Here is a 115,343-nt window from a genome sequence, read left to right as displayed (position 1 = left end):
ACTTGTACCGTGGCCACGTTACACGAGTTAATAATCGCTTCTCTAAAGGTCTGAAGGCCGTGGCGTTCGCCTTCGGTGTCGCGGATTATTATGTCAAGTCCAGGTACGGGTTGAATACTTCCATCACAATAGAATGTCATTGTTTCCGTTATCGATCCACTTTGTAATGCAAGCGAGTAGATAAGAGGTTTAATGGTGGAACCGGGCTCAAATATCCCCATTAAACCAACGTCCCAGTCATAGGTACCGGCATAAGCAAGAATCTTTCCAGTCTTGCTCTCTACAAGAAGAGCCAATCCACCGTCGGCCATATTCTTTTCCACAGTCTCTAGCAGTTCGTCATAGACCATTTTCTGTATATCTATGTCAATTGAGAGATAGATGTCACTGCCATTTGTCGGTTCTTCTCTTCTCGAACTTGTCAGAGTTCTCCTAATCAATCCATCTCTTTTCCCAGAAAGCTCTTCGTCATAATACAACTCTATTCCATTTAGGGGGATTCCCCCTCCATCTAGCTTTCCGATAATTCTTTCCAAACCATATTCGCTGAAACTAAGTCTTTCTCTCTGCATTTCAAGCGATATATATCTCTTTGTGATCGGTGTGATCCTTCGTTGCATTTCATCATAAGTAGCCGCGGTACCAAGAAGAAGGAAATTTTTGTTGCTCTGAAGGCTTTCGACCAGTCTTTCGAAGGGTATTCCAAAGGAAAGTTCTACATTTTTTAGAACTCTATCTATTTGATCTGAAGAAGTAAGCAATCTCAGATATCCGAGGTCCAGCCATGCCTCATAAATCAGCGAATCGCTGGCCAGTAACCTACCGTTGGAATCGTATATCGATCCCCTTAGAGCCGGTATCTTGTTGACTCCAAGAACCAGAGGTAGGTCAGGTTCAGTAAAAAGGGAAACATACGCTGCCCTCACTGCGAAGACTCCTACACAAAGAATCAAAAGCACATATAACAGCGTTGCCCTGCTAGCAAGTTTGTTGATTTATGATCCACCTCGATAAAGTTCTACTTTTCTGCTCTCGCCCCAACAACCGTCTGCAAGTATGAAATCTCTCTAGATACATCTTCAAGTCGCGATTTCATTACTGAGATGCTCTGTTCTCTACTTGATGCTACTTCTGAAATTTTGTCGACCTCGTTGCCAAAATAGAACGGGAGAGCAATTGAGACTGCCAATGAAAGAAAAATCACTAACACCTGCAGAAAACCAAATAAACCCCAAACATCGCTGTTTGCCAAGGCTTTGCCGCCTTCGCGAACCAGCGGCTTCCGCTTCGCTGTTATGGCTTGCACGAGATGTTCCTCCCTTCAAATCCGCTCCGCTGCCCTCAATCTTGCACTTCTTGCTCTTAGATTGAGTTCTACTTCTTCTTTCGACGGCTGCACCGGTTTCTTCGTAAGTATTTTCAGCTCCGATTCCGACTTTTCCCTAAACACCCTCTTAGCTATGCCGTCTTCCAAAGAATGAAAAGAAATAATAACGATCCTACCGCCTTGGTTCAGAAAACCGGGAATTTTTCTCAAAGTACTTTCGATGTTCTCAAGCTCCTGATTGACTTCAATCCTTACTGCCTGAAAAGTCTTTGTTGCGAAATGTCTTCTTCGTTTGTATCTTTCGGCCGGTGGTATTGCCGCCTTGATCGCATCGTGCAAATCCTTCGTCGTAAACAGAGGTCTTCTCGATACGATGCTTCTAGCTATTTTCCTTGCAAAACGCTTTTCATCACCAAACTCAAAAATTATTCTGCTAAGTTCGTCTTCCCTGTAGCTGTTCACAACATCTGCTGCCGTTCTTTTCTGAGAGAGGTTCATACGCATATCGAGCGGTTCATCCAATTCATACGAGAAACCCCTACCCTTTGCTTTCAACTGGAAGGTGGAAACTCCAACATCCAGGAGAAAACCATCTACTTTCTCAACACCAGCCTGTCTCAATGCAATTTCGAAGTCGACATAAGATAAATTGAATAATTCAACGCTTTCCCGGTAATCTTTGAGATTCTGCTCCGCTATATTCAGAACCTCACTATCAACATCAAGTCCGATGATTTTTGCCTGACCTTCAGTGGCTTCAAGCATTGCTCTGATATGGCCACCTTCACCAGCAGTACAATCAATATAAGTTCCAGTTAAACGTCCACCAAGCAAATAATGGAGCGCTTCGTGAATCATTACGCTCCTGTGGCGTTCATCGTACTGCCTGGACACTAAATTCACTCCGCTCAAGAGAATAATAACATTTTTCTTCCATCAAAGTCAAACTAACGGCGTAAATCATTCCAAGGATTTCTCAATTGATGAGAAGAAGAGCAATTCTTTCTCAATGAATTCATCTATCTCGCCATTCATGACAGATTGAATATCACCCGTCTCAAAATCAGTTCTGTGATCCTTCACCAATGTATAAGGCTGAAAGACATAAGATCTAATCTGATTCCCCCATGAAATCTCTTTCTGGTCTCCCATCAATTTTAGTTTTTCGCTTCTTTTTTTCTCAATCTCAATCTCAAAAAGCTTTGCATATAACATCTTCATTGCATTCGCTTTGTTTTGATGCTGCGATCTTTCAGTCTGACATGCAACAACTATTCCGGTTGGTAGATGAGTAATCCTGACCGCAGAATCCGTTTTATTAACATGTTGACCACCCGCACCACCTGATCTGTACGTGTCTATCTTCAGATCTTCGGGCCTGATTTCGATCTCTGGAACTTCATCCATCTCGGGAAAGACACTTACGGACGCAAAGGAAGTGTGCCTTCTGTGATTGGCATCGAATGGCGAAATCCTTACTAACCTGTGTACTCCCGCCTCAAACTTCATCTTTCCATAAGCATGCGGCCCAGCTAGATTAATTGTCACACTCTTGATACCCGCTTCTTCTCCAGGTAGCTCATCGACGATCGTAATCTTAAATCTATTAGCCTCAGCCCATCTCATGTACATTCTCATTAACATGGAGGCCCAGTCCTGAGACTCCGTCCCTCCGGCGCCGGGGTGAATTGAAATGAAGCAATTGTTGATGTCATACTCTCCACTCAGAAGAATCGTAAGTTCGAATTCTCTTACCTTTTTTTCCGCTGACCTGACAAGTTCTTCAACATGCTTTACATAACTCTCATCTTCTCCTGAAAGCTCTACTGCAATCTCAATACTCTCAAATTCCTCTTCCACATCTCTCAGAAGTTCGATTGTAGATCGATAAGACTGCGCTTCTCTTCCCAGATTCGACGCCTCACGCTGATCGTTCCAAATAGAGGGGTCGCTCATCCTCTTCTCGATTTCCTTTAGTTTTTCATCTATCCGCTCGAGATCAAGCGTAGCCCTGATAGAATCAAATTTCTCCTTCAACTCTTGTATTCTCGAGTTAGTTTCATAACTTATCAAATTACACCTCCGGTTCAACGCTTAACTTTGAATCTCTTAGTACCCTTCTTTTTTCCGGCAACTTCTTTCTTCTTATCGCCTCCGCTGAAATCAGAATGAACAGCCTGCAGACTCTTAAATTCCTTATCGGCGTTCTGCTTAGCCTTATCGCTGTCGACTCTTACAATTCTTACGATGGCGCTTGCTATATCATCGTATAGAGAATCGGTCAACTGCTGGAATAGTATGAAAGATTCCTTTTTGAATTCTAACACAGGATCCTTCTGACCATAAGCCCTTAGACCCACGGAGTCTTTTAGGTGCTCTATAGCTTCTAGATGCCTTCGCCATCTTTCATCAATCATCCGTAGCATAATGTACTTGATGACCTGAGGAAACTCATCACCGAAAGCAGACTTCTTTTCCTCATAAATATCGTGAAGCACTGAAAGGGTTTTGCTCCTAAGATCTTCCACACTCTTAAGGTTTTTAAGACTCTCAATGTCGCCTGCCGGCAAGAAGCCAAAAGAAACCTTTATTTCATCAAAAGAAGGGAGACGATCGAGACCCGACAATCTTCTTTCTACAACATCTTCGATAATTTCTAATACATTAGAGTCGATTTCCTCACCTTTGAGTACCCAATTTCTATGAGCATATATTGCGCTTCTCTGCTGGTCAATAACAGAATCCAGCTCGTAAAGTCTCTTTCTTATTTCAAAATGCATTCCTTCGATCTTCTTCTGCGCAGATGAAATTATCCTGCTTAGGAGCGGGTGTTCGATTGGTTGTCCCTTTTCAATCTTTAGTGTATTCATAATCGACTGCATGCGTTCGCCACCGAAAAGGCGCAAGAGATCGTCTTCAGTTGAAAGGAAGAATTTTGATTCCCCTGGATCCCCCTGTCTGCCCGATCTTCCTACAAGTTGGTTGTCAATTCTCCTGCTCTCGTGCCTCTCGGTACCTAGAACATAAAGCCCGCCAAGATCTACTACTCCCTCACCAAGCTTAATATCCGTTCCTCTTCCCGCCATGTTTGTTGCAATTGTAACTGTCTTTCGCTCACCGGCCTTTGCAACAATCTCTGCTTCTCTTTCATGATACTTGGCATTCAAAACTTCGTGGGGTACGCCCTTTTTTTGCAGCAGCTTGCTCAAGAACTCGCTCTTCTCTATCGAAGTAGTACCAACGAGAACGGGCTGTCCTTTTTCATAACGTTCAGCGATCTCATTGATAATTGCCTCATTCTTTTCTTCTCTTGTTTTATAAATCGAATCCTCTTTGTCCTCTCGAATTACCTTCTTGTTTGTAGGAATGATCGCAACTGGTGTGTTGTACATGGAGATGAACTCAGATTCTTCAGTTGCGGCAGTACCGGTCATTCCAGACACCTTCGAATACAGCTTGAAGTAGTTCTGAAAGGTTATTGTGGCAAACGTCACCGATTCTTGTCTAATTTGCACATTTTCTTTGGCCTCTATTGCCTGATGCAAACCCTCGGAATACCTTCTTCCCGGCAACAACCTTCCAGTGAATTCATCAACAATTACGACTTCTCCCTCCTGAGTTACCAGGTAGTCGACTTCCCTTTTATATAGATTCATTGCTTTCAAAGCATTCAACAGATGGAAAATGTAGTCGTAATTGCTTGGATCATAAAGATTGTCGATCTGCAGCAGTTTCTCAGCCTTTGCTATTCCCTCTTCTGTGAGAGTTACTGTTCTGTCTTTTTCATCAACAACAAAGTCCTTTTCCGCAACAAAACGTTTGGCAAAAAATGCAAACTGCCTATAGAGATTGGATGAGTCTTGAGCGGGGCCGGAAATAATGAGGGGCGTTCTTGCTTCGTCTATCAGGATTGAATCGGCCTCGTCAACTATTACATAGTTGTGTCCCCTCTGAACCTTGTTCTCCAGGGAATACACAAGATTGTCTCTAAGATAGTCGAATCCGAATTCGTTAGCAGTACCATATGTTATGTCGCAACCGTACGCCTCTTTTCTTTGAGAAGGTTCCATCGCTGCCTGAATGAATCCAGCTTTCAACCCAAGATACTCATAAACCGGCCCCATCCAACCAGCATCTCTCTTTGCTAGATAGTCATTCACGGTTGCTAGATGGCAGCCCCTTCCAGACAAGGCATTAAGATAGAGAGGCATAGTTGCCACCAGTGTCTTTCCCTCTCCGGTCTTCATCTCAGCAATTTTACCTTCGTCAAGCGCGAGAGCTCCCATTAGTTGCACATCGAATGGCCGCATGCCGACCGTTCTCTTAGCAGCTTCTCTAGCCAGCGCAAAGGCTTCCGGAAGAAATGAATCTAATGTTTCGCCCTCGGAGACTCTAGCTTTGAACTCCTCTGTCTTTTTTTGAAAGTCAACCTTTTCATACCTACTCACGGTTTTTTCCAAGCTGTTTATGCTTTCAACCACCCTGGAGTACTTTTTGAGAAGCATATTATTCTTGTCAAATATTTTGGATAACAATCCCATTAAATCACCTCAATAGAAGCGGAGAGCGTGAATCATATTGCCGTTTTCATCAAATGTCTGCTGGTAGAACAGAGCACTGTCTACGGAAACTCCCATCAAAGACTTGAAGACTTTTTTCATGTCGATGAAAGCATGTGCTATGTCTTTTTCCAGGCCAAGATTTCGTACAAACTCGTAGCTAATGTTATCACTGAGACTTTCTGCATCGGAAAGCAATCTGTAGTATTCATCGGGCGAAAGGGAAGTCAACACGGTAGTTTCGTTGGAAAAAATAAAGTAAATTGTGTCAAAATCGTTCTCAAGCTCGTAGATCCTACTGTCCTTATGTGCTGACTGCAAAGCACCCCACTCTTTCAAAGAATTCTCGAATTTCTCAGTGTCTGAACTTTTGTTCGTAAATACGGCTGTCACTCTGGGTGTTTCTGAAACGAGATCTCCATATATTCTTGCGTTTCCTATACTCTCCTTAGAAAGAAGTACAACAAAATCAGCGAGCTCTCTATAGGGCTCTAAATCAAGTTCAAACCAGTGCGCAAGCTCCTTTCTCAGAGTTTCAACGGATGAAGACGGAAAGAATACGGTGTAATCCCCAAAAGTCTCTTTAGAGGCCTCCAGTTCTTTTGTGTCAGTAACAGAGAGCATCTTTTGAAGATCTTCACTGCTGAGAAAAACAGTATCCTGAACTATTGTTGCGGTTAATGTGTGTCCTTCTGGCCTAGCAAATAAGATAGTGCTTTCAATCGAGAAAGTCGATTCCAGCCCCAGATCTAGATGAAAACGGTCTCCATCAATGTAACCGGCCAAAGCGTAATCATAGCTCATTTCAGCAACTTCCCTTCCTTTGCCGTTAGATTCTAGAAGCCTTTTTCCTTCACCTTCATAGGTTTTCAGGGCAAGTGTAACTGCATCTTTGTTTCCACCGATTATCAGGTAATCGTCGCCGGCATTATAGAAAAGCGTTCCAGTGTTGCTTCTGAGTTCATTGACGCTTTCGCCGGGCTGAACAAATATCGCCATATCAAGAAGGGCCGCCACCGCCTTCAACAATTCGAAGGAACTGTCCGTTCTCCAAGCCATGAAAACTCTGTTCTCAGTAAGCTTTAATTTCTCAAGAAGGTAAAAAGGATCGAACATCAACAGGTCGTCAAGTGAAAGATCGATTCCTTCCCCGGCAAGTAGTATGTCATTGTTCAACGCAGACTTAAGGAAGCTGGTATCGACTTCAGCATTGTATCCTGCCGCATCGATTATTCCATAAAAAGCTCTTTCGGCTCCGTATCCATTATCTCCGAGATAGGCTCCAAAAAAATTTGTGTTATCCCTAAGAGCCTCCATTGTCGATCTCAATCCTCGAAGTATAAGAAAATAACCAACATCTTCAGGCACGAAATCAAAGATCTCCTGGGCCATTATTCCGGAAAAAGAAAGAATCAGTAACAAACCAACTAATAAGGATTTCAAACCTTTCCCGATCACCTAACCGTAAAATCGGGGTTCTCCCTCCCTTCAAATCTGATGACTTACATTCTTCTCAAAATACTTTCGACTCTTCGGCCACCGGTTAGAATCGCCACTGAGTTCGTTTCTAATTGCTGTATGAGGCAGATACTCAAATTTACTTTCTTCGTACCGATTAGCAAGGATCAAATGCTTTGGCTAATTTCGGAAATACAAAATAGCGACTCCCTCAACCAATTACTTTTCTCTCAGTCCGGAAACAGCTTCAAATGGATCCTTTAGTAGACTAAAGGTTCACTTCTGTCGCCCAGAAAACTTCTTGCAGTTTCGCTGATCCAGCTGTTGAAATAAGTAAAAAACTGCAGCTGGTGAACCTTCTTCTCTTGAGCATCGACAAGCGCAAGTTTTCTGATTTTGTAGATCCAGATAAAATCTCCCTTCCTTCCAATGGCTGATCTTTTCTCCGCCCACAATAAAATAGACCAAGGTAGATGCGGCACTATCAAGCATTAGCTGATTGAAACCATTATGTGAGGAGCTACCCGATTTATCTTGCTCTCCAGTATAGGTACCAATTCTACCGATTGCTACCACTTTCTTTTTGGACTTAACCGACGAACTCGCCTTTCAAGTCTTCCCACAAAAATCCGGTACAAAGAAATTACCTTGCAGCCCGGCTTAAGAACAATCATACCATTAATAATGAATTTTCCGCTTCACAGTAAAATTGATGGTCCTGTTCTCCTTTCAGACAGCACTAGTTCAAACAATTGTTCATCAAATCTAGGTCTCGAATTCATCAAAGATAACTTTGTAAAATACGAGTCCCTGAGGTGGAGCCGTTCCCGGTAATGTTGATCTGTCATGAGAAGAAAGAAACTCAGATACCGATTCTTCTGAAACACTTCCTGTTCCGACTTTTACAAGCGTTCCAACAATGTTTCTCACCATTCTCTTTAGGAACGAAATGCCTTCAACCCTTATAAGTATGATGTAAGGTTTGTATCTTATTATTCTTATCGCCGTAATAGTTCTAACAGGATTTCTATCGTCCTTACCGGTCCTGAATGCAGCAAAATCATGTTCGCCCAAGAGATTGACTGCCGCTCTTCTCATTGATTTAATATCGAGAGAATAGGGAAACCACCAGACAAATCTTCTTCTAAAAATATCCGGTTCACTTGAAGTTTGTATGTAATAGTGGTATATCCTTTTCTTTGCGGCGAATCTTGGGTTGAAATTCTCATCGACTTCATGTACTTTCCTGACATACATGTCAGATGGAAGATTTGCGTTCAATGCGTCTCTCATGGTAGTTGCTTCCAGGCGATCCAGGTTAGAATCGAAGGCAATTACCTGTCCGAACCCGTGAACACCAGTATCAGTACGTCCTGCGCCTTGACTAGAGATGCAAAATTTATGGATTCTATGAAGCGCTTCTTCAAACTTGCCCTGAACCGTCCGTAATCCCGGCTGGTTCTGGAAACCGAAAAAATCTGTTCCATCATAAGACACTATAGCAGCGAATCTCTTCATAATCATTTTAGAGCTATCAAGTCAAGCATTTCAGTGTAAAGATAAACGATTGAGGAAAGGTCCTTCCCCATTTTTGGTAGATCTCCATTATAAACTGCCCAAAGAATTCTACCTACAATGGTTTCTACATACTTTATTAGTGATTTCTCAAGCTCTTTTTTTTCGTTTACACTCAACTGTAGTTCTCCAGTTTTCATGGCAAGCCATGATGAGAACCTTTGGTCATTGAAGCTAAGCGATCCTTCTTCGTAGTCCTTTAGCATCTTGTAAACTTCTTCGGTAGTTTCCCTAATCGACAAATTCTTTGAAATGACCTCAAACGTTGTCTGATCGAAATAACCTTCAAGAGCTTCTGGAACTTCTAGTTCATACTTAAAGTACAGTAGATTCGAGTCGCTGTGCTTTCTTTCGAAAGTGATCTTCCGCCTCATCGCGCTCTCAAGGCCATAAGCACTAAGGCAATTCCAATATTTATGTTTAAGCAACTCAGCTGAATGATCAGTAGACCAGGTGGTCATGAAACCAGTTTTTGTTCTGTGATCAAAAGTAGCTCTTTTTGGTGTAAGGAAGTCATCTCCCCTATAAAGAATGTGCGCGTACCTGAAGTTCATAAGCATGCAATCCTTTCAACCAGTTCTTTCATTTCTTCTATCTTCTTCTCTGCTTCTTCTCTATTTTCTCCCCTGGCCATAAGGTAGAACTTGATTTTCGGCTCTGTTCCTGAGGGTCGCACTATTATTTTGCAGTCGTTCTCCATTTCCATTGATATTACATCTGAAGGAGGAAGGTTACCATAACCATTCAGATAATCTTTCATTCCTCTGATGGCCATGTCTTTTAGCTTCGATGGCTCAATATGCCTGAGTCCTGTCATTATTAACTCAATCTTTTCCTTCCCTTGAATTCCTTCATACTCTTTGTTCACAAGTGCCTCTTGGAAGTAGCCAAACTCGCTATAGATTTCTTCAAGATAGTCGATCAATGTCATCTCTTTGCGTTTAAGGTGTCCGCCGATCGCGCAGGCTAGTGCGGCCGCGCTGACCGCATCTTTGTCTCTTGCATGTTTTCCAAACAGCGAGCCGTAGCTCTCTTCAAATCCAAAAAGATAGTTCCCTTTTCCATCCATTTCAGCTTTTTCGATTATTTCTCCAATAAACTTGAACCCAGTAAGAGTCTCTTTCACTTCAACACCATATTTGGATGCGATCCTCTTCACAAGATCAGTCGAGACGATCGTTTTTACAATAAACGGATCTGACGGCAGTGAATCTTCCATTCGCTCCAGTATGAAGGAAGTCATTATTGCGCCGGTCTGATTTCCATTTAGTGGAGCATAATCACCATTGTGTGCCACCATTATCCCCAATCTATCGCAGTCGGGGTCCGTTGCTATTACAAGATCTGCGCCTATCTCTCTCGCAACATCCAGAGCCATGGAAAAGGCTCTTGGATCTTCGGGATTTGGGCTCTGCACCGTCGGGAAATCTCCATCCGGTATAGCCTGCTCCTCAACTCGTCTCACTCTGTGTCCGAGCACTGTAAGAGCTTTGTAAACGGGAAAGTTTCCACTCCCATGTAGGGGTGTGTAAACAACATTCAGTTCTTCATAGTCAGAAGTAAGTCCTAGTATGTTTTCTTTCACGGTGTCGATGTATTTCTCAAGAAGGGAATTCGGGATGCTATTTATCAGTTCACTTCTTGGACTGATATCCTCAAAATAGTCCGATGCTTCGACTCTTTTTATTATCTCTTCTGCATAGCTGGGTACGGCCTGGGTCCCATCGGAAGTGTAGACCTTATAACCGTTGTATTGCGGTGGATTGTGACTGGCCGTTATTACGACACCACCGCTAGCTTTCAACTCTCTCACTGCATAACTAAGTATTGGAACCGGCATGGGTTCGATGAATACGTGCACTCTAATTCCCATGGACGAAAGAACCTCGGCTGTCGTTTGGGCAAACTGCGCAGATTTATGTCTGGTATCAAACGCTATTACAACAGATGGATCACTGTAATTCTCTGAAATCCAGCGCCCAAACCCTAAAGAGGCGCGCTTGATGGTGTAAGAATTTATCCTATTTGTACCTGCACCCATTACACCACGCATTCCACCTGTTCCAAATTCGAGATCCAGTGAAAATCTCTCTCTAACTTCTTCAGGAGTGAGATCCTTCAGTTCATCTCTGATCTCATCAGATGCATTATCTAGCCATCTCTTGTACTCCTGGTTAACTGCTCGTTCACCTCTAAGCACTCTACCACCTTCCAACAGATCTAAAATGATTAACTGCTCCGCTTTCTAGAATTTCAATGACATCCAGTCTAGCTTCCTCAAACTTAGGCTCTTCAGTCAGAATATATCTCTGGGCAGCCAATTCCAATCTCCTAATTTTCCTTTCATCTACACGATATCTCGGGAGTACTAACGAGCTTCCCCCCTTTACTTCAACAAACACCAGAATCTTGCCTTCTAGAGCAACGATATCTATTTCCCCGAATCTATACGCAACATTCCTTGCTATTATCCTGTATCCGTTTTCTTTCAAGTATTCGCATGCGAGATCCTCGTATCTCTTACCAGACTCATTGCTCATTGCTCATTTCTCTTCTTTATAAATCCTTGGTACCTTCAAATAGCTCCCCTCTGTTTCGGGAAAGAGATCTCGAATGAGTCTCGATTCCTTGAACTCGACCAACTCGTCTTCCCTAGGCTCGAGGCTCTTCTCAACAGGAGTGACCATTTCTTCAGCGTCAGGATCTACTCCATCTAGAAGCGTCATATACTGCAGTATCTCCTCAATATCCTTCTTCAGTTCAATACGCTCGTCTTCAAGTAGTTCAAGCTTTGCAAGGCCTTCAAGATGTTTAAGGAGTTCATCGCTTACTTTCGTTTCCATTTTCATTCCTCCTCAGTGCTGACTTCACGAAGATACATGGCTGCATGCTCTGGAGGCATAGGGTTTATGTAGAAACCCGATCCCCATTCAAATCCGGCAACCCTTGTAAGCCTTGGTACTATTTCCAGATGCCAGTGGTAGTGATTCGATTCGTCAATTCCTCTTATTCCTGTGTGCAGCATGAAATTATATGGTGGATTATCTAGAGCTTTGTAGATTCTTAGCAACGTATTCTTGAGAATTATCGAAAAACTTTCGATTTGAGTAGCAGATATCTCTCCAAAATTGTGACTATGAACCTTTGGAACAATCCACGTCTCAAAGGGGAACCTCGCAGCGAATGGTTCAAACGCTACGAAATCGCTGTTTTCTTCAACTACTCGTGTCCCTTCAAGAGTCTCTTGATTCACCATATCACAATATACACATCTCTCTCTGAAGCGGTAGTACTCAGCTGCACCAGCTATCTCTTCTGCGACTCTTTTTGGAACTATTGGTGTAGCAATGAGCTGACTATGCGAATGGACAAGCGAAGCGCCAGCTTCTCTTCCATGATTCTTGAATATCAAGATGTACTTTATCCTGCTGTCCTTTTCGAGTGTCTGGAGACGTTCTTTGTATGCCCAAACTACTTCTCTAACCTGTCCATACGATAGGGTCGCCATTGAAGCGTTGTGATCCGGTGTCTCAATGATGACTTCGTGGGTCCCGAACCCCTTTATGACATCGTACATGCCGTGACCGAATCGCTCGGGCTCAATATTTGAATCCAATGCAGGAAACTTGTTTTGCACAACTCTCACCCACCAGCCCGGACTGTCCTTAGCAGTATCTGCGGGCCTAAACGCCATGATTTCTGGAGGTGTGGTGTGTTCATTGCCATAGTCAAACGGACAAAAGGCTGATTCAACATTTTCTTTAGCATTTATGAAATCATGAGGTCGTCGAGCTCTTTCGGTCGCAATAATCACCCACCTCTTGATTATCGGATCCTTTCTAAGTTCAGGCATCGTTATTAACCTCCAGAATCTTCTTATACAGGGAGAGGTAATTTATTGCCGAGACTCTCCATGAGAAGTCCTGTCTCATCGCATTTCTAACTACTTTCTTCCAAAGTTCTGGTTGAAAGTAAACTTTGAGGGCTTTCTTCAAAGCTCCAAGCAGCTTTTTCGCATCGTAGTCTACGAATCCAAAGCCATTACCATTGTTTTCAGGATCAAATTCATGAACAGTGTCGGCGAGTCCTCCAGTGTATCTGACAATTGGAACAGTCCCGTATCTCATCGCAAACATTTGTCCAAGTCCACATGGTTCATATCTAGAGGGCATCAAGAACATATCTGCTCCACCGTAGATTTTTTGGGCAAGATCGAGATCAAAAGTCAATCTCGCAGCCACTTTTTCCGGATAATTCTTTTGAAGTATCCTGAACATGTCTTCATACTTGCTCTCTCCCGTCCCCAAAACTACAATTTGAATGGGAAGCTTCATCAACTCGTCCTTGACATCTTCAATCAAATCAAGTCCCTTTTGATCTACAAGACGTGAAATCAGTCCAATCAAAGCATCATCTTTTTTCGGAAGACCCACAAGTTGCTGTAAATTAGATTTATTGATTTTCTTGCTCTCAATATTGTCCTGCGAAAAGTTTGCCCAAAGTCGTTCATCTCTTTCGGGATCATATTCGTAGTAATCGATCCCGTTCAAGATTCCAACCAGGTCACTCCGCCTTCTAGAAAGGATGTCTTCAAGGCCGGCACCATATTCTTTCGTCTGGATTTCTTTTGCGTAGGTTGGAGATACAGTGCTAAGCTTATCTGAAAAAACAAGTCCTGCCTTTAGAAAGTTTATTTTTCCTGCCTCAAAGATTTCGTTCCGATTGCTTTTTTCGATTCCTGACAGATCTAGATATTCCTTACCGTATACACCTTGATAGGCGAGATTGTGAATAGAAAGAAGAGTCTTGCACTTTGCTTCACGCTGTTTAAGATATACTGCGATCAAAGCGGTTTGCCAATCGTTGAGGTGGACGATATCGTAGCCTTTGTCAACTGCAAATCCAGCGGCGGCATCGGAAAAGCTCATTGCCTGAAAACCAAGATCCGATGCACCATAGATCTCCTTTGAGTCCATAAGTCTTTCGTTATAAAGCAAAAAAACGTTCACGTCGCTCTTCGGCAACTTCGCTCTGTAAACCTCAAAAGAAACCTCTCTTTTGACGAACCTGGTACTGATGTTCTCATCCGTTTTGATAGCCATATTTTTGTCTATCGACTTATGAAATGGCATTAACAAATCAATTTCGACTCCAAGCTCTTTAAGATACTTCGGAAGGGATCCTGCAACATCGGCAAGACCACCTACCTTCGCTATAGGATAAACCTCGTAAGATACAAAAAGCACCTTCATTCAATCACCTCTTGAACAGCGGGAGGTCATGAGAGAAAATAACAGCATCTGCTCTCTCAAAGTGTTTCAAGACGAAAGCAGCGGCTGGATCTGATCTCATTCCTTTTCGCATTTCGTGATAATGTATCTGTCTTGCGCAGACGTCTCCACAAATGAAAACCCTTCCATGATTTTCCGTTTGGAGAAAGAAGGACACATGATCTCTTGAATGATATGGCGAACTGAGAACATCTATTGCTCCCAAAATCCTTTCGCCACCCGAGAAGGTCTCGATAGATTTCCAGGAGTCAATGATCTTACTATACACAGATCCAATTATTGGACCAAATGAACTGTAATCTCTGGTGGCGAAGCTTTCATGTAAATGTATCGTCGCCTTAGAGAAAAAAACACTGCTGAAAGCATGATCAAGATGAAAATGAGTGAGCAATATATCGGTTATATCGTCTGGGGAGAGACCCAGAGAAGTTAATCCGTCTTCTAATACTTTCATCGAAGCGAACCCACCCGGATCGATGAGAATTTTCTTGTAATCCTCCACAAGCAAAACACAGCTACTTGTGGGTGCATCCATCATTCCCGGCACGTACACTAAAGAGCCGGGAAAGAGGAGATTCAAATCCAAATCACATCACTCCTCGAAAAATCAGACCTACAATCCCTATAATTATACAGTAAAAGCCAAAGAATCTCAGACGTCGCTTCAGAACAAGTTTCTTGAGGAGCCAAAGCCCAACAATACCAGTTGAAAAGGCAAGAAGACATGACAAAAGGACGGTTGATATAGGAAGACTTACTTTGGAGAGTTCCAAAATACCGGCACCAAAGGTAACTGGAAGACTCAAAAGAAAGGAGAATCTAACTGCATCACTTCTGATCATTCCTATAACTAATGCCCCGAATATCGTCAAGCCACTTCTTGATAGTCCAGGAGCTATTGCTGCCGCCTGGAAAATGCCTATTGAAAGCGCACCTGCAACTGAAAGATCAAGGATTTTACGTTCACCCTTCAATCTATCCGAAATGAATAAAGCAGCCGCTGTAGCAAAAAGCATTATCGAAGCAAATGCCACATCAGAGAAGAGAGATTTGATTTCATCCTCTAGCAGGAAACCAACTAGAACTGCAGGAATAGTTGCAACAAGAAGCAGCACAATGAATCTGAATGAGATTTTCCTCTTTTCAGGTTTAGATAGACCTGTGAGTATTTCCCATACATCTTTAAATGTGAACAACAAAACGGCAAAGAAAGTTGCCAGATGAAGCACCGCAAAAAATGCTGCTTTTGATTCAGAATCGAGAGGAACTTTGAGAAAACTGGAGAAGATTGTTAGATGACCAGACGACGAAACGGGAAGAAATTCCGTAGCTCCTTGTACTGCGCCTAGAATTAGATAGCTTAGTGTTTCAGACACTGAAACCCTCCTCTTCGCTTATACTTTCAAAAGAGATCCCCTTTTCCCCAAGAATGTCAGCGATCAAGCTTATGTCTGACTCATCTGTTCTTATTACAACTCGCTTGAATTCCTTACTTTCTGCGGTCGAAGTGATAATAGAGAGAATGTTAACCTCTTTTTCTGCAAGAAAATCTACTACCTCTCTCAGAGCACCCGGCTTGTCCTCGAGAATTATCGAGATTCTGGCACCGGGTCTGTCCATAGCAGTAAATTCCATTAAACCTTCCAAAATTTCGAAAACACCAATTGCCCCTACGACGACAAAATCGTCATTGACTACTGGAAGAACATAGTCATGACTCTCAATAAGCATTAGCGCGGCATCTTCTATGAAATCGGAGTCACGGCAGTAAAAAACTGGCTCAACAACAATTTCAGAGAGTTTTTTCGAAAGATCAAAGTCATCGATCTCATCCAATCTTGCAGTCCCAGACAGTCTTCCTTCTTTATCAACGGAGATTATATTTGTGAGTCCTGCTAATGCTTTGACACTGAAGACATCCTCAAGAGTTGAACTTTCCTCGAAAACTGGGTAGGTTCTGTTAATCCACTTCTCAATATTCATAAAACCGCCTCTTTCCATCATTAAGCCTTTTATTTGATAGGCCTAACAATTATAATTGTAACAACATAGATTCATGAACGTACTCAGGAGGTGTTTCCGTGTTTCAAGGATATGTGAAACTTCTGGAACTGGCAACGAATCTCTTCACAATGTACAGGTGGAACAACACACCGACTCTTCTAAGAACCAACGAGGCCGAAAACGCCTTCATTTCTGCCCAGTACTGCCTGCTAATGTCTGAAATGGCAATTTTGAAAGGTTTCGAAATCGACCAAAAGGAGCTCTTCCAGAGACTCGTCTTAAAAGAACTGCCTAAATGCTTGCTTTCAGACATCTCGGTCGATACTAAAGTTCTTATAAAATCCCTTTCACCTGACAAGTGGAACGATGTCTTTGAAAAGACAGTGGAAGAGATTATCGAATACTTGCCTGATGAGAGACACGATGCCTTCTATCTTTCAATGGTGCACTCCAAGGATAATTCGGTCGAAGGAAAGATTATCCAGACTGGAGATCTTCTATCGGCCAAACTGGAAGCCGGTCTTCATGCCAGAAGCTTTCCGGAGTTCTTTGAAAGACCTCTGAAGGACCTTGAGGCCAGGATCAAAGATTTCGAGGAATTCGATCCATATCGTCTGATAACGGGCAACAACTGGCTTAGCCGATACACAAACGCCTTAATGGTTCTTTTGAGAGCCATTCGCTGGAACAGGCTCAACAGGAATGTCCCAACCACTGTCGCCGCTCATTCTTTCTACGTAACAATAATCGCATATATACTCTCATGTATTGAGGAAGAACAAGGAAACAGCGTAAACCCTGTTGAATCTGTCAAACGCGCTCTGCTTCATGACATTCCCGAAAGCATGACTGGTGATATAATCACGCCGACGAAAAAGAAGGTTCCAGGCTTCGAGGAAGTGATTGCTCAGGTTGAAGAACAGATGGTTACCGAGAACCTCCTAGACGGAATGCCAGATGAACTTATCAAAGAGCTAAAATTCAGAATGCTGGATCCCTTTGAATCAGTGGAAGGCAAAATTGTTTGGGCTGCCGATCAATTTGCCGCAACAGTTGAGTGTCTCATGGAAATACGCTCCGGTAATACACAGTATGCCTTCAGAGATGCAATGAATAGAATGCTGGATGATCTCTCAAGATCCGATCTTCAAAGCGTTCAGTTCTTGACTAAATCCTTCAGATGGAGCCTTGACTGGACAGGTCGCTAATTAAAGTTTTCTGAGATAGTTTTCCAGTCTGTTAAGTCCTTCGTCGAGTTCCTCCAAAGAACTGGAGAAGGACATTCTTATGAACCCTTCATAGCTGAATGCGCTTCCAGGAACCATTCCCACTTTTTCTTCTTCAAGGAGGGCGATCGCAAAATCGTTTGAATTCTTGAACCTCCCGCCGAGAAATGGTCTTATATCAATGAAATAGTAGAAAGCGCCCGCCGGTTTGTGAAATCTCAGACCGATTTTTTTCAGCCTTGAAAACACGAAGTCCCTCCTGGCTCGAAACTCTTTAACCATTGAAGAAGTATCAACTTCAAATGCCTTCAGTGCTGCGTACTGAGTGATAGTATTGACATTGGATGTCAGATGACTTTGAATCTTGGAGATAGCCTTGGCCAATCTGAGTGAAGTTGCCGAATAACCTATCCTCCAACCCGTCATGGCATAGCTTTTGGAGAAGGCATTTATTACCGCCGTCCTTTCCTTCATCCCATCAATCGAAGCAATGGAAAAATGTGCAGCATCATATACCAGCTTTTCATAAACCTCATCCGAGATAACAAGAATGTCGCGCTCCTTGCTTAAGACCGCAAGATCTCGAAGGAAATGTTCAGGATATATGGCTCCTGTTGGGTTGTTTGGAGAATTGATTATTATGGCTCGTGTCCTCGCGCTTATAACCTCTGCAATCTTCGAAATCTCTGGGACAAAGCCTTTATCAAGCTCAGATGGAACAACCACCGGATGGCCACCGCAGAGCAGAATCTGCGCCTCGTAGCTCACCCAGGCAGGCGAGATAATTATCACTTCGTCATCCACGTTCAGCAAGGCCTTAAGTACATTATAGATTGCTTGCTTTCCACCGTTTGACACAACAATTTCATCAGGAGTGTAGCTTAAGCCGTTCTCCTTCAGCATCTTTGTAGCGATTGCTTTTCTTAATTCATCTATGCCCGAAGCATTGGTGTATTTAGTTTTTCCCTCGTTGAGAGCAGTAATGGCCGCCTCAACTATGGGGCGTGGAGTAGGAAAATCTGGCTCACCGGCAGTGAATTTGACAACGTTCTCTCCCGCCTTAGAAAGCTCAAGGGCCTTCTTATTGAACTCTAGAGTGGCCGATGGTGTTACGGAAGAGACAAAGCGCGACAGATCCATTGGAGCACCTCCGAAATAGATAATTCTTTTTTTGTGAGAATCTATATCTTGTTTATTATTTCTAAGACAACCAAAGCAAAGTCATTCAGGCTGTCTTTCTTGCATAGTCTCGCGCCAGCCTCTCTTTTTCTCTTTCCATTTACCAACGAAGATCCGACTGCCATAACAATTTCTGTCATACCGTACTCGAGCTTTTCGATGAACTCGATACGGAAACTTGGTATAACCTCTCTGATGGCAGCCACAGTCGACTCAACGATCGCCATATATTTCTCGTCATCTCCAACATCGACAATCGAAGAGCCTTCAAGTTCTTTGCCATCGTAATCTAGAACCACAGTAATATCAAGACGCCTTGTCGTGGCCCTAGTTTCAAGGCTTGTTAGCTGAAAGTTGTACCCTTGAACTTCTTCCTTCTGGTAAGGTCTTACTACAGCTTCATCCTCGTCGTTAGAATCAAGAGATATCTGTGCTATAGATACTATCTTTCTATCGATCTTGATTCCGGTTGAGGCATAAATAGCTGTCTCAATATCTCTGACCAGTTGCTTTGCAGGCTTGGTAATATCTGCCAGTACATGAATCTCGACCATTTCTCCGCTTTCATCATAGACAATTCTTGCACTATGAACCCCAGGCAATTTAGATACAACGTTGTCAACTGCTAGCTTGCTAGGCATTTTTTCAACCCCCTCGACCTTATAAGATCAAAGCAAATAACAAGGACAAACCAAGAAACCCTCCCGCTGCCAGAAGGGAATACCAGCCTTTCCTATCGTAAGGTTTATAATCTTCAGGCTTCACTTCGCTCTTTGGCTTTCGTACCTTCTTTGTCCCAATCTCAAAAAAGATCAATGACAGAAAAAGTGCGCCCATTGCTAGAATGAAAAAAGCATTAGAAACGAACTCCATTGAATTACCCCCGTACGAAACCGTTGTTCCGCCACAAAGGAACCAGATCGTACAAGTTGATTTTAGCACAAAAGGATACATCTTCACTAAAGCCAAGAGACAGAAGTTTTTTTGCGTGTACTCCGTTTTCAGAAATAAAGTCTTTCAAATCGATCCTAACCGATTCATAAAGAAAAGAGGCTATCCAACAGCTATCGTTTATACCGACATCTCCCAAGCGTTTGACAAGCGCCCCCGCAAGCAGTGTGTCCTCCAGCGAAGGCTCTCCGTCACTACCTGCGCATTGGATTTCAACTCTTCCTTTCTCTCTTTCAATGTGTTTGGCAATGCTTTCCAAATTCAGGAATGAAGCAACTGTGATCCTCTTTGCTTTTCTTGATTTTAGAGCAGCTACAGTTCCATTAGTAGTTGTCATAACAACTTCCTTTCCCTTCACAAAACTTTCAGAAAGCTCAACTGGCGAATTCCCTAGATCAAAACCCGGTATTTTCATTGCTTCCCTCTCCCCCACTAGAACTACCTCGGGATTCCTATTTCTTTCTTCCAGCGCCTGTCTGACATTAGAAACCGGAATGACTTTCTCTGCACCCAGTTGAAGAGCAGTCGTTATAGTACTACTGGCTCTCAGAACATCAATTACTACAGCGAGATCCGTGCTCTCATCAATTGTCCGTGGAAGAAGATTCACCCTAAGTAACATATGTTAGTTCTCCTCCATATGGCGCCACAGATTGACCTCTAGCAGTCTCATTTCTGCTCCTTCAATCTTAATTGTGGAAATCGAGCAGTTGTGTAAGGAAAGTCTGTAGTGATTTTCCAGAGGGAGGCCTGCTGCGTAGCAAATTGCGGTTCTGATTAACAAGGCATGCGAAACCACAATCACATGTTTCCCCTGGAAATTTCCAGAGAGATATCTGATGAAACCCGCCGCTCTTCTCTGCACTTCCCCCAGAGGTTCAGTTCCCGGAATGTTTGCCCATGGATCCTTCCTCCATTTCTCTATCAGATTACCATAACACTTTAATGCTTCACTTATCTCAAGGCCATTCCAGAGTCCTACATCCGCTTCGCGGAGTACCGGGTTAGCAACTGGTGTCTCAGCATATGAAACAGCAATTATCTCGGCGGTTTCCTTTGCCCTTTTCAAGTCGCTGGAATAGATTGCCGCTACACTGGGAACGTGCTTTTTAAGAAATGTGCCAGTTATTTCAGCTTGCTTTCTTCCCTTTTCAGATAAGGGAATATCGGACCTTCCCTGCCAGCGGTTACTATTGTTCCATTCTGTTTCTCCATGCCTTACAAAATAAATATACATTGCTTCCTCCCCAATTATCTCCAGATTATCTTATCGGCATCTACACCCATTGGCCTTGCCCCAGGTATGATTTTTTCGGTACCCCTAACTTTGACAACTACGTTTTCTCTCTTGGAGCCGACTGCTAAGAATGACCGATCGATCTGGCCATGAAAAATCCTGTTCACTTCTAAAATTCTCTCCTTCATTTCAATAGGATTTCCATTATTGAACAAGACGAAACCTTGAAGAGGAACGTGGCTTTCTATCTGAATAAAGGTCCTTCCGTCAGTAACGAAACTCTTTCCAAGATAATCGATTCTCTTGTAGGGTGATATCCCTGTTCTCAGAGAGGCAACGGCGCTTGTTATTTCAAAGTCAGTCACTTCCGATGAAATATCCGGTCGCTGAATCTCCGTGACATTGAATCCAAGAGTCTCAATCTCCATCATGGCTCTCTCAACAGGGGTGTCTTCCTCTCTTGCCTCTTGAAGCTCTTCTTTATAACCGAACACAGATCGTATTGACTTCAGTTCGGGGTTCACACCCGTGAGGGCATCATTCATTTTCTTCAGAAGATCGTTTCTGCTGCCATAGCAATCCAGGTAGCCACTCTTTATGAGTTTCTCAAGGTCTCTTGCCTGATACTTTGATCTGTTGTTCCTTACGAACGTGAAGAAGGAATCCTCAAAGGGTTTTGGCTTCAGTTCACCTTTATTCAGCAGCTGTGGAATAGAAAGCGATACAATTTTACGGTCCTCAACTCCATTTTCTATGCTTAATTTGAGTCCCCTATCCCTTATTTCGGCGACTAGTCTTCCAAAAGAAGTCCTTGGTAATTCTCGCAGCATGAGGGGATAGAAAATCTCCGGATGGTTTGACTTGAAATATGCTAGCCAGAAGGAAATCACAGCGTAGCTCAGACTATGAGACTTGTTGAAGGCATAACCGGCAAAATCAAGAAGGAACGAAAACAACTTCGCTCTTCTTTCATCTGGAAGTCTGCTGTACCCCGGCGAGCTCTTAAACAACCTGTCAACGGCATCCCTATCTTTCTTCGAAAGAGCTCTTCTGAGAAGCTCCCCATCGTCTGCTTCAAGAGATAGTAAGCTCGAAGCGATCTTTAGGACTTGTTCCTGATAAACGAGAAACCCTGCCGTCTCAGCAAGAACGGGAACTCTTTTCCTCATCTTCTCGATTTCAGAGGGAACTCTCGAAAGCTTCAAGAAACGCTCTGTAACTCCAGATTTAATCGGCCCTGGCCTGTTTAATGCAATGCATATAGAGAGATCTCTCAGTGACGAGGGCTTGACGGATCTAATAATTTTCGTAGCGTAAGGTGCTTCCAGCTGAAAGATACCGGTAGTATAACCGCTTCCCAGTGTCTCATAGGTATTTGAATCGCATGCGGGATTGTCCCAGGGTTCCTTACCTTGTGTCATTTCCCTCAAAAGAGAGAGATTTTTCAAACCCAAGATATCAATTTTCTGCAGACCAACTATTCGAAGAGAATCCATATCCCAAAGAGAAACAGGTAGATCTTCACTGAAATCGACGGGGATCAGTCCCTTCAAAGAAATGCCGGATAGTATGACACCGGCAGCATGAAGTGAATAACCCGAAAAGAGACCGGCGATGAGTTTTGACATATCAAACAACCGCTTCATGTCTAAATCTTCTTCAAAAGCATATGGAAAGCGCTTCCCATCTTTACTCCATTCAATGAGCTTAGAGATCTTATCTTTGCTGATCCCCAATTTTTTCCCGAGTTCGCGGGCTGCTCCTTTGAATCCGTAAGTTGAATGTGTCCTGATAAGACAGAAACGATCATTTCCAAAGTATTCATACATTTTCTTCAGCAGCACTGGTCTTGATTTGTCATCAACATCAAGGTCGATATCCGGTGGGTCAGCTCTCTTCAAGCTAAGAAATCGCTCAAAGAACAGGTCTTCCGCAACGGGATCGATTCGGGTAATTTCAAGCAGATAACTTACAAGTGAACCAACAGCCGAACCTCTACCCGGGCCTATCCAGCAACCAATGCTCTTCGCGATGTCGACGATCTTGGAAACGGTCATGAAGTAATCCTGAATATTCTTTGCAAGAATTACTGAGAGCTCCCTTTTAAGCCTCGACAAGTATTCGTCGCCCATTTTTTTCTCCTCAAGAGCTTTACCCAATAAGGAAGAGAAAGATTCTGCCGACACTCTCACTGGAAAAACATGCTCAATCCTCTTCAAAGAGAAATTGCGGGGAAGTTCTGAGAGTAAGTCAAGTAGATCGTGCTCAAGCTCGCGATAATTCTTGTCGTTTGGCAGTGAATAGTCAGCTATCTCAATTTCAGGCTGTAACGACGCATATACCCGGAATTTCTCGCTTTCATGATCAAGGTAGCGACATTCCCAAATGGGATTTCCTGAAGAATTGTCTAGATTTCGGGGTTTTCCGGAGATATGGATCAAGTTTTCCGAATCATTCGTTTCTTTTCTTAGAAGTTCTTCAAAACCCCTTTCATTTCTCGCAATCCAATAATCATTTCCAGTTCTAATCCCTGGTACTGCTACTATTCCTGATCTGGAAAGAGAAAGATGCCACTTCGCGTAGGAAGAAAGTGATGAATCAAGAATCACGCATCTTTCGTAACCCCTTTTTTTCAGTTCAGCTGTAGTCGATATCTCTTCAAGGACAGAAGCATGAAGTTCGTACTTGGTAATAACGAAGGCAGTCTTCATCTTTTCGCCTCAAGTTCTGAGAGATTAACTATAGCCTCTTTCATGTCCTCTGGGAGCCTGGCTATGAAGGTCATTCTTATTCCTGACCGAGGGTGAGAAACCGTTAGTTTCATGGCATGAAGCATCTGTCTCTTAATTCCAAAAATCTCGTCTTCTCTTGCCTTTCCATAAACCGCATCTCCGAGAAGAGGGAAGCCCTTCTCTTTCATATGCACCCTGATTTGATGTGTTCTACCTGTCCTAGGCCTTACAATTATCAACGAAGCAATACTTGAAAAATTCGAGAGAGTTTGAAAATATGTGAGGGATTCCTTGCCATTCTCATTTACCGACATCTTAAGTCTGTTGACTGGGTGCCGAGCAATTGAGTAATCAATCTTTCCGAACGGTGGTGTCTTTCCTCTGACGAGCGCAATATACTCTTTAGCAGTTAATCTGCTCTTGAACTGACTTGAAAGTGAAACATGCGCAAGGTCATTCTTGGCGACTATGATTATCCCGCTCGTATCCTTATCGAGCCTGTGAACAATGCCCGGTCTGGTTACACCGCCTATTCCTTGAAGATCTTTACAGTGATAGAGAAGAGCATTTACAAGCGTACCTGTTTGCTTTCTTGGAAGTGGATGAACAATGATACCAGGATCCTTGTTAACTACGATGATATCGCGGTCTTCAAAGACAATCTTTAGCGGGATGGCCTCAGGTTCTACAGACGCGACTTTTGGTTTTTCGGGAAGGTCAAAAGTGATTGACTCTCCGATCTTAACCTTATAGGATGGTTTTCTGGGTCTACTGTTAACAAATACCTTGGAATTTTTTATTTGCCGTTGCACAAAAGTGCGGGAAACCCAAGGCGGAGCTTTCTCAACGACTACCTTATCAAGTCTCCAGCCATCTTCACGGCTGGAGACTATTATCTCTTGAAGCACGCTTCTCCCTTCGATATACAGAGAGTGTTAACAAGGCTGCGCCAAAAACAATGCACAAATCCGCAAAATTGAAGATCGCAGGGAAGCCCTTTAGTTCAAGGAAATCAACCACATGTCCAAGCCTCAGTCTATCTATCAAATTGTTTCCAAGAGCACCGCCAACAATCAAACCAATGAGAAAGGATTCCCATCCGGATAGTTTAGAAGAGTGCGCATTAGAAACAATAACTATCATAACCACAATACCGATGGCTACAAATGAAAGCAACCATGGCTCCTGATTCTTGAAAAGCCCAAATGCAACACCGGTATTTCTAACGTACCTGAGACCAAAAAGCTCTCCAATCAGATCTATCCGTTGAAAGTAAGTCATTCCGTTTTCCACGAAGTACTTACTCACTTGATCCATTATTAAAGCTAACGTAATCCCCAAAAGAGACAGCAATTATTATCACTCCGCGTGACGCAAGAACAGCAAGCGGCCGATCAACCCATCTGTTCGGCTAGGGCTTCCATTTCTGTTTCATCTATATCCGAGTTGTCGTAAACTTCCTGAACATCGTCGTTATCTTCAAGAATATCAAGGAGCTTAAGTAGCTTTGCAGCATCTGAACCTTCAACCTTCAAAGAATTACTGGGAATGTAGCTCATCTCGTAAGACAGAGTGTAACCATTTTCTTCGAGTGCAGTCTTCACATCAGATACAGACTCTGGAGAAGTTACTATTATAATAGGATCTTCTTCATCCTTAATGTCTTCGGCACCTGCCTCGATGGCAAGAAGTTGAAACTCCTCGAGATCAGAAATCTGCTCCTTTGCTACGGTTATAACTCCCTTTCTTTCAAACATCCAGCTGACAGCTCCGCTTTCCGCCATGGATCCACCATACTTGGAAAGGGTGTGTCTTATCTCTTGGGCCGTTCTGTTCTTATTGTCGGTAAGACATCTAATAAGAAGCGCTACTCCTCCCGGAGCGTACCCTTCGTAAAGAGCCTCGGAGAACGATTGACCTTCGAGTTCACCCGCGCCTTTCTTGATTGCCTTTTCCATGGTGTCTTTTGGCATGTTTGCAGACCTGGCTTTTTCTATGGCACTTCGAAGAGAAGTGTTTGTATTGGGATCTGACCCACCCTCTCTTGCCGAGACCATAAGTTCTCTGATAATCTTCGTGAAGACCTTTGATCTCTTTGCGTCTTGCGCGCCCTTCCTGTGCTTGATATTCGCCCATTTGTTGTGCCCGGACATATCATATCCCTCCTATTTCATCCAGAATATCTGAAGTATATCTACCATTGAGCATTCCATCTTCCACAAAAACAATTACCCCTTCGTAAGAAGCGGTGCCTTCTTTAGATAATATCTTAAGAATTTCCTCCGCTGTAACCATCGACTCTATCGGCTGGGAATATTTTACCACATGGACTGTTCTAAGGGAGGTAACTGAAAGATCCATAAAAACATCTCCAGCATTGTATTTCTTATATCCGCTCTTTGTTTTCTTGGTGACTATTGCACTAGCATCAAATCGCTCTGGGTAATAACTCCCTTTAGGAAGAATTATTGCTGTTCTATAAGAATCTAATAAATCATCAATCTTTGCATAGTCGCGGGGCAAATACCAGGCCTTTAAAGCTCTGATAGTGAAGTTGGAAACAGAGTTCAGCAGATTCACCACGTCCTGACTGAGACCATCGGTTTCGAGAAGGACATAATTAGCGAGACTCATTACTCCCGTTGGCAAGGCCGGTGAAAAACTGATCTTAATTCTCGGGTGAAATCCCTGGGTATACGCTACAGGCAATCCCGATCTTTTAATTGTCCGTTCTATTGCTGTAGCACTTTCCTGGTGGGAAAGAAACCGCAGAAAACCTCCACAACAGAAGCGAACTACCAGTTTATTGTTATTCAATTAAACCTCCGACACGCTCAGATAGGAAACCTTTGTTCTTCAGGTCGCGTGCAGTTATAATTGTATTTGATCTGCCTTAACTTTTCAACAAAGTGAAACCATCAAGGGGTGAGAGCGTTGAAGTGGATGATTATGTCCGATTCCCACGATAATATGCCAAGAATTTCGGAGTCCGTAGAGATTGCTGCTGACCGAGGTGTCGAGGTTCTTATTCACTGCGGAGACCTTGTGTCCCCCTTTGCCGCAAAGGCACTGACAAGATTCAAAGGTGAACTACACGTGGTATTAGGAAACAACGACGGAGAGATCGTCGAGCTGAAGAACATTCTTGGTGGCTCTCTGATAAAGGGGCCCGCAGAGATCAAAATTCATCGTCGCTCGGTAGTTTTGATGCACGAACCTTTTGGATTGAGCGGAGCAGTAATCACGGATTTCCTTTTCTACGGACATACGCATCATCTTGATATCAGGTTGAATTCAAGGCCTGTTATCATAAATCCAGGGGAGTCTTGCGGCTATCTCACGGGTAAACCGACTGTTGTTGTAATTGATCCGGACAATCTGGAGTATGAGTTGATCCAACTCCGATGATGAATTTTTAATTATAACATCTCATTAACCGTGAAATTCATTTGGGTACGTATAATTAGACGGCAAAAATATCAGTTCAAGGTGAATGGAGGTAGTTTCTGGTGGAGAAAAGCTTCGTTAAAAAAGAAGAGAATGTCGAGACATTTCTCTTTGCTTTTGATTCGGAAGAAATACGGAAGGCAGAAAATGATGTTGCAAGATATGTAAATCAACAATACACTATACCTGGGTTCAGAAAAGGTAAGGTTCCGCTAAGTATTGTAAGAAACTTCTTGGCGGAGAGTTTTGAAGAAATGGTTCTCGAAGTTCTTTCCGATAAAATTGAAGAAGAATTGAAGGACGAAAAGATTTTGGTTCCCGCAGTAATCAGTGAGCAAAAGATGGAAGGTGAAGGTGCCGTAATTGAGGTGAAGCTTCACAGAGACCCAGAGGTAAAAATCCGGGACTATGAAAATCTTGACCTTAAAGTTCCAAAGCAGGATGAAGTAGTTCTGAACTACGTCAATAACCGCCTGGAAGAACTCAGAAACGAACACGCTATAGTTGAACCAAAAGACGGGCCTGTTGAAAACGGTGACTTAGTAAAGATTGAGTACACGATAATTAAGGATGGCAAGAAAATCGCAGAGAATAAGGTTCAGGAACTGAGCGTTGTTCCTGAAGATGATAGACCAATAGTTAAGAATATCATAGGGAAAACAAAGGATGACGTCGTAGAGTTCACAAGAACATTCGAAGACTCCGATAATGAATACTTTTATTCAGTAAAAGTCCTTGACGTTCTACGAAAGAGTCCTTTGGATCTAGACGATGAATTTGCAAAAACCGTGAATGCCGAAGCAAATACTCTTGAAGAATTAAAGGAAATTGTGCGCAGAGAGGGAATGGAATCATTCTTGAACTGGAAGAAAGATTTCTTAAGGCAGCAAGCGATGGACAAAATCAATGATCTTGTCGAGATTGGGATTTCCGATGCGACTCTGGATTATCTTGTTCAGAGAACGATAGAGAATTCCAAGAAGGAGAAAAGTTACGAAAAATACCTTAAACAGGCTGGAAGCGAAGAGAAACTCATCGAAGACCTCAGGTCTGGTGTGTTTGATGAAATAAAGAAAGCTAGGTTCATCGATGAAATAGCATCGAGAGAGGGCTTCAGAGCTGAAGAGGAAGAGATTCAAGCTTATGCCGAAGAAATGGCTCCATATTGGGGAATTTCCGCTGAAAGAGCAAAAGAAATGGTTAATACTCGTCAAGATGTTAAAGAAGACATCGTTTCAACTATCATCAGAAACAAGGTTCTGGACAATGTCATTGAAAAAGCTTCTATTAGTGATATGGAGCCTTCATCCGATGAACAACTGGAGATAAGTGAATCCGGGGGAGAAGAAGCTCCTCCTAAGGAATAGATGAGGTTTTCTCAGACTTCTGGAATACTCAAAGATCTGGTTTTGAATATCGGAAAGAGGGGGGTTTAAGTGAAGAAAATAGTAATTTCAATTGTGATAGCATCAGCCTCAGCAGTTGCACTGTTTTTCTTTTTGAGAGCAGTCTTCAGTGGTGAACTGATACTGAATCCGGTAATTGTTGAGAATCTAGGCCCCTTTTCGGTTAGATGGTATGGAGTTATGATTGCCACCGGAATCATCGCTGCTTATCTCTTGGGACGGCGTCAGGGTCTAAAGGAAGGCATCAAAGAAGATTACTTGATCGAGGGAGTCTTCATTGGAATTGTTTTTGGCGTGCTGGGCGCCAGAATCTATTATGTTGCGTTCAACTATGAGATCTATCGCGGAGATTTCTGGAGCATCTTCAGAACGTGGGATGGTGGCCTGGCCATACATGGAGCTTTTTTCGCCGCTCTCCTTGTTACATTTCTTTATGTTACATTCAGAAAGAAGGCAGACTTGAAATTTCTACAGGTAACTGATATTTTCACAGCTGTATTACCTTTAGCTCAGGCCATTGGTCGATGGGGAAATTTCACAAACTATGAGGCATACGGTTCACCCACTGATCTTCCATGGAAGATGTTCGTACCTTTAAGATACCGAATGCCAGGTTATTCCGAATTTGAATACTTCCATCCAACCTTTCTCTACGAAAGCCTGGCGAATGTAGTCATTTTCGCTGTACTATACTGGTATTTGGGGAAAAGAAAGAATTATGGTGAAGTAACCGCTCTATACATGGTTTTATATTCAATTGTTAGGTTTTTCGTTGAAGGCCTGAGGTTAGATAGCCTTTACATAGGTCAAAGCGAAGTAAGAACTGCTCAAGCAGTTTCTGTAATCCTACTCGTAGTGGGAATAGCTTTGTTTATTTTTTCCCGGTATAAAGGTGAACAAGTGAAAAGAGTTTCCTGAATGCCTTACCTCTATGTGAAAGTTCCTTTTTTACTGAATCCCCGAGAACACCAAAGGTTTGAGAATAACCTTGGGGAACAAATATTGGATCATAGCCGAAACCGTTTTCACCGGTTTGTTTCCTTGCAATAATTCCTTCGACCTGCTCCTCAACTCCAACCAAAACGCTGTTCGAAGGATCATAAAACAGCGCAGCACAGACAAATCGAGCTGCCCTGTTTTCTTCGTTCACCATTCTGTCAAGAATGATCTGCATCTTCTCAGAGTAATGACTGTTCTGCATGAATCTCGCAGAATTCACTCCCGGAAATCCTCCAAGAGATTCAATTACAAGCCCTGAATCATCCGCAAGAAGTGGTACTCCAACATCCCTGTAAGCTTCGATCTTCTTCAATGAATTTCCGAAGAAGGTCCCTGCATCTTCAACGATGTCTTTCATTGGAGCGATTGCTTCAATGGATTCAACATCAAATCCTTCAGGAAGAATGAGGCGTACCTCTTTGAGTTTGTTTTCATTAGAAGTCACTAAGTAGAGCTTCACCTCTTGAGCTCCTTGATCTTCCTTACAACAACTGATGGATTTTCCGATCTGAAGACTGCAGCTCCCATTATAAGAATATCTGCACCTCTATTTACAAGATCCTGAGCATTGTCGAGGCTCACTCCTCCATCCACTGCGATTTCGAACTTCAAGTCCCTTTCAGTTCGAATACGATCTAGCACATCGATCTTTTTGGCAGCTTCTGGTATAAATTCTTGGCCGGTGTACCCAGGATTTACGGTCATAACAAGTACACCATCGGCACATGAAAGAACCTCATCTAGAAGGGAGACGGGCGTAGATGGATTGAGAACGACAAATGCTCTCGAACCGGTTTCTCTAATTTGTCCAAGAAGTCTGTGAAGATGATAGTTACCTTCAACATGTACGTGTAGATTCTTTGCGCCTAAGGCGGCATACTCCTTCACGTATCTGGAAGGATCCTCTATCATCAAGTGAACATCAAGGGGAGGATGATGCAGTCTTCCCAGCGCTTCCATGATCGGCACCCCAAAAGTTATATTGGGAACAAACATTCCATCCATCACATCTATGTGCAAGTAATCAGCGTCACGGACTCTTATGACTTCACGGGCGAGTTCAGTAAGGTCTGCGGCAAGAATCGAGGGAGAGATTCTAGCCATATTTTCGCCCTCCCTTCTCCTGTTCTCTTTCCTTCAATTCATTATACATAATCAAATAGCTTTCGTAACGACTCCTATGAATAGAACCAGCTTCTACAAGCTCCTTGACGTAGCATCCAGGCTCATCGACATGGACGCAGTCACTAAACGCGCACATTCCTTGTTCCTGGGAGATTTCTGGGAAACACTTGTCCAGGTTTTCCGGAGCAATCACTGGCAGTTCAAGATTTGCAAAACCCGGAGTGTCTGCTATTAATCCTCCAAACTCGAATTGCAGGAGTTCGACATAAGAGGTCGTATGTCTACCCCTCTCCAAACCCCTTGAAATCTCTGAAACCCTTAGCTTAAGTCCAGGGTTAAGAGAATTTAGGAGGCTGCTCTTACCCACTCCCGACATGCCGGCCATAACGCTTATCTTACCTTTCAAAACTTCTCGAAGACGATCGAGGTTGATTCTGTTCTTAGAAGAGACCGGACAGATTTCGTAGTGCTCACCATAGACATCTGAAAACCTATCTAGTTCTTCATTATTGATTAGATCGATTTTGTTGACTACTATCGTAACAGGCAGTTTCGCGTACTCGGCAAGAACAAGGAAACGATCCGTAATGAGATTTTGAACTGCCGGTTCCTTCAACGAAAGCACAAGCAATATTTGCTCGATATTCGAGATCCGTGGACGCAGAAGCTCCGTCTTTCTGGGAAGAATGCTTTCTATGCGCCCCTGACCGTCACCGCTTAAAGCATATTCAACTCTATCTCCAACGATAGGTCTGATTCCCTGCAATCTAAAACGTCCTGGCATAGTACATATTAGCCGCCCGCCTGTTTCAGCATCAACAACCTCCATATTTCTGCTGCCAAATCTCACTACCACTCCTTTTCTTCTCTCCAAAACTATTCCCTTCTTTTCTGCCTTAACTGACCACATGCAGCCTCAATATCAGTGCCTTTCTCGTGTCGGACTGCGCATTCGAATCCGGCCTTTTTGAGACTCTCTGAGAAGACAGCAATTTCCCTATCGGATGGTCTATCGAAAACCGGCTTCACTGGGTTCACGGGTATTATGTTCACGAAGGATTTTATCCCCGTCAGGAATTCCCCGAGTTTTGTCAAATCTTCCTTAGAATCATTCACTCCTTTTATCAAAGCGTATTCAAATGTAATTCTATTACCGGTTTTTTGCTGGTAATAATCAAGCACCTTCCGCAATGAATCGAGTGGATACTTCTTGTTGATTGGCATCAAAGAACTCCGTGTCTCTTCACTTGCGCTATGAAGTGAAACTGAAAGGCGGACGTCCATTCCCGAATCGGCCAGTCTCTTTATGCCTTCGGGAATCCCAGCAGTTGAAATAGTGAAGTGACGAATCCCCAGGTTTCTACCTACGGGATCATGAAGAATCTTTATTGCCTTGTAGACGTTGGCCTCGTTAAGAAAAGGTTCTCCCATTCCCATAAATACAATATTATCGACTGGTCTGCCGATGCTATTCTCCATAAGAATTACCTGAGAAACTATCTCACTCGCAGAAAGGTCTCTTGTGAAGCCACTGGCTCCAGTTGCACAGAAGGAGCAGTTGAGAGCGCATCCAACCTGAGAAGAGATGCAAAAGGTGACGTGGCGGGGATGTTTCAAAACAACCGTCTCAATGTGGTTATCGTCTTCCAACTTAAGCAAGAATTTCTCTGTACCGTCAATCGAAATCTGCCTTTCTACTTCCTTCATCGTGGTAAATCGAAAAAGCGAACCGAGCTTGTTTCTAAGATTCATAGGAAGATCGGTCATCTCAGAAAAGTCAAGGACCCTCTTCGCATAAACCCACTTGAAAATCTGATTTGCCCTGTAGTCCTTTTCTCCGAATGAAATTATTTCCCTTCTCAGCTCGTCCAGATCTAAAGAAAGAATGTCCTTCAATTTGCACTCCTAACTCTTGCCAGATAACATGTGGCCGGTGCCTTCCATGGTTGTAGCCAGTATCCTTTGCCATCAAATCTCGCAGAGATCTTATGCTCAGCGAAGAAGTCCTCCATCATTACCGGTTCAAAACCTTCGAGAACGTCGAGGGCATGCTTGTTTTCCTCTACAGTAAAAGCCTGACTATAATATATGAACTCATTATGCTCTCTCGAGAAGTTGCCGAGCAATTCCACAGCCACTTTTGAGTAGCCGTCAATTTTCTCCGGAGTCAACGTGTGGAGAAGCCATGGTATTGAGTTGATTTTCCCTGTAAGACTTCCCTTATGAGTCAAAACCGGGATAGCTGTTTTTGAAAGCAAATATTCAATTTCGTCGATGATCTGAAGATTCTCTATACTACTACCTTTTTGAAAAACACAGGATAGATCCGAATACTCACTCTTGTCGAATATAAAGCCGTTTTTGATCAACTCATTCTCTCTTCCCAAGGAAAGAACTGTTTGAACAGGGGGAGTCTGATTGTGCTCCAGAAACTCTTCAAAGTCGTCTATCCAGGCAAATTCCCTCCAGTAATTTACAAGCCATTCCGGATGGGAATAGAGGATGTTAAGAGGTTTTCTTTTCGCAGGGCCTCCATTTATTAGCTTCCTGAGTACCGCATTCACAAGACCCTTAAACTCTTTCACCACAATCATATCTACCGAAGACTTCAGTGCTGCGTATTCCGGGATGCTTTTCATATAAAGAATCTGAAATGCGCCGATTCGTAACGCATTCAGCACAGCATGGGGCAATTTGCTTGGTTTTGTGAGAAAACGAGACAGTTCGAAGTCGATGCTAACTCTCTTTCTCAGACACCCGTAGATGATATTCATGCAAAACGAGCGATCTTGGGAAGAAAGCGTGGACAGCGCTATATCCAATTTTCTAAAGGAGATATAACCATTTGCATCGAAAAAAGATAGGGTCTGTAAAGCAATGGAACGAGCTCCCTGCATCAGTCTCTGCCAGCACCCGACAAGAAAAGCATCCTGAATAACTGAAGAATAGCGGTAGCCGCAGATGCAACGTAAGTCATTGCTGCAGCTCCAAGAACTGAACTTACGCCCTCAAGCTCTTTAGAAGGCATGCCCATTGACGAGAGAAGCTTTTTCGCTCTCGAACTTGCGTTGAACTCGACCGGCAGCGTCACTAGCGTGAAGAAGACAAAGGCAGAAAAGACCAGAATCCCTATTCTAATAAGGACTGGCGAAACCATAAGAAGTCCAATAATAAAGATTATCCACGAAAGAGAGGAACCGATCTGCGCAACAGGGACTACGGCGTTGCGAACAATCAAAGGTACATATTTCTCCTTATCTTGAATAGCATGACCGATTTCGTGAGCCACTACACCTAGAGCTGCTATAGAGGAGCTGTTGTACGTTGTATCTGAAAGCCGAACGATTCTATTCTTTGGATCGTAATGATCTGTTAGATTTCCCCGTATTCGTTCAATTTTAATATCATATAGTCCTGCATTGTCAAGAAGCTGCCTCGCAAGCTGAGTTCCATTAAGTCCAAAGGTAGATTTCACTTTGGAATAATGCGCAAATCTCGAACTAACAAGAAACTGGGCGTAAGCTGCCAGGATTATAGCAGGAATGAGAATAATAAAAGTTGGATCCCAAAACAACTTAACCACCTCCTATTTTTAATTATATAACCGTTGTGTTCAACAGTCAACGCAACACTAAGACGGGGTGTCCTCCCGCCTTCAATAGGTCCGAATCAATGCGGCAACTTCTCAAAACTTATAAACATTTCGACCAGGAGAATCTCGAAGTGATTTCCTCAGTTCCACACCCACCGGGCTCATTTAAAGAAACTGGATCAAAAATTGATCCACGAATTCTTGCTTTAACTACCTCAGTTCAAACCCTATTGCTTATTCCAGGAGAATAATTCGCAGGCTGTTTTAAGGCCGTGACCCGTGAATACGGATGCAATCGTTTCGTTAGGATCGGTTTTCGAAATGTACTTCTTTAAACCCGCTATTGTTGCCGCGGAAGTTGGTTCAACGAAGTGACCTCTCTTTGACATTTCCTTCCAGGTTTCAATTATCTCCTGCTCAGAAACCCCCACAAAAGTGCCTCTACTGTCTCTGACCGCTTTCAATATTTGAGCACCTCTTACGGGCTTTTCAATCGCAATTCCTTCCGAAACAGTCGCTTCCGCGTTTACATCAGCAGAATCTTTTTGATTCATTTCGAAAGCACGAAGAAGCGGGGCACAGTTCTCTGCTTGCACGGCAATAATCTTTGGAAGATTATCAACAATTCCGGCTGAATACAATTCCCCAAATCCAATAGATGCTCCCAACAAAAGAGTCCCATTTCCTACTGGAACAACAATAGCTCCAGGACTATTCCAGCCAAGCTGTTCACAGATCTCGAACGCAAGAGTCTTCGTTCCATGCAAAAAGACTGGATTATAGACATGACTTGCATAAAAGCTTTCTTTAGTTTGCTCGAGAATCTTTCTTGATACATCTTCTCTCGAGCCTTCAACCAATCGGACTTTCGAACCATAAGCCTCTATCTGTCTGAGCTTCCCAACCGAAGTATGGTCGGGAACGAATATTTCACAGGAGATACCTGCTCGTGCAGAATATGCTGCAATAGAGCATCCTGCATTTCCCGAAGAATCCTCGACTAAAGATGAAACTTGGTGTTCTCTTGCATAACTTACTAGGAGACTAGCGCCCCTGTCTTTGTAAGAACCAGTCGGAAGAAGGTGATCCATTTTAATAAACACATTCTTCCCACATATTTTCTCTTCAATCAATGGAGTATAACCTTCAGACATAGTTACGATGGACCGATCACTTTCGATCGGCAGTGCTTCGCGATAACGCCACATATTGTGCGGTCGCTGTTCAATATCGGCAACTGGAAAATGAGACTCGAATTCCAGGTCAAAAAGCCCTCCGCACGAGCATTTGAAGGCTTTTGATCCTAAAGGAAATTTCCGCCCGCATTTAGAACAGATGAAGGAAGTCACTTTTAGAAAGTGAAGTTAACGAGAAGATAAGGTCGCGCAAATGGAACCGTACTAGACGGCTCTAGTTGCCAGTACCCATCAAACCCCGCATCCAATCCTATGCTTGAAACATTGCTTCCGAGACCAATTCTTGTGTAAAGAGGTGTGCCGGCCATTGTTCTCTCTCCTCCAATGAGAGAAGTGATGTGTTTTAAAGACCAGAAGATCTGTCCCTTCACATAAATGCTCTTGTGGACTGTGATTTTGGTCTGGATTCCAAGATATGTGTGGTCAGGCAAACTGAAGCCTTTGACAACGAGGCTGGACCAGTCGAAAGAAAAAACGTACGCATGGATCGTCCCCTGAAGATAAGGGATACCTGCCGAAAACTGAATGAATACCGGTGTAACCAAGGCACCCGAACTCATGTCCAAATTGAACCCTATTCCGACACTGACTGCCATAGAAAAGCCATACACTGAAAGAATGGTGATTATAGAGACCACTACCAATTTTCTCACTACGATACCTCCTAAAGGAACCAGTTTTACTTTTCAGTGAAAACTTGTAGTGTAGATCATTGGGAGATCAAAATCCCTCTTCGCTATTTTAATGCCCCATATCTGAGTATACGCCTTCTTTCCGAGGACAAGACCCCGTTCCATATCGGACCCTAGCCTTTTAATTCCCTCTTCAAAACTCTCTTCGGGTATCAATCTCAGGGACGAGTAGGCCTTGTTTCTGTACTGCTCAAAGTGCTGTTTCTTGAATTCAAAAGAGGTCTTCACCTTCGTCGTATATATTCCCTCGAAGCCTGCTTTCTTCATCGCAGAAATAATCGAAGAATTTCCAGGATATCTACCTCTATCTATATCAAGAGTCTCAGGGAAATAACTGGTTAAGGTTCTCTCAGAAATGTCTTGACAGGAGTCCGTCACTGTCAATACGCTCCCATCATTTTGCAGGACTCGAAAACTCTCCTTGAACAGATTTTCAAGATCAGAAATATAATGTACGAGGTTAATATTGAAGACGAAGTCAAATTCAGAATTTCCATATGGAAAAGGACCGTTTGCATCTGCAATAGCGAGTTCAATTCTCTGATTCTTCTTTGAACCCTCTGAAATCATTGAAGGGCTGGTGTCAAATCCGAAACCATGAGCATAGAGAAGCTCTGAGAGAATACTCAAATAGTCAGCTGTGCCACAACCTACTTCCAGAATTCTGTCGGCATATCTAATTCTATTAGTAATGTGCTCCACCAGCTTCTCGTTGGGATATCTATATTTGGAATATACCAAGGCGAACTCATCAAAGTCAAAGCTCTTTTTGGGTTTCATATAACTTCTCCTCTTGAATAGTGTACCAAATGATTTCGACAAACACGCGTAAATATTTGCGGTGTTTTTCACTTCCGAGCTGTTATGTTGCATTTGTGATGCTGAACCAACAAGCTCGTGTATAATTAAACCAAAAAGTGTTCGATGGAGGTTGAAGGGTTTAAATGACTGCAAGGGACGTACTTACAATCCTTGGCGCATATGCACGAAGCTTTGGTGAGAGTTTAGTAGATAAACCGACCATAAACAAGTCCATTCTTTCAAACAATATCAAGTTCTACAAAACGCTTAAATGGATCAATATACTTGCCTCGTTTCTCCTGTTTGTGCCAGTTTTTGGATCTATTCGTGACTTTAACCTACCTCACATGGTTGGTTACCTCATTATGGCGTCTTTTGGTTATTCAACCTGGATATTCCAAGGTATTACCGGAGTTCCCATCTACGAGGAGACACGGTTTCTTACACTGTTGCACTTAACTCTCCACAGTTTCTTTGGAATATGGCTTGAATTCTACAACAACTTTCCCCTTTTCGATGATTTCCTTCATTGTTTTGGTGGATTCTGGGGAGGTTTTTCACTCTTTCCGTTCATTTTCGGTTCGGCAATCGCTTGGTCGAACCTTCCTCCAAAAGCTGTTGAGTGGAAGGTCTGGCTTTCAGGAATATCAATTGTAAACATGATAGGCGTCTTTTGGGAAATCGGAGAGTTCATTTCCGACAAAATCTTTGGCAGATATCCCGGCTACCGCATGGCCCAAGAGAGTCTTAACGACACAATGCTCGATCTCATATTCAACAATTTTGGTGCAACGATCGGAATATTGCTATTTTGGAGGTACCTGAAAAGGTCTAAAGACATAAACACATTTGTGAAGGATATGGGTAACAAGCTGGGTGAGTTCTTCGTGAAAGAGAAAGAACTTCTACGCCGCTAGAATGAGCCCAATTTTCGATAGCAAGAACGTCGAATTCATGTTTGCTGTGCTGAGAACAGATCAATTCGATTCTGTTCAACAATTTATCAATACTCTCACAAATTCCTCCCTGATTAACGAATCAATCGCTTCGTCAAAAGAAGAAGATCTAATCGTGAAGTCAGAACTTGAGTCTAGCCGCCAAGATTGCGGGAACAGACAATCTACTTAAGAGACACTCTTTCTCTTATAATCGTTTAGTGTCAGTTCAATTCTCTTGGTAACACTTCTCACGAGCTAGAAAGGCTCTTTAAGCAACCTCATTAAGGTCTTCACAGATTCTTGCCATCGTGCCCAAACTCCTGAATCGTGGACGAGTATGTATTATACTATAGTAAACTGTCCTGATATGTTCGCTGATTTGTGAGGTGCGCCGGTTTGAGGGAATCCTGGGAATACTATAGTGAAATTGCTAGCAGATATGACTACATGTATGAGGAACCTTACTGGAACTTATATCATCGTATTGTCGAAAGACTGCTGGAAGACCATGTGAAGACAATCGGAAGAACTCTTGACATTGGTACTGGTACGGGAAGATGGGCCCTCTATCTAGCAGAGAAAGCTCACGAGGTTGTGGGAGTCGACCTTTCGCAGGAAATGCTTAGTGTCGCCTCCATGAAAGCTGGCCTGGCCGATCTTAAGATTGATTTCGTTCATTCAAATGCCGAAAGGCTTCCTTTTGAAAAGGAATGCTTCGATTATGTGCTGGCAATGGGGGACCTCCTTTCATACGCAAAGAACACATCGGAAGTCTTGGCTGAGTGCCAAAGGGTTCTCAAAAGGGGTGGGCTACTTCTTGCCACGGTTGATAATGCGTGGGCCTTCTTGCATGATTTCCTTTCGCGGGGAGAGTACTCTTTGGCAAAGAGATTGGTTGAAAAGGACAAAATTCCAATAGGAGACAGCTCAGTTAGTAGCATAGTCTTTGCCACAAAGCCCTTTTTTCCGGAGGAAATTGGGCATTTGCTTAACATGAATGGCTTTGACCTCATAGATATTTCATCGGTGGTTGCCTTCTATCCATATGACGAACAAGCGCTGGCAGCAAAAATCGACAGCGCAGTGGATTGGGAACTCAAATACTGCAGGAACCGCGAAACCTTGGCTCGTTCAGAGCATCTCTTCTTATGCGGTAAAAAGAGGTGAAGAATGACAAAGAGAAGAAGAACATCTCCTGCACTTTCAATTGGATTATTTTTGATAATGGCCGCCATAATCGGTTTCGTATTTTCGCTCATCTCCATTAACAGAGTTGGACAGATGAAGGCGGAGCTTTCACAGATGCGCAGGCAGTACGATGAAGATCTTAAAGCAATCGAGGATGATTTTGAAGCTAAACTAGCAAGTGTCGAAAGACTTCTCGGATCGGGCGGAACGCTCGAGCAGTATATCGTTGCGAAGAACTTTCTGTCTAACTATGCTATTGACTTGGAAACAATAATTACAGAAGCACAAAGTTCAAGCGACAGACCGTACTTCAGAATATTCGTGACTGGAACAAAAGAAGTCTGGGTCGGGGTGAAGAAAAACTCTGCAGATACAGCTTACTTCTTTCAGAAAAATCTCAAACCCGGACTTTCTCAAGAAAAGTTCTTCTATTTCAAGAATCCCGAAATTGAAACAAAATACACTGTAATGGTTGGAAGAGATGCATATGTTAGATCTGGAGCACCAGAAAACATATACCTTCTTTTTTTTGGATTTGGTTCCGGCAAGTTAGTTAAGATGCCTTCGGTAGAAATCACAAATATCTCTGAAGCTCTGGATCTCTATATCCCGGGATCCTGATCTTTGACTGAGGAAAGAATAACTGAGAACTTAGTTTCTTTGGTCGGATGGGTTGTCTTTACCAGAGAAGAGACTTCAGAGACAACAGAGCGAAAACCCCACAAAAAACAAGGAGCTGCTCTCTCTATTCAATTCTCAGAGCATCTACTGGGTTCTTTCTGGATGCCATTCTTGAAGGTATCAGGCCCCCCAAAACTGTTAATAGAATACTGGCCACCATTAAAGAGATCACGTAAAAAGGATTTATATAGGCCACGTTAGATAGACCGGTAAGTCTTTCGATAATTGAGTTAAGTGGCACGATCAATATCGAAGCAAACAATATTCCAAGGGCCCCGGAAAACGCTCCTATGATGAAATTCTCCGCGTTGAACACGGTACTGATGTCCTTCTTTCTTGCTCCAAGAGCCCTCAGTATCCCTATTTCTTTTGTTCTCTCAGTCACCGATATAAATGTAATAATTCCAATCATTATTAGCGAAACGACAAGCGAAATAGCAGCGAAAGACAACAACACGAATGTTGAGCCATTTAGTATCCCCGCGAGTAATCCCGTTATCGTTGACGCGAGATCAATGTAAAGAATCCTATTCTCAGCGGCTTTGCCTTCGTTCCAGGAGTCCAGGTATTTCAAGACCTCTTCTTTGGATTTGAAATCTTTGGGATAAAGCACGACGGAAACAGGAGTTTTGTATGCTCCGAGCTTCTGAAGAATATTTCTTTTCGTTATGGGTAGATTTACGCCGCCCACCAATCTTGCAGTAATATCGGGTGGTATCACTGAGAGGACATTGAACAAATCCGAAGCAAACTGTTCTCCGGACAGAACATTTACATAAAGATCCTTCTGGGCGAGGACAATCTCCGAATCTACGGCATTCTCAATGAATTTCTGGGCGAGACGATCGGAGTATGCTATTCCTTCGTCAAGAACTGAGAACTCAATCTGTGCTTTGGGTCTTAAAATGCCGACTATTTTCAGCATTATCCCGAGATCACCATAGTAAAGATCCATGAGGTCTCTTAGAGAAGTCTTCGGCGTAAAACTCATCCCTTTTCTCAAGTAGAAATCGTCATTGTAAATTGCCTTGATTTCTAATCCAATGATTTCTTCAAATCCAATCCTCTCTTTATCATGATCAAGACCCAACGCTTGAAGAATCACATTTGATATTCTGTTTCCTTTTCCAACGATCATTACAAGATCGGTGAATTCCTTAGGAAAGGATCCCGCAACTAAGTCGAAATTGTTCTCGAGATAACCCGGAGACTCCGGGTCGAGATCTTCCGGATACGCCGTGAATTTGATTGAAGTCTGATCAACAGTTTTCGCCATTTCTCCGTACTTTGCAACCAAATTCATGTTTATATGTCGCGTGTATGTGAAGCCCGAAAGAAGTTTGGGATCTATGCTCTCAACATAAGCCAAGTATTCATCAGATAGATCGTTGTTGTGAATTAGAATCTCATCACGGGGATCGTATGGATAGACAAATCGCCCCAAGACATCACTATCATCTTCTTCAAACCGCTTTTCAGACTCAGCTTGGCGATACTGCTGCGACTCCAGATCAACTGTTGTCTGACTCACCATTATCGGAAACGTAGAGAGAGTCTGCGACTCGAATTCTGATAGCTGCCTTCCAAAACCGCTAGAAAGTGCCAAGACAAGAAAGATTCCGACTATGCCAATGCTAGAAGCCAGTATCGTAAGTGCTGTACGCCATTTCTTTGTTAGGATATTGGTTGCAGAAAGTCTCAGGGCAGCTGGAAAACTCATACTTGTTTTTTTTATAATAAGTTCTGGTTGAGGATCGTCATCATCTGAAGGACGGGAGTCGCTTACGATTTTGCCGTCCTTAAGTTTGATTATCCTATCTGCGTAGCGATTAGCGATTTCTTCATTGTGAGTTACCATTATTATGAGTTTTCCCCTCGCTACCTCCTTTATCAACTTCACAGTTTCTTCACCTGTCTGAGTATCTAAAGAACCAGTAGGTTCATCTGCCAAGATGATATCGGGGTCATTGGCAAGGGCTCTTGCAATAGCAACTCTCTGCATCTGACCATTCGATAGCTGACAGGGCTTCTTATGAGCTTGATCTGCTAAGCCCACTTTTTCTAGCAGCTCTATGGCTCTCTTTTCTTTTTCTGAAGAAGGCACACCGCCAAGTGTCATACCTATTTCAACGTTATCGAGAAGACTAAGATGTGGGATCAAATTGAAGCTCTGAAAAATGAATCCGATGCTCTTGTTTCTGTAAGCATCTAGCTCCCAGTCTTTGAAATCCCTTGTGGATCTGCCATTTATAACTAGATCACCCATGTCGCATCTATCGAGCCCACCAATAAGGTTCAAAAACGTTGTTTTGCCTGAACCGCTTGGCCCAAGGATTGCAACGAATTCGTCGTTTGAAAAGCAAATGGAAACCTTATGCAGGGCTGTTTGTTCTAGTTCTCCCGTTCTATAGATTTTCGATGCTTCCTTCAGCTGAAGCATTTGTGCATCACCCTCTGAAAAAGTATTAGCAGGCCATAGACTGATTATATCACTCTAATAGCTGAATCATGAAATTCCCGAGAAGATCGTTCTTGCAATCTCCCCCTTTAGGGATCACTGTCCCCATAGTTTACAAGTTCGAAAGGCGAAAGTTCAAGAAATCGCAGGCTTTTTTCTGGAGTGTTTTGAGAAAAGCAAAATAGGAACCATAAATTCGGAGAGTAAATCCTTTTCAGAAGAGAAAAACCTGTCAAACTGATTGGACAACAAATATTTCGGATCGTTCAGGCAAGAACTAGTTTAGAATTGAACCATTCACTTTGCAAGAGGAGAAACTCAGAACTTGTCCCATCTCCGGGCAATGCAGACTGACATCTCTATTTTGAGGGAGGTTGAATATGAAGAGGATGGCCTTGCTTTCTATCTTGGTTCTTATAGTACAACTTGCATTTGCATTCACAGGTAGCTTCGGAGGCTCAAGAACAGAAGAGTTGAGCTCAGTTGTCGGAGGATCAGATGGTATTTTGGCAGTTGGCTTTTCCGAGTACTATGATGAACCCTATATGCAGACAATTGTTATTAAAACTGATTCAGACGGCAATATATCGTGGACAAAGGAGTACGGAACACCGGTAGATGATATCGGTAGATGCATAGTCTTGACTGATGAAGGTATGGCCCTTCTCGTATCTCGTGTAGAGATGACAAGCGGCGCAAAGCTAATGGCCACATTGATTGACGGGAATGGCAGTCAGGTTTGGCAGAACTTCTACGGAAAATACAGAGACTATTCTCCCTGGAGTGTGGTCGTCACTGATAATGGATTTGTTATTGCCGGTCAGTGTATGACTGACAACAATTACCTTCAGGCCAGTCTGATCAAAATCGATCTTTCAGGAAGAACAGTATGGGAGAGAGAATTCGGAAAAGATGGCATTGATGGAGCTCAGGCAGTAACGAAGCTTGACGATGGCAATATTCTGGCCACTGGCTATAGCTGGATCGAGGAACGTCAGTACCTATGGCTGGCTTTGCTAGATTCGTATGGAAAGACACGCTGGCAGAAGCTCATCGGCAATTCGGAAGGTCCCTTTCTCGAAGGGAGGGCTGCAATCGAGGCCGAAAACGGATTCCTTGTCGGCGGAATCTCCAGTAGTTTCTCAGGAAAGGCCTATTTAGCGAAGATTGACACATTCGGCGAGATTGTTGAAGAAACACTTCTTGACGATAAATACCCTGCACTACTCTCAATTCTGAAAGACAATGACAACTACGTGGGGTTGGCATCATTTGTAACTGTTGAAGATGAGGGCTTCGGATTGATAGAGATCACCAAAGAAGGAGAAGTCTTAACTCATGAGGCTTTTAATGTGGATTCATTTGAACCACACGCATTTGCCAGAATAGGCGCTGGGAAATTCGTCGTTGTTGGAACAAAATCGACTGACGAGAACGGAAGGCAGGCGTACTGGATATCGGCCGATTTTTAGGAAAGAGTTTCATTTAGTAGTTCCACAAGTCTTAATCCGGCTGATCTCAAGCAAATCTAGCAAAATGCGTTTTCTATGCCCAGAAACTAACCAAAACCAAGAAGTTCTGTTAATGCGTTTTTCTTGTTTGAAGAGATCAAATCAGTTATTTCAGCTTCATTAAGACAGCTCAAAACACACGTAGATCGCTTTCCTTAAGATATTGTAATTGCCCAAAGACTACAGATATTCGGCGGAGCTTTCATTAAAGGCTTTCTTAACAGAGTTCTGCTGAATCTCGGCTATGATGCTTCTATACGCATCAAAAGATGAAAGTTTGATTCTGGAAGTGAAAATTCCAACTTCAAAGACAGATGGGTGAGACATAGGATGATTAGAGGGATATTTTTCGCAATAGCGGCCGGGATAGTAATCGCTATGCAAAGTGTCTTTAGTGCGAGACTGGGAGAGAAAATTGGATTCTTCGGTTCAAACTTTTTCATACACGGCACTGGATTTCTTCTTGCCTCTGTACTTCTCTTTTTGTTCGGTAAGGGAGAAATGAGCCTGGATTCACTTAAAGGACTCAATCCACTCTACTACACCGCTGGATTCATAGGTGTCTTGATAATCCTAAGTATTTCTCAAGGTGTATCTTCTCTAGGTGCGAGCAGAGCGATCGTAATAATTGTAGTAACCCAGATAGTCTTTGCACTTATCATAAATGTTGCAGGACTCTTTGGCGAGCTGCCTATCGATCTAACTCCCTCCAAAGTCATTGGATTGCTCCTAATGCTTTCGGGCGTTCTGATATATCAGCTGGCAAAATAATCTCAAAATTAGGATTACATCGCATTGTCAATGAATGATAGAACCGCGCTGACGGTCATTTCTTGTTGCTCGAGAAGGGTTATTAATGCATCTCCGTCCCCTCTCTGTGGTCCATAGTATCCGAATTGCGCATGATTCCCCCCACGCAGCGTCAAGTAAGTTGTTCCTTCAGGGAGTAGAGCTTTTCCGCTCTCCAGAGCTTCAATGTCAAGTACTTTATCGTTGCTACCATAAATCGACAGTACATGAATACCTGATTCAGATAGAGAAGTGTCTTTACCGGGATAGGCGGCAAGCAAAATGAGACCGTCGACTCTGCCCTGATTATCGTAAGCAAATTTCGCTGCCATTGAACCCCCAAGAGAATGCCCGGCCAAAATCCATCTCTTAATCTCTGGATTGTCTTTCAAGATATTTTCTGCTCTGTTTGGAGAAAGTACGGCAAGATTAAGGGGCATTTCCACAAGGAAACATGAAACACCGCTTGTGGCGATTCTCTTAAGAAGTGGAGCATATGATACTGGATCAACGAGGCCACCGGGATAGAACACTATTCCAATCTCACTTCCTTTCGCAGGAGTGAAGATGTGAGTTCCATCTTTGAAACAGTAGATAACTTCATCTGAACTCGAAAGAGAGTAATAGGCCTCTTTACTAGGTGGATAAGGTCTGAGAAAATTGAGCACGCTCAGGGTAAGAACTGCAGTCAGTGATATTGTTGCAATCAACAAGATGTAAGTATTACCCCTTTTCATAATTTTCACTCCCCAATTAAAACTTAGACTCTACCCAGAAATTCTCGGCACAGGCAGTATGGTACGACTTTTCTCAATCTATCCTCAGAAAAATGATCTAATCTACAAAAGCATTCAACCGCCAATGAAGATTCAACTTGAAAAATCCACCCATTCGGAATTGAAACGAATCGGGTGTCAAGGGCAAAGTCCTCAGTATTCCCGACAATCAGAAAAACTAAAACAGTAAAAGGACCTTCGAAAGAAGCCAAATAATCGCGAAAACAATCAGCCCAACAAAGGCAAGACCAAAAATTACCCGGAGTCCGAAGAAGGCGAGCTTCACCGCAAGACCCAAAAAAACCAGCCCTCCGAAAATCGCCAGAATAACTATAAATACGTTCATTCTCTACCTCCAACAATCTATAATCTGCCATCAGACCTATCATTCTTGAAACCCGAATCGATTACAGCTAGACAAGCGTCAACTACTTCTTCATCGTAAAGAACACCAGAGTTGCTCTTGATCTCTTGCACAGCTTCGCCCAATCCCCTAGATGCTCTACGGTCTGTGAGAGACCATTGCCTCCACCATATCGGCCACTGCCACGATTCTTGATTCTAAAGATAGTTCTGATACCGTAAGTCCTTCTGGATAACCTGATCCGTTTATCCTATCGTGATGGTTCTTGACAATCTCCGCTATTGGCCCACCAAGTTTTACATCGCGAAGGATTTCGTAGCCGACTATTGGATGGCGCTTGATCAAAGACCACTCAAGATCAGTAAGTCGAACCGGCTTTGAAAGTATCTCAACCGGAATCGAAACCTTGTCGACATCGTGCAGCAAGCCGGCAATTCTGACGGTTGTACTCCTATTATCATCCAGGCCGAGCCGCTCTGCAATGGCAGTAGCTAAACGACTCACGTTCTTCTGATGGCCTGCCGTGCATGGATCTCTCGCCTTTACTACCTTGCTAACAAGGTTTACAGCTCCTTCAAGAGCAGTGTGCAATCTCCCCAAAGCTTCCGAAAGTTTATTTTTTGCGGCAAGGACTTCCGTTATGTCGACAACTATCAGGCTAACCAGATCCATATTTTCAGTGCTAAAAGGAGCAGCAAAAATCTCGACGTCGACTACTTTTTCAGAGGACTTTTTCTGCCTGGAGACTACACTAGAAGATCTTCCAGCAGCTAGGTTACATATCTCAACCAGGGATTCATTATTTGCAGCCAAATCCTCTATGGACAACCCTTTTAGCGTACCGAGATCATATTCGTAGAATTTGCATGCAGCTTCGTTAGAATCTACGATTGAACCCGTTGCCGAATCTATGAGAAGCATTGTCGCACCGTTCATTTTGAAGAAGCTCTTGTAGCGATGCTCACTCTTAACAAGCTCATCTTCTTCAAGAGCAAGTGTTAGAACATCACCGACTGACGCAGCAAAGCTCTTCTCATCTGAAGTCCATTGCCTTGGTGTGTTCATGTCGCAAAATAGTGATCCCACGATGACCCCTCTGATCCTCAAGGGGATATCTAGAATCGCTTCTACTCCAACCTCTTGCAGACTAGCAATGAAGTTGTTTTTTTCTTCTTGGTTCACGTCGGAAATACTGAAGAACCTCTTTGCTTGAATCAAGTGAAGATATTCGGAAGCGAGATCTCGATCCATAGCTCTCGACTTATCTTCTCTTGCCTCTCCATCAACCTGGTCAGAGCTAATAATCAGATCCATCTCACCAATTCTGTTTAGCAAATAAATCCCGGCACGATGAACACAAAGAGAAGAGCCTACTATTCTTACGGCGCTCTTCATAAACTCATCCAGTGAGAAACCACTTCCAGCAGCCATTTTTGACAGTGTGAGAAGGCCATCGTTCGTTTTCTTTTTGAATTCCTGAATTCTAAATGATTCAGACACATCGTAGCAGAGGCTTACAACCTCACCAGAAGGAAGTTTATACACATAATTTGTCCACCAGCCTTCTTGATCTCCGTAAACATATTTCTCGGCCTCCACTTTCTCAGGGGCTCCTTCCTTCCACACCTTTCTCACTGCTTCGAAGAAACCACTCTTTTCAACACCGGTAAAAACATCCCTTAGCTCCTTCCCAGAAGAACTAATCCCAGTTCTACAAAAATCTTCACGAGGCGCCTTGAATTCTTTCAGAATAAATTGCTCTCCATCTTCACTGTCCAGAATCAACAGGCCTCCGTTCATGTTTTCTATCAACTCTCGATATCTGGCTTCACTTTGAACAATCCTCTCTTCATTCTTTCTATCTTCGGTCACATCCCTGAAGACCAGAATGACACCTTTGGTCTCACCATCTTCTCTGGATATCGGAGATGCAGAAGCGGCAATTGAGTAGGTCTTTCCGTTATTGGATTTGAGTGCAGTGTGATATGCCAGTCCAACCTTTTTACCGGTTTTTAGCACATGCTCTACCGGAATAATTGCAGGTTCGCCTGAATCCTCATTAAAGACCTCCAAAACTTCAGAGACTCTCCTGCCGATGATGCTGCTCTCGCTAAGACCAATAAGATTGCAGGCAACTTCATTGACGAAAGTGACCGTTCCAGAAGCATCTGTCGAAAGAACTGCGTCACCAATACTTGAGAGAGTAGCGCGGTACTCCTCTTTGTTCTCACTGAGCTTCCTTGACGTCTCAATGCGTTGAATAATTTTTCCGAGTCTCTCTGTAACCGAAAGAATCATTTGAGACTACTCATAGAGGAAGGCGATTTCCCCGTCACCATAATAATATACGGTTAAGCTCCCAACATCATTACCCCTAACTCTTATTGGCTCACGAATAAAACGATCGCTTTTTACGACTCTACTCGATTCATACACTCTGTCATTGTAAACGATTACTGCACAAGTGTTCTCGGGTTCCAGAAAAGCATCGGGAAGGATTTCCAAGAGACCAATCAGAATGTCGTCAATGGAGTCCTCTGCTATGTCGACTAATCTCGAGAAATCATGTAGAAGTTCAAGTTCTTTGTTTCTTTCCCTTAGCTGCGCCTCAAGGCCTAAACGTTCAACTCTTATCTGCCATTTTCTCTTAGCCATAGTTTCGTCCCCCGGTAACTTTGTTGCCCCCGGATCTTTTGGAGACATACAGATTTCTGTCTGCCCTTCTGATCATGTCTTCAAGTTCATCTCCATGTCCTTCAAGACTGGCAATTCCCAGGCTGGCACGAACCTTTATTGGGATTCCCTTATAAGTAATTCTCGAGTCATCAAGCGAACGACAAATCCTCGTCGCAGCTTCTTCGGTGTTCGTGATATCAGTCATCGGGAGCAGAATTATGAATTCATCGCCACCATATCTCGCAAAAATATCTGCGGCTCGCAGAATCTTGGTACATATGTTTGCAACCCTTTTTAAGACAAAGTCTCCGGCTAGATGTCCAAGCATGTCATTCATATTCTTAAAATTATCTATGTCGAACATTATCAATCCCATTTTTGTGTCATATCGTTTTGCCTTCTCGATTTCCCGTTCTCCATGCTCAAACAGACCTCGCCGGTTGTAAGCACCAGTAAGATAGTCCCTCACCGAGAGATCTCTCACCTCCTCATGAAGACGGGCGTTGTTTATGCCAATCGCAGCAATATCTGCAAATGCCTTGAGGGCGTCAAGATGACGATTCTTAAACTTTCCGCCCTCCTCGCTATCGACGGCGATCATTCCAATCGTTTCATCTCCAATAACCAAAGGCACGCCCATCCAAGATTTTATAAATTTGAAGTCTGGCCTGTTGAATTGTTGGTATGCTCTCTGAGCATCTTCTGCTAGAATGATTTTCTTGTTTCTTACTACATCGAAACCGGGACTTCCTTCTTCCATCGTGAATTTGGTCCCGACAAAGGAATTTTTTCCAGGCCAGCTCCCACCGACAATGATTAAATGATCCCCTTCAACTAACTCAACTGCAGCGCTGTAGAACGGTATTACTTGTCTCAGACCCCGAACAATAGATTCTATTACCGTTCTCATATTCAGATCTTTAGTTATCGCTTCGGTTGCCTTTATCAATGACTGTGATGTGATGTGATTTCTCCTCGTTGCAACAAGATTTTTGATTTTTGTGAGAGAAAGAGAGACCGTAGTCCCAACTAGTCTGTACAGATTTATGCTTTCTTCGGAAAGACCAGTCACGCGTTCTGTAAGGGTTTCAAAGTAACCAGCAATCTCGTTGTTCGATTCAAGCGCTATGCATATGTATCTCAGTTCCTTTCCTTCGATGGCTGTATTTTGAACGATTATTCGATTTTCTCTGAGGGTTTCCTGAGCCTTTGAGTCCTTCATGAGATTCAGCGGAAATGCCTCGGTGTCGCCTCTCGAAACCTCAAGATCAAGATATTCATCCTCACTAAATGTGATCTTGCAACCGACCATTCCCTTCTCTTCGTATGCGCGATTCACAATCTTGGAGGCCGCTTCATGAAGATTATCACCGCTCAGAATCAGAACGTAAAGATCGTTCATGAAGACCATCATACTATCTCTGGCTTTCAATTCGGCCTGCAGCTTCATCTCACCGGTGACATCCCGTGACGACATCGTCCAACCCTCGACTTCTTTCCCATTAAACAAAGGACTTACAGCTGTCTCCATCCACAATATTCCGCCGCTCTTAGTTCTTGCTCTATATCTGAAGCAACCGTGTTTCTTTTCTCTCAGAAGAACCTTGGACTCTTCAACAACTCTCTTGCGATCCCTTGAGTCAATGAGATCCAGAGCTTTTTTCCCAACCAGGTCTTCAGGCACAAACTCCAATGTGTTTACTACCGAGGGCGAAACATAGGTGAAAACCAGTCTTCCATCAACTACGGCAAGAATGTCCAAGACGTTGCCTTCGAAATTCTTCAGCAGTTCATCGCTTCTTAGTAGTCTTTCCTGAAGAAGTGACTTTTCGTTATTTCCAGTCTCTTCGCTGAACTCTTCTCCAGTCATGAGCGCCAACAATTGAATCGCACATTTCACAAAGTCCTTTTCCTCCACAGACAGATTTCTCTCATGCAATTCGATCTCTAAGACCAGAACACACTCCGGCAATCCAGGGGGGCTTTTGATTAACAAGATCCCTTTTCCAGCTTCCGAAACTGTATTTGCTCTGCTTTTTCTTATTAAATTCTCAAGTTTTGATTTTCTACTATCTCCACTTCTCGAACTCGAGACGCAAATTACGGAGTCTGATTCTTTTCTCCAGTCGCAAACCATCTTGAGGAAAGAAGAACCATGATGAGCTCTTTCAACTGTGCAAAGAGTAAGACTATTGACAGAAAGAGAATCACCAACAATTGAAAGAGCCTTTTTAATCTTTTCCAAGCTCTTCTCATTGCCAACGAGAACCGAGATTATTCTTCTCACTGAACTGAACAGGTTTCTACTGTCGGACTCCATTCGACCCTCCGAGAAATGATGAGGCGCTGTAATGTTCTCAGTTGATTATAGCATTGCCATTTCGTGCCAAAAATCAAACGCAGAGATAATGTCCTTGTAAACATGGAAGAAGCCGCAGTTTAGCTGTGATCTATTTTCTGTTTGACCTCTAAGATATCTTAGAGTAGTTCTTTTGGTGCGATCTGATTGCTCCTCTGCATCCTTCAGGGACATTAACGTACTCTCTAATCAAAACTGTTTGTATCACCCTGCAAATGACCAAGTGACACCTTCCTGTTAATGACATTTATTACTTAGAGTCACACGCATTCCATTGACCTATCTGTTCTCTGAGACACTGAAGGCTAACTCTCCATCGTCATCGGTTGTGGCGCTCATCAATGCCTGCTGATACTTCAAACCAATGATTCAACTTAGCAATGAGAAGCTTAAAAGAATTTTTTTACCCATCTTCGACCTAGGCACTGAGTACATAATCCTCAAGTCTCATCTTCCAATTTGGTACCAACTGAACTATTAATTTTGCCGAGAAACATCTCCGACCAGAATCTCTTTCTCACCGACGAAGGATATTGACTTTTGAATGCTTATCATCTGTGTGTGTATAGTGTTAAAGTTTAGTCGAGCACTGATATCTATTTATCCGGTAGCTGAGTTTCCGGCGAGATGATTCTCGAAAACCATAATCATGTGTGGGATGGACTTGACTCATACACACTACAAATTTCTAATCACTTACAGGAAGTGGTACAGATGTCTCGAAAGTTTGCTATGGAGTTTGTTCTGGCTATTTTCCTAATGGCACATGGCCTTGTTTTTTCCTTCCCCGTTGTTTGTGGCAACCTTGGCCAATTCACTTTTACAGATGCCATTTTCTACCTGCGGAAGCTCATCTTCGGTACGATTTCGAGACCTTACGAAGAAAACTATCAGGCAGAGCTCCCTGATTTGGCTTGCGCAATAACTATAACCGCACTTGGCGATCTAATGTACAGTAGAGGGCTTGTAATCGCGGGCGATCCTTACTCAAGTGTGGAGAAGAGTCTTTTTCAAAGTGAAATTGTGTTCGCCAATCTCGAATTCCCAATAGACACTCGGTTCCCCGAATCGGCATTCCCAAAATTCAACGGTTCTTTCGAATACTTTGAGAAAGTAGTGACGCCCTTGGGAATTAATGTTATGAATATCGCAAACAATCACTCTCTTGACAGGGGTATCGAGGGACTGAGATCGACCCGTACTTTTCTTAATGACCGTGGAATCCATTGTGTTGGATTTGGAGAAGAAAGTCGATTCTCAATAATTCCATTCGATAAAGTTAGAATCGCTGTCTCAGGTTTCACGTTCGGCACCAATGGAGCTACCGTTGATAGTGAATCCAGTCTGAATGTTGCCAACCTAAACACATTTGAGGATGCAGAGACTGCGCTGTCTAAGATCATTCCTATCGTTGAATCTATGTCGGAAGAAGCATCCGTTATCGTGCTTAGTCTTCACTGGGGACTTGAGTTTGAGAACAAACCTACTGAAATGCAGGTGGAAGTCGCAAGAAAGCTCTGCGATGAAGGAGTTGACTTGATTATCGGTCATCATCCTCATGTTCTTCAGCCACTGGAGGTGTACTTAAATGCGAGAGGATCAACTTCGCTAATCATCTATTCTCTGGGCAACTGGATTTCTTCTATGAAAGCTAAGGATTGCAGAATCACGGCATCGCTAAAAATCGAGCTTTCCGAAGACGGGAGTGTTTGTGGAATCAAGGTTTTCCCTTATTTCTTTAATCTAAGCAAGATGCAGCTTGTGCCTCTGTCAAATCCTGCCCTTATCCCCGAATCATTTGCATACTATTTGGATAGTAGCCCAAATTGTTCACACTAAGGATTCCAGTACCGACTAGTTATCCTCACCTGACTGATTTATGGTCTTTTCTGATAACAATCTTCCGTCATTGCCTTTCTCAGTCAGTATTTCAGCGAATAAAGGGATTCTAACACAATCCAATAATTGTCAAATTTGTCCTTCCAGATTTTTTATGTAACATCAAAGGAGATTGAAGTGACTATCAGGAACACTGCTTTAGCCCTCTTGGAAGAGTTTAATTCAGTATGAGACATGACCGATTCTAGATAAAGAACTCTGGAAAGTTCGTCTTTCTCTTTAAAACGAGAAAAGAAAGCCTTCCAAGAGATGATTTTCCAGCTCCACAATGTTGAGTATACTTTCAGTTCCAAGTGGAAGAGGGAGTTAAGAGCTCATACTTACTTCAAAACAATAACCTTTGAGGCCTGCTATTAATTGCATAAAACATTTCCAATGCTAAACTAAGTTATCGGACATTGGAGGTGAAAGATGCGCTTTCTTGAACAATACCTTGAAAAAGAAGTTAGACCTGCACTTGGGTGTACGGAACCTGGAGCGATTGCATTTTGTGTTGCTCTTGCAGCAAGCAAACTTGAGGGAAAAACAGAAAAAGTGCATGTAACTACCAGCGTCAACGTATACAAGAACGGAATGTACGTGGGAATTCCAGGTACGAATGAAAAGGGAAATGAGTTTGCTGCCGCTTTGGGCGCCATATGCGGGGATGCAGATCTCCAGCTCGAGGCACTTAGGCCTTGCCGAGTTGAATCGGTCGGTATTGCAAGAGAGATGATAGACAAGGGTCTGGTCAGTGTGATCTGTGATCAAGATCTATCTGGAGTATTCATAGAAGCCACGGTGTCTAATCATAATCATTCTGTACTTTGCAGGATAACTGGCAGTCACACGAATGTAGTTTCATTAGAGATAGACGGAGAAAAGGTCCGTTCAAGTGAGAGATTCGTCCCCTCCGATGCATTAGAATTTACTCCTGAAGAGATATTTGAGTCAATTCGAGAAATCACTGAACTGGAAATCGAGAAGATCTTCGAGGGAATAGAAATGAATCTCGAGATTGCCAGATTTGGCCTTAAGAAAATGTTGCCTTCAAAAGAGACCTTCAGCTACCACGAAAACGTAAGCCTCGGATACAAGATTCGTAACTATTGTTTCGCGGCTTCGGCCGCCAGGATGTCTGGTGTTCCCCTTCCTGTGATGAGCAGTAGCGGAAGCGGTAACCAGGGAATTGTCGCCACACTTCCAGTGGCTCTAACCGGCGAGTACTTCCAAAAGAGCCGAAAAGACATTGCAAAAGCAGTAGCTTTGAGCCACCTTTTCTCTGGTTACATAAAGAACAAGCTCGGCAGAGTTGCCCCGATCTGTGGATGCGTTACAGCCGCCGGAACGGGAGCCGCTGCAGGAATTACCTATCTTCTTGGAGGAGCAAGGGAGACAATCGAACAGGCAATGCTGACTATACTATCGAGCACGACAGGCATCATGTGCGATGGTGCAAAAGAGAGCTGTTCATTGAAGGCGGGCCTTGGAGGCCAGGAAGCATATAGCTGTGCATTACTGGCAATGGACAATCTTGGAGTCAACTCAGAGCAGGGATTTATCTCCAACACTTTAGACAGGTCAATAGAAAATATCCAGGTCCTTCTTTCAAAAGGCATGTCAAAGATCGACTCCGCAATAGTTGAGGTACTTGAAAACAGAAAAAGGAAAACGAAATCCCCTGAGTGAAAGGGATGGACTATATGTCGATCCTTGAAGAAAACTCTACTTATGCAAGGCCGAAGATCAAGGAACTCTTGACGTTCTAAATGTCAATAAGAGAAATCTCCACATAATCACACATAAAATAAGGATTACCCTATACATGAAACGTTCTGTTCTTCGCGTTCTATACTTTGATCACTAAAGAGAAAGGGCCTTACTGGATGCAACCAGTGGGTTCCAGTATTTGAGGTGCAGAACACACTATTCTTTATCCTTCTAAAATGCTCTTCAGATCCAAAATGTTCTTTCCAATCGTCCTATGTATTTCAAGAAGCTTGGTAAATGATAAGATGACCTTTAGTCCTGTCCCCGTAACAAGCGCAACAACTGATTCTTCCTTACTTTCGATTCCCTCTTCAAGGGCTTTCGCCAAACCTGCTATAGAAGCCGCGCCAGTTGGTTCTGCAAAAATACCCTCGTGTCTTGCCATGACACGGGTAGCGTTAACCATCTCACTGTCAGGCACGGAGATAGCCGACCCACCGGAATCCCTTATTGCTCGAAGAGTAAGTTCACCGTCAAGCGGGTAAGGCACGCTAATTGCTTTCGCCAGAGTACTGGGCTTTTCCCATCTCTCGATCTTGGTATCGTGCTCCTTAAAGGCCTTTACCAGAGGCGCACAACCCTCAGCCTGAACAACTAGGAGTCTTGGGAGTTTGGCTATCATACCAGCTTCGCTCATCTCCAAAAAGCCCTTCCAAATAGCAGCTGATAGTCCGGCCCCTCCCTCGGGCATCATAACCCAATCGGGAGTATTCCATCCAAGATCTTCAGCAATCTCGAAAGCTATGGTCTTCGTACCTTCAAAGTGATAAGGATTGACTGATGAGGCAGTTGTAAGGTGAGTCCAGCTAGAAGATTCAGATAGATCCATTATCATGTCTATACAATCACTCACAGTGCTTTTTTCCACAAGAATTAGTTCAGCACCATATAAGATCGTTTGCACATTTCTTTCAACAGGCGTATCGGCGGGCATCTGTACGAAACAATGGAGTCCAGCTTTCGCACAAAAAGCGGCTGTTGCAGGTCCAGCGTTTCCATCAGAAGCGATGATTACTTTTCCTGAACCGATTTCCTTAGCCTTACTGACACCCATAGCTGCGGGCGATCTTTGTAAGTGCCGGTAGGATTCCGAGTTTCGTCCTTCAGCATTATTCTCCCGGTGTTTCCCAACTCAGCCTGAAGTCTGATGCCAGCAGTTAAAGGAGTTGCACCCTCTCCCAGCGTTACAGTTACACAATGGCTAATATCATCGATTGGTAGTAGTCAATGGCACTTCCACAAGTCGTAACGATCTTTGTCCGGAAAATCATCCAAATCCATTCCGCCAATTTGATTGTATCTGTAATTCAGAGTGCTGCCACACTTAGGGCATTTTGGGATACCAACTGAATTGCTGAACTGGAAAACGCATACGTCACAACTTTGCACATAATGGCGGGATGTCACATTCCTACCTCACAACTCTTCCTGAAGCGTTTCCACCAAGTAGCTTTTCGACCTCGTCTCTAGATACGATGTTGAAGTCTCCCTTTATTGTGTGTTTTAGGCATGAGGCTGCGACTCCGAACTCAAGTGACTTCAATGGTTCCCATGAATTGTCCAGTCCAAAAATCAATCCCGCAGCAAATGCATCTCCTCCGCCTACACGATCGATTATGTTTATGTCGTATTTCGTAGATACAATAAATTCTCCTCCAGTGAGCAGCGCAGCCGACCATTTATTGAAATTGGCATTTATGCTTTCTCTTAGGGAAATTGCAACTGCCTTCAGATCAAAAGCGTCCCTAAGCTTTGTTGCCACATCTCTGTATCCCTCGACACTTAACCTGCCATCACTCACATTAGTGCCCTCAGCCTTTATTCCAAAGACAGATTCACTATCCTCCTCATTTGCAAAAAGGACATCTATGTTATTCATAAGAGAAGTCATAACCTTTCTCGCCTTTTCTTTGCTCCATAGTCTCGACCTGTAATTTAGATCGCAAGAAACAGTTATTCCTCGCTTCTTGGCCTCTCTTAGAGCTACTTCACATGTTTCAATCAACCCGTCGCTAAGCGCAGGAGTAATACCTGTGAAGTGGAACCAGGTGGCATCTGAGAAAACCTCTTCCCAATCGAAATCTCCGGGCTTTGAATTAGCGAAGACCGAGTTGTCACGGTCATAAATTACCTTTGACGGTCTCTGAGAATAGCCATATTCATAGAAGTATTTACCTAGCCTGCCAATGTCTTTCAAAACATAATTCGTATCCACCCCGTGAACACCAATATTCCCAATTGCCGCGTCTCCAAACTGATCGGCAGATACTTTGGATACGAATCTACTTTTTCCGCCGTACTTCGCAATCGCAACAGCAACATTGGCTTCCGCTCCCCCGTAAACAACTTCGAAATTCTTGGTCTGCTCAAATCTCTCTCCCAAAGGAGATGCGAGACGCATCATTATTTCTCCGAAGGTAACTACTCTAGACATAAAAATCCTCCTCCTACTTCATAAACTGATAGCCAAAATCTATGAACACTCCTGCTGCAACTTCTGGAAAGTAATAGAACTTCCAATTCATAATTACTAGATGATAGCACGGCAGATCAAAACCTCCGGTGAAGTTGAAGATCTGACAAGACTTTTCCCCCAATCGAAATTCAATTCCACTTTCTTGAACGAAACAACGAAATAATCAAGTTTGTTGTGTTTACTCAAGTTCCAACATCAATAATTATAAGGTAGATCTTGATGTTTTGACGTTAAACGTGATAATATTAAACACGGATTTGCAGAAATTGAGGTGGTTCGATGAAAGGATTGGGGAGAAATTTCTGGCTTTTCACTCTTGGAAGACTAGTGTCACTTATTGGAAGCGGCGTTCAGGCGCTTGCGATACCACTCTACATTTTGGATCTAACTGGCTCCGGGGTGATGATGGGCACATTCTCTGTGGTAACGATGCTGCCCAGAATCCTTTTTGGCCCAATCGCCGGTGTTTTGGGTGATAGATTCAATCGGAAATATATTATGATATATATGGATTTTGCTAGAGGAGCAGCAATTATTCTTATGGCATACCTCTCAAATGTCGGTGTCTTGAATCTATCGCTTCTCTTTGTCTTCCAGCTAGTTATATCGACTTTCGACATTTCATTCGACCCGGCAACTTCTGCAATGCTACCAGATATCATTGAAGAGCACAAACTTCTGAAGGGAAACTCTATTCTTGGCGCGGTTAACTCCGTTTCCTACATAGTCGGTCCTGCTCTCGGCGGAGTTCTATATGGACTTTTCGGAATTGAAATAGTCTTCATTATAAATGGAACATCGTTTATTCTTTCTGCGATTAGTGAAATCTTCATAGTTTATCAGCAGACTACTAAAAAAACGAGGGTCTCGGTAAAGAGTGTTTTTGTCGATATAGTTGAAGGAATTGGCTATTTAAAGAAGATAGATGGCTTGATGATGGTTCTGATGTTTGCGATGGTTTCCAATTTTTTGTCAACTCCGATTTTCACCATTGTTTTTCCTTTTTTCGCCCGCACAGTGGTTGGTTTCTCTAGCGAACAATACGGTTTTTTGCAGTCAGGTTGGGTTTTCGGAGTCCTCTTCGGAAACATTCTAATTGGTACGGTTCTCGTAAATAAGAAACAGGGCAAACTGTTTGCGGGGGGATTAGTAACAGAGACAGTCTTAAATTTTCTTCTAGCCGCTCTCTTCTTTCCTTACTTCACAAGTCTTTTCGGCGGACCGTCTTGGTTGTTCTTTGCCGCACTGGGAATACCGATAGTTGTAATGGGTGTGTTCAACGCATTTGTAAACACTCCTCTTCAAACACTTTTTCATCGAATAGTTCCTACCAGCCACAGATCTAGAGTCTTTTCCGTAATTTCGATTCTAGCGCAAATTGCAACACCTCTCGGTTCAGCGGTCTTTGGCTTCGCAGTTGACAGGCTTCCAGTTCATTATCTTGTGTTGATATCGTGTATTGGAAATGCCATTCTCACCATTGTCTTTTTGGCAAAAGGAATGTCGAGACTCTTTGAAGTGAGGCCGGGAAAACACGGAGGAGACTCATATGATAATGCTGAGGAAGTTGCCTGAGAAAACGACGGGATAGAAGTATCCGCATGACGCAAAAACCGAAAAAGATGAAAAACTGGCACAATCAAAGAAGAACCGGGGATTCCCCCGGTTCTTCTATACAAAAGCCAAGTTCATTCTGTTGCTGCAGGAGTTTCCTCTTCAGCTTCGATTTGCTCCAGTTCGGAGATTACAGAATCTATCTCCGCCTGAGCAGCTTCAGATGGCTCAACTTGTATCAAAGCTTCTAAGTAACCGAGTCTTTGATTGAGCTTCTCTTTCCTCCAGTCGGGACTGTAATCGAGCTCAAGGGAAAGGGAGTTATTTCTAATGAGGATGTATAGAACGTCTGCTCTAAGTCCATCGGAAATCTCTTTTTCAAGAACGCTGGTTAGACCGGATTCAATCTCTTCAATTGTGTTGAATACGTAATCTACAAAGCTCTGTCCATAGCTGCTTAACTGCTGCTGAAGAAGATCCTGGTTCATGAACGTGCTTTCAAGTTCCTCCAGCAATGCATTGTAGTATGCTGCAGCAACCTCGGGGTTTTCACTATCCAGATCATACATCTTCTGCACGATCATACCGCGCTTCTCACCGGCTTCAAAGAGATTTCGTATCGCTGTCTCGTAGTCCGGACTGTCAGTAAAGCCAAGCATTTCCGATAGTTCAATAAATGCTGCATATTCCATCAAGGATGCTTCGGACGAGGTTCCCTCGCCAAAAATGCCCGACGCTATCTCAACGAAGAATTCGTTCGCAGTCTCTTCTGTCGCTTTTGCTTTGGCATATTCATTGTAGAAAAGGAGCTCATTATCCAAGATCTCATAGTCGAACTCGTTTTCTTCTATATAGCTCTCTATCCACCTGCTATAAGTATCGTTTTGATAGCCTGACACGAAATCGTTGTAGCTGGCTGAATTGACAACATCCTCAAGACTGTTAATCTCTGTTCTCTCTTCTACAATTATCAAATGATAACCAAATTCGCTTTGAACGGGACCATACAACTCGCCGATAGGAGCAGCAAGGATAGCTTCCTCGAATTCAGGTACGGTCTGACCTCTGACTATTGACCCCAGCTCGCCTCCATTCGCAGCCGATAAAGAGTCTATCGAAAACTGGAGTGCAGCTTCTGCGAAGGTGATTTCGCCGCTATTGATTCTCTCCATTAATTCAGTTGCTGTAGCCTCTTCTGTAACCAGAATATGTCTAGCTCTTATCGTCTCAAACTGATTCTTTATCTCCGTCTTGAACTCTTCGAAATAAGCCGCCAGAGCGTCATCATTTAAAGGAGCCACCGATTCTTGAACGAGCTCAGCTTTAAGGGCATCGGAAACATAGCTTCTGATTTCCGATCTGAAAGCTTCCATGGAACCATAGATTGCCTCTATCTGCTCAACCATGTCGGGACTCGAGGTGTACATTTCCATCATCGAATCGGTTTCCGCATCAATTTCCTCTTCAGATGGAATCAAATTGCTCTCCCAAGCAAAGTAGTCTATTAGCTTCTCATCAACGATGTATGGTATTATCATGGTTTTCAGCCCAAGCTCGCTTGGTGTAAAGTAACTGTCAAAATACGGATCAAGAATGATCCCTTGGCTCGCCGCATTTGCCACTGTCGCGCTAAATGCCTGCTCAATTTCCTCTCTTGTTATCCAGAACTCGTTAGAAACTGCTTCTCCACCTTTTGTTATCCTGACTGCATACTCTGCCCCGATAAGGGTGAGCGAAAAAAACGCTGCCAGGAGTATTAGTAGAAACTTCTTCAAAATCATTCCCCCTCGTGTATTAGGTACATTCATGATAACATTTCATTTGAAAAGGTGTGTCACGAGAGGTGAATATTTTGAAGAAAACTGACCTTGATCTGGAAAGACTTAGCTCGACGTCATGGAAGTGGTTGAACTCTGAGGAGGCCGAGGTGTCTGGTGGTGAGAACTCCAGGCAACCGCAAGCCATGTACTTCTTCACAGACGAAAAGAACAGGTCCTTCTGCCGAAGATACAATAGGGAAGTTAATTTCAAAAGGGATGTTGAGGATATTGGTCTTTGTGATAAATGTGGAATGAGATTCCGAACTTACAGGGCAGCTCAGATATGTGTATTTGCACCTGCTGAAGCTTACTATACAATCGACACACGTGATGAAGCGAAAGAAATCGAGGAGTTTCCTGACAAGGACTTTGCGGAAAGAGGAGTAAGTGACTTCGAGAGCAAGAGTTGGCAATAAAAAGCTTTCTAGTAGGCACATTATGGTTGTCTTCATCCTCAAAGAGTTTAGAGAAGATCACAAATGTATGGTAGCATTGGATCGAATGTCTCGATCAAACCTTTGTTTTTAACTCTCGAAGGATTGGTTCGTCAGACAGTTTAGTTATTTTGTTTTTCGCAACAAAGGTTTTCCATCATTTCTCCCTTTCTTGGAGGAGGACAATGAAGAACTTTTTTAGATTGCTTTTGCTGTTTTCTGCAACTGTAACTGTTATCTTTTCTCTTTCTTCTTGCATTGTAGTTGATAATCCAGTTGTTTTTAGGGTGCCCTTTGAAGAACTTAAGGGCGGTGCTTATTATGGAGGGGGTCTCCTCTTTTCGCCTTCAGATATGTCGATTTCGCATTTGGGAGAGGGAACCCTGATTGCATTCCAGGATCTTAGAATGGAGTGGGCACCTGAAGAAGGTTCTTCTATTGCGGAGAGAAATTATGGTTATCTTTACATCAAATCCATAGATGGTACTGGTATCGAATATGAGTATCTGATTTACGATTCGGAAGGTGCAATTGTAAAGCATGTTGACTCAGTTTTTCAGCCGGTGTCTGCAGGTTCTCAAGATCTCTCGAGCTCATCCGATGCTGATTTCTTCTCTGGAGTCTCATACCATTCTGCCGCCGGTATGCAGGACCCGTATATAAGCAGTGGGTATCTTCTAACCTTCAGGCACGAGATACCCGATGCAGAGAGTTCTGGCCCGGTTTCCTTCAGAAAAGTCCTTTTCAGAGTTCAGCAACCTCCAATGGTTTCCTCAACCAGATTTCCCAGTGGCGTAATTGCAGTGAGCAATTCTATACCTAGATCGCTTGTGATAAACTCTTCTCTTCTTGTTCAGGAACCCTCTGCAATCGAAAATCAAATCGTATTTTCCAAGACATCTTCTTTGCCTAATTTCTCAAATGGTGATTATATTTTTGACACAATGAAAGATTCTTTGAGAAGAGTTGTTTCCGTGAATGATTCTGACCCTTCAAAAGTTACACTTGAAACGGAAGAAGCTTTTGTTGAAGAGGCTCTGGGCACTTTGATTCTGAACATTGAAGGTGATGTATCAGAAATCATAGAGAAATTCGGAACCGAAAGTGATCGTTCCTTTGCAGAGAGTGTAACAACAAACCTGATTACAAAAGAATGAGAAGTATCTATCGTTGATGAGGATGAGATTAAGGCTGCAATCATGAACAAACTGGTCCTCGACGCGAATATCAGTCTTGACTTTCATCTTTCGTGGAACAAATTCAGCTCAAATGGAACTCTTCGATTTCCGGCAAAAGTCTCTTCTATACTCGAAATAGTTGGAAAGGAAGGGTTCGAGACTGAAAACACGAAGAAGGTAGCTGAACCAGAGGTAAGCATCAGTGTATGCGGCATTCCCGTAAAAGTCAGCATACCGATTGAGCTATTCTATGGAATGGAAACGCAGATCGAGAGCATTGATCTTCAATTCGGTCCAGAGATAGAGGTTTATCCGAAGTTCCATTACGAAGTCGAAGCGAAGATAGACTTCCACGGGCCCCATGGAAAAAGCTATACAAGGGGTTCTATAGACCATAATTCAACCTTTGTAGATAAGATCGATTTCGACGGATCTCCTGAAATTGAAGGAAAGTTTGGCTTCAAGTTCTTTCCGGGAGTAACTATCGCTTGTGTCCTTCGTCCGGAGATGGAAATTCCCATGGGTTTCTCTGCAAAAGTAAATGAATCGAAGGCTGAGCTTGATTTTGAGACCGAGGGTCATATAATGATTAAGCTAAATCTCTTATTCTATAAGCATACTTTTGCAAAGACAAAGGTCTTCAGCCAGACGAGAAATATATATTCAAAAGAGTTCTAACGGATATTCAGAAAGCTTTATTTGTAGTCATCAAGTTAGTACGACAAAATTCGATGAAACCTTGCAAAAAGAACGGAAAGATATTTTCAAGGAATCGAGGTTTTACAGAAAAGCATAATATGATTTCGGACATCAGAAAATAAACATGGGCATCCCGAAGCATTGACTGCAAAAGGATGCCCTCTATTAAAATAATATCTTAAATATGAATGCTCATTCCATTTACTCCTTCAAGCGCCCCAAGTACTGTCTCTGATAGTGTAGGATGAGGGTGTATTGAGTTCTCAAGCTCTTCAACCGTTAACCCATTCCTGACTGCTATTACTCCTTCCATTATGAGCTCCGTCGCAGATGGAGAAACTATGCTCATTCCTAGAACCTTTCCGTTTTCCTTATCAGCGATTACCTTCACGAACCCAGTATTTTCTAGTACAGTCCTTGCTCTACCATTGGCACTCAAGGGGAATTTAGCGATAATTACTCTCTCCATATCTTCAACATCGTCTTCTTTTATGCCGGTAGATCCTACCTCCGGATTGGAGAAGATGATTGAAGGAACTGCGGAGTAATCCATTTCCATTACTTCTCCGGCAATGTTGTGAGCCGCTACTATACCCTCATAGCTGGCAACGTGGGCAAGCATCATTCCGGCTCTTATATCGCCTATGGCGTAAATACCTTTAATGTTTGTCTGCATTCGGCTGTTCGTGACGACCCCCCTTTCAATTTCCAGACCAAGCTTTCTCACATCTTCGGTTATATAGGGTCTCCTACCAACTGCAACAAGAACTTTCTCAGCCTGAACTGAGAGCTCCTGTTCACCTTCGGCATTTAGAACGAAGATACATTCATCCTTTTCCACCTCAGTCACCTTCGTTCTTTCAATTATTTCAACCCCCTGTCGAGTCAATGACTTTCGAATGTCATCGGCAACATCTCTATCTTCGTATGGAAGAATGTGGTCCGCAAGCTCAATGATTGTAGTCTTCACTCCGAATGAGCTAAAAAATGTTGCAAATTCAACACCGATAACTCCTCCACCAACGATTACAAGGCTTTCTGGCATCTCTTCCATTTGAAAGACATCGTTGCTGGTCCAAATACCTTCGATTTCACTGAACGGCTTGAATATGGAGGGTTCAGAACCCGCGGCAATGACTATATTTCTGGTCTCTAGGGTTTTACCATGGTTCTTTAGCAGAACGTGTCCTGCATCCTTAATTTCTGCAACGTCGTTGTAGAAATCAACACCATTTTTCTTCAGCAGGTGTTCGATTCCCTTTCTTGACATTGTAATCGTCCTATTCATGTGGGACATTATTCTCTTTAAATCGTAGCCTAGTCCTGATGTATCAATTCCAAGCCTCTTGGATTTCTCGTCTATCTCCGTATACAAATGAGCAGAGGTCAACATGGCCTTCGTTGGAATACAGCCCCAGTTGGTACATGTACCTCCGAGATTCTCTTTTTCTACGAGTGCAACGCTCTTACCAAGTTGAGCTATTCTTATTGCGCATACATAACCGCCTGGTCCACCACCAATCACAACGGCATCAACCATTTTCTCTCCTCCTTATGTAGATCTTTATATCGCCGTAATTATCCGCCACTTTTTTCAAAAACTCATGCCCTTCTTTCTGAACTGATGCAGGAATTCTTTCCCCGGAAAGTGGATAATCCACTATAACAAGCAAGATCTCGCCAGGATTCATTTTTCTTAGTGTCTTCCTAGCTTGAATATCTGGCACTGGGCAGGATTCGCCTCTCATGTCGAGAAGCTGGTCAGGTTCAATTTCATCCAACTCTCCTCCAAGATAATAGCTGCAAATGCCCTCCGAGCAAACAATCGGGCTGAATCCCTTCAGTTCACTCATGAAGGTAATTGCTTCATCCAGCATTCTAAAAATGTGCGGAGAACTGAAGTCAAATCTCTCCACTCCGTGTAGATGAGTCGAAGTTAGAATTCCAAGTTTCTTCATCTGCTGCAGATGTCTGTAAACAGTTGACAGATCTATTTGAAGCAACGTCGCGATTTCCGTAGCAGTAAGGTAATTGTCCATCAACATTGTAAGGATTTCTAATCTCGTTTGATTTGAGAGAGTTCTAAAAAGATCCGGAAGCTTAAGAGGCATCCTTGAATTCCTCCTACAGAAAGAGGTGCACCTCTGTGTGAAGCGCACCTCAAGTATCACACATTCAGAGCTTAACCGATTGACTTGTCACACTTTTCGATTATATCTATGAAGCCATCATAACTTATAAGAGGCACAGTAACGTCATCGGCTGTGTAACCTCTTGCCTCCACATCGTCCTTGATGGCAAAGCATTTTGCTTCAGTTTCTATGTCATTCAGTGCCCAGAAAATCCCGTCTTGAATGAGGACGACACTGTCCCCCTCTTTGGATGCACTTATCTTTACTCTTTCAGCAGAATTATTGGGTCCGTTCTTCACTACTATTAGATGCATACCAGACACCTCACATAAATACTACGTTGTCAAACTCATGGAAGAAGTCTCCAAGATCAGCTTCTCCAATTAGCTTTGCATTGAAGCTTTCTTCGATCTCCTTAATTTTGAATTTGTCCACATGTTCTCTGACACCGTATACCGCCGTCTCATATCTCTTGATATACCTAAAACACATAGAAACCGAAAGTAAACCAAGACATTCAGGCTTAGTTCTTTTTGAAAAAGCAACAGTTGCCTCTTCCACTAGGAGAACGGATGGCTCAATATCCTCGCCATACATCCCAAACGCAGTTCGAAATGCTTCGTTCACCCATATAGAGCCTGCTGGCGCCTGATATACAACGAAAAGTATTTTTTTATCCATACAGCACCTCACGCCATCAGGTTAACAAACCTGTCACTGTTGAAAATCAGTGAAGCCAACTCGGGAAGACCACTGGGATTCGAACCTTCGATAATCATATCTTTAGTTACACCTCTGTAGTCCATACATATTCCACAGATCTCAACTTTCAAACCTTTTTCTTTTATCAAAGACTCCAATTTTCTCGGGATATCTCTGTCTACTCTTATAGGCTTGACCTTACTGTTTACAGAAAGGATTGAATCCGCAAAAAGGAATATCGTGACTTCATGTCCCTTGTTAAGTCCGGCTTCAGCAACTTTTATTGCTGAATCAAGGTCCTCATATGAGTAAGGTGGTGCGAAAACTTGAATTGTTATTCTCAAGAGAGACGCCTCACTTTCTGTAGAGTATATATGCCATTGTCCAGTTGCCAAGTATCAGAAACACACTAGCGATTATTGAAGAGATGGCGAGGGTTGGAAGACCGGCGAGAAAGTGGCCTATGTTACAACCACCTGCCAGACTGGCTCCAGCTCCCATCATCGTACCGCCTATCATGACAACAAGATAAGTCTTGGGATTCTTGGGCATTCTCAGTTTGAACTCTTTGGCAAGAAGTGAAGCTATGAGAGCACCAAGAATGATACCGATTATTTCAAATCCGTCCCACCTAAGAGGCTGATTACTGATGTAAGAATCAAATATTGAGACCCAGCCACCGGTGATGCCGAATCCGTAGTTTCTTCCCGCGGCCTCACTTGTTATCCAAGCAATGGGGGAGAGAATAGCCAGAGAAACCGCGGCAACCTTCCAGTTGAATTTAGTTTTCCTTTCTGTTGTCTTTGTCCCTAATGTATACCATAGAAGCACAGCAGCCAGTATCACCGCAGGGATCCATGGATTGATATTGAGAACCGTCGCAAGAGTTGGACCAACCTTGTCAAGGTAGACAGAGGAATTGGCATCGACGGAAACGTTAAATTGAGAGGCCCAGGTTCTTATGGGCGAAAACACTCCGCCCCGCATTGCCATTGCACCAATTCCGTAGAAAACCGCAGCGATCATTGCAGTCGTCATTCCTTCTCCCGATCTGTAGGTTACACCAGATGCACAGCCACCGGCTAGAACCATACCCAGACCAAATACGTAAGCCCCTACAATGTTGCCGAAGAGATTCAGAGTTGGTGGAGCAATCTTTATCCAACCCATTTGTGCCACAAAGAGAACAGTGATCATTTGCAGGCCAACAGCAAGAAAACCTAATTTCCAAAGGTAGTTATCCTTGAATAGCAAAACATCTCTAAAAGCTGAGTTGAAACACACTCTTCCTCTCTGAAGAATGATTCCAAAAGCGAGACCAACTAAGAGACCCGTCCAGGCCATGTCATCTCACCCCTTTTTTCACTTTACCTTGATGTATATCTTCCACTCGCTGTTCCCAACTTCCTCGATTTCGAGAACTTCGTGTCCCATACTTTTAACCGCTTCCGGAATTCTTTCCTTTGACATTGCGTAGTCAATCCAAACCTCCAGGATTTCTCCTGATTTCATCTTCTTTAACGCTCTTTTTGTTTCAACATCAGGAACCGGGCAGACTTCTCCTCTTACATCAACTGATTTTGTTACTTCATACTTTGCCATCTTGGCACCTCCTTAATGTGATTTAGTTCACAATCTTCCTATAAATAAAACCGCTGCTTTTTCGGGATCAGACCTGACAACCGACTGTAAATCGAAAGAAGGGTCTTCTCCAAAATGATAAATGTACGAAGTTATCACATAGTTGCGGCCTTATTCCAACTTGGTAACTCTAGCAGGATGAAGAATATTCATATTCTTTCAATGAAGTACAATAGAATACTGAAGCTAAAGGAGGCAGAAATGAACACGGGCTTTGTGCAAATTTACACAGGTAACGGAAAAGGGAAGACTACGGCGGCAATTGGACTTGCAGTTAGAGCTGCTCTTGCAGGTGAGAGAGTCTTCATAGGCCAGTTCATAAAGGGTATGAGATACAGTGAGCTATCCTTGCCTAACTACATTGAAAATATCGTCATCGAGCAGTTCGGAAGGGAATGTTTTATCATTAGAGATCCAGAAACCAAGGATCTTGAGGTTGCAAGAAAAGGTCTTGCCAGATCTAGAGAAGTAATCTCCAGTAGAGAATTCGGGGTCGTTATACTCGATGAGATTTTTATTGCTTTTCATTACAGGTTGGTATCTTCAATGGACATCCGAAGACTCATGCTTTCGAAACCGAAAGAGGTTGAACTAGTATTGACCGGCAGGAATGCCCCAGCCGAGATAATTAGGGAAGCGGATCTTGTTACTGAGATGAGAGAAATCAAGCACTATTATTCTAAAGGAGTTTTAGCAAGGGAGGGAATTGAGTATTGAGAAGATCTGGTCACACTGAAATCGATGCAAGTAAACTGAAAGCTCTGATTCTTGATCTAGACGGGACGTTACTTGACAATTCCAAGAGAATTCCCGCATCAGCCTTGAATGCAATCGAGAGACTTCAGGAAAAAGGAATAAAGCTAGCGATCTTTACCGGACGTGACTACTTAATGGCTCGTGAATATCTGGACGTTCTAAACATTGAGGGTCCTCACGCTCTTCAGAATGGTGCCTTTCTTGCAAAGGGAAAGGGAGAGATCTTCCTCATGCGATGCCTAGAAAGAAAGATAACGGAATACTCAGTTTCTCTTGCATCAATACTGAACTGTCATCTCCTCCTTAAAACGGATTCCTCTGAAATTCCTGACTGGTATCATGTGGGCGACTTTGCTCTTAGTCCTTACTTGCCATTCCTAGAAAGCAACATAAACAGAATAGTGAGACTGGACGATCTTACGGAAGTAGTTAAGAGTGCGAACCTTCTTCAACTCGACATCACTGGCGATCTTGAATCTTTGAAAGAGATCTTAGGCAGGCTAACGTCTAAATACACTGGCGACTTCAACTTCTCGTTCATATCAGCGTCGGATGATGCAGGCTTTTTGGATGTGTATTGGTCGCAAATGGAGGACACAGCTGTTCGTCTAGAAATAGCGTCAAAGGTTGACAGCTGGGGACTTCTTTCTCTTTTTAATGCCTCAGTCTCTAAAGGGCTGTCACTCGATGACTTCCTGAATTATCATGGTCTTGCCAGTGAGCAAGTTGCATTTATCGGCGATCACTATGCCGATATTCCCCTTCTAAAGAGAGTCGGGCTTTCTGTAGCTGTAGAGAATGCTCTTCCAGAAGTGAAGGCCGTTTGCGATTATGTGACTCAATCAAACAATGATGATGGTGTTGCTTTAGCCATAGAAGAGATCTTCTTCTCTGGAAAAAGATGACCAAGAAAGGCCTAAATTTATTTATCGAACGTGCGATGGTTTACTCAAACGAGAAAGTCATTAACAAACAGTTGATTATTCTTTCCAAAAAACGCTGGAATAGTGTTAGAATAACATGAATACTGGTTATTATTAGAGGCGAGAAGATTTTTTGAACCAACGTTTGTTATTATTTTTCTTTAGAATGAGAGATGAATGAGTTTTGTCTTTGGAGGATTCAGCCCAATTTTGTCTCGATCTTATCGATGAAGCGGTCGTAGTTGTTAACAAGAATGGTAGAGTAGTCTTCCAAAACTCGGTTTCACAAAAGCACTTTGGGGACTTGATCGGCAAACTATACAAAGCCTTCTTCGACTGCGAGGATATTTTCGTTGACGACGAAGGAGTAGTTTGGAGAGTCTCTTCTTCTTCAGACAAATCCGACTCCAATGAAATCAAGATATTCAGAAGGACCAATAGTCTAAGTATTGGTTCATCGTTCACGAAACGAGAGAAAACCTCAGCGCCTTCGTTCTTCCAGGGAATAGATGACCATTCAACGCTTCATTCAATGCATTCGAACACGTCATTCAGTATCCTCTCGGAAATCGATCATTTCAGGGTTTACAAAAAAGCTTTTGAAGAGAATACTTCTGGAATGGCTATTTTCACTGTTGATATGTCTCGCGAAAAGATCATCCCGGCGGCAAAAAACCTCGCATTTGAGATCAATCGTCTGGCGCGACTTCCAGTAATAGAGGGCATACCCCTGGATAGACCAATGAGCAAGGCCGACCACCTATTCTTGAAGGCACTCATAAGAGTAGCCCGAACCGGGAGACAGGAAGCGCTTTTTCTTTCTGAAGAAGGCTTCTATGAAGAGGTGTTGATAAAGCCACTTTCTGATCGAGATTTGATAAGTGTACATAAAGAAGTCTCCGCCGAAATGAATCTTCGAATGGAACTGTTGTCGGCAAGGTACTTGGCAGGCACTATCGATCAAGCGGTGATTTCGGTTGATGAAAACGGAAAAATCGTGTTTGTCAACAAGGCGGCTGAAATTCTGTTAGGAAGAGAAAGAGGCGGCCTGATAGGAAAGAATATCAACTACTTTCTTGAAAACCAGTCTGACTCGAGGAGCGAGAAACCATCCGCGGGTCAAGAAATTGGTGAAAGACACCTCTTCTCTATAAACAAAAGCAATGGACAATCTGTTTTGGTCGAAGCCGCAGTAAAGAGGATCGAAGATTCATCACTAGCAGGAAAGGTGACGGCCACCGTATACTGCCTAAGTGGCCTCAAGTTCGAAGATGTGATTCAGGAATCCGCTCAAAAAACTATTAGAGGTCTTATAGAAACTCTTTCTACAGTTGTTGAAGTAAGAGACCCTTTCACGGCAGGTCATCAAAGAAGAGTGAGCAAACTTGCAACAGCCATTGCTACCGAGATGGGTCTAGGTCCGGAACAAATAGACACGGTGCGAGAAGGCGCTTTGCTTCATGATATTGGAAAGATTTCTGTCCCAACTGAAATTCTTAGTAAGCCGGGCCGGCTCACCGAAAACGAGTGGTTCCTTATTCAGAGCCATAGCGAAGCCGGTTTCAAAATGCTAGAAAGAATTGATCTGCCCTGGCCAATATCAAGCATTGTCAGGAAGCACCATGAGAGATTAGACGGCTCGGGTTATCCCCATGGCTTGAAAGGCAAAGACATTCCCTTTGAAACCAGGATTGTCACCGTTGCCGATGTATTTGAAGCCATCGTTTCTCACAGACCTTACAGACCTGCTCACGAAACATCAACAGCAATTACTGAACTTACAGAGGGAGCCGGAAGGCTGTACGATGGCGATGTTGTAGATTGTTGCCTTTCTCTCGTTGGAAAGGGCTTTTCTCTTGACTGAATGAACGCCGTGCCAGAGATCTTCGCATAACATTGTGAACCAATGGCTCAAAGGCAAAATGAAGTATCTAGTTTTTTGCTTAATCGGAAATGATACAGGTTCTTTGTTAAGATCTACATTATACTCAAGCTACCTTAAAATATCTTAGATTAATAAATAAGCGCTAGCCCTTGCGCAAGAAGGCTATATCTCTCTTTGAAATCCGTCCCAAGATGATCCAACAAAACCTCTCGTGATAGAAAGCGTTCTCTCCATAGCATATAAGCGAACTTTTCTCCCTTTCCGGAAGACCTGCCAATAGTTTGCCCACAAAGATAACTACAAGTGGGGAATCATTTCCTGAACCATCCCTTTCTGCGTATGAACAAGAGCATTATGAAAACCACTACACCCATGACAATAAGAACAACGGGATATCCCCACTTTAAGGAAAGCTCTGGCATGTAAACGAAATTCATCCCATAGATTCCGACGATAAAGGATAGTGGTATGAAGATAGTGGAGATAATTGTCAGCACTTTCATTATTTCATTCAATCTGTTACTTGTGGAAGAGAGGTATAAGTTCATGAGCTCTGACGAGAGCTCTCTGCTGATATCAAGCATATCCAGTGACTGAATTATGTGATCGTAAACATCTCTAAGATAAAGAACAGTCTGATCTTTGAAGTACTCGCTTTCTTCTCTGGAGATTCGCCCTATAACATCTTTGGTAGGCCACACAAGCCTTCTCAATTGGGCTAATTTTTGCTTCATTAGATATAGATCCTTAAGCTTTTCTCTGGAGATGCTCTCAACTAACTCTTCTTCAAGTTTTTCAAGTTCACTGCCGATACTTTGCAAGACTGGAAAGTAGTTATCCACGATTGTGTCCAATATTGCATATGCAGTGTAATCGTTGTCCATACTTCTTATTCTTGAGTTCCTCCGCATTCTGTTTCTAACGGGGTCGAGAACGTCCCCGTACCTCTCCTGGAACGTAAGTACAAAAGTCTCGCCCAAGAAGAGACTCATCTGTTCATAAACAACTGAATCTTCTTCCATTCGCATCATGGGAAGACAAACAAACAAGCAATTGTCATACTCCTCAACCTTTGCAACCTGCGGAACATTTGTGATATCTTCGAGAGCCAGCGGGTGGAGAGAAAAGACTTCACCCAGCTTTCGGATTGTCGCTTCGTCTCCTAATCCCTGCACATCAATCCAGTGGACTCTGTCGGTAGCGGAGATGACCGACGCCAGATTCTCTACGTTTCGAATTATTTCTTCTTTCAAGTAATCTCTGTCAAATTCAATGAGACTGATCTTTGGAAATGGTGCTTCTTCATCTATACTAAGAGTCCCAGGAACGGAACCGAGCGGCGGTTTTCTCTTCCTGAAAATTCCCTTTCGATCCATTAAGTGCCTCCCTAAACAAAAATCAAAGTGATTTGACTTTCAATATAGCTCAAATATACTATCACCGGCCGAATTTTAGTAACACTTTCTAAGAGAGTGCGGAGCAAAGAAAAAGAATCAATTTTTCCTTTGGATTTCAAACCTGCGGGAGTATATTAGTATCAAAGTCACAAGAATCAGTCGTGAGCACGGAGAATCGCTCAGAGATCTTTGATTTACTCTCTTTTGTTCCATCGATTTCGCAATTCTCTGTTCAGTCGAATCAAAACAGATTTGAAACATCCGAGATTTGAGAATGCCTTCGATTTATGGTCTTGATTTAGTATTGTTGTGTAGATTTCAAAAACCTGGTTCGGAATCATCTTCAAAAAACGATTATGTTTGGTTTGCCCCTTCTCCCATTAGGAAGAAGCAGTTTGGAAAGACTCACAGCCGACGCAGAAATGTAGTCGATCGGTTCGAAGATGCTTTGATTCATCAGCCGAATTTTCGTCTTCTCCACCAATGATGAGCTTGAGATTAGAGACTCACATAGATTATTCCTGAAGATTATTCTATCTGGAATAGTCTCCATTTTTCTTAAGAGAGAAGAGGTGAGGTGCCGTGAAAGTTCTGGGAAAATGTTTTCTTGTTCTTCTTTTAGTTTCTGTGAGTAGTTCAATGGCCTGTACGACTTTGATTGTAACGAAAGGTGCTAGTGCAGATGGATCGATGATTGTCGCTCATTCAGACGATAACGATCTGGCCGATCAGAGAATAGTATATGTACCAGCTCAGGATCATGAACCTGGCTCATTCAGACCTGTGTACTGCTCCGCAGTCGCGATGGGTGAATTTCCCCAGTACAACAGCTTCATTTATCCGAGAATCGTGTCTGATAGAGCTCCGGCATATGATACTCCAGGGTATCCCCTTTCAATTCCCATCGGAATGATCCCTCAAGTAGATCATACTTTCGCTTATTTCGATGGGTCTTATGGGATTATGAATGAACATCAGTTGATGTTTGGTGAATGTACCGACGGTGCTAAGATTCAGATCGCTCCAGAACCTGGCAAAAGAATATTCTACTCATCCGAGCTTTCTCGAGTAGCCCTTGAGAGATGCAAGACAGCTCGTGAAGCTGTTGAGTTGATTGGCTACTTGATTGAGAAATATGGATACTACGGAACGGGAGAGACTCTGCCCGTTGCAGACCCTAATGAAGCTTGGGTTATCGAAATGGCTCCCTCTCCCGAGGGAACCGGAGGTCTTTGGGTCGCAAGGAGAGTACCCGATGGAGAGGTCTTCGTTGCGGCAAATCACTTTAGAATAAGGGAAATCGATACTGAAAATCCCGATTTTCTTTATGGAGAAACCCTTCATGAAGTCGCTGAGAAATTCGGATGGTGGGATCCGAAAGACGGCCCTCTAGACTGGTTGAGAACCGTTAGCCTGGGTGAGTACAACCATCCATACTACTCGCTTAGAAGAGTGTGGCGCCTTTTTTCGTCCATGGCACCAAGCATGAATCTGTCTCCATGGGTAGAAGACGGGTTCACTCGAGAGTATCCATTTTCGCTGAAGCCTGACAACAAGGTCTCGGCCAGTGATGTGATGAATCTATACAGGGATCACTACGAAGGAACAGAGTTTGATCTCACAAAGGGCGTCGCGGCCGGGCCGTTCGGTTATCCAGATAGATATTACGGTCCTTATGACGGACAGGGCGACGTGGGGGATCCTTCCCGCCAACTTGGAGGTGCATGGGAAAGACCAATTTCGGTTACGTACTGTGGTTATGCTTTTGTCTGTCAAGCGAGAAATTGGCTTCCAGATCCGGTTGGTGGAATCATGTGGCTCGGGCTCGACAAACCGGCCGATACTTGTTTCATTCCTTTCTTCGTAGGAGTAAGCGATCTTCCTGAGTCGATTCAAGTCTGCGACACTTCGGAGTTCAATAAAGACAGCGCCTGGTGGGCATTCAACTTCGTTTCTAATTGGGCGGCATTGAAATATAGCTATATGCACGAGGATATTAAACTTATGCAAGAGAAGTATGAAGCACTATCACTCAGTCGTCTTCCGGAAATCGAAGCCCATATAACAAAACTTCTTCTCACAAAGCCCGAAGAAGCGGGCAGATATCTATCGAGATTCTGCTCTAGAAACTCCCAGGAAATAGTTGAAGCATGGTGGAAACTGTCCGAGTATCTCATTGTGAGATACAATGATGGGTTCATAAATGAAAAAGGGAACATGGCTCAACCAACCGGTTACCCCAAAGAATGGTTGGACGAAACTGGCTGGGCCGATGGGCCAACATCATACGAAAAGAAGTAGAGCTCAAGACCCCTCCTTCGAAGGATCTAATCCGTGCCTTCTCTTGGAGGGGTGTATTTTATTCCAATATTCCATGCCTTCCCAAGGTGCATACCAATGGACCAATAAGAATTGTCATAAACGGAGAAGGTTACCGGACTTATCTTCTTGATATTTGGAAGTCCATCAACAAGACACGATTCAGAACAATATGTTTGAACAACCTCTCCAACAAATGCAATGTGTGCTCCACCGAACTCGAATTTACTAACCAGCTCACATTCCATATTCAAAGGTGCCTCTTCAATCATAGGCACATTTCCCTTTTCACCTAGAAAGGTTCTAAAGAGTTCTGATTTGTCAGTGGTCTTCCCAGAATGAATTCCCATGTAGTCTACCCCTCTTAACATGTCAAGGGAAGGAACATTCACACTGAAATACCCGGTATCCTCTATATTCTTGCAACTCAGTCTGCTCTTTGCCAGAGAGATCTGAATCATGGGCGGCTGCACCTCCACAACTCCACAAAGCGCGATCGTGGTGTAATTAGGCCTCTCTTCATTCATCGTTCCTATAACCACCACAGGCATTGGGTAGAGGTATATTCCTGGTCCAATTCTGTCCTTCAAACTTCTTCACCAATCTTTCCTGCATCATCGATAATATAGAATATCTTCTTCATCTATCCTACATCAATTAATTCTACTCGATTCTGCCTTTGAAAAGCAAGCTGTACACTCGTTTGACGATTTATAAGAAGCGATCGCGTTTCATGTAAATATCTCAACGGATTCTGCTTCTCTTGATTTACGGAGATTCGATGCTTCAGGAAAGCAAAAAAAAAGAAGATGTCTTTCACAGATTGTATAATGTCAGAAGGAGGAGAAAAGGGAGGTAATCTTGTGAACGAAATCTACAAAGATGTAGTTTGGGTCGATTTTGATACTCTGGAAGCTTTCATGAAGGATGTATTTGTTGGAATCGGGGTTCCAGAAGAAGACGCGAAAATCTGCGCAAATGTTCTCATCACCTCAGATAAACGGGGAATTGATTCACATGGTATTGGCAGATTGAAACCTATCTATGTGGATCGAATCCGCGCTGGCATTCAAAATCCCATCACTGAGTTCGAAATCGTCAGAGAAAGTGCTACGACAGCAGTAATTGACGGCCACAATGGAATGGGTCATGTGATAGCGTTCAAATCAATGAAACTTGCTATTGAAAAAGCAAAGAGATATGGAATGGGAATGGTTGCCGTAAGAAATTCAACACATTATGGAATAGCGGGTTACTACCCAATTATGGCAGTTGAAAACGGAATGATAGGCATTACAGGCACTAATGCTCGTCCGTCAATTGCCCCAACATTTGGTGTGGAAAATATGTTGGGAACGAACCCCCTGACTTTTGGAATCCCTACAGATGAGAAGTTTCCTTTTGTTCTCGACTGCGCTACTTCTGTGGCACAAAGAGGAAAGATCGAGGTGTACGCTCGAGCGGGAAAAGAGTTACCAGAGGGATGGGTCATCGGTCTAGATGGGAGACCCAGGACCGACACTCAACAAATACTGATTGATTTGACAAAGGGTGAAGCCGCTCTAACTCCCCTGGGCGGCATAGGCGAGGAGACAGCCGGGTATAAGGGATACGGCTACGCAACTGTTGTTGAGATTCTGTCGGCCGCGCTGCAAACGGGAAGCTATCTGAAGATGTTAACAGGAATTGCCGATAACAACGAAAAAAAGCCGATTCCAATAGGCCATTTCTTCATCGCGATAGACATAGAACCGTTCACACAACTAGATGACTTTAAGAAGCTTGCGGGAGACATTCTCAGAGAACTCAGGAAATCCAGAAAGGCACCGGGTCAAGAAAGAATCTACACCGCAGGTGAAAAGGAATATGAAGCCTGGCAGTTTAGGAAAAACAGAGGTGCCCCTTTAAACGAGGTTTTGAGAAAGCAACTTGTTCAACTACGGGACGAACTGCGGCTTCATAGGTACAAGTTCAGCTGGGAATAATATCTATCCCTGAAGACAAACTTTCTCTTTTAGGAGCAAAACAATGAAAATCGGAGTTGTGGGATTTGGAGCAGCATCGATAGGTTTCATAAGTGAAATTTTAGATGAGGATCATGAAATTCATGTTCTGGAGCGTTCAAAAGATATTTTCAGTTCCAGTATAAGCGGAATACGGTCCGATGGAAAGATCTTCGTGTCGGAAACAATGGGAGGAGACATGGAGATTCCTCTCGCGATCCAGAATGAAGTCGTTGACTTCTACCTGGAAAAACTCAATCCAGATGATAGGCGCGAGGTGAAAAGAGGTGTCTCTTTTGATAGAAGATCGCGTTTCTTCGATCTCTTTTATTCAAAAGGCTTCGAGCCTGTTAATTCTACCTTCTGGCATATAGGTACAGATAAACTAAGTTCGGTGCTTACAAAGATATTTGAGGAATTCTCGACTAGAAATAATCTTAAATTTCACTTTGGTTCTAGAGTCGATGACATAGACATCGAAGACGAGAAAATAATCCTTCGTGGCGAGGGATTCGAGGCTGTATTTGACTATGTCGTGGTAGCTGTTGGAAGAAGCGGCCATTCACTAATAAAGAAAGTGACAGACCGCTATCCTGAAATCGTGGCTTCTAGCAACACAGTCGATATTGGAGTTAGATTTGAAATCCCAGATCATGTGGTGGAAGAAATCAACGAAGAGATGTACGAGTTTAAAGTGAGACTCAAAACCAAGACAGGATATACAGTAAGAACCTTCTGCAATAACCCTTCAGGGAAGGTAGTTCTAGAGAACTACGATGATTTTGTGACAGTGAATGGTCACTCGAACTCGGGTGGGAGTTCTGAAAACACCAATTTTGCGATACTTTGTACTACGCGATTTACTGAGCCCTTTCGTGATCCAATAGGATATGGCTCATATATTAGCAGGCTAAGTAATATTCTGGCTGGTGGCAGGAAAGTGATCCTTCAGACTTACGAGGACTTCATACAAACCAAGAGAACTAAGAGGTTAGGGAGAGTTAAGCCCACGCTACCTGAAGGAGATTATATTCTTGGAGATATTAATCTTGTGCTGCCAAGGAGAATATCCGTTTCCATTACAGAATTTGTTGAGAAACTAAGTGAAGTAATCCCGGGAATCTCTTATCCAGACAATCTCATGTATGCCGTGGAAGTCAAATTTTACTCAAACAAGATCAACAACAGTCGCTATAAGAATCTGAAATTCATTGGCGATTGCAGCGGCCATACGAGATCAATTACCTACGCAACTGGACACGGAAGGCTTACCGGTTATTCTCTGAAATGAAATCCAAAAATGACCGGGTTTAGGATGCGAAACTGTCGTTACCAAGGAGATTGCCTTCGAGAGAGTTTTGATGTTACTAAGAAAAATTTCCATCGAAGTGAAGAGGATTTGCTTCGCTGTTTAACCAAAGAGCTTCTCTATTAGTTAAGCCTTTGGAGGTCGCTTTTGCTAAGAGTGCTTTTGAAATGTTCTTTTTAAAGCTGCTCTAGGGGTGTTTCATGAACATCAATAAGCTTGTGTAACTTACATTTAAATTTGACTAAACCCAAACTACACAATTCTCATGAACTTTAGACACCGTTCAAAGGTCTCAATTCAGAAAAGCCGAGATGAAAGACACATCGACTAAAAAAGAGTTGTAGGACCGGCGCAAAGCACACCAACACCCTTTTAAGTGCGACTTCTCCTCAAGGCACCAAAGTAACGTATGAAAGATCAACCGGAAGGGTCCGATCGCTGATCGGACCTTTACTTTGAAGGGAGGAACAGTTAGTGAATATTGAGAATTCTATCGTCTTCTTCGGAACTGAAGATCTAGGTTTAACAAACTCCTTTTATGTAAGCCTTCTTGGCCTTAAACTATATAAAGATCAGAATAGCTGTAAAATATTCCTAACTCAAGGCGGTGGAATGATAGGCTTCTGCAATCATCTCAATCTTGACTCTCAAAGAAACAACTCTATCATTACCTTGTTGACCAATGAGGTTGATGAATTCTACCGCAAATTGAAAGATGCTGGCGTGACGTGTTCCGAACCAACCGTAAGCCAGGAATTCAAGATCTATCATTTCTTTACAAAGGATCCAAATGGTTATCGGTTGGAGATACAGAAATTTCTATGAGAATTGTTGTTCAGTTCTTTAGTATTCTTGAATGGTAGAATTGATTGAAAACTTCAATCAGGGTGATAAAATTGAAAAAAATAGCTCTACTGGCTAGTTTGCTTTTCTCAGTGGTACTGTTCAGTATAGAGTATTCACCGGACAGCAAGGCATTCAGCGCTACTTCAGTGGCAGTAAGTTTAGACGGAGAGAAACTTGTCGCAGGTTATATTGATAACACAATCAAAGTCTGGAGCCTTTTGGATGGTAAACTACTGAACAACCTTTCTTTCAATAGTTCATGGGTAACCGCCGTCGCTGTTTCGCCCGATGGTAAGAAGGGTATCGCCGGGTACGACGATGGGATGATTATCGTGTGGGATCTTGCCACGGGAAGAAAAATCAAATCGCTTAGCAGTCATACAAGCACGGTAAACGATCTAATTGTGACGAAAGACAGCAAGACGTTGTTTTCCTGTAGCTCAGATGCTACCGTGAAGATCTGGTCGCTCGCTGACCTGGCTTTTATTAGAACGCTTAGAGGCCATTCCGGATCGGTCTTTTCAATTGTGGATTGGCCTGAACAGAGTCGACTGTACTCTGCTTCAGAAGATGGAACCCTTAGAATCTGGGATTCTTCCACGGGTCAGCAGGTAAAGGTAATCAGAGCGGAAATAGGGGCCCTCACAGCAGTCTCCATGGATGAAGGAAGGTCGATCCTAATTCTTGGATCTGAGGCGGGACAACTGAAATCCTACGATGTCAAGACCTGGTCTTCACTTAAGACCACAAGAGCTCACAATGCACAGATAACAAAAATCTTGATTGACAATGAAGTTGTTTATACTGCGTCCAGTGACAGGACAATAAAACTTCTCTCTCTGCCTTCGTTTAGCCTTATAAAAATGGTAACTGGGCACACCTGGGACGTTACTGAGATAGCTCTTTCAATGGATGGTCATGTCCTCTATTCTTCCTCGACAGATGGCAAATTGAAGGTATGGGACATTGAAAAGGCTTCAGCAATAGGAACATTGATTGGTTTTGGTGATGGGGAGTATTTTTCATATAACTCCCAGGGAAACTGGGTCTCTTCATCATTGGCAAAGGAGAGAGTAACCTGTGAAAATGGATCTAGCCCTGCTGAGGTCGGTAAGGAATTGAGTTCCATTCTTCTTCAACTCGATAAGTTGCCAAGAATCTACACTACAAGTGAACAAGAAATAAATTTAGAAAAGAGCACCGTAAGTTTCATGGTTTCCCAGCCCGTAACAAGAGTAACTGTGGATGAAGAAGAGGTAGCGATTGGAGAAGATGGTAGCGTAGTTTTCTCCCCTGATGGTGAAGGAACTTACACACTTAGAGCCTATGACAGCTCCGGTTCCTACGACGAAAGAATCCTCACTGTTCACTTCGAAGAGACGGTCATGTATGTGGTGAAGGAAATCAGCTCATATCAAAGAGGGGATAAAGTATTAGTGGACAATTACCGAAACAATGAATTCCTAGTTAATGGGGAATGGGTTGATGAAACCTTCTTATCGATATCACCTCCAGATCTTGAACCTCCTATCATAATCGGCGAAAGAACTCAAAAAGTCTCCATTGGGAAAGATAAGTACTTGACATTTTCTGTTTCAGATAACGGAACTTTGACAGCTGCAGAAGTAATAGCGCCCGATCTTACCGTTTCGCGTCGCACTCTCAATTCAACATCAACGGAAATTGTTATTGAAGTTAACGGAACTGGTGTTTACACTGTCAACGCCTACGATTCCGATGGGAATAAGACAGTTGCTACCTTTTATCTAGAGGGAGAAGAGGAACCCTTCTGGGTCTCCAAGGATTATGGCAGCCTGAGCAAAGGTCAGCAAGTTAAGGTTGCTGAAGAAGGCGAGAGCTGCTACTACGTTTCAGATTATGGCTGGGTTGAAAAGGACTGTCTCTCAAGAAGCCCTGTCACAACGGGGGAGCCGATAATTGATGGCATTCCTGTTCAGTATGCGTCTTCTGCAGGCGAAAAGATTTTAAGCTTCAAAGTCAGTGACGACGTAAACGTAAAAGAGGTTGTGGTTTCCGGGAAGGCCTATCCAGTAAATGAAAGGGAAAGGGAAATGCACATTATTGTGAACGAATATGGTGAACACCTTGTTGTTGCAAAAGATGTCGAGGGAAATTCCTCGGAAGCGATTTTTACTCTGTCGGCCCCTGATAAAAATGAAAAGAGCAATAGGAGTCTGTTTTTGTTGCTAATCCCGATTTTGACACTTGCAGTACTGATTTACATTTGGGTTGTGAGATCGTCGAGAAAAAAGAACCGAAAGGTAAGGCTTTGAAAGAACAAATGAGAAAAATCGTTTTCCTCGTTATAATATGTATTGCGTTTGTAGCGGTTTTCTCTGGATTTGGAATGTTGAAAAGACACAATTCAGATTTCGAATTAATTGAGTCCGAATTAGTAACAACAGAATATGGAGAAATTGTTTCACTACCACTGTCTAATTTTGTCAAGGCAAATGGGGCAACCGTTGAGTTTTCATTGGTTGGGGAAAACGGAAAGATAGATGGTGACTTCCTCGTAATTGATTCGAGTACGCTTAGCTTACCTGAAGAAACAATCGATATCATTGTTAAGTCTGAAAAGTCGGAAGCTGTGCTTCACATTACATTCTCAGTAAAGAACTTGCCACCACCCCCGGTTCTAAGTATTGCAAACCAGAAAGTCTTTGAAGGCGACAGACTAGAGATCGATCTCTCAGAACTCACCTTTTCTGAAATGAACGAGATAAGTTACGAAATTGTCGGTGGGCCGGGGTTAATTGAAGGAGATATCTACCGTTACAGTTCTCCGGTACGCGAGGCGCCTGTCGCCCACAGGGTAACTATAAAAGCTATAGACAGTTTGCGGCAGTGGCACTGTGAAACTTTCAGCATAATTGTTATCGACAAAAATCACTGGCCCGAAGAGCCCCATGGTCCTTATCCCGGTGATGGGATTGAAGACTTCTTTAATGACCTAGTTCTATCTTGGGAGTGTAGTGACCCCGACGGTGATATTCTGTCTTATGACCTCTATTTTGGCACCGAGAACCTTGGTTTACTTGCAAAAGGCATTAACAAGAATACGTACGAGCTGCCACCTCTAGAACACGGAGAAACTTACAGCTGGCAGGTTGTTGCAGATGATGGGAACGGGGGATTGGTAAAGGGTCCCATCTGGTCTTTTTCGACAGAAGAAATACCTGTTTTGACATGGAAGAGAATTGTCGGTTTTGAAGGAAGAGACTCCTTTAACACAGTAAAGTCTCTGTCCAGTGGTGGATACATCCTTTGCGGTTCCTCAGATCTGGTTTCGGAATCCGAATCATTGAAAGACTCGATTCCAAGGGTTGGATGGATCGTAAAGATCGACAATAACGGTTTCATGGAGTGGGAGAAGAGATTTAATCTTGGTTGGGTAGAGCTTAATGACATCATAGCCACCTCGGATGATGGATTCCTGGTAGTGGGTAAAGCAATCGATAAAACCGCTGCTGGATTCGACGCGGATTCTTCACTGCTTGTAATAAAGCTTGATAAGTTTGCGAATGAAAAGTGGAGATTCAAGAGTGAGGGTATCTTCAATGAGGCGACCTCAGTAATTGAGGTAGAGGATGGATACTTGATTCTAGGAACAAAGACGGAGTCAAAAGAAGATCGTTCGATCCTGTTAGTAAAACTAGGCAAATCAGGTTCCCTAGAATGGCAAAGATCCTATGGCGGAAGCTCTTTTGATCGAGGAGTTGCATTTGATGTTGATGGTGATGGCAACGTTGTGATTGTCGCCGAGACAACTTCGAAAGACGGTGAAGCAAAGGGAAATCTCGGCAACCGCTTTCAGGTAAATGGAATCTACATTGAATTATCTTCTGTTCTTACAATCAAGGTCAGTAGGGACGGAGAAGTTATATGGTCGAAAGTGCTTGGAGGAAAGAGTGAGGATTCGCCTTCTTCTGTCAGAATAAATGACGAAGGAGAAATAATTATCACAGGCTCCACAAATTCCAGGGAAGAAACTTTCCAGCGAGATTCTTCCGACTACGACGGATTTGCAGCAAAACTATCTGAAGAAGGTGATTTATTGTGGGCAAGAACCTATGGAGGATCTGGTAACGATATAATCGAAGACTTCTTCATCACGCAAGCGGGTGGCATTCAAGCGATTGGCTTTTCTGAATCAAATCGATCAATCAACCAGCCCGTAGACGAGGCCATGAAGAGATCTGGCATAACTTACAGTGATTTCTGGGTGCTGCAAACTGATGCTGAAGGAGAGCTCTTATGGCAAAAGTATCTTGGAGGCAGTAAAGACGATGTAGGACTATCAATCGCTTATGTTTGTGATGGATTCGTTGTTGCTGGCTATTCAGCTTCAGTTGACGGAGACGTCGGCTCTAACAAGGGTGATTTTGATGCAGCGGTTTTCTATCTTAGATAATCAGTTGTAAAATTCCCACTTCAAGCCTTTTCTCTTAGCTGTAAAAATCGCTGTGAGGCAACTACTGAGAAGTGATTCAGATCTTTCTCCATCTATGGGGAACTGGCAAATTCCACTCACGACAGAAGGTGATACATCAGTATCTGAAACGGCAACTGGTTTCTCCAAATCTGATGTGAGAACCGACATAGTTCTTGAAACGCAACTTCTATCGCTGCAATCCAGTACAGTTACATACACATCATCCATGATCCTAAACGACTTGCCTTCTTCTATCTGAAGTGTGATTCTCTTTCCAAGCCTTTGCAATACAGTATCTAGTATCCTCTTTCCAAACATTGCAGCTATCTCTTTGGAATTCGACAACATAGTGCAAACAATCGAAAAACAAGTTCCATTTTCCTTCGAAGAGGAGATTTTCTTTGAGAGAAATCTATTTAAAGATCTTTCGTTTCCGAATCCCGATAGTGAATCGATGTAGATCATATCTCTCAACGCATTTCTAAGAACAGTAGATTCACTGTTATCCCTCAAGGAAATGAAGTAACAAAGCCTTTCCGAAATCTCGAGACTGTAAATCACTATCGTAAATGGTAAACCCTTTGACTTCTCAAAATCATTAAGAGCGAAAGATATTTGCTCAGTCTTACCAGACAGAAACTCCTTTAGCCTCAGCGCACAAACCCCGTCCAGCATGTCAGAAAATCGCTTCATATCGAATTCTTCACTCAAGAAACTGAGTTCATCGAAGCAAGCTGAGGCAAGCCTTTCCCATGTTGAATTTGCAACTACGATCTTCCCTTCTGAAGAGACAATTGCGCACGCTTCAATGTTTCCTTCGAGAAGAGCTCGAGCAATGTGCAAACCTTCGTCACTTTCTCTCTTTGCAGCTCTCATGATCCACCTCACATATTGCATGTCTGACAATCCATTTGCAAATACATGCCAAACTATGGTTTTGAATAATCATTTTTTAGAGTATAGAATTTACCCGTGAAGAACGAAAAGATTGAATACAGACAATCCGAGTCGAGCGACTTGCAATTTGTGGCGCATCTGGTCTTCAATACTGACCCATCCCATTTCAGGCGTGCACTGGGAAGAAAAGCTCTGGCAGGCATATCAAGGCTTCTGATTATGGGCAGCGCAATAAATCTCGAATTCATTACTGTTTGCGAAATTGGCAATCGGCCAATCGCAATATATGCGTTTTACACGCATGAAGAGATGAACAGACTGGCGCGTGTACGAGTTGACATGATCAACTTTTCTTTTAGTATCTTTGGGTTTAGACTCTTGCAGGAATTTCGAACTCTTCAAAGATCAATGGAGATGGGCGTTTTTCCCGAGCAAAAATACCTCGGTCTAATCTCAGTTCACGAAGATTTCAGAAACAAGGGCTATGGACGGAGGATCCTTAATCATCTACTCGAAATGGATGCCGAAATCGTCCTGGACGTCTCTCGATGGAACAGAAAGGCCATATCTCTATACTCCGAATGCGGTTTCGAATTTGAAACCAATCTTCCTTCCAACTATCCAACAAAGGACAGCATACGAATGAAATCCACTCGCGATCATCACTGACTGAGGTGTTGCTAAGCTCTCATCACCGCCCTTAAGAGTCTGTCAGAGAAGAAAGAGCAACTTCCTAAGAACTTCGTAATAATCTTGATCTCTGAAAGTGAGAATACGATCGTCCTTCTTGGTCACCCCAGGGAAAAAAGATAACTTATGAGCTAAAGTGTGTTCAACGTAGGCAATTTCAACCTCAAATTCAGCCGGAATTGATACCGGTTGAACTCCGATATTCTTTACAGCATTGTAAACACCTTCCTCGATCAACTTCACTGCCTTAGCTGGATGAATTGAATCTACTGAAGCACCACTGCCAATGTTGGTTGACACGGTTTGTATGTCAGGTACGTTTTGCTTAGCGATTTGTACAATTCCTTCATCCCCGCTGATGAAAACGACCGGTACCCCATGATAAGAGGCCGACATCGCGTTTAGCTCGAATTCGCTAATAAGCTTGTTGTTGATCTTGAGGTAATATATGTCCCCCGTCATAGTGTGAGAAAGAGGATTTAGAGCCTTTCCAGAGGGTGAATGGTATCCTGTGAACACCGCGGCTCCAAAACTAGAATCAACTCCTTGCATCATCATGAAAGGATCTCTTGCCCACCCACGGAGGACTCGAACTCCTTCCGGCAGAAGAGAGGGATCGATGTTTCTTGCGCTCCCGTGGGCATCCCTCACAGTTATTTCCGAGGCTCCAGCCCGAAGAGCACCCTGAACAGCTGCCTTTACTTCTGCAGTCATCTGTCTTTTGAAATACTCGTAGTCCTGATGTCCCTTTTTTGCTTCATTCCAGTCCGCAATTCCTGCAGTTCCCTCAATGTCTGCACTAATGAAAACTTTCAAAGATATCCCTCCTATTTAGTTTTCTATAAAATGCAAGAAGTTTTCGGTAAAAGTAGAAAACCCTGAAACACCACTGGCTGGTTCACTGAATGACCGAATTTTGGCATAAAGAACATAAACAATGAAGGATCGAGAGCATTAGTCTATTTATTCCTTCAAGTTGACTAAGTTGCCAGAAAAAATCGATCAGCATTCCATCCTCAAAAGATTCTATCCACAATCTTCAACTGCTTTTTTTGCTAGTTTATCCGCAATCTCGTTGAATGTCTCTCCAATATGTGATCTTGCTTTTACCCATTCAATATCGATCTGAGAGGAGAACTGCTTGAGCCGTTCAACGTACTTTCTCGTTTGTTTGTTCTTCGCTTTCCACTCTCCCTCTGCCCAACTTCTTAGTCCCATGTAGTCATAGTGAATAAAAGCTTTCCTATATCCCTTTCGCATACAGTATTCCAGCGCCTTAATCACACCTTCGATTTCACCTGTGACGTTTCTCATTTCCAGATTCTCTTTTAAACAGCCGTTGATTCTCTTCTCAATTCGATTTTCTGAGATTACCAATACTCCATATCCTACCTTATTGTCCATGAAACTACCATCTACGAAGAGGTGAACTCCATCATAATTTCTTCCGTTGAATTCCTCCCATCTAAATAGGAGCCATTCGCTCTTCTCTTCGGAGAGAAATGAAGGCAGAACTATTCTCTTGTTTCCTTTACGGTCGGTATAAAGCCTGAGCACTACACTGTTTGAAAGTTCAACGCAGTACTCACTGATGATGGTGACAGAACAGCAAAGGCTTCTCTTCTCAAGGAATCTCGCGAATTCGTAACCGGTTTCTTTCAAAGCAAGCGTCCAGTTATTCAACGTCATACTCTATACAGTGCCTCGATAAAATCCAGAAAAAGGATTGTCGTATACCCGCCGACTGCAATGAAAGGACCGAAAGGAAGCTGAGCTCGTCGATCGAATTTTCTGCCTTTTGCGGCAGCATTTATTGCATAGACAATTAGCGCTGCAAAAGAAGCTACCATAATCGTATATAAAGAACCTATAATGCCAGATGCTAGAGAAAGCGCTGCAAGCAATTCTACGTCGCCAAAACCAAAACTGTCTTTCCTTACAAGGTTTGCTATCAAGAAGAATGCAACCATCGCCCCTGTAACGAGAAGAGCATGAAGTAAATTTGCAGGGAATCGACCTTCAGCAGTTGACCAGGCGAAGCCGCCGGCAGCCACAAGAATCACACCGAAGTCTGGAATCATGTAGTGCTCAAGATCGATGAAAGAAGAGACAATCAATCCCATAGTCAAAACTGACATTGAAATTGCTCCAAACAGAGAAAAAACAACTGAATTCAATGAGAACAACAGTGCAGTAAGTAACTCAACGACGGGATACCTTGTAGCAATGGGTTCCCCACAATATCTACATTTGCCTCCCAGAAAGATGTAGCTTAACAAAGGAATATTGTCCTTCCATGATAGCTGGTGTTTGCATTTTGGACAAATACTTCTTCGAGGTCTGGTCATTGAGTATTCTTTTGAAGGAATACGGAATATCAAAGCATTTGAGAAGCTTCCAAATATCAGCCCAAAAACGAAGAAAAGAGGGACTCTAAGAACTATGTAATCCCACACTGTTTTCTCTCTTCTTCAGTGAGGTATTCATCGAATAGCTCTTTCTTCCCATAGAAGTACCAAACCTGCTCATTTTCCAATTCCCTAAGGAGTCTCTTTGCCTCATCGCACTGCCCTTTCTTCATATGAGAAACGACGAGCAGCATCTTAAGCTCTGGCCTATCGGGGTTTTCTTTGAGGAAATCTGTCGCCACTTCTTCCACAACGTCGTAATTTGAGTGCTTAAACTGAATCTTTGCCCAAGGTTCCACATCATTTATGTAAACCGGCCTTGTTCTACGCACCTCATCTTCAACTATTCTCCTCATCTCTTGGTTTCCCATCTTTTCGTAAAGTTCGGCCATTTCCACCTTTGTAAGAATACTGTCTGGATCTCTTTTCGAAAGGTCTTTGAGAACATTCAGAGCTTCATCCATTCGACCAGCATTAATATAGGCATCAGTTAACATGAAGTAGGTGACAAGGTGATCGGGAGAAGCTGCAATCTCCCTTTGCCAACAATCTGCCGCACTATCAAAATCACCTCTGTTATAGAATGTCTGACCAAGAAATGAATACGCTGTAACAAGTGAAGAATCTATCTTTAGAGCATTTTGAAGCCATTTAATTCCCTCTTCCTCATCACCTGACTCTAGAAAAATAGAGCCTTTCAGCTCACAAACCGTCGCTTTGTCAACATTTGCATCCATGAGCAAATCAAGAAACCTCTGGGCGCTTTCATAGTCACCCCGGTCAGCAATAGAGAGTATTTTGTCCTGAAACCCCGAAAATGTACCTCTAGTAAAAGAAGCCACAGAGAGACCCGTTTCTTTCAAGTAATCATTGAATTCCTCGTATTCTATGGGAGCGTAGTTTTCGGGAGTTACAACATTGTCGAAAGTTTCCGTCAAACCACCTATTGTCAGAAGATCCTTCCCAATTTTAGTAGACTTCAAATCATGTATCGCAACGTTTATATCGCCATCGTAAACCTCATCGAGGATTGCGATCGCAAATGGTAGTGTGTCCGTGATATCGAAGCTCTTCTTGTCTTTCTTGAGGCGAATAATCTCCATACAGCACCTCTTCTCAGAGTGACTTGTAAAAAATATACCATGTTTGCTCGCCGAAGAAGTAATTTTACCTAAGATTGGTGAATCTTTGTATTCTCGTTTCACCATAAATAAGGTCTGCCGAGATCAGAAGCAATGAACAGAGACCATTCGAGGCAGAACCTCAAAATCACTTTACTATGAAGGACTTCTAAATACCTGTGCACTGCGCTTCTCACATAAGGCCACTGATTCTTAAGAGCTTGACGGCTTGTCAACGTGATTTCTTATGGCTCCTTGAGTTTTTCCCCTTCGACTTATCGGGAGAGGAGCGCTTATTTCTCCTGGTCGTCTTTCCGTTATCCTTGACAATAATGAAATCAATTTCCATAGTTGTCTTGTCTGCTCTTACAACCTTTACCTCAAGCTGATCTCCGATCCTAAATACTTGCTTACTCCTTCTTCCCACAAGAATATTCTGGTCCTCAATGAAGTCATAATAGTCATCCAGTGTTGAAATATGTACTAGACCAGAAATCATTTTTTCAGTCAACTCCACGAAGATTCCGAATTTTGTTACACCCGTGATAACTCCTTCAAAAGAATCACCCACATGGCTGGAGATGTACTCCACCTTTTTCATGTCCACTAGATCCCACTCCGCTTCGTTTGCAATTCTCTCTCTCTTCGATGCCCACGAGGCAATTTTGGAAAGACTTTCCTCCAGATTCTTTGAGTGGCTCTTAAGATCAGCCCCGGCATTCTTGATCAAATCTTTTAACAGCCTGTGAACAACAAGATCCGGGTACCTTCTGATTGGAGAAGTGAAGTGAGTGTATGCTTCGGATGCCAGTCCAAAGTGACCGATATTTCTGTCAGAATAGACAGCTCGCTTCATTCCTCTCACTAGAACTCTTTCTATGGAGGAGTGCAGGGGGTGATCTTTAGACTTCTCAAGTATTTGCTGAAGAGCCTTAGGATGAACGTTTCTCGGAATCTTGACTTTCAATCCAAGTGCTTCCAGATAGTTTTTTAGTTGCATCATTGATTCTGGATCTGGTTTATCGTGAATTCTGTACACAAACGGTAACCCCTGATTGTTAAATATCTCAGCAACAGTCTCATTTGCAAGTATCATGAACTCCTCGATTATCCATTCAGATATTCCTCTACTCTGTGGCAGAATATCAGTTACCCTGCCTTTCTCGTCAAAGATGATCTTAACCTCTCTAGATGAAATATCCATAACTGATCCCCGCTTCTTGCGGATGTCCCTTATCTTCTGAGCCAATTCGTGCGACAATTTGAGGCTCTCAGAAACTGGTCTCAATTTCTCCGAAATATCTGAAGATGCTTTACCATTTAGGAAATCGTTAACCTCTGAATATGTTAGTCTCTTCTTAGAGTTAATAACGGAATTCTTCACTGACGAGGAAACCACATGTCCAACAGGATCTATTTCCAGCAACAGCGAAAGAGTAAGTCTGTCCTCTTCAGGTTTAAGAGAACATATATCATTTGAAAGTTCAAATGGCAGCATCGGAATAACCGTATCGAGCAAATAAACAGAAGTCCCTCTAGAATAAGCTTCCAGATCTAGCTGAGTCCCCTCTTGTACATAATGCGACACATCCGCAATGTGTATACCAAGAATGTAATTTCCTTCTCTGCTCTTTCTTATCGATATTGCATCATCGAAATCTTTTGCATCATCACCGTCTATTGTGAAAACCAATTCATTTCGAAGGTCTTCTCTTTTTCTAACTTCTTGAAGATCAATGCTCTTTGCAACCCTGGCTGCTTGTTTTCTCACCTGTTCAGGAAAGTAACCCGGTTCTGGAAGGTCTTGTCTGTAAATAACTGTCATCAAATCTGCTTCGGGACTGAACACGTCACCAATAACCCTTTCTACGACACCTTCAGGATTCCTCCCCGGGGAAGGATATCTGGTGATCTTGATCAGAACCTTTTCGTCGGGTTTGGCTCCATTGAATCCTTCGGGAGGGATATAGAAGTCAGTCTTTATCCTCATATCATCAGCTACGACAAAAGCCATGATGCCCCTGGTCTTGAATGTACCGACTACTTTCTTTTTGTTCCTACTGATTACTTTGATGACCTTTCCCTTTCTTATTTCTCGATATCTTCCCGTTATTTCCACAAGAACAGTATCTCCATGAATGGAAAAGCCACTGTCTTCGGGAGCGACAAAAACATCCTCTTCGTCTTCAACGCTTATATAAGCTCCCGTCCCTCTTCTTGCGAATTCAATAGTACCAACTATAGTCTTTTCTCCAGGAACAATGTACCTTCCTTTTAAATCCTTTATAATCTCGCCAGAATCGGTCAATTCTTCGAGATACTTCTTGAGTAACGCCCTATCCTCCCGATCAGTTAGACCGAGCTTCACTATGAGACCTCTCATCGTCGTAGGTGAATAATCCTTGGAGGTCATTTCTTCTTTCAATGCTTTCAAACTTAGCTTCATAAGCCTCTTTCCTCTCTGTCATCAGACAATTTTAGGACTCTTCATGTTATAATTATACAGTGTATGTATTATAACCATTTATGGCTTACAGGAGGTTGGTAATGCGAATTGGAATATTGACGGGCGGCGGGGACTGTCCTGGTTTGAATGCAGTTATTAGAGGCATCGTGAAATCTGCTCCAGAAAACGTGGAAATTATCGGTTTGATGCACGGTTGGAAGGGATTGGTTGTTGGTGAAAGTATGAAACTCACCGATAACGATGTTGAAGGTATTCACATTCTCGGAGGTACAATCCTTGGAACATCTAGAACAAATCCTTTTAAATCGGAAGATATGAGAATAAAAATGGAGGAAAACATCAAGAAACTCGGTCTTGATGTGATTATAGGAATCGGTGGCGACGATACTTTGAGCGTGGCTGCAAGACTCTCATCCATGGGATACAAAGCAATTGGAGTCCCAAAGACCATTGACAACGATGTTGCCAACACCGATTATACTTTTGGTTATCAAACTGCGGTAAATGTTGGGGCAGACGCGATTGACAGATTGCACTCTACTGCAAAGTCACATGGACGGATCATTATCGTTGAATTAATGGGGAGAGAAGCTGGTTGGGTAACTTTGGAAGCTGGCATGGCTGCCGGCGCACATCTAATCCTTATTCCTGAATACCCAATGACAATAGATGAAATCCTAACCTATGTCAAGAAGCGAATGGATAGATTCGGATACATGATTATCGCAGTTGCAGAGGGCTTCAAACCAACTGAATTGGAAAATGTTGTTGGCGATGAAAGCAAGATCGACGCCTTTGGTCATATAAAACTGGGAGGGATTGCCCATTATATGGCGAATATTATCTCTGAGAGAACGGGTTATGATACTAGATCCGTTGTTCTGGGGCACCTTTTGAGAGGTGGGACTCCCACGGCCTTTGACAGAATTCTGGGCACAAGGTACGGAGTTCACGCAATGGAGCTTGTCATGAAAGGCGATTTTGGCAGAATGGTTGCACTTAAAGGCAATGATATCATCTCTATTCCCCTTGAATATGGAATAGCTACAAAGAAGTTAGTTCCCTTTGAGTATTACAAACTGTCCCAGATCTTCTTCGATTGAGGCGTTAAGTTGTATTATTCTGAGCCGGTAAGGATTGCAAGATGCGCTATGGAGGAGTTTATTCGCCATGGTGTTTTAATTGGAACCCCTGACTGGGTTTCTGAAGAGTTCCTGTCTAAGAGAGCAGGTTGTTTCGTTTCTCTCCATACATCAAACGGCTCGCTTAGAGGTTGCATAGGAACGATACACCCTTTGGAGGAAAATGTTGCTCTTGAAATAATCCAGAATGCTATCTCCGCATCTACAAAAGACCCTCGATTCCCTCCTGTAGAGGCGAGCGAACTAGCTGACATAGATGTCTCCGTCGATATTCTTAGCCCTCCAGAAAGAACCACACTTTCTGGACTTGATCCTAAGAAATATGGCGTCATTGTTTCTCTGGGTTACAGAAAAGGAGTCCTGCTTCCCGATCTTGAAGGTGTAGACACCATTCAAAAGCAACTATCGATAGCCTTACGGAAAGCCGGCATTAGGGAATCGGAAGATTACAGTATTTTCAGGTTTTCAGTTGAAAGGTATCGCTGAAACCGGTAAGAGGTGAATTCATGAAACCGGCCGTTTACTTCGATGAGTATGGCGAGGACAAGGTCCTGCAGTGTCTTCTTTGCCCCTTGCATTGTATAATCAAGCCTGATCAGGTTGGCTTTTGTGGCGTAAGGAAGAATGTTGACGGAATGCTATATTCTCTTAACTACGGTCAGCTCACTTCAATAGCAATAGATCCGATTGAAAAGAAGCCTCTCTATCATCTTTTCCCTGGCGAGAAGATACTTTCAGTTGGTTCATGGGGCTGTAATTTGAGATGCGACTTCTGCCAGAACTGGGAAATTACGAAGCAACGCCCAAAGACTGTAATGCGTGTTATGCCCCAGCAGCTTATTCAAATTGCTCTGGAGAGAGAATCGCGAGGTATTGCTTTCACTTATAACGAGCCGATTGTCTCTTTCGAATTCATACTTGATACCTCTCGAGCAGCAGCCAAAGAAGGTATATATAGCATACTTGTTACAAACGGAGTGATTGACGAGGAACCCATGGATCTTCTTTCGCAGTCGGTGAGAGGTATGAACATCGATCTTAAGGGTTGGAATGACGAGTTTTACGTGAAAGACATCGGCACAGAAAAACGAGTTGTTCTTCGATCAATAGAGACAGCCAGGAAAGCGGGAACGCACATTGAGTTGACTACGCTCATTATTCCCGGCAAGAACGATTCGCCTGAAGAAATGAGGGAGGAAGCTGAATGGATCTCAGGACTGTCTAAGGATATCCCACTTCACATTAACAGATACTTTCCTAACTACAAGAGCACAATACCCCCAACTTCGCCTGATTCTCTAATACAACTTGCCGACGTAGCAAAGGAGTACTTGCGATACGTTTATGTTGGGAATATCGATCTTCCAGGTCTATCGGACACAACATGTCCGTATTGCGGAAACCTCCTGGTCGAGAGAAGAGGTATGCGAAGTTCTGTGGTTGGCATAGATGAAAAAGGAAGGTGCAACAATTGCCAAAAAGAAATCCCAATAGTCTTCTGAGAAACCGAATTTTCCTGTATGGACTCCTCTTTGTTTCTGCAATAGTTTTGTTGACAATTGTTTTCTTTCGACAGAAGCCATTGGAGTACTATGACAAAACCGAGTATCATTTGGGAACTTATGTGACAATAAGAGTCTCCTCTTCCACAATGTCCCCGGTTACACTCGCAGAGGCTGCTATGACCGAGATCGAGAGGATAGATGACAAATTCGGGAGCAGAAACAATGGCGTAATCGCTGAGCTGAACAGAACCGGAGAGCTTCATGACATAGATAAGGAAACAAGTTTTCTAATTAGGTCAGCACTGGAAATAGCTCGAAACACGTCCGGTGCGTTCGATCCGACCCTCTATTCTCTAACAAGACTATGGGGATTCGATGATGCATCTTCTAAAAAGAGGATTCCCAGCGATAAGGAAATCGAAGACGCTTTGGGCTCAACGGGCTTTTCAAGAGTTACCTACGATGAAAAGCTGGGATACGTATCTCTGGTTGATGGAGCGATGATTGATCTTGGAGGGATAGCAAAAGGTTATGCAGTCGATATGGCAATTGCAAAGATTAAATCGCTTGATCCGGAAGCAACAGGTTTCATCGATGCCGGGGGTGACATTGGAGTAATCGGTCCCAAGTATGGGAATAGACCATGGATAGTTGGAGTGAGAAATCCCAGAGGAGAAAGTGTTCAAGATGTTCTTGAATACATCTACCTTTACGATGGTGCTGTAGCTACTTCTGGAGATTATGAGCGATTTTTTATTGAGGACAATGTACGTTACCACCACATTTTTGACCCCGAAACGGGTTTCCCTTCCCGTAGCGGAGTTATAAGTGCAACTGTAATAGGAAAGAGCACCATGCTCGCAGATGCCTATGCAACGGCCGCTTTTGTTATAGGTATGGAACCAGGTGTTACTTTCCTGCCTAGATTTGGAGCCCTTGTATTACTTGTAATGGAAGATATGAGTATCTTCAGGTCTCCAGGTTTTGAAGTGTATCAGGAGAAATGAAATTTTCCACGAGAAATGACATCTTGATTGTAATCGTAGCGTTTGCTCTGGTGATCCTTTTTGCATTTCCGCGTGGAAACGGCTCTTCTTTCGCAGAAGTGTACTACGATGGGAGACTGGTGAGAACTATAGATCTGAGCATAGATTCTGAGATTTTTCTCGATGTAGGAATGGTTGTCAAAGTCCAGGGCGGAAAGATTTCCGTGATCGATTCAGACTGTCCGGAGAAGCTTTGTGTTGCCCAAGGAGCAATAAACATGCCCAATATCCCAATCGTATGTGTACCAAACAGAACTTTGATAAAGATCGTCTCGGATCGGTCTGAAGTTGATGCGATAACTCAATAGGGACTTAGGAAAATCAAGTGAGCCACGAACAGAGGCCGAAACATTTCGTGAAGAATTGGGATCAAGAAAGAAATCGGGTCAATGATTTTGTCTCAAAACTCTGGTTAAACGAGTGACTGTGGAGAAATGATGGAAGCAAAGAGAGTTACTACACTATCGATGTTAATGGCGATAGGGTCTGTTCTTTATCTTCTGGAAAGCCTAATACCGTTTCCACTTCCAATCCCGGGAGGAAGATGGGGCTTTTCCAATCTTGTCTTGATCATAGCGCTGGCCGGCTTGCCTTTCGGCGACATCCTGGCTCTTTCAATAGGCAAGAGTATCATCGGAAGTTTGCTGGCAGGCAGACTCGCTACTCCAGGTTTTCTGATGGGAGTTGCAGGCGCAGTTTCGTCCGCAGCAACAATGTGGCTTATGAACAAAACCGGAAAGTTTGGTCTATTTGGAATAAGTATAGCAGGCGCAGCGGTTAGCAATTTCTCACAGCTAATGGTAGCTTCTTCGCTTATTATTAAGAATATAGAGATCATCTTTCTTTACCCCTATATGTTGGTACTTGGATCGATTTCCGCTTCGATTAATGCTTATGTAGCATTTGAAGTCATAAGAAGGATGGGTGATTCACTTTGGCAAGACTAATACTCGGTTCCTCTTCTCCAAGAAGAAGGGAGCTTCTGCATCTACTGAGGGTCTCTTTTGAAGTCATACCTCCAAAGGGAGTAGAAGAGAATCTTTCAGAAAGATTCTGCAAAAAGGAATTGTGCGAACTTTCTCACTTGAAGGCCGAAAATGTCATGCTTAGAAATCCTTCTTCCACTGTAATTGCAGCAGACACGGTAGTCGTTCTTGATGGACTTGTTCTTGGAAAACCATCTTCAGTGGAAGAAGCCTACGAAATGCTGCTTGTCCTCTCGGGCAGAACTCATTCTGTCTTCACCTCAGTTTCCGTAATGTACGAAGAAAGCGAATTCAACTTTGTGGAGAAGACTGACGTAACGTTTAGAGAGGTTCCATCGGAGGTCCTCAAAGAATATGCTGAAAGCGGTCTATCACTTGACAAGGCTGGAGCTTATGGAATTCAGGATTATGGTGCTCTTTTCGTGAAGAGCATAACAGGTGACTTCTATAATGTGATGGGACTTCCAATAGGAAGATTGTGGCATGAGCTACACACGCGGGGGGTAATCTGAATTGGAAGGCCAGATAATGCCTAGAGAGAAACTGTTGGATAAGGGCGCTGGCGCGCTGTCAAACAGCGAATTAATCGCGATTCTTCTTAGAACAGGAATCAAAGGAAAAGACGTACTTCAGCTTAGTGAAGAACTTCTTGGCTACTATGGCTCTCTAACGGCTCTTCTTTCTGCTGAAGTTAACGAACTACTGAATACAAAAGGCCTTGGAAAAGCAAAGGCAGTTTGTTTGAAGGCCGCTCTTGAGCTGGGACAGAGGATCTTCAGAGAAATGACTGAGAAAACGAAAGTTCGGCTGGATGAACCTGAAGGTGTCTACCATCTTTGCCATGATATGGCCTTTATGGATAGAGAAACCGTAAGAGTTATTTCCCTAGACAGCAAACTCAACTACAGAGGATTGAATACGGTTAGTGTGGGATTACTGGATTCCTCACTTCTTCACCCGCGAGAGGTCTACAAACCTGCAATAAGCAGGATGGCCGCTGCAATAATCCTGGTTCATAACCACCCTTCCGGTGATCCATCTCCTAGCAGAGAAGATGAAGGTGTTACTTCAAAGATAAGGGAAGCTGGAGAAACGCTGGGAATCAAAATGCTTGATCACGTTATAATAGGAAGCGGTACATTCTACAGTTTTGCAGCAGGAAGAACATTTAAAGCGGAGGTGGCAGAAAAATGATTTCAAGAGATCACGCAATGCAGTTAATAATGAACAACATACGATCTAATAATCTTATTAAACACGTGCTGGCCACCGAGGCGGTAATGAGAGCCCTCGCAGCACGACTCGGCGAGAATGAGGATGTTTGGGCAATGGCAGGACTTCTCCACGATCTTGATTACGAATTCACAAAAGACAACTTCGATCAACATGGTCTGAAGACTGTTTCAATGCTTCAAAACGAAGACTTGCCAGATGAGGTCAGCGATGCGATTCTTGCTCACTGTGAAAAGAAAGAACGGGTCAAGCTAATCGAGAAAGCAATATATGCTGCCGACCCGGTCACAGGATTCATAGTGGCCGCAGTTCTCATTAGAAAGGGTAGCAAACTCTCAGACATTGATGTGAATTTTCTACTAAACAGGTTCAAAGAAAAGTCATTCGCAAGAGGTGCCAGCAGAGAGCAAATGGCCAGTTGTTCGGAATTTGGAATGTCTCTCGAAGATTTCCTTTCTCTTTCTCTGAAAGCAATGCAAGAAATATCTGTTGATTTAGGTCTGTAGTCTCAAGAATATTCTGGTATAGAGAGGTGATGCCATGCTTAAGGGGACAATCGAAAGAGAAGTTAGAAGGTACAAAGAGGAGTATTCTCCTATCAAGAGAGAATTACCGGAGAACCTTAATATTGCCAAATTCGTTGATCACACACTCTTGAAAGCAGATGCTACTCCAAAGATGGTGGAAAAATTATGTGAAGAGGCCATTAGGTTTGAGTTCTGGAGCGTTTGTGTGAACACTGGGTATCTTCCTCTGGTTAACAGGTCTCTCAGCGGTAGTACAATAAGAAAAACTGTGGTTATAGGGTTTCCATTAGGCCAGATGTCAAGAGAAGTGAAGGGATTTGAGACATCCTGGGCATGTGACAACGGAGCGGACGAATTCGATATGGTAATTAATGTTGGTTTGCTGAAATCTGGAGAGTACGAAAGCGTATTTGATGACATAGCTAAAGTGGTAGAATCGGCTCGTGGAAAGACTGTTAAGGTGATTATTGAAACATCGCTCCTCTCAGAAGAAGAAAAGATCGTTGCTTGCGTTATTTCAAGAGAAGCAGGTGCCGCCTTTGTGAAGACCTCGACTGGTTTCTCCGGAGGAGGGGCTACGGTAGATGATGTATCGTTAATGAAATTTGTCGTGGGAGACGCTTGCAAAGTTAAGGCTTCCGGAGGGGTTAAATCGAGAGAGGAAGCTCTCGCAATGATTTCTGCCGGAGCAAGCAGAATTGGTACTAGTTCAGGAATCAATATTGTGTCAGATGAATCAAAAGAGAATCGGGGGGGTTATTGAGATGGATTTCTGCACATTACCGTTAAAGGACTTCTTGAAGAAAGTCGCTGAAAAATCCGCAACTCCTGGTGGGGGAGCAGTCGGAGCAGTTGTGGCAGCGCTCGCTGCCTCTCTTGGTTCCATGGTTGCAAATCTCACTATTGGAAAAAAAGGTTATGAAGACGTAGAAGGTCACATGGAATCTTGTTTAGAGGTATTCGAATCGGAAAGCAATTATCTGTGTGACTTGATGAACCGAGATATTCAGGCTTTTGATCAGGTGTTATCTGCGTATAAGTTGCCAAAGGCGACCGATGATGAAAAGAATGCAAGAGAGATGAAAATTCAGCAAGCTTTAAAGACAGCTATCGAGGTCCCTTTTGACCTTGCCAGGAGATGTAAAAACATCATCGTGAACGTTGAACGTCTCGCGAAATGGGGCAACTCCAGTGTTCTTTCAGACGCGGAGAGCGCTGCCCATCTTCTTCTTGCAGTCCATAGAATTGCTAAGGCAAATGTCATGATTAATATGAAATCCCTAAAAGACCCTGATTACGGTGCATGGATAAACGAAGAGATGAAACAACTTGAAAAACAGATTGATTCCTCATACAACAAGATAATTGAGATAATCGGAAAACGTAATGGTTGAACTGAAACTCAAGGCAAAGAGTACGGATTCAAAAGCTAGAACCGGGGTAATCGTCACGCCTCACGGTGAATTCGAAACTCCGGTTTTTATGCCTGTTGGCACAAACGGAACAGTAAAGGGATTATGGCAAGATCAGTTAGAAGAGCTTGACGCGAGAATCATACTTGGAAACGCATTTCACCTTTTCTTACGTCCCGGGCTGGATGTTCTCAGGAGCTTTGGTGGGCTTCATGAATTCATGTCGTGGAAACATTCGATTCTGACTGACAGCGGTGGATTCCAGGTCTTCTCTCTAAAAGAAAAAAAGATTACTGACGATGGGGTAAAGTTTCGATCGCCTCTTGATGGCAGAGCACTCTTCTTTACTCCTGAGCTTTCTTCAGAGATTCAGGAAGCAATTGGATCGGATATTGCCATGGCCTTCGATGAGTGTGTTGAACCAAGCGCAAACAAAGACTATGTAAGACAGTCAGTAAAGAGAACTACGATTTGGGCGGAGAGATTTCTGCTTTCTCACAAAGGGCAAAGCATGCAGTCTCTCTTTGGTATAGTCCAAGGAGGCTTTTTTGGTGACCTGAGGGAAGAAAGTGCCGCTAGAATTACTTCCCTTGATTTTGAAGGTTTCGCTCTTGGTGGACTGAGCGTTGGAGAGGATTTCCAAACGACGGAAAGAATTTTGTCGGGATCTGTAGATTTATTACCTGAAGAAAGACCAAGGTATTTGATGGGGATAGGTTCTCCAGAACTCATAATGGCCGCCGTAGAAAACGGCATAGATATGTTCGACTGTGTGCTTCCGACCAGGTTAGGAAGGCATGGAGCGGCTTTGACATCGAATGGAAGAATCAATCTTAAGTCCTCAACAAACAAGGAAGACAAAAGACCCGTTGATCCCGATTGCAGTTGTAAGGTTTGCTCGACATACAGCAGAGCATACATACACCATCTTTTCATAAGGGATGAGATTCTTGGAAAGATCCTGTTAAGCTATCACAATATTAGTTTTCTTATGCAGTTTGTGAAAAGGATCCGACAAGCTATACTTGACGATAGACTGGCCGAATTCAAAGAACATTGTATTGAGAATGGCCTAATTCAAGCAGAGAACCTTAAGACTTCTAAAGAACGTATGGGGTGATGAGATGAAGAAGCTCCTGATTCTGGTCGTTGTGTTTTTTTGTGTTGTTACTGTGGCAATGAATCCCTTCCAGCTTCAAACAGGTGGAAATGGTATCCTTGCAGTAGAGTATGATTCGGGATTTGGCAGTCCTTCTGATTTGTATGGGATAACTAACTCAGCTTTCTCAACGCATTTCGTTGAACTGACTACGGTTGCCTCTCCCTCTTCAAATCAACGCACTCTCTACCTGCATCTCTTTGAGGATTCAGATGATGGAATGGCAGGCATGCTTCAATACTACATGGACACTGAAAAAACATCGAATGTTAGATCACTTAGCTACACGGTATCGGGTGCGCTTGGCCCCCTTACGGCTTACGGGGCGGATTTTGAATTAAACATGACGACCGCCACGGCAACAACCTACGGTGTCTCAGTCAGGGGCGGTATCACAGGTAAGGCATATGAACTGATTGAATACATAGTTTCCTTCAGTAGCGATTTGTGGAACAGTGGTTCCTCCGTAAGTTCAGTCGATCTGCTCGCTGGGATAAGATTTGTTCCTAACCCTTTTATGATTGGACTTGAATTAGGCACAAGAGAGGGGATGGCAATAAAATATCTGGGTCTTTCGACTCAGTATACATACAACAATCTCTTTTCTGCTCGTGCTGGAGTATCTATGAACGCAGATCTTTTAAGTAACATAGATTTCATTGTTGGTGGAGGCATGGAAGTAAGGGTTGGAGATATGCTGATAACAGCAGGGATTGGCACTAACCTTACCAATAAGATTGAATCTTTTAGCTTCAGCAGGAACTGGAGTGTCGGCCTGCTTGGCCGATGGTGATAATGCCTGCATCGACAGACGTGTCGCGTGCTTTGAGACTCCTCAAGAGAACTGTTCGGCTGATTTTCCTGATCTAGTTGGTGGTTCAGGGTAAATATGCTGAACCTTTTCTGCTGGAACTACTACAGGATTTATTTGGCTCTTTTTTGGGAGGCCGTATGGATAGAATAGCCGTTATAGACTACGGATCGCAGTACACACTTCTTCTTGCAAGAAGGATTCGGGAGATGGGCGTCTTTTGTACAGTTGCAAGTCCAGAAGAATTCAAAGTCGAAAGCGAAATTAAGGGAGTAGTTCTTTCAGGGGGACCTCAGAGTGTCTACGAGGAAGGCGCGCTCGGTTTTCCTAAACAACTAGAAGGTTTTCCAGTTCCAATAATGGGCATTTGCTACGGGATGCATCTCCTTGCGAAAAAGCTTGGAGGCGAAGTCCGAAGCGGTGCACTTGGTGAGTACGGACTTACAACTGTATCTATGGACAGCGAACGTTTTCGTGACATACCAGAAGAAATAGTAACGTGGATGAGTCATGGAGACGAGGTTACGTCGCTTCCATCTGAATGTAAGGTAATAGCTAGAAGCAAGAACGGCATAACTGCAGGTTTCTCCAACGGAAGAGACATCGCTTTTCAGTTTCATCCAGAGGTTAATCACACTCAGTTTGGAACAAATCTAATCGAAGATTTCGTATTTAATGTCTGTAATGCCTCTCGAAACTGGAAACTTAGCGCTTTTGCTGAGCGCAAAGTTGAAGAGATCAAGAGGGCCGTTGGCAACTCGAAAGTAGTTGGAGGCCTTTCTGGCGGTGTCGATTCAACCGTTGCAGCGGTCTTGACCTCTAAGGCAGTGGGTGATGCGTTTACTGGGATTTTTGTAAATCATGGACTTATGAGAAAGAATGAAGATATAGAAGTCTGTGAAGCTCTTAGAAGCCTTGGTATAAAACTGATAAACGTCGATGCTTCGGAAGAGTTTTTTCGAGAGTTAAAGGGAATTGACAATCCCGAAGAAAAGAGAAGGATCATTGGAAAAACATTCATAAAAGTCTTCGAAAGAGAAGCAAACAGACTGAATGCGAGCTTTCTTCTTCAGGGTACAATCTATTCCGATGTAATAGAATCAGGAGCCGCTTCGAAAAACTCCGCAAAGATCAAGAGCCATCACAACGTTGGTGGACTTCCTGACAAGATGAATCTGAAGCTTCTGGAACCTATAAGAGAGCTTTTCAAAGACGAGGTCAGAAATTTAGGATATTCTCTAGGAATTGAACCGTCTTTACTGACCAGGCAGCCATTTCCCGGTCCAGGTCTAGGCGTGAGAATAATAGGCGAGGTTGATTCTGAGAAAGCGAGAATCCTGAAGGAAGTTGATTCGATATTCATGGATGTTCTCAGGAAATCAGGTGAATCAGAAAAGATCTGGCAATCATTCGCTGTTCTGCTTCCCGTCTTCAGTGTTGGTGTTAAAGGCGACAAGCGGTCATACGGTTATGTTGTAGCACTGAGAGCGGTGAATAGCTCAGAAGGTATGACTGCGTCTTGGCACGAACTGCCTTATGAGATCCTCAGAGAAGCCTCTTCGCGAATAACCTCAGGAGTAAGGGAAGTCGGAAGGGTTGTCTTCGACATAACAGACAAGCCGCCAGCAACAATAGAATGGGAGTAGAATATACGAAGCTCACTAAAGAGAAATCAGTGGCTGCTCACTCTCAAAATGAAACTGCTCTCAAAAAACGAAAAACAATCGTTATAGAAACTCTGGGCAAGAGTCAAATGTGTTCTCTTGCTTCCTGTAGAGGCAAGAAGTGCGCTCAAAAAATAAAGACGCCGTTCGGCGTCTTCCTGGAGCGGAAGACGGGGTTCGAACCCGCGACCCCCTGCTTGGCAAGCAGGTGCTCTACCACTGAGCTACATCCGCAAATGAAAACTAGTCTCTCTGGTGCGAGAGGAGGGACTTGAACCCTCACAGGTCTCCCCACTGGATCCTAAGTCCAGCGCGTCTGCCAATTTCGCCACTCTCGCTGGTGACTCGCGCGGGATTCGAACCCGCGACCCCCTGATTAAAAGTCAGGTGCTCTACCTGCTGAGCTAGCGAGTCGCTCCCACTTTCAGTCTCCAGCCTGCGCTGGCAGAAAGATTATATCATCACATCATCTGCCTATCAAGTGGAGAGAATTATTAAGAAACTGTGAAAGAACAAGCGCTTCTTGAAGCCTCCACAAGTAGCAAGAGTTGAAGACTGATGATACTATCTACTTAGGAGGTCATAACATGGTTTTACTTGCTGACATTGGTAATACAACAACGGTTCTAGGACTTACCGGCGAGAAGAGTATTGAGGTAGTCTGGAGGCTCCCCTCATCAAGAATAGAGACTGAAGATGAACTCTTTGTTATCCTTGATGGGCTTCTTAGGATTAAGGGTCACTCTGTCGGAGAAATTGATGGCCTGTGTGTTGCAAGTGTTGTTCCTAGGTTGAACAGAACAATTAATTACTTCACAAGAAAGTATCTTCCGAAACCTGCAGTCTTCTTGAGGCCGGATAGATTTTTCCCTTTAGGACTGAATACGGATAACCCGGCCGAGATCGGTGCTGACCGACTTGCCGATGTCTTAGGAGCAAAGGAATGCTATGGAAACAACGTGATAGTTGTCGATGCAGGGACAGCAATTACCATAGACATCGTCAAGGACGGCAATTTTGTGGGAGGAGCAATCCTTCCGGGCCCCGGGACATCAATGTCGGCACTTTTCTCGCATACCGCAAAACTACCAGAAGTGGAGCTCTTCTTCGAAGACCACTACTTTGGAACTAATACAGAAGACAACTTGAGAATCGGTATTGTAAACGGAACATACTTCGCAATTCAAGGGATTATTAACAATATTATCGAGAAATTTGAAGAAAAGCCAACAGTTGTGGGTACAGGCGGGAATATCGATCTCTTCTTAATTGAGGGAGGTTTGATAGAAATCGCTGATCCGAATCTCACACTCAAAGGCTTAAGTTTCTACTATAGTAGAGTGAAACCAGTTGAAGAAGATACTACTTGTTAACCCGTGGATAGAAGATGTGTCGGCCTATGACTATTGGCTAAAACCACTAGGTCTGCTATACATCTCTTCAATCCTGAAGCATATCGGGATCCAATCAGTTCTGATAGATTGTCTCGATAGATATGATGATGAACTGGTCACCTTTTCTCCGAAATTCGGAGAGAAATATTACGGAACGGGTAAATTCCTTGAAAGCGAGATACCAAAACCCCGGTCTATTGCCTCAATACCCAGGAGATTCAAGAGGTTCGGATTTCCCGAGGAAGTATTCAGAAAGAAAATAAGACAAGTAAGGGACGTTGATTGTGTCTTTGTCACTTCAATGATGACTTACTGGCATTATGGAGTACACGATACTATTAGAATTATTAAGGATGAAATGCCCTCGGTTCCAGTGGTACTTGGAGGAGTTTATGCGACACTCCTTCCCGAACATGCCCGGTGGTATTCCGGAGCAGACAAGGTTTGCCCCGGAACTGGAACGGAACCACTCAAAAAGGCTCTTGGTTTCCTGGGAATCAATGAAACACTCGATTTTGACTGGTTCGACGAACTTGATCCAGACTATTCAGTTTATAAATCTGCAAGATATGCCGTGTTGATTTCGAGCCTTGGCTGTCCGTTCAAATGCACATATTGTGCCAGCAGCCTCCTCTGGAACAGCTTCGTGAGAAGAGACCCGGTGAAGACTGCCAGGTTCGTCAAGCATCTTACTGCATCAAAGGGGCTCTCAGATATCGTCTTCTTTGACGATGCAATTCTTGTAGGTAGTGGTTTCAAGAGACTTATGGAGGAGTTCGAGCGTGTTGGAATCAAGGCGAGATTTCATCTGCCAAACGGCGTTCATGCCAGGTTTGTCGATAGAGAAACCGCCGATCTCATGTACATGAACAATTTCAAGACGATAAGAATCGGTTTAGAGACTTCCGATCCGGCTATGCAGAATTCCACAGGCGGAAAAGTCAATCTGGACGATATATTCGTAGCGATTGAGAATCTTTCGGCGGCTGGATTCACTTCTCGAGAGATCAGCGCCTATATTATGGTTAACCTTCCAGGCCAGAGCGAAGAAGACGTTCTGACTTCTCTTAGAATCTGCGAAGAACTAAGAATTAGGCCCAGTCTCAACGAATTCACGCCCATTCCTGGAACGGTGCAGTGGAAAGAACTAACCAGTGGAGGCGTATTCGACGAGGATATCGACCCACTCCTTTTGGACAACTCGATCCTTCCATATTGGTGGAAGGAGGGCTTTTCTCCTGAGGCTGTTCAAAGGCTGAAAGAGAAAGCGTGGTCATTAAGGAGAAGGTTAAATGACTAAGGATCTTTTCTTAGGCTTTGGGAGTAACATGGGAGAAAGACTGAATCTCATAATTAAAGCCTTTTCAATGCTAATAGAAAGGGGAATCACGCTGCAATCAGTATCATCGCTCTACTTGACAGAACCATTAGGCATTATCGAGCAAAATGAATTCTTGAACTGTGTGGGAAAATTCGAATTCAAAGGTGATCCACACTTCTTGCTTGAAGAGATCAAGGCAATCGAGAGGTCTATTGGAAGAGTTGAAAGGTTCAGGTGGGGTCCGCGAGAAATCGACATCGATATTCTGCTCTTTGGAGAGATGATTCTGACAACTGATAAGCTTTCTATACCCCACAAAGATATAATAAGAAGGAAATTCGTTTTGGTCCCTTTACTCGAAATAGACGAAGAACTCAGAGACCCAAGAGACAACAGTCTCTTTTCGGATCATCTTGAAAGCCTTGGTAAAGAGGGATGGCCTGAGCTCTTCTTAGAAGCAGTTCTTTTTGAAAAACTAATAGAATTAGAGGTGAAGAGATGAAAATACGAAAGTTCAGCATAATTGTAATAGTGGTTCTAATTACGACCTTGTTTTCCTCCTGTAGTGCCTCAAAATCAGAACTCGTACCCGGAAAGTTTGCGGGATTCGCGCTAAGCGACTATATGGATATCTCTACTTCGGTTAGTGTTGGCGGCATGATCTTAGGGATAGAACTGAATGAAGATACTCTGCTTCTCCATAAAGAGTTTGCTAAAGGCACAAAGGAATTCAATGTTTACGTAGCAAAATTTGAGAATGCTTCAAGAGCCACAGGTTTCTGGTATGACTTTGTTAGGGAAGTTTCAAATGAAATCAGATCAGTCATAAGCGCGATTCCATGGATCTACGGAGAATTCTCCGGTGAAGTCGGCGAGAGCTTCATGAAGTCGTGGTTTTCCGGTAGATGGCTGTACGTTTTTCTGGGAGACAATAGCGAGGAAGTAGACTCTGCGGTAAGAGCCTTCAAAGAGTTTGAGAAGAGTCTGGTGAGATCAGTTGAGTCTTAAACCATACAATGACCTCAAGACTCATTTGAAATCACGATATGGAGAACCCGTTCAGAGAGTTCCCCTTGATGCAGGCTTCTCATGTCCCCACAAAGTAAATGGAAAAGGTGGCTGCATATACTGTGACTCCTCGGGAAGTGGTTTCACAGTAGATTCGACTCTCTCGTTAAGAGAGCAGCTCGAAAGTAGGATGGAATTCCTTAGAAAGAAAGGTATCAGGAAATTCATGGCATATTTCCAGGCCAACTCAAATACCTTTGCCCCTGTCAAGAAATTACGACAGCTTTACAGAGAGGTTATTGTTGATGACGTTGTCATCCTCGACATTTCTACCAGACCCGATCTTGTCTCTGACGAGGTTCTAGATCTACTTGAAGAATTCACTTCTGACGTTGATGTGATTCTTGAACTCGGTCTTCAGAGTATCAATCCCAACACTATCAAAACCATTAACAGAGGTCACACTCTGTCGCATTTTATCGATTCGGCACTGAGAATTAAGAAAAGAAGAATCGATTTGGTTGTACATATGATATCGAATCTTCCCTGGGATACTGAAGAGGATGTGGCGGAGGCCGCAAGACTGATCTCTGTACTCGGCATAGATGGCGTCAAACTCCATTCTCTATACGTAGTCGAGGGCACTGAACTTGCAAGAATGTATGAAGCAGGTGAAGTTAAGATAGGAAGTGTAGATGAATTTCTGGAAAGAGTAGTGGTATTTCTGGAGCATCTAGACTGGAGAGTCGTTGTACACAGACTTGTCTCAGACCCTCCTAACGAAGGAACAATGTTTGGAAATTGGGGAATGTCAAAAATCAAGCTATTGAATATGTTAGAAAGAAAGATGATAATTGAAGGTAGATACCAGGGAAGCAAGGCTCTATTTTATAGATCGGGAAGCGAAAAGAGTGACCGCGGAAAATCCGAGGAAAGTCCGGACTCCATGGGCAGGGGCGCTGGGTAACACCCAGGGAGAGTGATCTCCGGAAAGGGCCATAGAAAATTAGACCGCCTTCGGGCAAGGATGGAAAGGTGAGGTAAGAGCTCACCGGCTGTCGGGTGACCGGCAGGCCAGGTAACCCCCGTCTGGAGCAAGTCCAAGCAGAAAGGGTCTGAGGATGCCCACCGATTCCCTTTCGGGTAGGATGCTTGAGGGTTATGGTAACATAACTCCGAGATAGATGGTCACGAGAACAGGATCCGGCTTACGTTTTCGCTTCCCGGTTTTTTTGGAGTGCCTAATGAATATTCCGATGACTAGGGGCGATATGGTCGAGAGAGGATGGGAATATCTCGATGTTATTCTAATAACGGGCGATGCATTTGTTGACCATCCTTCTTTTGGAACGGCGATGATTGCAAGAGTGCTGGAATCACACGGCTGGAAAGTAGGTGTCATTTCGCAGCCCGACTGGCGAACAAACGAAGACATCTCAGTGTTGGGTAAACCTGCTCTGTTCTTCGGTGTCACCTCTGGTAACGTTGATTCAATGGTTGCAAATTACACATCGACTGGAAAGAAGAGAAGGAGCGACGATTACACTCCTGGAGGTTTTGGTGGAAAGAGGCCGGATCGGGCAACGATTGTTTACTCAAATTTGATTCGGCAGGTCTTCAAAGAAACTCTTATCATTCTCGGTGGAATAGAGGCCAGTCTTAGAAGGTTTTCTCATTTTGACTGGTGGAGCAACAGAATAAGAAAATCGATCTTGCTTGATTCCAAAGCAGACTTGCTGGTATATGGAATGGGTGAAAAGCCTATCTTGGAAATTGCAGACAAGATCTCGAAAAAGAGAGAAGTCCCAACAGATGTTGAAGGAACGGTTTTTTGGTCCAGCTCTAAACCCGCAGGAATTGAATTGCCATCTCATGAAGAAGTATCTCAGGACAAGAGGAAATACTTTGAAATGACAAAAGTAATGCATGAAGAGACAGACCCGGTAAGGGGACGCCAGTTGTTCCAGCTTCAAGACAACCGATACGTAGTCCAGAACAAACCGCCCAAAGTCGCGTCAGAAGAATTAGATGCTTACTATTCCTTGCCGTTTACCAGAAGAGTTCATCCGGTTTCGCTTTCAAGGGGAAGGGTGAGAGCATTAGAGACTGTACGTTATTCTGTGACAAGTCATAGGGGTTGTTATGGACAATGCAACTTCTGTGCAATCGCTTTTCATCAAGGTAGAACCGTTGTTTCCAGGAGTGAAGATTCAATAATTCAGGAGATATCTGCATTCACCAGAGACGTCGGATTCAGGGGAACTGTTACTGACGTGGGTGGCCCTACTGCGAACATGTACGGCTACGAATGTTCTATAAAGGAAAAAGTCGGTGCATGTGCAAAAAAGAGATGCCTCTTTCCAGAGGTGTGTAGTTCTCTAAAGGTAGATCATTCTAGATATCTTAATTTACTCAAGAGAATAAGAAAGATACCTGGTGTGAAACATGTTTTCGTATCATCTGGAATCAGATATGACCTCATTCTAAAAGATAAAAGATCCGGAAGGGATTTTCTCAGAGAGCTGTTGCAGAAAAACGTTTCCGGTCAGTTGAAAATTGCGCCAGAGCACACAGCGCAGAAAGTCCTTGAATACATGGGCAAACCCTCTAAAGATGTTCTCTTAGATTTTCTCAAAGAGGTTAGGCTTGTTTCTAGCGGGAAGTGCCACATTATAGGCTACTTCATAGCGGCTCACCCGGGATGCACAAAGGAAGACATGATGGAACTGAAGAGGTTTGTCAAGAGAGAAATGCACTATAACCCCGAGCAGGTGCAGTTGTTCACACCGACACCGGGAACCATCTCCACAGCAATGTACTTCACCGAAATGGCTTCAGAGAATGGCGACCCAGTTTTCATTGAACGATCGACAGGCGGAAGAAACAGACAGAAGGAAATTCTGGTACGAAAAGAGATTCTAGATAGAAAACCTGACAAGAATGTAGAGGGTACCGGCAACAAGCGTAATAAGCGTGATAGGCATTGAGAACCTAAGAAAATCGCCATAAGTGAGTCTTTCCTTTGAATGCTTTTCTATTAACCCAACTCCTACCATATTGGCTGCCGAACCAGCTATTGAAAAGCTCCCACCCAGACAGGCCGAAATGGAGATCACCCACCAAATATCTGCAGGAACGCCGAACTTAGTTGTCATTTCCTGAATCACTGGTATCATGAAAGTTACCGCAGGAACTGCTCCTATAAAGCCGCTCATTATAGCCGACAGCCAATAAAGCGTCAAGAACAACACTATTTTGTTGCCAGAAAGGGAGCCTAGCAAATCGGAAATCACAGAGGTGATACCGACCTCCTTGAGTGCAAATGCAAGGACAAACAGGCCCATGAAGAAAAATATCGTATCCCATTCTATATCTTCGGAAAGATGCGAAAAGCTCTTTCCATTAAGAATCATAGCCGCTGCTGCACCTGCAAGAGCAATAAGAGAGGGCTCCACTCCGATCAAACCGTGGAGAAGAAATCCCACAATTATTGCAAAGAACACAGCTAGTGACTTGTAGAGTGCTGACTTCGAAATTATCGCTTTCTTCGGATCCATATTTGCTATACGCTGAAGCTTTCCGCCCATTTCTCTGTAATCTTTGAAAACGCGTCGATCAAGGTAGATTAGCGCAATTATCAACGCAAATAGTGTAATCGGCCCATCAATTCTCATGAAATCCATGAATCCGAACCCACTTGCCGAGCCAACAAGTATGTTTGGTGGATCACCAATCAAAGTTGCCATCCCACCGATATTTGCCGCGAGAACTCCTGCAAGGATGAAAGTGCGAGGAGAAACCTCCAAAGCATCTGCTACAAGAAAGATTATCGGTGCAAAAAGAAGAATTGTAGTGACATTATCTAGAAAAGCAGAAAAAAGTGCAATTGTAACGACAAAGAATATCAACAAAGCTCTCACATTACCCTTAGAAAACCTTACTACGTGAACAGCCACAAATTCAAAGAAACCAGTCGTCCTCAAAGTGCCAACAACTATCATCATTCCAATTAGAATACTGATAGTATTGAAATCAATAAGATAGCCGAGTTCCTTCATATCGAAGTCAGGTATAACTTTAGACAAAAGTATTAGAATTCCAGCAGCGAATGCAACTGTTGATCTATTAAACTTACCAGAGATTATCAGATAATAAGCGCTTATGAAAACCACTAGAACAAACAACCACTGCAATTAGCTCACCTCTGGAAGACATAACTTTATCAGTATATCACCTTCTCATTTTTTGAACAACGAATTCCTCTGCTCAGTCAAATTCATACCGGAGTTGCCAAAATAATGAAGGAGGTCAGAGTTTATGAGAAAAGTTCTTGCAGTTCTTGTTGTAGTAATTCTGTCAGTGGCTTCTCTGGCCCTGGTCAACGAAGGCTACGAGAGCCCAATAACCAACGTAGTCCAAGCAGCAGGACCAGCAGTTGTCAAAGTCGATGTAGAGGCCACTAGAAAATATTCAATCCCCGATCCTTACGGTTTCGAGGATTTCTTCAGGCGATTTTTCGGAGAGATCCCCGGTCAGAAGGTAACCGGGGTTGGCTCGGGTTTCATCTTCAACAAGGATGGGTATATTTTCACCAATGAGCACGTGGTTTCAGGCGCGGAAAAAATTACGGTTTCTCTACTTGATGGAAACACCTACCCGGCCAAATACATTGGCGGAGACGAGGAGTTGGACATTGCGGTGATAAAGATCGATCCCGATGGGGTTGATCTCCCCACTGTTGAACTTGGTGACTCAGACGCACTGAGAATCGGCGAGTGGGCAATTGCTATAGGGAATCCTCTTGGTCTTAAGCACACAGTTACTCTCGGAGTGATAAGTGCGGTAGGAAGGCAGCTGCCAAAACCAGATGGCAACGGAGTATATTCTAATCTAATTCAGACAGATGCCGCGATTAATCCCGGTAACAGCGGGGGGCCTTTGCTGAATATTCATGGCCAAGTTGTCGGAATAAACACTGCCATAATCGCTCCTGAAGTTGGAACCACCCTTGGATTCGCAATTCCCATAAACGTAGCTCTTAGATTTGTCGATTCAATTATCGAGACCGGATCTGTGCAGAGAGCATATCTTGGGGTCTATATGGATACGGTCACTGAGGAGGTTTCTAGATCCCTTGGACTAAAGGTTGACAGCGGAGCATTAATTACAGATGTGGTTCCCGGTTCAGCGGCAGAGAAGGCCGGAATAAGGCCACAGGACGTTATTATTGGCTTTGAGAGTCTCGAGATCACAAACTCAGCGGAGCTTAGGGCGGCAGTATTGAACTACCCTGCAGGCTCCGAGGTGAAGATTACAATAGACAGATTCGGAGATAGAATCGTACTTACCGCTGTTCTAGGATCGCTTGCTCAAGAAAGCGCGTCTTCAGCAACAGAAGACATCGGAGCAAGACAGGCTTTTGTGAGCTCACTCGGTATATCGGTTTCTGACATAACTCCCGGCGATAGGGAACGTCTAGGAATATCTCAGGAATTTAGAGGCGTGATAGTGAGAGATGTAGATCCAGAAGGAGTAGTCTACAGGTTGGGAATAGGCCCGGACGATATAATTACTCGTCTGAGCATAAATGGCAATCAAGAATCGATCGAGAGCGTCAGCGATTTCGAGAAGTATACTGAAAAGATCAAGAAAGGGGACTACGTAGCGTTCTTTGTTTACAGAAACGGTGTAAGATTCGTAGCTTCTTTCCAGCTCTAAAACGAAAATGCCGCCACGCTTTGACTGGTGGCGGCTTACCCCCTTAATCCCCTGTGCAGGATTAACGCCTAGATTATAGCACAGGGGTTTTTTCTTTCCAAAACCACAATACATTATATTGATGAAACAAGCAGAATAGCTTTCGCAGCTAGTTTTCCTTCAGCATATGCAGATGTTTCCAGCTTAGCGACGTTCATCCTACTGTCGATCAATTTGACAGAGTACTCAATTCTGCACGGCGGACGTACTATGGTCTTGAAACGAGCTCTTTCTATTCCCGCAAACAACGGTGTTTCATTTGGTTTCAGCAAAAGAATTCCTGCAGTCTGAGCAAGGCCTTCAAGAATCAGCACACCTGGATAAATCGGATAACCAGGAAAATGACCCTCAAAAACAGGATCGTTTTCTAGCAAATCTCTGAAAGCAAGTATTTCGGAATCGGTCATCGAAATCACGCCATCGACAAGAAGAAAGGGCTCCCTGTGGGGTATTCTTTCCTTTACAAACTCCTTGTCTCTCACAAATCACCTCCGTTTGATTTTCGAACTGTTCACTCTCCAGCAGTCCTAGATTCAGACAAAAATGCTGCAAAAGGTCCTGGTATGTTGTTGCTTTTCTTAAACCAGCATACTTGTGCCAGGAGGATCAACTTTGAATCAGCAAAGACAGTCGCTAACCGAAATGCTTGGAATCAAATACCCCATTCTTCAAGGAGGAATGGCATGGATCTCGGAACATAACTTGGCTGCAGCAGTTTCCAATGCCGGTTGCCTAGGCATAATTGCCGGAGGGAATCTTTCTCCAGAGGATCTACTTTATGAGATTCGCGAGACCAGAAAATTAACTTCAAGGCCCTTCGGAGTCAACGTAATGCTGCTTTCTCCATATGCGCAGGAACAGATAGAGATAATCTGTAGAGAAAGAGTTCCAGTTGTAACTACTGGGGCAGGCAGTCCATCCAGCTTTATTGAAAAGTTGAAGACGGCGGGAACTAAAGTGATTCCCGTGGTCGCCTCTTCCGGGCTCGCTAGAAGGCTAGAGAGACAGGGAGTCGATGCAGTGATTGCCGAAGGAATGGAAGCGGGCGGCCACATCGGAAAGGTTTCAACAATGGTATTGGTTCCAGCAGTTGTTTCAGCAACGAGAATCCCAGTTATTGCAGCAGGCGGAATTGCTGACGGAAGAGGATTAGCAGCATCCCTAGCACTTGGAGCTAGTGGTGTTCAGATGGGAACAAGATTCATCTGCACGACTGAATGTAGGGCACATTCTAGATACAAAGAACGGATTCTGTTATCAAATGAACTAGACACCGTCGTTACGGGCAATTCAAATGGTCATCCTGTAAGAGGATTTAGGAACAGGCTAACAAGACACATTGAAGAACTAGAAAAGCAAGGCTCTGGATTCGAGGAAATTGAAAAAATAGCTGTCGGAGCTCTCAAGAGAGCTGTCGAAAATGGTGACATAAATGATGGTTCCATGATGGCCGGTCAATCCTGCGGGCTTATTGGAGAAATCCTTGATGTTTCACAATTAGTTCAGTCAATAATTGATGAGGCGGAAGAAACAATTCGATTCCTGGGAGGCATAAAGAAATGGTAGCATGGATATTTCCCGGACAGGGAAGCCAATACGTTGGCATGGGTAAGAGTTTTTGCGATGAAAGTCCTTTGTTCAGAGAGTTTCTTGAACTATCCGGACAGTTGCTGGGTTTTGACATGTTAACAATGATGCTCGAGGGGCAGGAAGACGAACTAAAACTCACGCATAATGCCCAACCGGCTATTCTTTCGCTAAGTATAGCCATTTCCGATGCTCTTATTGAGAGGTGGGGAAAACCCGACATTTGCGCCGGATTATCGCTGGGTGAATTCTCTGCTCTAGTTGTAGCGGGCACACTTAGATATGCCGACGCACTTCGTCTTGTAAGGTTGAGGGGGACAGCTATGCAACAAATGATGTCTTCAGAAGATGGAACGATGGCAGCGATAATTGGTCTTCCAGAAAAAGTAGTCGAAGAGATCTGCCTTGAGATTTCTTCGAGCGAAGAGGTTATTGTAGCCAATTACAACTGCCCAGGTCAAGTTGTAATTTCAGGGTTATCAGAAAAAGTTCGAAGTGCTATGAACAAGGCAATGGAAAAGGGAGCGAAAAAATGTGTGGAGCTTTCAGTGAGTGCTCCTTTCCATAGCCGATACTTGCGTCCAGTTGGAGAAGTTTTGAGAGAGTTCTTGAATGGCATTGATGTCAAGCCTCCGGAAATCCCAGTTATCTCAAATGTTACCGGAGAGCTTTTTCCTAAAGATCCAAACGCGATAAGAGAGTTGCTAATTGAACAGGCTTACAGCCCTGTCAAATGGGAACAATCTATTAGAAAGATGATCGAACTAGGTGCAGATCGGTTCGTTGAAGTGGGGCCTGGAAAAGTGCTTAGTGGGTTTATGAAGAAGATAGACAGGAGTGTCTCTGTAGAAAGCACAGAAAACGAAGGCCTTGGAATACTTAAAGAACTACAGGAAATCAAGAACTGAAAACTAAACTTTGAGAGGTGAGCACAGTGGAAAAAACATCAACAATTCAGGAAAAAGTGATCTCAGTCGTTGCAGATAGTCTGGGAATGGAAGCTGGTGAAATCAGCGGTAATTCGAGATTTATTGAAGACCTCGGTGCAGATTCACTAGACTTGGTAGATCTTGTCATGGAGCTTGAAGACAAATTCGAAGTTCAAATCAGTGATAGCCAGGCGTCTAGCTTCAGGACCATTGATGATGTTGTCAAATTCATAAGCACGCTCGATGAAAAATAGGATGAAAAGAGTCGTAGTTACTGGAATGGGGGTTATTAGCTCGATCGGAACTAATCTGACAGAATTCTGGGAATCGCTTAAATCTGGTGCCTCGGGAATAGACTGGATAAGTACATTTGACGTGTCCGAATATGGGGCAAAGGTTGCCGGTCAGGTTAAGAATTTCGATCCAACTAAATACATGGATAGAAAAGACGCAAAGAGAAATGCAAGGTTTGTCCAGATGGCAATCGCGAGCGCAAGTGAAGCGTACGATGATTCCGGACTGGGGAATAGCCGAATAAACTCAGAAAGAGCGGGGGTAATTTATGGCGTGGGACTTGGCGGAATGGATGTGATAGAAGATCAACATTCTGTTCTAATGAACAAAGGTCCGTCAAGAATCAGTCCCTTCCTTATCCCTATGACGATAGCAAACATGGCACCCGGACTTTTGGCGATTCGCTTCAATTTCAGAGGCACGAACTTCACCCTTTCCACAGCATGTGCCTCGGCAACCAATGCAATAGGTGAAGCTACAAGGCTTATTAGAGCCGGAATTCTCGATATTGCCATGACGGGGGGTTCGGAAGCCACAGTAACACCTCTTGCTCTAGCCGGATTTTCGAATATGAACGCTCTTTCACGTGGAACTCCTAAAACTGCTTCCAGACCGTTCGATCGTGATCGTGATGGATTTGTTATGGCTGAAGGATCGGCAACATTGATCATAGAAGAGTATGAACATGCCATGAAACGTGGTGCTATGATCTATGGAGAGGTCGTTGGTTACGGCTCAACCGACGATGCATTTCACATTACTTCACCGGAAGAGTCCGGAGACGGAGCGTACAGAGCGATGAGAATGGCTTTAGAAGAAGCCGGAGTTGATCCCTCAGAAGTTGACTACATCAATGCTCATGGTACTTCGACTCCATTAAACGACCTAATGGAAACCCGAGCAATTAAGCGTCTATTTGGAAATCGACAAGACTTGAACATTAGTTCGACGAAGTCGATGGCCGGTCACGCACTAGGTGCAGCAGGAGCCATAGAAGCTGTGGCAACTCTACTCTCAATGAAAAATTCCTTTATTCCACCCACTATAAACTATTCGAGTCCTGACCCAGAGTGCGATCTGAACTATACTCCGAACTTCGGAGTTGAAAAAGAATTACATTTCGTACAGAAGAATTCCTTTGGATTTGGAGGTCATAACGCTTCCCTTCTCTTCAAGAAGCTGTAGGTTGCCTGTTCCGGGTGGGGTGCTGAAGCGCCCCACTTTTTCATAGCTTGGAAACTGTTTCTTTGAAGAATAAGCTTTCGTTTTC

110 protein-coding genes, 3 tRNA genes, 1 other RNA gene and 1 pseudogene (1 of these 115 running past the window's edge) are annotated in these 115,343 nt (G+C 43.3%); 51 read left to right on the top strand and 64 right to left on the bottom strand.

Going from position 1 to position 115,343, the window contains the following annotated elements; all coding sequences use genetic code 11:
- From V513_RS05860 to V513_RS05780, 16 genes are all read right to left on the bottom strand, one after another.
- Positions 1-926 carry the 5' portion of a penicillin-binding transpeptidase domain-containing protein gene (locus V513_RS05860; RefSeq protein WP_014730460.1) on the bottom strand. Its footprint begins 853 nt before the window's first position, so 926 of the gene's 1,779 nt are visible here — the first part of the coding sequence; its start codon is at positions 924-926; its stop codon lies off the left edge, out of view.
- Between the two features lie 92 nt (positions 927-1,018).
- Positions 1,019-1,306: a hypothetical protein gene (locus tag V513_RS05855; protein WP_006492335.1), complete on the bottom strand. Its 288-nt coding sequence runs from the start codon at positions 1,304-1,306 to the stop codon at positions 1,019-1,021.
- Between the two features lie 15 nt (positions 1,307-1,321).
- Positions 1,322-2,221 (bottom strand): 16S rRNA (cytosine(1402)-N(4))-methyltransferase RsmH, encoded by a 900-nt coding sequence (gene rsmH / locus V513_RS05850; RefSeq protein WP_014730459.1) that lies wholly within the window; start codon positions 2,219-2,221, stop codon positions 1,322-1,324.
- 66 nt (positions 2,222-2,287) lie between these two features.
- Complete coding sequence (gene prfB / locus V513_RS05845) at positions 2,288-3,400, bottom strand: peptide chain release factor 2 (RefSeq protein WP_014730458.1); 1,113 nt, start codon at positions 3,398-3,400, stop codon at positions 2,288-2,290.
- Positions 3,401-3,414: 14 nt separating this feature from the next.
- A complete protein-coding gene (gene secA, locus V513_RS05840) occupies positions 3,415-5,868 on the bottom strand; it encodes a preprotein translocase subunit SecA (protein ID WP_099772014.1) in 2,454 nt (817 codons plus the stop codon).
- Between the two features lie 9 nt (positions 5,869-5,877).
- On the bottom strand, positions 5,878-7,329 hold the full coding sequence (locus V513_RS05835) for a hypothetical protein (RefSeq protein WP_099772289.1): 1,452 nt from the start codon (positions 7,327-7,329) through the stop codon (positions 5,878-5,880).
- Between the two features lie 780 nt (positions 7,330-8,109).
- Positions 8,110-8,862, bottom strand: coding sequence for a tRNA pseudouridine(38-40) synthase TruA (gene truA, locus V513_RS05825; protein ID WP_180274846.1), 753 nt, complete (start codon positions 8,860-8,862; stop codon positions 8,110-8,112).
- Between the two features lie 2 nt (positions 8,863-8,864).
- Positions 8,865-9,293 (bottom strand): hypothetical protein, encoded by a 429-nt coding sequence (locus V513_RS05820; RefSeq protein ID WP_236609202.1) that lies wholly within the window; start codon positions 9,291-9,293, stop codon positions 8,865-8,867.
- A 176-nt stretch (positions 9,294-9,469) separates the two neighbouring features.
- Positions 9,470-11,119: a phospho-sugar mutase gene (locus tag V513_RS05815; RefSeq protein ID WP_099772010.1), complete on the bottom strand. Its 1,650-nt coding sequence runs from the start codon at positions 11,117-11,119 to the stop codon at positions 9,470-9,472.
- A gap of 1 nt (position 11,120) precedes the next feature.
- On the bottom strand, positions 11,121-11,459 hold the full coding sequence (locus V513_RS05810; RefSeq protein ID WP_099772009.1) for a YraN family protein: 339 nt from the start codon (positions 11,457-11,459) through the stop codon (positions 11,121-11,123).
- A gap of 3 nt (positions 11,460-11,462) precedes the next feature.
- A complete protein-coding gene (gene gatC, locus V513_RS05805; RefSeq protein WP_014730452.1) occupies positions 11,463-11,762 on the bottom strand; it encodes an Asp-tRNA(Asn)/Glu-tRNA(Gln) amidotransferase subunit GatC in 300 nt (99 codons plus the stop codon).
- 2 nt (positions 11,763-11,764) lie between these two features.
- Positions 11,765-12,772 carry a galactose-1-phosphate uridylyltransferase gene (gene galT / locus V513_RS05800; protein WP_014730451.1) on the bottom strand — a complete coding sequence of 336 codons (1,008 nt, stop codon included), beginning with the start codon at positions 12,770-12,772 and terminating at the stop codon, positions 11,765-11,767.
- Positions 12,765-14,171, bottom strand: coding sequence for a glycogen synthase (locus V513_RS05795; RefSeq protein WP_099772008.1), 1,407 nt, complete (start codon positions 14,169-14,171; stop codon positions 12,765-12,767). Before V513_RS05795 ends, galT begins: the two co-directional genes overlap by 8 nt.
- Before the next feature lie 4 nt (positions 14,172-14,175).
- Entirely contained in the window at positions 14,176-14,796 is a 621-nt protein-coding gene (locus V513_RS05790; RefSeq protein ID WP_099772007.1) for an MBL fold metallo-hydrolase, read from the bottom strand.
- Between the two features lies 1 nt (position 14,797).
- A complete protein-coding gene (locus V513_RS05785; protein ID WP_099772006.1) occupies positions 14,798-15,586 on the bottom strand; it encodes an undecaprenyl-diphosphate phosphatase in 789 nt (262 codons plus the stop codon).
- Positions 15,579-16,193 (bottom strand): ACT domain-containing protein, encoded by a 615-nt coding sequence (locus V513_RS05780; RefSeq protein WP_099772288.1) that lies wholly within the window; start codon positions 16,191-16,193, stop codon positions 15,579-15,581. Before V513_RS05780 ends, V513_RS05785 begins: the two co-directional genes overlap by 8 nt.
- A 98-nt stretch (positions 16,194-16,291) precedes the next feature.
- Between V513_RS05780 and V513_RS05775 the strand changes: the two genes are divergently transcribed.
- Positions 16,292-17,422: an HD domain-containing protein gene (locus V513_RS05775; RefSeq protein WP_014730446.1), complete on the top strand. Its 1,131-nt coding sequence runs from the start codon at positions 16,292-16,294 to the stop codon at positions 17,420-17,422.
- Here V513_RS05775 and aspC read toward each other — a convergent pair whose 3' ends face one another.
- From aspC to V513_RS05725, 10 genes are read right to left on the bottom strand one after another with little or no spacing between them, the layout of a single operon-like run.
- A complete protein-coding gene (gene aspC, locus V513_RS05770; RefSeq protein WP_099772005.1) occupies positions 17,423-18,580 on the bottom strand; it encodes an aspartate aminotransferase in 1,158 nt (385 codons plus the stop codon).
- A 41-nt stretch (positions 18,581-18,621) separates the two neighbouring features.
- Positions 18,622-19,260 (bottom strand): hypothetical protein, encoded by a 639-nt coding sequence (locus tag V513_RS05765; RefSeq protein ID WP_014730444.1) that lies wholly within the window; start codon positions 19,258-19,260, stop codon positions 18,622-18,624.
- 19 nt (positions 19,261-19,279) lie between these two features.
- Entirely contained in the window at positions 19,280-19,492 is a 213-nt protein-coding gene (locus tag V513_RS05760) for a hypothetical protein (protein ID WP_006492310.1), read from the bottom strand.
- A gap of 4 nt (positions 19,493-19,496) precedes the next feature.
- Positions 19,497-20,192 (bottom strand): 2-phosphosulfolactate phosphatase, encoded by a 696-nt coding sequence (locus V513_RS05755; protein WP_014730443.1) that lies wholly within the window; start codon positions 20,190-20,192, stop codon positions 19,497-19,499.
- A 3-nt stretch (positions 20,193-20,195) separates the two neighbouring features.
- Complete coding sequence (locus tag V513_RS05750) at positions 20,196-20,807, bottom strand: histidine phosphatase family protein (protein WP_014730442.1); 612 nt, start codon at positions 20,805-20,807, stop codon at positions 20,196-20,198.
- A 14-nt stretch (positions 20,808-20,821) separates the two neighbouring features.
- A complete protein-coding gene (locus V513_RS05745) occupies positions 20,822-23,518 on the bottom strand; it encodes a DNA polymerase III subunit alpha (RefSeq protein ID WP_099772004.1) in 2,697 nt (898 codons plus the stop codon).
- Positions 23,515-24,447, bottom strand: coding sequence for an RluA family pseudouridine synthase (locus V513_RS05740; RefSeq protein WP_014730440.1), 933 nt, complete (start codon positions 24,445-24,447; stop codon positions 23,515-23,517). Before V513_RS05740 ends, V513_RS05745 begins: the two co-directional genes overlap by 4 nt.
- A complete protein-coding gene (gene lspA / locus V513_RS05735) occupies positions 24,416-24,892 on the bottom strand; it encodes a signal peptidase II (RefSeq protein WP_014730439.1) in 477 nt (158 codons plus the stop codon). The genes V513_RS05740 and lspA overlap by 32 nt, the downstream gene beginning before the upstream one ends.
- A gap of 41 nt (positions 24,893-24,933) precedes the next feature.
- Positions 24,934-25,692, bottom strand: a complete 759-nt coding sequence (locus V513_RS05730; protein WP_006492300.1) for a YebC/PmpR family DNA-binding transcriptional regulator — start codon at positions 25,690-25,692, stop codon at positions 24,934-24,936.
- A gap of 1 nt (position 25,693) precedes the next feature.
- On the bottom strand, positions 25,694-26,356 hold the full coding sequence (locus V513_RS05725) for a TIGR03936 family radical SAM-associated protein (protein WP_014730438.1): 663 nt from the start codon (positions 26,354-26,356) through the stop codon (positions 25,694-25,696).
- A 126-nt stretch (positions 26,357-26,482) separates the two neighbouring features.
- On the opposite strand from V513_RS05725, the gene V513_RS05720 reads away from it, so the two are divergent.
- From V513_RS05720 to lgt, 3 genes are all read left to right on the top strand, one after another.
- Entirely contained in the window at positions 26,483-26,947 is a 465-nt protein-coding gene (locus V513_RS05720; RefSeq protein WP_257212002.1) for a YfcE family phosphodiesterase, read from the top strand.
- A gap of 101 nt (positions 26,948-27,048) precedes the next feature.
- The gene (locus tag V513_RS05715) at positions 27,049-28,353 is read left to right on the top strand and encodes a trigger factor (protein WP_014730437.1); all 1,305 of its coding nucleotides are present in this window, start codon (positions 27,049-27,051) and stop codon (positions 28,351-28,353) included.
- 69 nt (positions 28,354-28,422) lie between these two features.
- Positions 28,423-29,310, top strand: a complete 888-nt coding sequence (gene lgt, locus V513_RS05710; RefSeq protein WP_099772003.1) for a prolipoprotein diacylglyceryl transferase — start codon at positions 28,423-28,425, stop codon at positions 29,308-29,310.
- Here the strand turns inward: lgt and V513_RS05705 are convergent.
- From V513_RS05705 to V513_RS05665, 9 genes are all read right to left on the bottom strand, one after another.
- Positions 29,264-29,851 (bottom strand): non-canonical purine NTP pyrophosphatase, encoded by a 588-nt coding sequence (locus V513_RS05705; RefSeq protein WP_014730435.1) that lies wholly within the window; start codon positions 29,849-29,851, stop codon positions 29,264-29,266. The two genes, lgt and V513_RS05705, sit on opposite strands and share 47 nt — an antisense overlap.
- Positions 29,848-30,495 carry a ribulose-phosphate 3-epimerase gene (gene rpe / locus V513_RS05700; protein ID WP_014730434.1) on the bottom strand — a complete coding sequence of 216 codons (648 nt, stop codon included), beginning with the start codon at positions 30,493-30,495 and terminating at the stop codon, positions 29,848-29,850. The genes V513_RS05705 and rpe overlap by 4 nt, the downstream gene beginning before the upstream one ends.
- On the bottom strand, positions 30,488-31,390 hold the full coding sequence (gene rsgA, locus V513_RS05695; protein WP_041928068.1) for a ribosome small subunit-dependent GTPase A: 903 nt from the start codon (positions 31,388-31,390) through the stop codon (positions 30,488-30,490). Before rsgA ends, rpe begins: the two co-directional genes overlap by 8 nt.
- Positions 31,391-31,392: 2 nt before the next feature.
- Entirely contained in the window at positions 31,393-32,412 is a 1,020-nt protein-coding gene (gene rlmN / locus V513_RS05690; protein ID WP_014730432.1) for a 23S rRNA (adenine(2503)-C(2))-methyltransferase RlmN, read from the bottom strand.
- A complete protein-coding gene (locus V513_RS05685) occupies positions 32,409-33,413 on the bottom strand; it encodes a transcription antitermination factor NusB (RefSeq protein WP_099772002.1) in 1,005 nt (334 codons plus the stop codon). Before V513_RS05685 ends, rlmN begins: the two co-directional genes overlap by 4 nt.
- A complete protein-coding gene (locus V513_RS05680; protein ID WP_006492288.1) occupies positions 33,413-34,090 on the bottom strand; it encodes a zinc metallopeptidase in 678 nt (225 codons plus the stop codon). The genes V513_RS05685 and V513_RS05680 overlap by 1 nt, the downstream gene beginning before the upstream one ends.
- Positions 34,091-34,335: 245 nt before the next feature.
- Complete coding sequence (thrC, locus tag V513_RS05675) at positions 34,336-35,457, bottom strand: threonine synthase (RefSeq protein WP_039882836.1); 1,122 nt, start codon at positions 35,455-35,457, stop codon at positions 34,336-34,338.
- Between the two features lie 2 nt (positions 35,458-35,459).
- Positions 35,460-35,957 carry a hypothetical protein gene (locus tag V513_RS05670; protein ID WP_006492285.1) on the bottom strand — a complete coding sequence of 166 codons (498 nt, stop codon included), beginning with the start codon at positions 35,955-35,957 and terminating at the stop codon, positions 35,460-35,462.
- Positions 35,958-35,990: 33 nt separating this feature from the next.
- Positions 35,991-36,776 carry a class I SAM-dependent methyltransferase gene (locus V513_RS05665; protein ID WP_006492283.1) on the bottom strand — a complete coding sequence of 262 codons (786 nt, stop codon included), beginning with the start codon at positions 36,774-36,776 and terminating at the stop codon, positions 35,991-35,993.
- Positions 36,777-36,940: 164 nt separating this feature from the next.
- Here V513_RS05665 and V513_RS05660 point away from each other — a divergent pair, with 164 nt between their 5' ends.
- From V513_RS05660 to V513_RS05650, 3 genes are all read left to right on the top strand, one after another.
- On the top strand, positions 36,941-37,714 hold the full coding sequence (locus tag V513_RS05660; RefSeq protein WP_099772001.1) for a hypothetical protein: 774 nt from the start codon (positions 36,941-36,943) through the stop codon (positions 37,712-37,714).
- A gap of 417 nt (positions 37,715-38,131) precedes the next feature.
- The gene (locus V513_RS05655) at positions 38,132-38,902 is read left to right on the top strand and encodes a class I SAM-dependent methyltransferase (RefSeq protein WP_099772000.1); all 771 of its coding nucleotides are present in this window, start codon (positions 38,132-38,134) and stop codon (positions 38,900-38,902) included.
- 3 nt (positions 38,903-38,905) lie between these two features.
- Positions 38,906-39,544 carry a hypothetical protein gene (locus V513_RS05650; protein WP_014730425.1) on the top strand — a complete coding sequence of 213 codons (639 nt, stop codon included), beginning with the start codon at positions 38,906-38,908 and terminating at the stop codon, positions 39,542-39,544.
- A gap of 124 nt (positions 39,545-39,668) precedes the next feature.
- On the opposite strand, the gene V513_RS05645 is transcribed toward V513_RS05650, so the two are convergent.
- Complete coding sequence (locus V513_RS05645) at positions 39,669-42,044, bottom strand: ABC transporter ATP-binding protein/permease (RefSeq protein ID WP_006492277.1); 2,376 nt, start codon at positions 42,042-42,044, stop codon at positions 39,669-39,671.
- A 398-nt stretch (positions 42,045-42,442) separates the two neighbouring features.
- Here V513_RS05645 and V513_RS05640 point away from each other — a divergent pair, with 398 nt between their 5' ends.
- Complete coding sequence (locus V513_RS05640) at positions 42,443-43,534, top strand: hypothetical protein (protein ID WP_099771999.1); 1,092 nt, start codon at positions 42,443-42,445, stop codon at positions 43,532-43,534.
- 369 nt (positions 43,535-43,903) lie between these two features.
- The gene (locus V513_RS05635; protein ID WP_099771998.1) at positions 43,904-44,344 is read left to right on the top strand and encodes a DMT family transporter; all 441 of its coding nucleotides are present in this window, start codon (positions 43,904-43,906) and stop codon (positions 44,342-44,344) included.
- Positions 44,345-44,358: 14 nt separating this feature from the next.
- Here the strand turns inward: V513_RS05635 and V513_RS05630 are convergent, their stop codons facing one another.
- From V513_RS05630 to V513_RS05615, 5 genes are all read right to left on the bottom strand, one after another.
- Positions 44,359-45,099: an alpha/beta hydrolase gene (locus tag V513_RS05630; protein WP_014730421.1), complete on the bottom strand. Its 741-nt coding sequence runs from the start codon at positions 45,097-45,099 to the stop codon at positions 44,359-44,361.
- Between the two features lie 217 nt (positions 45,100-45,316).
- Complete coding sequence (locus V513_RS13860) at positions 45,317-45,484, bottom strand: hypothetical protein (protein ID WP_014730420.1); 168 nt, start codon at positions 45,482-45,484, stop codon at positions 45,317-45,319.
- Positions 45,485-45,640: 156 nt separating this feature from the next.
- Positions 45,641-47,800: an HD domain-containing phosphohydrolase gene (locus V513_RS05625; protein WP_257211966.1), complete on the bottom strand. Its 2,160-nt coding sequence runs from the start codon at positions 47,798-47,800 to the stop codon at positions 45,641-45,643.
- A gap of 6 nt (positions 47,801-47,806) precedes the next feature.
- Complete coding sequence (locus V513_RS14165) at positions 47,807-48,157, bottom strand: hypothetical protein (RefSeq protein WP_257211965.1); 351 nt, start codon at positions 48,155-48,157, stop codon at positions 47,807-47,809.
- Positions 48,150-50,498: a sensor domain-containing diguanylate cyclase gene (locus tag V513_RS05615; protein WP_099771997.1), complete on the bottom strand. Its 2,349-nt coding sequence runs from the start codon at positions 50,496-50,498 to the stop codon at positions 48,150-48,152. Before V513_RS05615 ends, V513_RS14165 begins: the two co-directional genes overlap by 8 nt.
- Positions 50,499-51,251: 753 nt before the next feature.
- Between V513_RS05615 and V513_RS05610 the strand changes: the two genes are divergently transcribed.
- A complete protein-coding gene (locus tag V513_RS05610) occupies positions 51,252-52,376 on the top strand; it encodes a CapA family protein (RefSeq protein WP_099771996.1) in 1,125 nt (374 codons plus the stop codon).
- 471 nt (positions 52,377-52,847) lie between these two features.
- A complete protein-coding gene (locus tag V513_RS05605; RefSeq protein WP_006492263.1) occupies positions 52,848-54,104 on the top strand; it encodes an L-cysteine desulfidase family protein in 1,257 nt (418 codons plus the stop codon).
- 244 nt (positions 54,105-54,348) lie between these two features.
- On the opposite strand, the gene thrC (V513_RS05600) is transcribed toward V513_RS05605, so the two are convergent.
- Both thrC (V513_RS05600) and V513_RS05595 read right to left on the bottom strand, forming a co-directional pair.
- Complete coding sequence (thrC, locus tag V513_RS05600; protein WP_099771995.1) at positions 54,349-55,239, bottom strand: threonine synthase; 891 nt, start codon at positions 55,237-55,239, stop codon at positions 54,349-54,351.
- Between the two features lie 357 nt (positions 55,240-55,596).
- Positions 55,597-56,619: a sugar kinase gene (locus tag V513_RS05595; RefSeq protein WP_099771994.1), complete on the bottom strand. Its 1,023-nt coding sequence runs from the start codon at positions 56,617-56,619 to the stop codon at positions 55,597-55,599.
- A gap of 321 nt (positions 56,620-56,940) precedes the next feature.
- On the opposite strand from V513_RS05595, the gene V513_RS05590 reads away from it, so the two are divergent.
- Positions 56,941-58,236, top strand: a complete 1,296-nt coding sequence (locus V513_RS05590) for an MFS transporter (protein WP_099771993.1) — start codon at positions 56,941-56,943, stop codon at positions 58,234-58,236.
- A gap of 113 nt (positions 58,237-58,349) precedes the next feature.
- Here the strand turns inward: V513_RS05590 and V513_RS05585 are convergent, their stop codons facing one another.
- Positions 58,350-59,996: a peptidylprolyl isomerase gene (locus V513_RS05585; protein WP_257211963.1), complete on the bottom strand. Its 1,647-nt coding sequence runs from the start codon at positions 59,994-59,996 to the stop codon at positions 58,350-58,352.
- A gap of 71 nt (positions 59,997-60,067) precedes the next feature.
- On the opposite strand from V513_RS05585, the gene V513_RS05580 reads away from it, so the two are divergent.
- The 3 genes from V513_RS05580 to V513_RS14155 all read left to right on the top strand — a co-directional run bounded on the left by V513_RS05580 (position 60,068) and on the right by V513_RS14155 (position 62,325).
- Positions 60,068-60,451, top strand: coding sequence for a hypothetical protein (locus tag V513_RS05580; protein WP_014730408.1), 384 nt, complete (start codon positions 60,068-60,070; stop codon positions 60,449-60,451).
- Positions 60,452-60,654: 203 nt separating this feature from the next.
- Positions 60,655-61,626, top strand: a complete 972-nt coding sequence (locus tag V513_RS14160) for a hypothetical protein (RefSeq protein WP_257211962.1) — start codon at positions 60,655-60,657, stop codon at positions 61,624-61,626.
- 42 nt (positions 61,627-61,668) lie between these two features.
- Complete coding sequence (locus V513_RS14155; protein WP_257211961.1) at positions 61,669-62,325, top strand: hypothetical protein; 657 nt, start codon at positions 61,669-61,671, stop codon at positions 62,323-62,325.
- A 199-nt stretch (positions 62,326-62,524) separates the two neighbouring features.
- Here the strand turns inward: V513_RS14155 and lpdA are convergent, their stop codons facing one another.
- The 7 genes from lpdA to V513_RS05540 all read right to left on the bottom strand — a co-directional run bounded on the left by lpdA (position 62,525) and on the right by V513_RS05540 (position 66,782).
- Positions 62,525-63,886 carry a dihydrolipoyl dehydrogenase gene (gene lpdA, locus V513_RS05570; protein WP_014730405.1) on the bottom strand — a complete coding sequence of 454 codons (1,362 nt, stop codon included), beginning with the start codon at positions 63,884-63,886 and terminating at the stop codon, positions 62,525-62,527.
- The gene (locus V513_RS05565; protein WP_014730404.1) at positions 63,879-64,457 is read right to left on the bottom strand and encodes a sulfurtransferase TusA family protein; all 579 of its coding nucleotides are present in this window, start codon (positions 64,455-64,457) and stop codon (positions 63,879-63,881) included. Before V513_RS05565 ends, lpdA begins: the two co-directional genes overlap by 8 nt.
- Positions 64,458-64,528: 71 nt before the next feature.
- Complete coding sequence (tusB, locus tag V513_RS05560) at positions 64,529-64,792, bottom strand: sulfurtransferase complex subunit TusB (RefSeq protein WP_099771991.1); 264 nt, start codon at positions 64,790-64,792, stop codon at positions 64,529-64,531.
- Between the two features lie 10 nt (positions 64,793-64,802).
- Positions 64,803-65,159: an intracellular sulfur oxidation protein gene (locus V513_RS05555; protein WP_099771990.1), complete on the bottom strand. Its 357-nt coding sequence runs from the start codon at positions 65,157-65,159 to the stop codon at positions 64,803-64,805.
- Between the two features lie 8 nt (positions 65,160-65,167).
- Positions 65,168-65,524, bottom strand: a complete 357-nt coding sequence (locus tag V513_RS05550; RefSeq protein ID WP_099771989.1) for a DsrE/DsrF/TusD sulfur relay family protein — start codon at positions 65,522-65,524, stop codon at positions 65,168-65,170.
- A 10-nt stretch (positions 65,525-65,534) separates the two neighbouring features.
- Entirely contained in the window at positions 65,535-66,524 is a 990-nt protein-coding gene (locus V513_RS05545) for a YeeE/YedE family protein (protein ID WP_099771988.1), read from the bottom strand.
- An 18-nt stretch (positions 66,525-66,542) separates the two neighbouring features.
- The gene (locus V513_RS05540; RefSeq protein ID WP_006492246.1) at positions 66,543-66,782 is read right to left on the bottom strand and encodes a sulfurtransferase TusA family protein; all 240 of its coding nucleotides are present in this window, start codon (positions 66,780-66,782) and stop codon (positions 66,543-66,545) included.
- A 114-nt stretch (positions 66,783-66,896) separates the two neighbouring features.
- On the opposite strand from V513_RS05540, the gene V513_RS05535 reads away from it, so the two are divergent.
- The 3 genes from V513_RS05535 (at position 66,897) to V513_RS05525 (ending at position 70,364) form a co-directional block, all read left to right on the top strand.
- Positions 66,897-67,538: a cob(I)yrinic acid a,c-diamide adenosyltransferase gene (locus V513_RS05535; RefSeq protein ID WP_006492245.1), complete on the top strand. Its 642-nt coding sequence runs from the start codon at positions 66,897-66,899 to the stop codon at positions 67,536-67,538.
- On the top strand, positions 67,535-68,482 hold the full coding sequence (locus V513_RS05530) for an HAD family hydrolase (protein WP_099771987.1): 948 nt from the start codon (positions 67,535-67,537) through the stop codon (positions 68,480-68,482). The genes V513_RS05535 and V513_RS05530 overlap by 4 nt, the downstream gene beginning before the upstream one ends.
- 208 nt (positions 68,483-68,690) lie before the next feature.
- Positions 68,691-70,364, top strand: a complete 1,674-nt coding sequence (locus V513_RS05525) for an HD domain-containing phosphohydrolase (protein WP_257211960.1) — start codon at positions 68,691-68,693, stop codon at positions 70,362-70,364.
- A gap of 332 nt (positions 70,365-70,696) precedes the next feature.
- Here the strand turns inward: V513_RS05525 and corA are convergent, their stop codons facing one another.
- The gene (gene corA / locus V513_RS05520; protein WP_099771985.1) at positions 70,697-71,761 is read right to left on the bottom strand and encodes a magnesium/cobalt transporter CorA; all 1,065 of its coding nucleotides are present in this window, start codon (positions 71,759-71,761) and stop codon (positions 70,697-70,699) included.
- Between the two features lie 603 nt (positions 71,762-72,364).
- Between corA and V513_RS05515 the strand changes: the two genes are divergently transcribed.
- The gene (locus V513_RS05515; RefSeq protein ID WP_099771984.1) at positions 72,365-74,083 is read left to right on the top strand and encodes a dipeptidase; all 1,719 of its coding nucleotides are present in this window, start codon (positions 72,365-72,367) and stop codon (positions 74,081-74,083) included.
- Positions 74,084-74,109: 26 nt separating this feature from the next.
- Here V513_RS05515 and V513_RS05510 read toward each other — a convergent pair whose 3' ends face one another.
- On the bottom strand, positions 74,110-74,691 hold the full coding sequence (locus V513_RS05510) for a flavin reductase family protein (RefSeq protein WP_257211959.1): 582 nt from the start codon (positions 74,689-74,691) through the stop codon (positions 74,110-74,112).
- Between the two features lie 273 nt (positions 74,692-74,964).
- On the opposite strand from V513_RS05510, the gene V513_RS05505 reads away from it, so the two are divergent.
- The 5 genes from V513_RS05505 (at position 74,965) to V513_RS05485 (ending at position 82,694) form a co-directional block, all read left to right on the top strand.
- Positions 74,965-76,086 carry an Ldh family oxidoreductase gene (locus V513_RS05505; RefSeq protein ID WP_099771983.1) on the top strand — a complete coding sequence of 374 codons (1,122 nt, stop codon included), beginning with the start codon at positions 74,965-74,967 and terminating at the stop codon, positions 76,084-76,086.
- 43 nt (positions 76,087-76,129) lie between these two features.
- The gene (locus tag V513_RS05500) at positions 76,130-77,395 is read left to right on the top strand and encodes an NAD(P)/FAD-dependent oxidoreductase (RefSeq protein WP_006492231.1); all 1,266 of its coding nucleotides are present in this window, start codon (positions 76,130-76,132) and stop codon (positions 77,393-77,395) included.
- A gap of 492 nt (positions 77,396-77,887) precedes the next feature.
- Positions 77,888-78,238 carry a VOC family protein gene (locus tag V513_RS05495; RefSeq protein ID WP_099771982.1) on the top strand — a complete coding sequence of 117 codons (351 nt, stop codon included), beginning with the start codon at positions 77,888-77,890 and terminating at the stop codon, positions 78,236-78,238.
- Positions 78,239-78,309: 71 nt separating this feature from the next.
- The gene (locus V513_RS05490; RefSeq protein ID WP_099771981.1) at positions 78,310-80,553 is read left to right on the top strand and encodes a WD40 repeat domain-containing protein; all 2,244 of its coding nucleotides are present in this window, start codon (positions 78,310-78,312) and stop codon (positions 80,551-80,553) included.
- A complete protein-coding gene (locus tag V513_RS05485) occupies positions 80,550-82,694 on the top strand; it encodes a hypothetical protein (protein WP_099771980.1) in 2,145 nt (714 codons plus the stop codon). The genes V513_RS05490 and V513_RS05485 overlap by 4 nt, the downstream gene beginning before the upstream one ends.
- Here the strand turns inward: V513_RS05485 and V513_RS05480 are convergent, their stop codons facing one another.
- A complete protein-coding gene (locus V513_RS05480) occupies positions 82,695-83,591 on the bottom strand; it encodes a GGDEF domain-containing protein (protein WP_099771979.1) in 897 nt (298 codons plus the stop codon).
- A gap of 96 nt (positions 83,592-83,687) precedes the next feature.
- Here V513_RS05480 and V513_RS05475 point away from each other — a divergent pair, with 96 nt between their 5' ends.
- On the top strand, positions 83,688-84,281 hold the full coding sequence (locus V513_RS05475; RefSeq protein WP_099771978.1) for a GNAT family N-acetyltransferase: 594 nt from the start codon (positions 83,688-83,690) through the stop codon (positions 84,279-84,281).
- 42 nt (positions 84,282-84,323) lie between these two features.
- On the opposite strand, the gene V513_RS05470 is transcribed toward V513_RS05475, so the two are convergent.
- The 5 genes from V513_RS05470 to rnr form a co-directional block, all read right to left on the bottom strand.
- Complete coding sequence (locus tag V513_RS05470) at positions 84,324-85,118, bottom strand: M55 family metallopeptidase (protein WP_099771977.1); 795 nt, start codon at positions 85,116-85,118, stop codon at positions 84,324-84,326.
- 210 nt (positions 85,119-85,328) lie between these two features.
- Positions 85,329-85,991: an RNase H family protein gene (locus tag V513_RS05465; protein WP_099771976.1), complete on the bottom strand. Its 663-nt coding sequence runs from the start codon at positions 85,989-85,991 to the stop codon at positions 85,329-85,331.
- A complete protein-coding gene (locus V513_RS05460) occupies positions 85,988-86,758 on the bottom strand; it encodes a prepilin peptidase (protein ID WP_099771975.1) in 771 nt (256 codons plus the stop codon). Before V513_RS05460 ends, V513_RS05465 begins: the two co-directional genes overlap by 4 nt.
- Positions 86,743-87,813, bottom strand: a complete 1,071-nt coding sequence (locus V513_RS05455; RefSeq protein WP_099771974.1) for a tetratricopeptide repeat protein — start codon at positions 87,811-87,813, stop codon at positions 86,743-86,745. Before V513_RS05455 ends, V513_RS05460 begins: the two co-directional genes overlap by 16 nt.
- A gap of 250 nt (positions 87,814-88,063) precedes the next feature.
- Complete coding sequence (gene rnr / locus V513_RS05450) at positions 88,064-90,277, bottom strand: ribonuclease R (RefSeq protein ID WP_099771973.1); 2,214 nt, start codon at positions 90,275-90,277, stop codon at positions 88,064-88,066.
- Between the two features lie 101 nt (positions 90,278-90,378).
- Between rnr and V513_RS05445 the strand changes: the two genes are divergently transcribed.
- The 14 genes from V513_RS05445 (at position 90,379) to guaA (ending at position 101,765) form a co-directional block, all read left to right on the top strand.
- On the top strand, positions 90,379-91,401 hold the full coding sequence (locus V513_RS05445; protein ID WP_099771972.1) for a 6-phosphofructokinase: 1,023 nt from the start codon (positions 90,379-90,381) through the stop codon (positions 91,399-91,401).
- A gap of 9 nt (positions 91,402-91,410) precedes the next feature.
- Positions 91,411-91,926, top strand: coding sequence for an AmmeMemoRadiSam system protein A (gene amrA / locus V513_RS05440; RefSeq protein ID WP_099771971.1), 516 nt, complete (start codon positions 91,411-91,413; stop codon positions 91,924-91,926).
- Between the two features lie 20 nt (positions 91,927-91,946).
- Positions 91,947-92,942 carry an AmmeMemoRadiSam system radical SAM enzyme gene (amrS, locus tag V513_RS05435; RefSeq protein ID WP_099771970.1) on the top strand — a complete coding sequence of 332 codons (996 nt, stop codon included), beginning with the start codon at positions 91,947-91,949 and terminating at the stop codon, positions 92,940-92,942.
- Positions 92,912-93,952, top strand: coding sequence for an FAD:protein FMN transferase (locus V513_RS05430; RefSeq protein WP_099771969.1), 1,041 nt, complete (start codon positions 92,912-92,914; stop codon positions 93,950-93,952). Before amrS ends, V513_RS05430 begins: the two co-directional genes overlap by 31 nt.
- Complete coding sequence (locus V513_RS05425; protein WP_099771968.1) at positions 93,949-94,299, top strand: NusG domain II-containing protein; 351 nt, start codon at positions 93,949-93,951, stop codon at positions 94,297-94,299. Before V513_RS05430 ends, V513_RS05425 begins: the two co-directional genes overlap by 4 nt.
- 126 nt (positions 94,300-94,425) lie before the next feature.
- Entirely contained in the window at positions 94,426-94,938 is a 513-nt protein-coding gene (locus V513_RS05420; protein ID WP_257211958.1) for a Gx transporter family protein, read from the top strand.
- Positions 94,926-95,489: a Maf family nucleotide pyrophosphatase gene (locus V513_RS05415; protein WP_099771966.1), complete on the top strand. Its 564-nt coding sequence runs from the start codon at positions 94,926-94,928 to the stop codon at positions 95,487-95,489. The genes V513_RS05420 and V513_RS05415 overlap by 13 nt, the downstream gene beginning before the upstream one ends.
- A gap of 16 nt (positions 95,490-95,505) precedes the next feature.
- On the top strand, positions 95,506-96,171 hold the full coding sequence (radC, locus tag V513_RS05410) for a RadC family protein (protein WP_099772284.1): 666 nt from the start codon (positions 95,506-95,508) through the stop codon (positions 96,169-96,171).
- The gene (locus tag V513_RS05405; RefSeq protein ID WP_099771965.1) at positions 96,168-96,716 is read left to right on the top strand and encodes an HDIG domain-containing metalloprotein; all 549 of its coding nucleotides are present in this window, start codon (positions 96,168-96,170) and stop codon (positions 96,714-96,716) included. The genes radC and V513_RS05405 overlap by 4 nt, the downstream gene beginning before the upstream one ends.
- 34 nt (positions 96,717-96,750) lie before the next feature.
- Positions 96,751-97,500, top strand: a complete 750-nt coding sequence (gene deoC / locus V513_RS05400; RefSeq protein WP_099771964.1) for a deoxyribose-phosphate aldolase — start codon at positions 96,751-96,753, stop codon at positions 97,498-97,500.
- 1 nt (position 97,501) lies between these two features.
- On the top strand, positions 97,502-98,131 hold the full coding sequence (locus V513_RS05395) for a cyclodeaminase/cyclohydrolase family protein (protein WP_099771963.1): 630 nt from the start codon (positions 97,502-97,504) through the stop codon (positions 98,129-98,131).
- On the top strand, positions 98,124-99,269 hold the full coding sequence (gene tgt, locus V513_RS05390; RefSeq protein WP_099771962.1) for a tRNA guanosine(34) transglycosylase Tgt: 1,146 nt from the start codon (positions 98,124-98,126) through the stop codon (positions 99,267-99,269). The genes V513_RS05395 and tgt overlap by 8 nt, the downstream gene beginning before the upstream one ends.
- A 4-nt stretch (positions 99,270-99,273) precedes the next feature.
- Entirely contained in the window at positions 99,274-100,101 is an 828-nt protein-coding gene (locus V513_RS05385) for a hypothetical protein (protein ID WP_099771961.1), read from the top strand.
- A gap of 158 nt (positions 100,102-100,259) precedes the next feature.
- A complete protein-coding gene (guaA, locus tag V513_RS05380; RefSeq protein WP_099771960.1) occupies positions 100,260-101,765 on the top strand; it encodes a glutamine-hydrolyzing GMP synthase in 1,506 nt (501 codons plus the stop codon).
- A gap of 177 nt (positions 101,766-101,942) precedes the next feature.
- Here the strand turns inward: guaA and V513_RS05375 are convergent.
- The 3 genes from V513_RS05375 to V513_RS05365 form a co-directional block, all read right to left on the bottom strand.
- Positions 101,943-102,017 (bottom strand) — tRNA-Gly (locus tag V513_RS05375).
- Between the two features lie 19 nt (positions 102,018-102,036).
- Positions 102,037-102,121, bottom strand: a tRNA-Leu gene (locus V513_RS05370).
- Positions 102,122-102,197 (bottom strand) — tRNA-Lys (locus V513_RS05365).
- Between the two features lie 173 nt (positions 102,198-102,370).
- Here V513_RS05365 and V513_RS05360 point away from each other — a divergent pair.
- The 7 genes and pseudogenes from V513_RS05360 to V513_RS05330 all read left to right on the top strand — a co-directional run bounded on the left by V513_RS05360 (position 102,371) and on the right by V513_RS05330 (position 108,493).
- Positions 102,371-103,156, top strand: a complete 786-nt coding sequence (locus V513_RS05360; RefSeq protein WP_099771959.1) for a type III pantothenate kinase — start codon at positions 102,371-102,373, stop codon at positions 103,154-103,156.
- Positions 103,134-104,477 carry a B12-binding domain-containing radical SAM protein gene (locus V513_RS05355; protein ID WP_099771958.1) on the top strand — a complete coding sequence of 448 codons (1,344 nt, stop codon included), beginning with the start codon at positions 103,134-103,136 and terminating at the stop codon, positions 104,475-104,477. Before V513_RS05360 ends, V513_RS05355 begins: the two co-directional genes overlap by 23 nt.
- Entirely contained in the window at positions 104,470-105,000 is a 531-nt protein-coding gene (gene folK / locus V513_RS05350; protein ID WP_014730382.1) for a 2-amino-4-hydroxy-6-hydroxymethyldihydropteridine diphosphokinase, read from the top strand. The genes V513_RS05355 and folK overlap by 8 nt, the downstream gene beginning before the upstream one ends.
- Positions 104,997-105,506 carry a hypothetical protein gene (locus V513_RS05345; RefSeq protein WP_014730381.1) on the top strand — a complete coding sequence of 170 codons (510 nt, stop codon included), beginning with the start codon at positions 104,997-104,999 and terminating at the stop codon, positions 105,504-105,506. The genes folK and V513_RS05345 overlap by 4 nt, the downstream gene beginning before the upstream one ends.
- Positions 105,496-106,374: pseudogene (locus tag V513_RS05340) on the top strand (TIGR01212 family radical SAM protein); the annotation flags it as partial. The gene V513_RS05345 and the pseudogene V513_RS05340, both read left to right, overlap by 11 nt.
- A gap of 31 nt (positions 106,375-106,405) precedes the next feature.
- Positions 106,406-106,733: RNase P RNA component class A (rnpB, locus tag V513_RS05335), an RNA gene on the top strand.
- A gap of 17 nt (positions 106,734-106,750) precedes the next feature.
- Positions 106,751-108,493 carry a YgiQ family radical SAM protein gene (locus V513_RS05330; protein WP_099771957.1) on the top strand — a complete coding sequence of 581 codons (1,743 nt, stop codon included), beginning with the start codon at positions 106,751-106,753 and terminating at the stop codon, positions 108,491-108,493.
- Here V513_RS05330 and V513_RS05325 read toward each other — a convergent pair.
- Positions 108,425-109,699, bottom strand: coding sequence for an SLC13 family permease (locus tag V513_RS05325; RefSeq protein WP_014730378.1), 1,275 nt, complete (start codon positions 109,697-109,699; stop codon positions 108,425-108,427). The genes V513_RS05330 and V513_RS05325 overlap by 69 nt on opposite strands.
- A 124-nt stretch (positions 109,700-109,823) precedes the next feature.
- On the opposite strand from V513_RS05325, the gene V513_RS05320 reads away from it, so the two are divergent.
- Complete coding sequence (locus V513_RS05320) at positions 109,824-111,224, top strand: Do family serine endopeptidase (protein ID WP_099771956.1); 1,401 nt, start codon at positions 109,824-109,826, stop codon at positions 111,222-111,224.
- A gap of 113 nt (positions 111,225-111,337) precedes the next feature.
- Here the strand turns inward: V513_RS05320 and fabZ are convergent, their stop codons facing one another.
- Complete coding sequence (fabZ, locus tag V513_RS05315) at positions 111,338-111,745, bottom strand: 3-hydroxyacyl-ACP dehydratase FabZ (protein ID WP_014730376.1); 408 nt, start codon at positions 111,743-111,745, stop codon at positions 111,338-111,340.
- Positions 111,746-111,875: 130 nt separating this feature from the next.
- Between fabZ and V513_RS05310 the strand changes: the two genes are divergently transcribed.
- Genes V513_RS05310 through fabF form a run of 4 tightly spaced genes read left to right on the top strand, consistent with a single transcriptional unit; the run spans position 111,876 to position 115,258 of the window.
- Positions 111,876-112,829, top strand: a complete 954-nt coding sequence (locus tag V513_RS05310; protein WP_014730375.1) for a nitronate monooxygenase — start codon at positions 111,876-111,878, stop codon at positions 112,827-112,829.
- Positions 112,823-113,758 (top strand): ACP S-malonyltransferase, encoded by a 936-nt coding sequence (fabD, locus tag V513_RS05305; protein WP_099771955.1) that lies wholly within the window; start codon positions 112,823-112,825, stop codon positions 113,756-113,758. The genes V513_RS05310 and fabD overlap by 7 nt, the downstream gene beginning before the upstream one ends.
- A gap of 26 nt (positions 113,759-113,784) precedes the next feature.
- Positions 113,785-114,033: an acyl carrier protein gene (gene acpP / locus V513_RS05300; protein WP_099771954.1), complete on the top strand. Its 249-nt coding sequence runs from the start codon at positions 113,785-113,787 to the stop codon at positions 114,031-114,033.
- 1 nt (position 114,034) lies between these two features.
- On the top strand, positions 114,035-115,258 hold the full coding sequence (gene fabF / locus V513_RS05295; protein WP_099771953.1) for a beta-ketoacyl-ACP synthase II: 1,224 nt from the start codon (positions 114,035-114,037) through the stop codon (positions 115,256-115,258).
- Positions 115,259-115,343 lie beyond the last annotated feature (85 nt).

It is taken from the genome of Mesotoga sp. H07.pep.5.3 (genome assembly GCF_002752615.1).
Taxonomy (GTDB): Bacteria; Thermotogota; Thermotogae; order Petrotogales; family Kosmotogaceae; genus Mesotoga; species Mesotoga prima.
The sequence above is the reverse complement of the archived record's forward strand: the minus strand, read 5'-3'. Positions and strand labels throughout refer to the sequence as shown.

Excerpts from the sequence above, each read along its gene's own strand:
- thrC (WP_099771995.1), bottom strand. The coding sequence starts at position 55,239 with ATGGGTGTCAGTAAGGCTAAGGAAATCGGTTCAGGAAAAGTAATCATC.
- rpe (WP_014730434.1), bottom strand. The coding sequence starts at position 30,495 with ATGGCTAGAATCTCTCCCTCGATTCTTGCCGCAGACCTTACTGAACTC.
- folK (WP_014730382.1), top strand. The coding sequence starts at position 104,470 with ATGACTAAGGATCTTTTCTTAGGCTTTGGGAGTAACATGGGAGAAAGA.
- fabD (WP_099771955.1), top strand. The coding sequence starts at position 112,823 with ATGGTAGCATGGATATTTCCCGGACAGGGAAGCCAATACGTTGGCATG.
- V513_RS05425 (WP_099771968.1), top strand. The coding sequence starts at position 93,949 with ATGAAATTTTCCACGAGAAATGACATCTTGATTGTAATCGTAGCGTTT.
- lpdA (WP_014730405.1), bottom strand. The coding sequence starts at position 63,886 with ATGGTTGATGCCGTTGTGATTGGTGGTGGACCAGGCGGTTATGTATGC.
- V513_RS05780 (WP_099772288.1), bottom strand. The coding sequence starts at position 16,193 with ATGAATATTGAGAAGTGGATTAACAGAACCTACCCAGTTTTCGAGGAA.
- V513_RS05750 (WP_014730442.1), bottom strand. The coding sequence starts at position 20,807 with ATGTATATTTATTTTGTAAGGCATGGAGAAACAGAATGGAACAATAGT.
- V513_RS05645 (WP_006492277.1), bottom strand. The coding sequence starts at position 42,044 with ATGCTTCAGCTGAAGGAAGCATCGAAAATCTATAGAACGGGAGAACTA.
- V513_RS05480 (WP_099771979.1), bottom strand. The coding sequence starts at position 83,591 with ATGAGAGCTGCAAAGAGAGAAAGTGACGAAGGTTTGCACATTGCTCGA.
- V513_RS05535 (WP_006492245.1), top strand. The coding sequence starts at position 66,897 with ATGATAAATGTACGAAGTTATCACATAGTTGCGGCCTTATTCCAACTT.
- V513_RS14155 (WP_257211961.1), top strand. The coding sequence starts at position 61,669 with ATGAACAAACTGGTCCTCGACGCGAATATCAGTCTTGACTTTCATCTT.
- gatC (WP_014730452.1), bottom strand. The coding sequence starts at position 11,762 with ATGGAAACGAAAGTAAGCGATGAACTCCTTAAACATCTTGAAGGCCTT.
- V513_RS05585 (WP_257211963.1), bottom strand. The coding sequence starts at position 59,996 with ATGATTTTGAAGAAGTTTCTACTAATACTCCTGGCAGCGTTTTTTTCG.
- rnr (WP_099771973.1), bottom strand. The coding sequence starts at position 90,277 with ATGAAGCTAAGTTTGAAAGCATTGAAAGAAGAAATGACCTCCAAGGAT.
- V513_RS05685 (WP_099772002.1), bottom strand. The coding sequence starts at position 33,413 with ATGCAGGGAGCTCGTTCCATTGCTTTACAGACCCTATCTTTTTTCGAT.
- tusB (WP_099771991.1), bottom strand. The coding sequence starts at position 64,792 with ATGCATCTAATAGTAGTGAAGAACGGACCCAATAATTCTGCTGAAAGA.
- V513_RS05590 (WP_099771993.1), top strand. The coding sequence starts at position 56,941 with ATGAAAGGATTGGGGAGAAATTTCTGGCTTTTCACTCTTGGAAGACTA.
- V513_RS05360 (WP_099771959.1), top strand. The coding sequence starts at position 102,371 with ATGGTTTTACTTGCTGACATTGGTAATACAACAACGGTTCTAGGACTT.
- V513_RS05650 (WP_014730425.1), top strand. The coding sequence starts at position 38,906 with ATGACAAAGAGAAGAAGAACATCTCCTGCACTTTCAATTGGATTATTT.
- V513_RS05730 (WP_006492300.1), bottom strand. The coding sequence starts at position 25,692 with ATGTCCGGGCACAACAAATGGGCGAATATCAAGCACAGGAAGGGCGCG.
- V513_RS05665 (WP_006492283.1), bottom strand. The coding sequence starts at position 36,776 with ATGAAACCCAAAAAGAGCTTTGACTTTGATGAGTTCGCCTTGGTATAT.
- deoC (WP_099771964.1), top strand. The coding sequence starts at position 96,751 with ATGCTTAAGGGGACAATCGAAAGAGAAGTTAGAAGGTACAAAGAGGAG.
- tgt (WP_099771962.1), top strand. The coding sequence starts at position 98,124 with ATGGTTGAACTGAAACTCAAGGCAAAGAGTACGGATTCAAAAGCTAGA.
- V513_RS05595 (WP_099771994.1), bottom strand. The coding sequence starts at position 56,619 with ATGTCTAGAGTAGTTACCTTCGGAGAAATAATGATGCGTCTCGCATCT.
- V513_RS05625 (WP_257211966.1), bottom strand. The coding sequence starts at position 47,800 with ATGATTCTTTCGGTTACAGAGAGACTCGGAAAAATTATTCAACGCATT.
- V513_RS05795 (WP_099772008.1), bottom strand. The coding sequence starts at position 14,171 with ATGAAGGTGCTTTTTGTATCTTACGAGGTTTATCCTATAGCGAAGGTA.
- V513_RS05765 (WP_014730444.1), bottom strand. The coding sequence starts at position 19,260 with ATGCCTAGCAAGCTAGCAGTTGACAACGTTGTATCTAAATTGCCTGGG.
- V513_RS05540 (WP_006492246.1), bottom strand. The coding sequence starts at position 66,782 with ATGGCAAAGTATGAAGTAACAAAATCAGTTGATGTAAGAGGAGAAGTC.
- V513_RS05465 (WP_099771976.1), bottom strand. The coding sequence starts at position 85,991 with ATGACGTTGAATAACTGGACGCTTGCTTTGAAAGAAACCGGTTACGAA.
- V513_RS05500 (WP_006492231.1), top strand. The coding sequence starts at position 76,130 with ATGAAAATCGGAGTTGTGGGATTTGGAGCAGCATCGATAGGTTTCATA.
- truA (WP_180274846.1), bottom strand. The coding sequence starts at position 8,862 with ATGAAGAGATTCGCTGCTATAGTGTCTTATGATGGAACAGATTTTTTC.
- V513_RS05395 (WP_099771963.1), top strand. The coding sequence starts at position 97,502 with ATGGATTTCTGCACATTACCGTTAAAGGACTTCTTGAAGAAAGTCGCT.
- V513_RS05610 (WP_099771996.1), top strand. The coding sequence starts at position 51,252 with ATGTCTCGAAAGTTTGCTATGGAGTTTGTTCTGGCTATTTTCCTAATG.
- corA (WP_099771985.1), bottom strand. The coding sequence starts at position 71,761 with ATGGATCGAAAGGGAATTTTCAGGAAGAGAAAACCGCCGCTCGGTTCC.
- V513_RS05565 (WP_014730404.1), bottom strand. The coding sequence starts at position 64,457 with ATGCCTCTTAAGCTTCCGGATCTTTTTAGAACTCTCTCAAATCAAACG.
- V513_RS05810 (WP_099772009.1), bottom strand. The coding sequence starts at position 11,459 with ATGAGCAATGAGTCTGGTAAGAGATACGAGGATCTCGCATGCGAATAC.
- fabF (WP_099771953.1), top strand. The coding sequence starts at position 114,035 with ATGAAAAGAGTCGTAGTTACTGGAATGGGGGTTATTAGCTCGATCGGA.
- V513_RS13860 (WP_014730420.1), bottom strand. The coding sequence starts at position 45,484 with ATGAACGTATTTATAGTTATTCTGGCGATTTTCGGAGGGCTGGTTTTT.
- V513_RS05745 (WP_099772004.1), bottom strand. The coding sequence starts at position 23,518 with ATGAAGACTGCCTTCGTTATTACCAAGTACGAACTTCATGCTTCTGTC.
- V513_RS05755 (WP_014730443.1), bottom strand. The coding sequence starts at position 20,192 with ATGTTACTTAGGGTGAATCTTCTTCCACGGACAATTGATGAGAGCACG.
- V513_RS05385 (WP_099771961.1), top strand. The coding sequence starts at position 99,274 with ATGAAGAAGCTCCTGATTCTGGTCGTTGTGTTTTTTTGTGTTGTTACT.
- V513_RS05605 (WP_006492263.1), top strand. The coding sequence starts at position 52,848 with ATGCGCTTTCTTGAACAATACCTTGAAAAAGAAGTTAGACCTGCACTT.
- galT (WP_014730451.1), bottom strand. The coding sequence starts at position 12,772 with ATGCCTGAACTTAGAAAGGATCCGATAATCAAGAGGTGGGTGATTATT.
- V513_RS05615 (WP_099771997.1), bottom strand. The coding sequence starts at position 50,498 with ATGGAGTCCGACAGTAGAAACCTGTTCAGTTCAGTGAGAAGAATAATC.
- radC (WP_099772284.1), top strand. The coding sequence starts at position 95,506 with ATGCCTAGAGAGAAACTGTTGGATAAGGGCGCTGGCGCGCTGTCAAAC.
- V513_RS05545 (WP_099771988.1), bottom strand. The coding sequence starts at position 66,524 with ATGGCCTGGACGGGTCTCTTAGTTGGTCTCGCTTTTGGAATCATTCTT.
- V513_RS05445 (WP_099771972.1), top strand. The coding sequence starts at position 90,379 with ATGCGAATTGGAATATTGACGGGCGGCGGGGACTGTCCTGGTTTGAAT.
- V513_RS05345 (WP_014730381.1), top strand. The coding sequence starts at position 104,997 with ATGAAAATACGAAAGTTCAGCATAATTGTAATAGTGGTTCTAATTACG.
- V513_RS05760 (WP_006492310.1), bottom strand. The coding sequence starts at position 19,492 with ATGGAGTTCGTTTCTAATGCTTTTTTCATTCTAGCAATGGGCGCACTT.
- V513_RS05640 (WP_099771999.1), top strand. The coding sequence starts at position 42,443 with ATGAAGAGGATGGCCTTGCTTTCTATCTTGGTTCTTATAGTACAACTT.
- aspC (WP_099772005.1), bottom strand. The coding sequence starts at position 18,580 with ATGGATCTGTCGCGCTTTGTCTCTTCCGTAACACCATCGGCCACTCTA.
- V513_RS05555 (WP_099771990.1), bottom strand. The coding sequence starts at position 65,159 with ATGGATAAAAAAATACTTTTCGTTGTATATCAGGCGCCAGCAGGCTCT.
- V513_RS05455 (WP_099771974.1), bottom strand. The coding sequence starts at position 87,813 with ATGGAGATTATTCGCCTCAAGAAAGACAAGAAGAGCTTCGATATCACG.
- V513_RS05635 (WP_099771998.1), top strand. The coding sequence starts at position 43,904 with ATGATTAGAGGGATATTTTTCGCAATAGCGGCCGGGATAGTAATCGCT.
- V513_RS05420 (WP_257211958.1), top strand. The coding sequence starts at position 94,426 with ATGATGGAAGCAAAGAGAGTTACTACACTATCGATGTTAATGGCGATA.
- V513_RS05405 (WP_099771965.1), top strand. The coding sequence starts at position 96,168 with ATGATTTCAAGAGATCACGCAATGCAGTTAATAATGAACAACATACGA.
- V513_RS05720 (WP_257212002.1), top strand. The coding sequence starts at position 26,483 with ATGATTATGTCCGATTCCCACGATAATATGCCAAGAATTTCGGAGTCC.
- V513_RS14160 (WP_257211962.1), top strand. The coding sequence starts at position 60,655 with ATGAAGAACTTTTTTAGATTGCTTTTGCTGTTTTCTGCAACTGTAACT.
- guaA (WP_099771960.1), top strand. The coding sequence starts at position 100,260 with ATGGATAGAATAGCCGTTATAGACTACGGATCGCAGTACACACTTCTT.
- V513_RS05820 (WP_236609202.1), bottom strand. The coding sequence starts at position 9,293 with ATGAGGCGGAAGATCACTTTCGAAAGAAAGCACAGCGACTCGAATCTA.
- V513_RS05660 (WP_099772001.1), top strand. The coding sequence starts at position 36,941 with ATGACTGCAAGGGACGTACTTACAATCCTTGGCGCATATGCACGAAGC.
- V513_RS05630 (WP_014730421.1), bottom strand. The coding sequence starts at position 45,099 with ATGAAAAGGGGTAATACTTACATCTTGTTGATTGCAACAATATCACTG.
- V513_RS14165 (WP_257211965.1), bottom strand. The coding sequence starts at position 48,157 with ATGGCTAAGAGAAAATGGCAGATAAGAGTTGAACGTTTAGGCCTTGAG.
- secA (WP_099772014.1), bottom strand. The coding sequence starts at position 5,868 with ATGGGATTGTTATCCAAAATATTTGACAAGAATAATATGCTTCTCAAA.
- V513_RS05320 (WP_099771956.1), top strand. The coding sequence starts at position 109,824 with ATGAGAAAAGTTCTTGCAGTTCTTGTTGTAGTAATTCTGTCAGTGGCT.
- amrS (WP_099771970.1), top strand. The coding sequence starts at position 91,947 with ATGAAACCGGCCGTTTACTTCGATGAGTATGGCGAGGACAAGGTCCTG.
- V513_RS05330 (WP_099771957.1), top strand. The coding sequence starts at position 106,751 with ATGAATATTCCGATGACTAGGGGCGATATGGTCGAGAGAGGATGGGAA.